This window comes from Streptomyces fildesensis (genome assembly GCF_016107395.1).
Lineage (GTDB): Bacteria > Actinomycetota > Actinomycetes > Streptomycetales > Streptomycetaceae > Actinacidiphila > Actinacidiphila fildesensis.
Genome location: NZ_JAAIKO010000027.1, coordinates 1 through 107,124, shown reverse-complemented (window position 1 = coordinate 107,124; position 107,124 = coordinate 1). Strand labels below are relative to the sequence as shown.

Sequence of the window (107,124 nt, the reverse complement as noted above, 5' to 3'; positions counted from 1 at the left end):
CGCGGTCCAGGCCGTTCTTCTCGCCGTCGATGATCCGCCGCTGCAGGCGCTCGTCCAGTGGCAGGGCGGCGAGCTCCTCGGCCCGGCCGGCCTTCACCGACTTCATGTCGACGCCCTCGAACGCCTCCAAGAAGGCCTGCAGCGGGTCGTAGCCCTCACGGCGCCGGTCATAGACCAGATCAAGGGCGATCTCCCGCTGCTCCTCGGGGATACGAGCGATCGGCACGATCTTCGCGGCGTGCACGATCGCGGAGTCCAGACCTGCCGCAACGCATTCGTTGAGGAACACGGAGTTCAGTACGACGCGGGCGGCCGGGTTGAGCCCGAAGGAGATGTTCGACAGGCCGAGGGTCGTCTGCACCAGGGGGTGGCGGCGCTTCAACTCCCTGATCGCCTCGATGGTGGCGATGCCGTCCTTGCGGGACTCCTCCTGGCCGGTGGCGATCGTGAAGGTCAGGCAGTCCACCAGGATGTCGGACTCATGGATGCCCCAGTTGGTGGTCAGATCCGTGATGAGGCGCTCAGCGATGGCGACCTTGTGCTCGGGGGTGCGGGCCTGGCCCTGCTCGTCGATCGTCAGCGCGATCAACGCGGCACCGTGCTCCGAGGCCAGTGCGGTGACTTGCGCGAAACGTGACTCAGGTCCGTCACCGTCCTCGTAGTTGACGGAGTTGATGACGGCGCGACCACCGAGCTTCTCCAACCCGGCCTTCAGTACAGGAACTTCGGTGGAGTCCAGCACGATGGGCAACGTCGACGCGGTCGCGAAACGGCCCGCGATCTCACTCATGTCGAGGGCGCCGTCGCGGCCGACGTAGTCCACGCACAGGTCCAGCAGGTGCGCGCCTTCGCGGATCTGGTCGCGGGCCATCTCGACGCAGTCGTCCCAACGGCCTTCGAGCATGGCCTCACGGAACTTCTTCGACCCGTTGGCGTTCGTCCGCTCACCGATCGCCAGATACGACGCGTCCTGCTTGAACGGCACCGTCTGGTAGAGCGACGCGGCACCTGGTTCGGGGCGCGGGTTGCGCGGCGACAGGTCCAGGCCCCGCACCCGCTCCACGACCCGCCGCAGGTGCTCGGGGGTGGTGCCGCAGCAGCCGCCGACCAACGACAGCCCGTACTCCCGCACGAAGGTCTCGTGCGCGTCAGCGAGCTCCTCCGGCGACAGCGGGTAGTGCGCGCCGTCCTTGCCCAGCACCGGCAGGCCGGCATTGGGCATGCACGAGACGGCGATACGGGCATGCTGCGACAGATAGCGCAGGTGCTCGCCCATCTCGGCCGGCCCGGTAGCGCAGTTCAGACCGATCATGTCGATACCGAGCGGTTCCAGCGCCGTCAGCGCCGCACCGATCTCGGAACCCAGCAGCATCGTGCCCGTCGTCTCGACGGTCACATGCGTGATGATGGGCAGGTTGATTCCGAGTTTCCGCAGAGCGCGATGCGCGCCGAGGATGGCGGCCTTGGTCTGCAGGAGGTCCTGAGTGGTCTCCACCAGGATCGCGTCCGCGCCGCCCTCGACGAGCCCGGCCACATTCGCCTCGTAGCCGTCCCGCAGCGCCACGTAGGGTGCGTGGCCGAGCGTGGGCAGCTTGGTGCCGGGGCCGACGGAGCCGAGCACCCAGCGCGGCCGGTCGGGCGTGGCGAAGCCGTCCGCCACCTCGCGGGCCAACCGGGCACCGGAGACCGAGAGTTCATGAATGCGGCCGGGGATGTCGTACTCCCCCAGTGCCGCCAGGTTCGCCCCGAAGGTGTTGGTCTCGACGCAGTCGACACCCGCCGCGAAGTACTCCTCGTGCACCGACCGCACGATGTCCGGCCGGGTGACGTTCAGAACCTCGTTGCACCCTTCCAGGTTCTCGAAGTCGTCCATCGAGGGGTCCTGGGCCTGCAGCATCGTGCCCATCGCGCCGTCGGCCACCACCACCCGGGTGGCGAATGCCCGACGCAGCGCGTCCGACCGGGCGGCCGCGCTCATGACACGCCCACCAGTTGGGGCTCGATCGCATCGGCCGCCTCGTCGCCGTGGGCGATCTGGATACGGGCGGTGAGCTCGGCAGGTGAGATCTCGTACTCCTGGGTCCCGATGGATTCCAGCACCACTGAGGCCAGCGCGCAGCCGAGCTGGGCGGAGCGGATGTCGGACCACTTCCAGGCGACGCCTGCCAGGAAGCCCGACCGGAAGGCGTCACCGACTCCCGTCGGATCCACCACCGTGGCGTCCGGCACCGCGGACACGGAGAGGGTCGGCTCGCCGGCCCGCGCGATGTCCACACCGTCGGCGCCGCGGGTGGTCACCCAGGTGCCGACCTGGTCGAGCAGCTGGGAGTGGGTCCATCCCGTGCGCTCCTGGAGCAGCGAGGCCTCGTAGTCGTTGGTGAACAGGTAGGTCGCACCGGTCACCAACTGCCGGGCCGATGGTCCGTCGAGACGCGCGAGCTGCTGCGAGGGATCGGCGGCGAACGAGATGCCCAACTCACGGCACTCCGCGGTGTGCCGGAGCATCGCGTCCGGGTCGTTGGGCGAGACCACGACCAGATCGAGACCACCGGCCCGCTCCACGACCGGGGCGAGGGCGATCTCCCGGGCCTCGGACATCGCACCCGCGTAGAAGGTCGCGATCTGGTTCTGGTCCGCGTCGGTGGTGCAGACGAAGCGCGCGGTGTGCCGGGTCTCGCTCACCCGTACCGAGGCGGTGTCGACGTCGTTGCCCTCGAGCCACTGCCTGTACTCCGCGAAGTCGACGCCCGCCGCCCCGACCAGCAGGGGCCGGATTCCCAGCCGTCCCAGGCCGATGGCGATATTGGCCGCCACCCCGCCCCGCCGGACCTCCAGGTCGTCGGCGAGGAAGGAAAGAGATACCTTGTCGAGCCGGTCGGCGAGCAACTGCTCGGTGAAGCGGCCGGGGTAGAACATCAGATGGTCGGTCGCAATGGATCCGGTGACGGCGATCTTCACAACTGTTTCTCTCCTTTGGCTGAGGTCAGCCCCGCACTGCGGCGACCAGCTTTTCGGTGCGGTCGGTCCGCTCCCAGGTGAAGTCGGGCAGCTCCCGGCCGAAGTGCCCGTAGGCGGCGGTCTGGGCGTAGATCGGCCGCAGCAGGTCGAGGTCCCGGATGATCGCGGCGGGACGCAGGTCGAAGACGCTTCCGACGGCCTCCTGGATCTGCTCGACCGGTACGGTCTCGGTTCCGAAGGTCTCCACGAACAGCCCGACCGGAGCGGCCTTGCCGATCGCGTAGGCGACCTGTACCTCGCAGCGGCGCGCCAGGCCGGCGGCGACGACGTTCTTGGCGACCCAGCGCATCGCGTAGGCGGCGGAACGGTCCACCTTGGACGGGTCCTTGCCGGAGAATGCGCCACCACCGTGCCGCGCCATACCCCCGTAGGTGTCGACGATGATCTTCCGGCCGGTCAGCCCCGCGTCACCCATCGGACCGCCGACCTCGAACCGGCCGGTCGGGTTGACCAGCAGCCGGTAGCCGTCGGTGTCCAGGCCGATGCCGGCCTCGGCAAGTGCCCTGAGCTCCGGCTCCACGACGTATTCGCGCACGTCGGGTGCGAGCAGACCGTCAAGGTCGATGTCGGAGGCGTGCTGGGAGGAGACCACCAGGGTGTCCAGCCGCGCCGCCTTGTCGCCGTCGTACTCGACGGTGACCTGGGTCTTGCCGTCGGGCCGGAGATAGGCGATGGTGCCGTCCTTGCGCACATCGGTGAGCCGTCGGGCCAGCCGGTGGGCGAGGGCGATCGGGAGCGGCATCAGTTCCGGGGTGTCGTCGCAGGCATAGCCGAACATCAGGCCCTGGTCGCCGGCGCCCTGGCGGTCGAGGTCGTCCTCGCCACCCTCGATGCGGGATTCGTAGGCGGTGTCAACGCCCTGGGCGATGTCCGGGGACTGCGCTCCGATGGAGACCGAGACACCGCACGAGGCGCCGTCGAAGCCCTTGGCGGACGAGTCGTAGCCGATGTCGAGCACGGCTTCCCGGACGAGGGTGGCGATGTCGGCGTAGGCGTTGGTCGTCACCTCTCCGGCGATGTGCACCTGCCCGGTGGTGATCAGGGTTTCCACGGCGACCCGGGATGTCGGGTCCTGCCGGAGCAGCGCGTCCAGGATGGTGTCGCTGATCCGGTCGGCGATCTTGTCGGGGTGACCTTCGGTCACGGACTCCGATGTGAACAGGCGGCGGGACACGGTTCCTCCAGATGGTCGGCAACCTCAGGCCATGTTGCGTGCAGTGCCTGCAAGGCCGCTCAAGACGGGGTTGACGCGGTTACGGCGTCGGGGGGCGGCTCTCAGGAGCCGAACGCGGACTGGTCACGCTTGGTGTGCTCGACGAGGACGGACGCGTCCTTGTCGCCGTCCCCGGCCTCGATGACCTCGGCGAACCGGGCGCGGACCATGTCGAGTACCGGCAGCGTGACACCTGCCTCCTGTGCGGCCTGGTTGGCCAGCCGGAGGTCCTTCTCCATCAACTCGGCGCGGAAGAAGGCTGGTTCGTAGGTTCCGTTGAGCATCAGATTCGCCCGGAAGCGCATCACGACCGAGCTGAACCCGCTGCCGACGATGGAGGAGATGAGCATGTCGCGGTCGAGTCCGGCGCTCACCCCGTAGGCGACGCTCTCGGCGAGTGCGGCTACCTGGGCGCCGAGCAGCAGGTTGAAGATGAGCTTGATGGTGGTGGCCATGCCGGGTGCCCCGGCCGGCACCACTTCGGAGCCGATGGTGTCGAGGATGTCCCGCACGTCGGCGATGTCATCGTCCCGGCCCGAGGCGAACACCCGAAGCTCACCCTTGCGGGCCTGGAAGGGATTGCCCACCACGCACGCCTCCACCCGGCGTACGCCCAGCTGCGCGAGGCGCTCCGCGGACTCCCTGGCGTAGCGGGGCGAGACGGTGGAGGTGTCGATCACCACGGTGCCGGGCTCCAGCACCGGCGCGAGCAGGCCGAACAGGATCTGCTCCACGGCGTGCTCGTCGCTCAGGCTGAGTATCACCACCCCATGGCCGGTCGCCGCCTCGACGGGGGTGGCGGCGGCCCGGGCTCCTGCGGCGACCAGCGGCTCGGCCTTGCTTGCCGTGCGGTTGTACACCGTGAGCGGGTAACCGGCGTCGAGCAGGGTGTGCGCCATTCCGCCACCCATGTTTCCCAGTCCGATGAAGGCGAGCTGCTTCGCGTCCATGTCACTCCTCGCTGAGGTCAGGCGGTCGCTGCGGCGGCGCCCAGACCGCCGAGGTCGTACACGATCTGGCTGAGGATCATCTGACCCCCGACCCGGAAGGGCTTCAGTCGGCGACGGTGCTCGACATGCGCCTCACTGCGCTCGAACGCCCGGAAGCTGGGTTCGTCGATCCAGTCGGTGAAGACGTAGTAGACGAACTCCTCCTCGGCGCTGCGCACCAGCACCTGGCCGAGGTTGGCGGGATCGAGGGCGATCACCCTTGCGACCTCCAGCCACGCGTGCTCGAAGTTGACCGCCGCCCCCGGGCGGATCTCCATCCGCAGAATCACCCGGAAGGGCGGGGCATCGGTGCCGCCACTGCTCGTTTTGCCGTTCACGTCTCACCGCCGGTCTCTTGGACGCCGCCGGAGCACCTCCGGTGGTCGGCGGAACGCTGGCAGGACCCGATCGAGACCGGCTCAAGGGGCACCCCTGTCGCGATGTGACGGCCGGCGGTCAGGACGCTGGACGGCCCTCGGGCACGCACCCCGCCGCGCGGAGGTGTGCATGCCCGAGGGCCGTTTCTGTGAAGTCAACTCCGCTCAGCTGTAATCCTCCTGATGGTCCTTCAGCCAGCTGTCGAAGGTGCGGGGAGGAAGACCGGTGACGGACTCCACGGTCGGCAGCGGGATACCACCGCGCGCCGGATCAGGATCGCTCTGCACGGCCAGCAGCCCTTCGGTGAACTCGGCGGACAGACCCGCGCCGACCATGGCCTGCTGGGCCTTCTCCACCGGCATCTCCACGTAGCTCAGAGGCCGCCCGAGCAGCTTGGCGATCCGCTGGACCGCGTCGTCGGTGGTGAGCGCCTCCGGGCCGGTGACCGTGTAGTTACGGCCCTCGTGGCCCGGGGTGACGAGGGCGGTGGCGGCCACCGCGGCGACGTCCGCCGGATGCACCAGGGCGCGGGCGATCGTCCCGTACACCCCGTAGACGGTGTCGTGGGACCTGATCGACGCCCGCCACTGCAGCGCGTTGGTCATGAAGGTCGCACCGCGCAGCATCGTGCACGCCGCGCCCGAGTCCTGGAACGCGCGGTCCGCCTCGGCGTGCGCGCGGCCGTACGAAGTCTCGACCGGCGGCAGCGCGGCCACCGAGGACATCCGCACCACCCGCGCCGTACCCGCGCGCCGCACCTCTTCGGCCACGGCGAGGTCGTAGGACAGGGCGTCGGGGCCCGCGGAGAGCATGAACACCGCGTCCACCCCCTCCAGCGCGGCCCGGATGCTCCGGCTGTCGTCGAGGTCTCCCGTGCGGACCTCCACCTCGCTGTCGAAGACGGCCCGGGACGGGTTCCGGGTGAAGGCCCGGACCTGCTTCCCGCGCTCGACCAGCCCGTTGACCACCTCTTTGCCGACATTGCCGGTGGCTCCGAAGACCAGGATCATCGTTCGTCCTCCTCAAGGACGCCGGGTGGAAACCGGCCCGGCAGGTTCCGGAACCGGGACCGGTTCCGGCAGCGCCGGGGGGTGCCAGTCGCCAACACCGGCCACCCCTTTCTGTCCGGCACGCGGTGGCGCGATTCTCAGCTTCACGTTGCGCACCAGTAGCTCCAGGCGCCGCTCGTTCAGCTTCAGCTCTCCCATCCGGCGGGAGGCCTCGACGATCGCCTGTGACCGGGGCCGCCGCAGTTCGTCGTAGCCGGCGAGCGCGCGGGGGATGTCGGCCTCGGCCGCCAGCACGGAGCAGAGCACGGCCGAGTCCTCCAGCGCCTGGCAGGCACCCTGTCCGAGGTCCGAGGTCATGGCGTGGGCGGCGTCGCCGAGCATCACCACACGGCCCGAGACATAGCTGGGCAGCGGCTGTGCCAGCTCGAAGACGTCGTGGCGCAGCACCCGGTCGGGCGGCGTGGCGGCGATCAGCGCGGGGATCGGGTCATGCCAGGAGCCGAACCGCTCTCGCACCTGCGCGTGTTCGTCGGGGTATCGGACACCTTCGGGAAGATTGGCCACGGCGAACCAGTAGACGCGGTCCGCGGCCAGTGGCATCCGCCCGAACTCCCGGCCCCGGCCCCAGGTGCTGCCGCCGGGCTCGGCGCTGCCGTCGCACCCCTCGGCGATACCCCGCCAGACGCTGTGGCCGCTGTAGACCGGCGGTGGCACCTGCGGCCAGCGGGCGCTCCTGATCCGGCTGAACGTGCCGTCCGCGGCGACCACCATGTCGCCGTGCACGGTCCGCTCGCCGCCCTCGGTCCGGTAGCTGACGCGGGCGCCGTCGGTCACGTCGGTGACCTCGGTGACGTCGGCGCCGGTGTGCAGCGATGCCTCCGGCAGGGCTGCGCGCAGCGTGCCGTGCAGGTCCGGCCGGGGCAGGACGATGATCGACAGTCCGCGCTCGCGCAGGAAGGCCGGATCGGCCGGCCGTTGCAGCCGCCGCCCGGACGCCGCCCGCAGGCCCTCGCCGCCGGGATCCATGGTCGCCGAGAGGGCGCGTACCGCATCGCCGACCCCGAGCCGGTCGAGCGCGCGCTGGGCGTTCGTCAGCAGCGAGATACCCGCCCCCGACTCACGCATCCGATCGGCGCGCTCCAGTACGGTGACGCGCCAGCCGAGCCGGTGCAGCCCGACAGCCGCGGACAGGCCGCCGATGCCGCCGCCCACCACCACGGCATGGCGGCCGGCACCGGCCGAACCGTTCCGATCAGACACTGGACACGCTCGAAGGTGTCTGTCCCCCGTCGACATCAATCTGGATGGACCACTTGGCGATCTTCAACGACATGTCGACGGCCTCGGTCGCGTACTTGACCATCTCCGTCTGGTACTCCGTCACGGCATCGGTCAGTGACTGCTCACCGCGGCTCACCCGGGTCAGTGCCCGGGTGAGTGCGGCCCCGTCGCGCAGCGCGGTGTTGGCACCGACCCCACCGGTGGGAGGCATGGTGTGCACCGCGTCCCCGAGCGGGACCACATTGCCGGGCTCCCAGGGCTCGACCGGCGACGTCGCCCGCAGCGCGACCGGGTGGGTCTCCTCGGGTTCCGCGTGGGCGAACACGGCCCGCAGGTCCGGGTGCCAGTTGGTGGTCCGTTCCAGCACCAGCTGCTTGAGCTCCTCGCCGCTCATCGCGAAGAACGTGTCGTCGGACAGCCCCAGGGAGTCCTGGTGCACGCTGAAGACCGACATGTAGTAGTCGTCGGTCTTCTCGAATTCCAGTCCTGGCCACAGCCGGGCCGAGGCGTCGTCCGGCTGCTCGCGGAAGACCATGGGCATCAGTCCGAGGTGGTATCCGTCCGAACCGATCACATAGACGAAGCGGTCCTTGAAGGCATCCGGCAACCCGGCAGCGACGGCCTGGGCCCTCGGGGTGCGCGACAGGACACCCCGCACGCCCAGGTCGAGCGCGCGGTCAGCCGGCCGCAACTGGGTGCGCACCGTGGAGTTCACCCCGTCGGCGGCGACCAGCACATCGCCCACGTCCGAGTCGCCGTCGTCGAAGTGCGCCACCACGCGGCCGCCCACCTGCTCGCAGTGGGTGAACCGCTTGCCGAAGCGCACTGTGTCGTCCAGGCCGGCGAGCAGGATCCGGCGCAGCGTCGCCCGGTCCACGGCGTCCACCTTGTCCGGTGAATCTCCGCGCGGATCGCTGAACGTGGGCGCCCACTTCGGTTCGAGGTGCTCGTCGTACGCCGCCAGGCCCTCCTCGCCGCGCTGGTTCGAGGTGGCGCTGAGGAGCTCCTGCAACCGGGGAGGCAGGACCTCTCGCAGCGCCTGCTCCCCGTCGGGGCTGATCCTCAGCCGGTACCCCTGCATCCGGCCCCGGGCGGACTGATCGCGTTCATAGACGGCGACGTCCTCAATACCGGCCTGCTTCAGCCCCTGGGCGAGGCACAGTCCGCCGATGCCACCACCGATGATGATGATCCGAAGCGGCCGGCCCGAATCGCGGGCAGTGTCCATCAACTACTCCTGTTACGAGGTCGGGGCCGGATGCGGGTGTGATGCGGAGGCGCTGGTTGTCAGCGCAGCACCACGTCGGCTATCCGGTCCAGGTGATCGGGATCGGCCGTGACCGACAGCAGCAGCAGCTCGTCACAGCCGTTCGCCGCGTAGGCGTCCACCACTTGGCGCAGCCGGTCTTCCTCAGTGATCGCGCCCGCCGCGAGGTGCTCCGCCACCTTGCCCATGTAGGCGTAGTAGCTGAGCATGTGCTCGGTGGCGAGTTCCTTGCCGCCGGGACCGAGCGACACATAGCAGTTGGCGGCCATTCTCGGCGTACCGGTGCGGCCCTCCTCGGCCCACAACTTCGCGAAGTTCGCGACCAGTTCGCCGAACTTGTGCGGCGGTCCACCGGGTGAGATCCAGCCGATGCCGTACTTCGCGGAACGGCGCAGGCCGCCCGGCGAGTGGCCGCCACCCCAGAACGGGATGTCACCGTTGGTGGGGCGGGGACCGACACCGGGAACCGGGCCCCTGCCCTGCCAGACTTCGCGCATCTCTTCGATCATGGCGTCCAGGCGGCGCCCGCGCGTCGCGTAGTCGGTTCCGGTCGCCACGTAGTCGTCCTCGCGCATCCCCGCGGAGAGCCCGAGTATGAGCCGCCCGTCGGAGAGCCGGTCCAGACTGGCGAGCTGCTTGGCCAGCTCCACCGGGCTGGGCCTGGTGGCGGCCAGCAGAATCGCTGTCACCAGGTTGATCCGCTCGGTGACCGCCGCTGCTGCGGCGAGCGTCACAATGCCCTCGTAGTTGTCGTAGACGACCCGGTCCGTCACCGTCAGGCTGTGAAATCCGAGACGGTCGGCGCGGCGCGCGAACTCGATCAACTGACTACTGTCGGCGCCGTGCACGGCGGTCGGCAGGCAGACCCCGATATCCATGGCGTTCCTCCTCGAGCTCGTGTCCCGTGATTGTGTGAGTGACGGCTGGGGAGCCGGTCGAGCCGCGGTTGACGGCCCTGCGCCGTGTCCTAGACGTGGACGCAGGGTGACTGGTGCGGCCCGATGTTCGGCGGCGCGTCGTGCGGCACCGGGAATCCCAGGAAGTCGTGTCCGGTGTCACCGGCGATGAGGACACCCGCACCGATGGCGGGCGATCCGCACTTCAGCAGGTACCCCAGGGGGCCGGCGCCGGGCCGGACGAACGCCGGGTCCGCGGCGACGGCGTGTGCGTCGACCGTCGGTGCGGAGGTGACGTTGAAGTACAGGTTGTGGTCGAAGGACGCCATCGGGTCGCCGATCGTCGAACCGCCCGGCTTTCCGGAGAAGATGTTGTTGCTGTACGCGACAGCCGTCTCCCCGAAGTTCCCGATCAGCCCACTCGCGTACTTGGTGTGGATCACATTGTTGTAGAAGCGGACATCCGGCTGCACGCTGCCGCAGCCATTGGTGACCAGCGGGAGTTCGGTGGTACCGAACAGTGCGCCCCGGTCGTTCTCGCTGACGTTGTAGCGGATGGTCGCCCCGGCACTCTTCTCGCCCGGATTCGTGCACAGCAGCATGAACCCGGCATTTTCGTGGCTGTAGTTGTACTGGTAGAGAACACCGGCAGCCGCGATGTCGACGTCGAAGGCGAAGGCAGGCGGAGAGGAGGAGCCGTGCGACACGTCGTTGTACTGCATCACCGGACGGTCGGAGTTCCACGACCAGATTCCGGCGTGGAAGGCCGTGGCGCGCTTCCCGAATCCGTCGATCACATTGCCTTCGACCAGCGGGTCGATGCCGTTCTGTACGACGATCCCGTCACCGCCGAGATCGGACAGCCGGTTTCCGGCGATCCGCACATGGGAGATCGGCACGAAGGTGTTCGTTCCGGAGGTGAGCAGCGGGCGGAGCGACCATTGGGACGATGTCGCTATTCCGTAGCCGTCGACGCCGGAGACGGTGTTTCCCGTGACCTGGATCCCGTCGAACCCGGTGGCCACGGTGGATCCGGTGGCCTTGAACAGGATGCCCGCACTGTCCTCGTTCGCCGGCCCCGTGGCGTCGATGCCCACCACGTGATGGACGTTCACGCCGTCGATCACGTAGTGATGGCCGGTGCCGTAATCCTCCAGCAGCACGTAGATCCCGGTGCGCGAGGTACCGTTGCCGGCTGCCCGGTCGGAGATGTCGAGGTTCCGGAGCTCCCAGTACTGCACGTTGTGCAGGAAGACCACCGCGCGGGCGCCGTCGGCGACGATGACCGGACGCGCTCCCGAACCGTAGGAACCGGCGACGATCGGCCGGTCCTCGGTACCGGAACCCTTTGGCGAAAAGGTGCCTTGGCAGGTGGTGCCGCTGCGTAGCAGAATGGAATCACCAGGGTGGAAGACCAGCGCGTTGACGTGGTCCAGAGTCCGCCATGCCGACCCCTGCGCCGTACCGGCCGCCGCGTCGTTCCCGGCCGCGCAGTCGAGGTAGTACCGCTGGCCGCCCTGTGAATCGGCGGCGGCCGAGGTGCCTGACACACCGAGGGTCATTCCGGCCATCAGGCCGAGAACGAGAGCGAGTACTCTCCGGGCCGGTCTTCTGTCCTGACCCCCGCGACGCGCTCTGTTCGAGCGCCAGGTGATAACCATGCCGTTGCTCCTCGCGGTAACTTTGGCCGAAAATCGTTGTCTCGGCGAGTCTGCGACGGCGTGGTCAACCCTTGCTCAAGAATTGCGTGAACCGGGCGGAAGGTCAGACGCTCCAGGCTTGCAGCCGGAAAGCAGAATCGGCGAAAGCCAGTTCATGCCGTGCGCCGAACAGGAAGTGTTCGGCCAGCGTGGCACGGTCGGTGGGCGAGCACTGCTCGCCGAATTCATCGATCATGCTCAGATAGGCTTCCACGTAGTCGTGGAAACCGCTTTCCGGGCAGTACTGATCGATCCACGCCTCGTACCGCGACCCGGGCACGCACCGTTCCCGCAGATCGCGCGAGACGGCCTGGTGGAACCAGGTCATGGGCAGCAGCCCGCCGAACGCGGCGCCGAACGAGACCGCCGGGGCCGCCAGCATGAAGCAGGTGTGTGCATGGGTCGCGGGACTCACCGCCACGGTCCGCACCGTCCTGCCGAGCTCCGCCGCCAGGGCGGCCAGTTCGCCGTCCATCCTGCCGACCGCGTCCAGGGTGACGCTCGCCGCTCCGCTCATCAGGGCGCTGTGCGCGTCCTGGTCGGCGATCGCGGCCGTGCGGGCCAGCGCCCGCGCATAGGCCGGCACGGCATAGCGCGCGTCCTGCTCCGCGAAGTACCACAGCGAGTCCGCAGGCAGCGTGCCCTTGCGCAGACCGTCCCAGAAGGGATGCTCCAACACTGCGGCCAGCACCGGTTTCGCGATCGCCGACAGCTCGTCCCGCAGCATCTCAGCGCCCGCCGGCGGGATGGATGACCTGCCCGTTGACATTGCCGTTCGCCTCGGACGACAGGAAGACGATGAGCCGGGCCACATCGTCCGCGGTGCTCAGACGGCCGCTGGGCGTCTCCCGTACGGCGACCTCCAGCAGCGCCGGGTCCACCGCCTCCAGGCTCTCGGTCAGGGTGCCGCCGGGCGCCACCACATTCGCCAGCACGCCGTCGCCGGTCCACATGAGTCCGCGGACAAATCCGTGCAGGGCCGCCTTGGCCGCGCTGTAGATCTCAGAACCGGGGTTTCCGTGGGTCGCGGTGACCGAGGACAGCAGGACGACCCGGCCCCAGCCGCGTTCCCGCATCCCGCCCAGGGCCTGACGCACCGTCCACAGATGGCCTTCGACGTTCTCCCGGTACTTGGACAGCCAGAAGTCCATCGGGAAGTCCTGGTACTGGGGCATCTCCTGGGGGTTGATCCACTCCCAGGTCTGGGCGTTGGCCACCACCACGTCGACGCCGCCCCACCGGTCCTCGATCGAGCGCACAGCCTGCTCGATCGACTCGGGTACCGCGAGGTCGTAGGGGACCGCGCAGGCCCGGTCCGCTCCGCCGAGTTCCTGGACGAGCTCCTTCGCCGCCACCTCGTTGCTGTGGTAGGTGACCGCGACCCGTGCGCCCTCCGCGGCGAACACCCGGGCAGCGGCCCGGCCGATGCCCCGCGTGGCGCCGGTGACCAGCACCCGCTTGTCCGTCAAACCCAGATCCATCTCGAACTCCTGAGGCCGTTACCACAACTCCGCCGTACGGTCCCGCCCGCCGCCCCTGCCGGTCCGGCGCCACGGGCTCCCCGTACTGGAGCCTGGCACGGATTCCCGGCGCGCGCTCCTAGACCGGCCGGTACTCCAGCAGGGCGATGTCACCCGGGACCGGCTCGTTGGCCGGCGCGAAACCGGCTGCGGCGGTGAGGTGGTTCCATTCCTCGCGACTGCGCTCACGGCCGCCCAGCACGGCGAGGGACTCGACGTCGATCAGCTTGCCGATGTCCCACTCGCCGGGACCGCGCAGCAGGTTCTCCACGATGAGCAGCCGCGCCTCGCCGTTGCCGCCGATGGCCTCCCTGATCCGGCGCAGGATCAGCTCGGCCTTGTCGTCGGCCCAGTTGTGCAGCGTGTGCTTGATGAAGTATGCGTCGCAGCCGGCGGGCACCTCGACGAAGAAGTCGGTCGGGACGATCTCGACCCGGTCCGCCAGCCCGTCGTCCGCGAAGGTCTCCTTGGCGTCGGCGACCGTGTGGGCCTGGTCGGCCAGTACGCCGGTGACTCCGGCGTGGCGGCGCAGCACCTCGGCCAGGAACTGGCCCCTGCCGCCGCCGACATCCGCGATCCGGGGAAAGCGCCCGAAGTCGAATTCGGCGAAGATCCGGTCGGTACCGGGATAGTGGTTCTGCTTCATCGCCCGGTCCAGCACCGCGCCGCTGGCCGGATTGGCCTTGGTGTACTCGTAGTACGACATCCCGAAGACGTTGTTGAAGGCCGCTTCGCCGGTGCGGACGCTGTGCGCCACATTCTCGTACGGCCGCCAGAGGGTGGGGTCGGAGGCGAACAGGAACATGTCCCGGATGCCGTCGGTGGCGTCCGAAACCAGACCCGCCGAGACGGGCGTCAGTACGAAGCTGCCGTCGGTCCGCTCCTCCAACACGCCGGCCGCGGCGACCGCACGCAGCACCCGGTAGAGGGCGTCGGCATCCGTGCCCGTCGTCTCGCTGATCTGCGCGACGGTCCGCGGTCCGTCGGCCAGCGCGTCGGGCACTTTCAGCTCCACCAGCGCCCGCAGCGCCCCGATGACCCACTTGGCGTAGAGGAATCCGAGCACCTGCTGCTGTGGGGGGAGGCTCGCGTCGAACCATCCGGCTGTGCCCTGGGCCCCGGAAGCGCTGTCCTGCGCGGTCATCGACGTCCACCTCTCGTCCGGATCAACGTCCGCACAGGTTCGGGGCACCGCCTCGAACCTCACTTGAACCACGGTGGAGGCCTGGTGGAACGGCGGGATCTAGCAGGCGTCAAGGTCCCTTCGAACCGGCACCCGCATGCTGCCGACGACTTTTGGAAGACAGACGGCTTTCAGAACACAACTGAGGGAGACACAGATGTGCGGCATCGCCGGCTGGGTGGACTTCGGGCAGGACCTGTCGCAGAAGCGGTCGGTGCTGCAAGCGATGACCGACGCGGTCGCCAAGCGAGGTGTGGACGACCAGGGGCTGTGGGTCAGCAGGCACGCCGCGCTCGGGCACACCCGTACCGCGATCATCGATCTGGCCGACGGCGTGCAGCCGCTCACGGTGGAGGAGGACGGGCGCCCCGTCGCCGTCATCGTCTACAACGGTGAGGTCTACAACTACAAGCAGCTGCGTACCGAGTTGCAGGGGCGCGGCCACCAGTTCCGCACCCGCAGCGACACCGAGGTGGTGCTCCGCTCCTACCTGGAGTGGGGCCCGGACTGCGCCAAGCGGCTGGAGGGGATCTTCGCCTTCGCCATCTGGGACCTGCGCCGCGAGGAACTGCTCCTGGTCCGCGACCGGTTCGGCGTCAAACCGCTCTTCTACCACCGGCTGCCCGAAGGCGTCCTGTTCGGCTCCGAGCCGAAATCCCTGCTGGCCAACCCGCTGATCCGCCCGGTCGTCGACGCCGACGGCCTGCGGGAGATGTTCGCCGTCGCCAAGAAGCCCGGGCAGGCGGTCTTCCGCGACATGCGCGAGCTGCTGCCCGGCCACACCCTGACCATCGGCAGCGCGGGCGTCGTCGACCGTACCTACTGGGAGCTCGAGGCCCGGCCGCACACCGACACCCTGCAGGAGACCATCACCAACGTCCGCTCGCTGCTGGAGGACATCGTGCTGCGCGAGCTGGTGGCCGACGTGCCGCTGTGCACCGCGCTCTCCGGCGGCCTGGACTCCAGCTCGCTCACCGCGATCGCCGCCCAGTGGCGCTGGAAGCTGGACGGCGCGCGGCTGCGCACCTTCGTGACCACATTCGACGACTACGCCGAGAAGTTCCAGGCGGACGACGTCCGCTTCTCGCCGGACGAGCCCTTCGCGATCGAGGTCGCGGAGCACCTCTCCTCCGACCACGTCAACATCCGGCTGAGCAGCCACGACCTGATGGACCCGAAGACCCGTCTGATGGCGCTGCTCGCGCAGGACGCGCCCTCGACGCTCGGCGACATGGACACCTCGAACTACCTCACTTCACGCGAGATCAGGACGCACTCCACGGTGGCGCTGGTCGGCGAGGTCGCGGACGAGATATTCGGCGGATACAACTGGATGTTCAATCCGGAGACCGTGGGCGCCGACGCCTTCCCCTGGGTGGCGCATGAGGCGCTGCAGCCGAGCTCCATGAAGGGACAGGGCCGGGGGCTCTTCGACGACGGGCTGCTGCAGAAGCTGGACATGCGCCGCTACTACACGGACTCCTTCCACGAGGCCGCCGCGGAGGCGCCGCACCAGGAGGGCGAGAGCCCCGAGGAGTACCGGATGCGGGAGATCGGCTATCTCACGCTCACCCGGTGGATGCCGATGCTGCTGGACCGCAGCGACCGGCTCTCCATGGCCCACGGCCTCGAACTGCGGGTGCCCTACTGCGACCACCGGCTCGTCGAGTACCTGTACAACACTCCGTGGAGCTTCAAGACCTTCGACGGCCGGGAGAAGTCCATCCTCCGGGCAGCCGTGCGCGATCTGCTGCCGGCGTCCGTGCTGGAGCGCAAGAAGAGCCCGTGGCCGGTCACCCAGGATCCCGCCTACACGGCGATGCTGCACGAGGAACTGACCGCGCTGATCAGCGATCCGAACTCACCGATCCTGCCGTACCTGGACAACAAGGCGGTGGAACACACGTTGCGCAACCCGGGCGCCGCCAATGACTGGCCGAGCCGGATGCACATCGAGACGGCGCTGCAGTTCAACTCCTGGCTGTCGCACTACAACGTGGAACTGGTGGTCTGACGGACAGCCGATCGCGTGTCGTGCCGCCGTGCCGCCGATCAAGTCCCGCTCCAGTGGCACTCCGGTGCCGTTTTACACCATGGGCCGGAGGCCATGCCCTCACACGGATGCGAAGCAAACGAGGTGAAATCTTGTGGCGCTGACGATTGAAGCTCGGGGACTGGTCAAGCGTTTCGGAAAGAAGACCGCCCTCAACGGACTCGACCTGGAGGTCGAGTCCGGGAGGGTGGTGGCGGTGCTGGGCCCCAACGGGGCCGGGAAGACGACCTTCGTGCGGGCGGTGGCGACCCTCCTCTACCCGGACGAGGGTGAGCTGCGCGTCGTCGGCCACGACACCCGGCGAGAGCCGGAAGCGGTCCGCCGGGCGATCGGCCTCGCCGGCCAGTTCGCCGCCGTGGACCAGGCCATGACCGGCCGGGAGAACCTGGAGTTGGTGGCCCGGCTGTTCGGCCAGCGGGCCAAGCAGGCCCGCGCCAATGCCACCGCCATCCTGGAGCTGTTCGACCTGACCGACGACGCCGACCGGCTGGTGCGCACCTACTCCGGCGGTATGCGGCGCAAACTGGACCTGGGCGCCAGCCTGGTGAGCGCCCCGCGCCTGCTGCTCTTGGACGAGCCGACGACCGGGCTGGACCCGCGCAGCCGGCTCGATCTGTGGGACGCGATCGACGCCCTCCTCGAACAGGGCACCGATGTCCTGCTGACCACGCAGTACCTGGACGAGGCCGATCGCCTTGCCAGCCACATCGTGATCATCGATGAGGGGCGCACGGTCGCCTCCGGGACCCCTGCCGAGCTCAAGAGCAGGATCGGTGGCAAGGTCTTCGAGGTCCATGTGCACGACCGCGCGGACCTGCCCAAGGTCGCCGCCGCGCTGGCCCGCGAGAACGGCGCCGAGCCGCAGGTGGACGAGGCGACGCGGTGCGTCAGCGTGGCCGCGGGACCCGGCAACGACGACACGGCCCAGTGGCTGATCGCGGGACTGCGGTCGATCGAGGGAACGGCCGTGGATCTCGCCGACATCAGCGTGCGCGAGCCCAGCCTCGACGAGGTGTTCCTCGCGCTGACCGATCAGCGGCCGGAGGAAGAGGTCGGAGCCAACAAGCAGCACGCCCTGTCCGCCGCCGAATCGGTGTGACCGGATCCGGAAGGATGGAATGCCCATGACGACCGCGGTCGCCACATCACAGAGCAGGGCCGGCCTGCTGACGAGTACGGGGCTCCTGGCGAAACGGACCACGCTGACGTTCTGGCGAAGGACCGAACTCATCGTGCTGAGCGTCCTGCAGATGACGTCGATCATGCTGACCTTCCGCTACATCTTCGGCGGCGCCATCGGCACGAGTCAGGGCCTGGACTACGTCGACTTCTCCGTCCCGGGCTTCATCACCGCCGGTGTGCTCTTCCAGACGCTGGGCACCGCCATCGGGATGGCCGAGGACGTCGAGGGCGGCTTCATCGACCGGCTGCGGTCGATGCCCTTTCCGTCCTCGGCCGTGCTGACCGGCCGGGTACTGGCGGACACCGGGATCCTGGCGTTCGTCCTGGCGATCACCACAGGGGTCGGTTTCGCCGTGGGCTTCCGGCTGCACGCATCCGTCCTGAGCGGGTTGGCGGCGTTCGCGCTGTGCCTGCTGTTCGGGGTCGCCTTCAGCTGGGTCTTCATCGCCGTCGGGCTGTTCACCGGCAACGTCAAGTCCGCACAGGGCGTGTCGATGGTCGTCTTCATCGTGACCTTCGCATCGAGCGCCTACGTGCCGGTCGGGACCATGCCGGGATGGCTCCAGGCATTCGCCGAGAACCAGCCGGTCACCGTGATGGCCGACGCGGTGCGGGCGCTCACCTTGGGCAGCCACGCCCATGCTCTGCTCGGTCATGACGCCGGGTACTTCGTCTCACGTTCGCTGATCTGGACCGCCGGGATCACGGTTGTCTTCGCTGCCCTGGGCAGCGCCCGTTTCCGGCGCCGCTGAGAACACTGGAGAGCCATATGACGAGCGACACTCCCGCCTCCGCTCCCGAGTCCGCGGAGCTGGACCCACGGATCGTTCATGCGCAACAGGTGTACAGCCGCAGCAGGCTGGGGATCTACGACAAATGGGTGCTGGGGGTGTTCTGCCGTGTGGTGTGGCGCTGCCCGGCCGGAGTCATGCGGCGGCTCTACAACTCCTCCGCCGGCAACCGTCACCTGGACATCGGCCCCGGCACCGGTTACTTCGTGGACAAGTGCCGGTTCCCGACCAAGACGCCGGAACTCACCCTGCTCGACCTCAACTCCGAATGCCTTGACATGTCCGCGGGCCGACTGGCCCGCTACCGGCCGGCGATCTGCCAGGCCAATCTGATGGAACCGCTGCCACTGCCGAGCCGGCACTTCGACTCGGCCGCCATGAACCTCGTGTTCCACACCATCCCCGGCGGCTGGGACACCAAGGGCATCATCCTCAAGCATGTCGCGGAGACCCTCCGGCCCGGTGGTGTGCTGTTCGGCACCACCGTGCTCGCCGAGGGCGTTCCGATGAACAGGCTGACCAGCAAAATGGTGCTGGAGCAGCACCGGCGCGGCAACTTCCAGAACCAGGGGGACGACCCGGCGGGCCTCGAACGGCAGCTGGCGAAGTACTTCCCCGAGTACCGTGTGACGATTCGCGGTGCGGTCGCCATCTTCACCGCGACCGCCGGCTGACGTAAACAACAAGGAGTCGGCCCCAGCCTGATGGCTGGGGCCGACTCCTTGTTGTTCCCGCTCGCGGGTGACCCGGTCAGCGCACGGCGGCCCGACTCATGCCGCCGTCGATGAAGTAGTCGGAGCCGGTGATGCTCGGCACCTTGCCGGAGGCCAGCAACAGCACCAGCGCCCCGATCTCATCGGGCTCGATCATCTTGCCGGTGGAGAGACCGGCCATCTTGGGGACGGTCTCCAGGAACTCCTCGGTCGTGATCCCGAGCCGGCGCGCGATCTCCGGATTGGTCCACAGCCGCGTCCGCACCGGTCCCGGGGAGATGGTGTTGACGGTGACGCCCTGCGAACTGAATTCCAGGGAGAGCGATTTGCTGATGTTGGCCAGTGCGGCCTTGGCAGCCGAATAGTGGCCGAGTGCCGGGTCCGCCATGCTCGCGTTCATCGAGCCGATATTGATGATCGCGCCCCTTCGCTCGACCAGACTGGGCAGCGCCGCTCTGGTCGTCCTGATCATGCTGAAGACATTCAGCTCGAAGGTGTGGCGCCAGGTCTCGTCCTCGATGTCGAGGAACCCGGTCGCCAGCTTCACCCCGCCACCGACGTTGTTGACGAGAATGTCGACGCCCCCGAATGTGCCGAGCGCGTGTTCCAGCAGCGCCGTCGGTCCCGCCTCGGTGAGCAGATCGACCTCGAACACGTGCGGCGTGGCGTCCAGCAGCTCCGGGCTGATGGTCCGGGAACCGCCGAGCACCTGGGCGCCCGCCGAGGCGAGTGCCTGGACGGACGCCAGCCCGATCCCGCTGCCGGCCCCGGTGACCACGGCCGTTTTGCCGGTCAAGTCGAATTGCATCGGATCTCCTGTTCCTGGGACGCCGCGGGCTCAGCCCGGTCCGCGTTTCTCGGTGAGGAAGTGCCCGGTCGGTCCGTCGTCCGGAAGGGTCGCCACATCGGCGATGAACCGGGCGGCAGCTTCAGGGAGTTGCTCCTGGGTCGGCATCATCCGGGTGCGCACCCGGCCCGGGTTCACGGCGTTCACCAGGACACCGGTCCCGGCGGTCTGGGCCGCCAGCATGGTCGTCAACCCGTTGAGCGCGCTCTTCGAAAGGGAGTAGCCGGGAGTACCGGCGAAGAGCCGGCCCCCGAAGTCGGCGGTGGTGCCGCTGGAGATGATCACCACCCGGCCCCATCCCCGCTGGACCATGGGCGGAACGAACTCCTGCAGAACGCGCCAGGTGCCGAGCAGGTTCACCCGCAAGGTCCGTTCGACGAGTTCCAACGGCACGGAGAGCGGATCGGTGCGGGCGTCCAGCAGTACGCCGGCGTTGCACACCAGCACATCGACGGGCCCGGCCTCCGATCCGGCCAGCTTCACGCTGTCCGGATCGGTGACATCCAGTACGCACGACCGCACTCCGGGACCGATCCCGGCAGCCGCGGCGCGGCCCTCGCCGGCCAGCCGCGCGGCCACCACCACCTGGAGCTCCCGGTGGTGGAGCTCGGCGGCGACCGCGCGGCCGATGCCGCGGTTGGCTCCGGTGATCAGGGCGGTACGCGGCGGGGTCGCCGCGTTCTCACTGGTCATTCGTCACATCCACCCGGGTCAGCGAAATCGCATGGGCAGGTACTTGATGCTGTTCATGAAGTTGGTCTCGGGGCGCACCGGCGTACCGGCGATCTCCAGCCGCGACAGCAGGTCGACGATGCCTTCGAGGAACTGGCGCAGCTCCATGGTGGCCAGCGCGTTGCCGATGCACACATGCGGACCGCCGCCGCCGAAGGCGAGGTGCGGGTTGGGAGTGCGGGCGATGTCGAACCGGTCCGGGTCCGTGAACACCTCTTCGTCCCGGTTGGCCGACGTGTACCACATCACCACCCGCTCGCCCGCGCCGATCGGCTGGCCGGCGATCTCGGTGTCGACGAGGGCCCTGCGGGCGAAGTGGGTCACCGGAGTTACCCAGCGCAGCACCTCGTTCGCGGCGCCGGGCATCAGGGTGCGGTCGCCCCGTAACGCGGTCAGCTGGTCGGGGTTCTCCATCAGGGCGAGGACGCCGCCCGTGACGGAGCAGTATGTGGTCTCGCTGCCGGCCGTGATCAGCGTGGAGGCGAACAGCCCGACCTCGTCCGGGGTGAGCCGGTCAGGGAGCCCCAGCCGCTCACCGTTGAAGCGGGCGGACAGCAGGACGGAGAAGCAGTCGTCGGTGAGGTTCTTGGCGCGGTAACGGGCGAAGTCCAGCAGGTACTCGTAGATCTTCTGGAAGGAGTCCAGGCCGCCCTCGGCGGCGGCCGCCTCGTACTCCGCGTCACCCAGGTTCACCGTCTGGCCGGCCCAGCCGAGCATCATGGCCCGGTCGCCGGCCGGGATGTCGAGCAGCTCGAGCAGGACCTCGAAGGGGAGACGCAGCGCGATGTCCTCCGCCAGGTCGAACTCGCCCTTCTCGGCCACCTCGGCGAGCAGCGAGTCGACGATGCGGCGGATCGGCCCCTCCAGAGCGGCGAGTCGTGCCGGGGCGAACGCCTTGAAGGTCAGTTTGCGCAGTCTGGTGTGCTCGGGGCTGTCCAGGAAGGTGATGATCGGCGGGCTGGGGTCCACCTTGCGGATGGAGGTCATGGTGGTCGGGCTGGACGAGAACCGCTTGGTGTCCCGGGAGACCTCGGACACGTCCCGATGGCGCGTCAGGTACCAGAACCGCTCGCCGTCGGTGTCCTTGCCCAGCGGCAGCCCTTCGGAATGGCGCAGTTGGCGGAAGTAGTCGTAGGGGATCCCGTTGTTGAACACCTTGGGATCCATCAGGTCGAGATCGTTGGTGGCCATTGCTCGCCTTTCTCGTCGGCCCACCGGTGCGGTGGCCGCTCGTCTCAGACCGGCCACGAGGGCTGTCCCGCGCAGCATTCGGCGAATGCCCACTCGTACCGGATGCTGAGGGAGAACTGGTCGATGATCACCCGGCGCTGGGCGGCCGAGGAGCTCTCGCCGACCCGGTCGGCCATGTCGCGGAAGGCCTGCACCGCGTACTGGTACGACTCACCGGGGTGGTAACTGCGAATCCAGGGCACGTAGCGCGTGCCGGGTACGGCGTTCCGCAGGAGGTTGTCGGACACCTCGGCGTTGAACCACACCATGGGCAGCAGCGCGCCGACGCCCGCATGGAAGGAAGAGGCGCTGGCAGCCGTGAAGAACGAGGTGTGCGCGTGGGTGGCCGCGTGGATCGCCGGCCGGGCGTCGAGTTCCGGCAGGCCGAGTTCGCCAGCCAGCGACAGGTACGACGAGCGCAACTCGTCCCTGGCGTCCAGCGTGCCGGTGACCGACTGCCCGAACAGAAAGGTGTCCGCCTCGTCGGGCGCGACGGCCGCGCAGCGGGCCAGCGCGCGGGCGTAGGCCGGCAGCAGGAATCCGGCGTCCTGCTCGACGAAGCGTGCCAGTGACCCGACCGGCAGCGAGCCGTCCCGCAGGCCGGCCCAGAAGGGATGGTCCAGCACTTTCCGCAGCACCGGGCCGCAGATCTCGGCGAGTTCCTCGTACAGCATCTGTTCCCTCCCGCGCGCCGTGTTCTCCCGATGAGGGACCGTATCGACCACTGCTCGAATGAGCCTGGTGGCGTCCTGGACGGTTGACCGGCCGAACCGTCCTAGTCCTCCCGGCCGTGCCCGCGGTAGGACCGGTCGGAGTCGGCCAGTCGGCGCTTGAGGGCAGGCAGGTGATTGACGACGCGCATCGTGGTACGCAGCGCGGCCAGCAGGATCCGGCCGACGAACGGCTGGTCGGGCCCGGTGCCGCCGCCCGATTTACGGGACTCCTTGACGGCGTCGAACCCGTACTCGATCATCTTCGTCTCGTAGTCGCGGATGGCCGCCAGCAGCGGTTCCCGCCCTTCGTGGGCGGCGACGAGCATCCGGCACAGCAGCCGGGCGTCGCGCAGTGCCGTGTTGGCGCCGACCCCCCGGCCGGGGGTCATGGTGTGGATCGCGTCGCCGATCAGCGTGACGTGGGTGGTCTCCCACTGCGGAATGGGGACCGCGGTACGGATCTTGATCGGGAAGCAGCTGTTGGGGTCGGCGAGCTCGAAGAGCTTGCGCAGGTCTGGGTGCCAGTCCGTGGTGCGCTCATTGACCAGCCGGTACAGGTCGGGGCCCTTCATCTTCAAGGTGTCGTCCGGCAGCCGCTTGGCACGGGTGACATAGCCCCAGTTGATGTAGTCACGGGTATTGTCGAAGGTCAGCCCGGGCCACTGCCCGAGGAGCTCGGCGTCGCTGGAACCGATGCCGTCCTTGGGGGCGCCATCGGCGTCCCAGGGGAACTCCATCGCGTGGTAGATGCAGAAGACGCCCTTGGGTGCGTAGATCATCGAGATGCCGCGCCGCATCTTCGGGGTGAGCAGCGCCACGGTCTCATCGGTGACCGGTACCTTGCCGGTGATGCCGATCGGCCCGCAGTCCTCCAGCCGGGCGTGCGGCAGGTACTGCCGCCGGACCCGCGAGTTGCTGCCGTCCGCCGCCACCAGCACGGTGCCGTCCACCGAGCTGCCGTCCTCGAAGAACGCCGTGACGGAACCGTCGTCATTGGTCCGGTAGCGCTTGAAGGTCTTCCCGAAGTGGACGATGTCCTGCAGGCCGGTCAGCAGTACCTGACGTAGCGTCATCCGGGACACGGACTTCTCGCTGTCGACCGCGTCGTCGGACTTGAAGCCGTCCAGCGACAGGACCTCCTTGCGCCCCTCGGTCAGGAAGTTCACGTACTCCGGCGGCCGCGCGCAGGTGGCCAGGAACGTGGCGTACAGATCGGGGGGCAGGCAGTCGCGCAGGGCGCGGGTGCCGTCCGGGTTGATCCCGACCCGGTATCCCTGCAGCCCGTCGGCCCGTGTGGCGTCCCTTTCGTAGACCGCGACACTGACTCCGGCGCGCTTGAGGCCGTGCGCCAGGCACAGCCCGCCCGTTCCCGCGCCGATGATGACGACATGCAGAGTGGAGGTGGGCGCCGACATGAGGAACTCCTCATCCAGGGGTGATCGACCGGACAGGGCCTGGGCCCTGGCCGGCCGGAAGTCCTGCGAGGCTCGCACCGGGGCACTGAGAGCCGGTCGAAGAATCCTGGACACGGAGTCGGGGGGCGGCCGGCCGCGACCGTCACGTCGCGGGTGCGCCCGCAGCGATGCTCTCCAGCTCTCCGACGACCTGCGCCGGTGCGGGCTGCCGGCGCATCTCCTCCTGCAGCCGTTGGGCGCTCTCCCGGTATCCGGGCCCGGCCAGCAACTCGGCGAGCCGCTCGCGGATCGGCTCCGGTCCGTCCACCGGCGCCGGGAGGACGACTCCGGCGCCCGCCTCGGCGAGCCGGCCCGAGTGCCGCACATGGTCGGGCAGCCGGGGAACGAGGAGTTGAGGCAGACCCTGGGACAGGGCGGTCAGCAGCGTCCCCGCGCCGCCGTGGGCGACCATCAGGTCGCACTGGGGCAGCAGCAGGTGCAATGGTGCGGACTCCACCACGTCGACGCCGTCCGGCAGCGTGCCGAGCAGCTCCCGCTGGCCGCGCGTGCTCGCGACCACCACATCCACGTCGAGGCCGTCGATCGCCCGGGCCACGTCGCCGGCGAGGAAGAGCCCGGGATCCAGCCGGCCCATGGTGGTACCCCAGCTGATGCAGACACGGGGCCGGCCCGACCGTTCGGGCAACCGAGGCGGCGCCAGCCCCGGGCCGTTGTACGGGATGTACCGCATCGGCAGGCGCCGCGAGGCGGTGGGGACCTGCAGTCCCCCGGGGCACGGGTCCACGGTCCCCACCCCGAACGGGTCCACGCCGTCCAGGCCGAGCTTCTCGCTCAGCGGACCGAGCGCACCGGTCACGAACCGCCCGACGACGCTCATCAGATCGGTGCCGTAGAGATGGCGCACGGCCGGGATGCCCAGCTTGGCGGCGGCCAGCGGCCCCGCGAAGGCCGTGGGATCGAAGACGACCAGGTCGGCGCGCCATTCCCTTCCGAGCTCGACGAGGTCGTCGACCATGGCCTGGGCCAGGTTGCTCAGCAGGTCGAGGACGCGCGGACCGCCGCCGGATCCCGGCTGCGCGGAAGGCGGCGTCAGCACGATGTTCCGGAAGACCGCCTCCGCGTCCACATTCTGCCCGACCGGTGCGGCGGGCAGGCCGGTACGCAGAACGGCGTATGTGAGGGCCGGCTGACTGGCCATCAGCACATCATGACCGGCGACCCGGCAGGCCCACGCGAGAGGCACCATCGCGTAGAGGTGTGACGGCCACGCCCAGGAAGTGAAGACGATACGCATACCGCCATGGCAGCACGCGGCGCTTGCCGCTGCCTCCATTGCCGCTTGAGGGCTCGCCGCACCCCGGCCCCGGGTACGGAGTGCGGCGGCCCGGCGGACACGGCCGGGCCCCGCCGCTCCCAGGAGGGGAACGGCGGGGCCCGGCCGGAACTCTGCCCGGTGCTCAACCGGTCGCGGCCTGCCCTGAACCGCTGTCGGCGCCGTCGGCGCCGGCGCCGACCGCCGGTTCCTCGATCCGGATCGACCGGGTCGGACAGCTCCGCTGGGCGTGCAGCAAATCCTCACGCAGCTCCTGCGGCGGCTCCGCGTTCACGACGAGTACCAGGCCGTCCTCGTCCTGGTCGAACACCTGGGGCACCCGGTAGACGCACAGGCTGCTCGTCACACACGTGTCCTGGTTGGCGGAGACTCTCAGGCTGCCCACCGCCGTCACCAGGTCACAGGGACGTTGGTGTACCCGGCGAGGAAGCCGCCCTCGGGACGCACCAACTCGTCACCCGGGATGGCCAGTTTCAGTCCGGGGAAGCGCTGCAGCAGGCCCTCGGTCGCCTCCTGCAGCTCCATGCGGGCCAGTGCCGCGCCGGCGCAGAAGTGGATGCCGGCACCGAAGGTCAGGTGGTGGTTGTCCTCGCGCCGGATGTCCAGCGTCAGCGGGTCCTCGAAGACCTCCTCGTCGTGGTTGGACTCCTGGGAGAGCAGGACCGAGGAGCCCTTCGGGACGACGGCGCCGTCGGACAGTTCGATGTCCTCGACCGCGTACCGCAGCGTGCCCAGCGAGGTGCCCATGATTTGGTAGCGCAGCAGCTCCTCCACCGCCGACGGCACCAGCGACAGGTCGGCCTTCAGATCGTCGGCGACCTCCGGGCGGTGCAACAGGACGGCCATGCTGGTACCGAGCTGCGAGGCCGTGGTCACATAGCCCGCGATCAGCAGGGTCTTGACCCAGTTCTGCAGCTGGTAGTCGGTCAGCTTGCCCGGGTCCTCCCGGCTGATCTCGATCAGCTCGCTGATCAGGTCGTCACCGGGCTGGGCCCGCTTGGAGTCGATCAGTTCGGTGAGGTAGTCCCAGTACTGCTTGCGGCACTCCTCGACCTCGTCCTCCGGCAGCCGGGTCACCGACAGATAGCCGTCGATCAGTCGGCGGAACTTCGTGCGGTCCTCCGCGGGCACTCCCAGCATCTGGCAGATCACCAGGATGGGGAGCGGATATGCGAACGCCTCCATCAGCTCGGCGGGCTGCGGTCCCGCCTCCATCTCGTCCAGCAGGTCGATGACGACCTTCTTGACGAACACGCGCAGCGCCTCGATGCGGCGGGCGCTGAACGCCCGCATCACCACGGAGCGCTCCTCCAGATAGCGCGGTGGATCGTTGTCGACATTCGGGTCGCCGAACAGGTCGTTGCTGGCGGACACCCTCGACGCCCGGCCGAACGTGTTGCGGCTCAGCCGCTCGTCTGCGAACAACCGCCGTACGTCCTTGTACCTGGTGACCAGCACGGCGGGTTCGCCGCTGGGCAGAGTGATCTCCACGAGCGACCGCTCGCGCAGTGCCTTCCACTCCTCAGGGATGTCCGGGGTCGGGGCCCAGGGGATGGGGTAGCCGACGGGGCACGACTCACTCATACGGGAACCGCCCTCTCAATACACTCACCGCTTGTATCGCGCACAGCTTGGGCGCTCGGTCTGGTGACCGGCTCGAAGCCCGGTCGATACCCGCCCCACCGCACCCGCCCGAGGCGGGGACCACCTCCCAGCGGTAGCTATGAGGTGCCCTTCATGTCCGCCCCATGTCCGGCCGGACAGGCCCTAGCGCCAGTCGAGCAATCCTCGGTCCGCCGCTGCGAGATTGCCGCCGGTGAAAGGAGAACCGCCCATGACATCGACCGGAGCGGACCCTGGGACCGCAGCGGGGATCATCCGGCTCGGCACCGCGTTCTGCGACGCCAAGGCCCTGCTCACCGCCGTCCGTCTGGATCTGTTCACGGTCCTCGCCCAGAACCCGGCGACCGCCGGTGAACTGCGCACGCTCCTACGCCTGCACGGCCGCGGGCTGCCGGAGTTCCTTGCCCTGCTGGCCGCCCGCGGCCTGCTGCGCCGGGACGTGGACGGCCGCTACCACAACGCCGAGGGCGCCGATCGCCATCTGGTCGCCGGCCGTCCGGGCGCCGTCACCGGCTTCCTGATCGGCGCGGACATCAATCTGTACGACGTCTACGGGCGGCTGGGAGAGGCACTGCGCACCGGCAAGCCGCAGGCCGACGGCGACTTCGCCGGAATGCTGCAGGACCCGGTGGCGGTCGACCGCTTCGCGCGGATGATGGACGGCCTCACCGAGGGGTTCGGCGCCAAGCTTCTGGACGCCCTGGACGGCACCACGTTCCGCACCGTCCTCGACGTCGGCGGCTGCCGGGGCCATCTGACCGGGCAGCTGCTCGCCGCCCGTGACGACCTGGTCGGGCATGTCTTCGACCTGCCCCAGATGGAGCCGGTCTTCGACGAGCACATGGCCGAACTCGGCCTCACGGAACGGGCGCACTTTCACGCGGGAGACTTCTTCAGAGATCCGCTGCCGCCGGCAGACGTGATCATCTTCGGCCACAACCTGAGTGACTGGGACCCGGACCAACGCCGGCTGCTGCTGACCAAGGCATACACGGCCCTGAGCCCCGGCGGCACAGTGCTGGTCTACGACCGGATGCTCGGCGAACGCCGGGACGACACCGAGAACCTGGTGGCCAGCCTGAACATGCTGCTGGTCACCGAAGGCGGCAGGGAGTACACCGTCGCCGAGCTGGGAGCACAGGCCCGAGCCACCGGCTTCAGCTCCATCACCCACCGGCCACTGGCCGACCACGACACGCTGGTGTCGTGCCGGAAGGACTGACCGCCGCCGCGCCGCGCGGCGGGCCGAACTAAGGAACCATGGGGAGTGCAATGAGCAGTCAGATCTCTGGACAGCCGGCGACCGCGGCGGAATACCTTCCGCTTTCCTTCGGCTTCGCCCTGCACCAGATAGGCGCCGCCGTGTCATCGCTCGGCGTCCTCGACGCCCTGGCCGACGGGCCGCGTACCGCCGCACAGTTGGTCGAGGTCACCGACGCACATGCCGGCAGCCTGCGTCGCCTGCTGTACGCCGCCACGAAGGCCAAGCTGCTCACCGTCGACAGCGAGGGCTACCACCTCGCTCCGCTGTCGGCCTTCTTCGGCCCGCTGTCCGACTACCACGCCGCGCCCGAGATCTGGGCGGCCTGGGGAGCTTTCGAGGAGTCGATCCGTACCGGTGTGGACGCGTTCCAGATCGCCAACGGCGCACCGCTGTTCGACTACATCAAGACCAATCCCAAGCTCGCGGCCACCTTCCACGCCGCGATGTCCGCAGGCAGCGACGCCCAGGTGCCGGCGATCGTCGAGCACTTCGACTTCAGCCGGTTCAAGACCATCGTGGACTGCGGTGGCGGCAAGGGCACCCACCTGACCGCCATTCTGGCCGCCAATCCACACCTTCAGGGCACCATCTTCGACACCGCCAACGGTGTGGTCGAGGCCGCTGCCGTGATCGAGGCCGCCGGGGTCGGTGACCGCTGCGAGGTCGTCGTGGGCTCGTTCTTCGACTCGGTTCCCGAGGGCGCCGACCTGTACGTGCTGAAGAACATCCTCCACGACTGGAACGACGAGGAGAGCGTCCAGATCCTCTCCAACATCCGCAAGGCGATGGCACCGGGCGGACGGGTGGTCGTGCTGTCCTCAGTGCTCTCCGAGGGCGAGGACGAGGACCCGGGCGACGCGCTGGGCGGTGCCATCTCCGACATCGAGATGCTGGTGATGACCACCGGTCTGGAGCGCAGCCAGAGCGAGTATGCCCAGCTGTTCACCGACGCGGGACTGAAGCTCTCGACCGCGACCGCGCTTCCCTGCCCCTGGCTCTACTACGCGCTGGAGGCCACCGCCTCCTGAATCCGCAGCAGGGCAGTCGGTCGGGCGGGCCCGGAGCAAGCAGCTCCGGGCCCGCTCGGCGCTGCCCTGGCGAAGCCGATGCGACGGAGCGGCCCAGTGGCGCAGCGAGAAACCGGCCCCGGCTTTCGACCGGGACCGGCTTCGTTTCGCGCTGTCACTTCCCGCGGTGGATCAAATGTCCCAGGTCACCGGGAGCGAGTGGACTCCGTAGAAGACCTTGTCCACACCGGTGGGCACTTCCTCGGCCGGCACCGCGAGCCGCAGCCCGGGCAGTCTGCGCAGCAGGGCCTCGAAGGCAATCTTCATCTCCACCCGCGCGAGATGGGCGCCGAGGCACTGGTGCACACCGAAGCCGAACGCCATGTGCGGCGCCCCCTGGCGGCTCACGTCCAGCTGGTCCGGATCGGGGTACACACCGGGGTCACGGTTGCCCGCGGCCAGTGAGGTGACGACGGTCTCGCCGGCCCTGATCAGCTGCCCGGCGATCTCGGTGTCCTCACGCGCCGTGCGGGTGAGGCCGAACTGCACGATGGTCAGGTATCGCAGCAGCTCCTCGACAGCCGTGTCGAGCAGATCCTCGTTGGCCCGCAGTTTCGCGGCCTGGTCAGGGTTCTGCAGCAGGGCGAACGTGCCGAGGCCGAGCATGTTGGCGGTGGTCTCCAGCCCGGCGATCAGCAGCAGCGCGCTGATGCCGACGACTTCGTCGTCGTTGAGCGGACTGGTGCCGTGGTGCAGCAGGTCGCTGACGATGTCGTCCCCGGGCGCCGTGCGCTTGGCACGGACGAGTTCGCCCAGGCTTCCGTAGAGGCCGTCGCTGGCCTCGCGCAGTTGGTCGGCGTCGGTCTTCAGGGAGAGCATCGCCAGGATCCAGCGCTGGTACTCGGCCCGGTCCGGCTCGGGGATGCCGAGCATCTCGGTGATGACGCGGGTCGGGATGGGCTGGGAGAACCAGCTGACCAGATCGACGGGCGGGCCGTGGTCGATCATGGCGGTCAGCTGGTCGTTGATGATCTGTGTGAGTCGGGGAGTGATCTCACGGGTGCGCTTGCGGGTGAAGTACCGGCTGACCTGCCGGCGGTACCGGCTCTGCTCGGGAGGGTCCATCGCGGAGAACACCCCGGGCGGTACCTGGAGCTCCTCCTCGGGCAGCGGCAGGTCCGTCGCGGGGGTCACCTGGATGAGGGGCGGGCTGAAGCGCTGGTCCGCCAGCGTCGCGCGCACGTCCTCGTAGCGGGTGACGAGCCAGCCGATCCGCCCGCCCGGAAGCCGCAGACGGCTCAGCGGCCGTTCGGCACGCAACTGCGCGTATTCTTCCGGCGGATCGAGCGGGCAGCGTCGCTCGGCCGGCAGGTTCATCGGGTCGGGCAGCGGGATGGGCATCCACACACCTTCTTGCTGTGTCGTCGGGTCCGTACCGGGGCCGGGTAGGGCCTGTCCAGCCGGACAGACCCTGGCACCGGTCGGTACTCCAGCAGGGCGATGTCGCCCGGGACCGGTTCGTCGGCCGGCTCGGGGCCGGCCATCGGCGGTGGGACGGTTCCATTCCTCCAGGCTTCCGCGCACAGGTTCCCGGCTCCCGCTCGAACTCCGATGGGGCTGCGGTCGACCGGTGCCGCCCGGGCGGGCGCGGCGGCCCCGTGGCGGCGGGTCCTGACTCGTCTGCCAGGCGTCCTTGAGGCAGGCCCGGTACTCATCGGAGGCATGTCAGTCAGGTGACGCGACATCCAGTGGTGTGGGAGCCCGGTACCGACCGACGGGCGGGGCCCCGACGGGTCCCGGTCACCCGCTCCCCGCGGGGCATGACATGACACTGTCCGCCACATACGAGGAGTAGACGCCATGACAGGAAGTCAGGCTGCCACACTGTTCTTGGGAATCGCCGTAATCCTGCTATTAGCCCGACTGTTGGGCGCCGGCGCGAAGGCCATCGGCCAACCTCCCGTGCTGGGTGAGATCCTGGGCGGGATACTGCTCGGCCCCACGCTCTTCAACGGCGCTGTCGCCCGGCACCTCTTCCCTGCCTCGGTCGGTCCGTTCCTCTCGGCACTGGCCAACCTCGGGCTGATCCTCTTCATGTTCGTCATCGGCTTCGAGCTCGAACACTCCCTGGTGCGCGGCCGCGGCCGGATCGCCGCCGCGGTGTCACTCAGCTCGATCCTGCTGCCGTTCGGCCTCGGGGTGGTACTGGCACTGCACCTGAGCCACCGTCACCCGGCCCACAGCACCGCCGGTTTCGTCCTCTTCTTCGGAGCGGCGATGTCGGTGACCGCCTTTCCGGTGCTCGCACGGATCCTGACGGACCGCGGAATGCAGCGCACACCCGTCGGCAGCCTGGCGCTGGCCTGCGCGGCCGTCGACGACCTGCTGGCCTGGTCGCTGCTGGCGGTGGTGACCACCATCGCCAGCGGTACCGGGCAGTGGCACACCCTGCTCGCACCGGTCTATCTGGCCCTGATGATCGGCGTGGTCCGACCACTGTTCCGGCGGCTGTTCGCCACGCACTCGACGTCCGGCCGGCTCTCGCCGCAGGTGCTGACCCCGGTGCTGATCGGGCTGATGCTGTCCTGCTGGGCCACCGAGTGGATGGGCGTGCACTTCATCTTCGGCGCCTTCCTCTTCGGACTCGTCATGCCGCGCGGCGGCCCGCAGGTCGTCCGCGAAGGACTGCTGAACAGCTTCGAGAACGTCGGCATGGTCTTCCTGCTCCCGGTCTTCTTCGTCACCGCCGGGCTGAAGGTCGACCTGTCGCACCTGAGCACGCGCGATCTGGGCGAGCTCGGACTGATCCTGCTGGTGGCCATCTCCGGCAAGTTCATCGGAGCCTTCACCGGGGCGAAGCTGCAGGGCGTCTCCACCCGGCACTCCGGCGTACTGGCCACCTTGATGAACACCCGCGGGCTGACGGAGCTGGTCATCCTCACCGTGGGCGTGCAGCTCGGCGTCCTCGACAAGGGGCTGTACTCGCTGATGGTCGTGATGGCCATGGTCACTACCTTCATGGCAGGACCGATCCTGCGGCTGATCTACCCGACCGAGCAGATCGAACGCGACACCCTGCCGGCATCACTGGTGGTGGTGGAACCGAACCTGGAATCCGAGCGGGAAGCCGAGCGCGTCGCGCACTCGGCCTAGAAGTCGGGCCACACGGCAGCGGGCGGAGGGGGAACTCCCCTTCCGCCCGCTGCCGTGCTGTGCCGTGCCGTGCCGTGCCGTGCTGCCGAGTGTGCACGGCGAACGGCTGTGGGCGGGAGCCTCGGCTCCCGCCCCCGGCCGCTGGGCCGTTCCCGGGTCCTTCACGGACAACCAGTGTCAGGACGCCGCCCACACCGCGCTCACTCGCCGGCCCGCCGCAGACCGAGCTTGGGGAAGAAGGAGAGATACAGCCCCCTCACTGCGCTCTCCTCGGTCATCGGCGCCGCCTTCTGCTCGTGCACCCGGTTGAGGTTGTTCAACGGGATGGGGTCGCCGCTCTCCGCGCCGGTGAGGTGCTGCTGCACCTTGGCGTAGACGTCCTGGGCGTCCTCAAGGTCGGCGATGCCGGTGATGATCCGGTCGAAGGCATCCTGGATGTTGAGCCCGTCGCGCTGCTGCTCGGTGAGCCGCTGCGCGTTGTAGAAGTGGTAGTCCTTGCCGCGGTAGCTCTCGTAGAAGACGGACACCAGGACCAGCAGTCGCTCGTAGGCGTGGCGGTAGACCGTCCCGTAGAACTCCCAGGCCTGCTCCTCCGTCACCTCTCCGCGCAGCACGCTGGAGATGGAGGCGGCGGCCAGCATGGCGCTGTAGGTGGCGAGGTGGACGCCGGTGGACAGCAGCGGGTCCAGGAAGCAGGCGGCGTCGCCGCTGAGCAGGAAGCCGGGGCCGCCGAAGGACTCCGCGGCGTAGGAGTAGTCCTGCTCGACCTTGAAGTCGGCGACCCGCTCCGCGCCGGCGATCAGCTCCTGAATGATGGCCGACTGCTCGACCGACTGGTCGTAGACGGCCTGGATGCTGCCCAGTTCGGCGCGCTGCGCGTTGAACCTGTCCCTGCCGGTGACCAGCCCGATGCTGGTGGTGCCGTCGTGCAGCGGGATCACCCAGAACCAGCCCTCGGCCGTCGAGGCCACCCCGATGGCGCCCGCGGGGCCCTTGGGCAGCGGCTTGGCGCCCTTCCAGTACGTCCAGGCCGCGACGTTGCGGAAGACCTCGTGGAGCTTGCGGTTCTTCAGGTGCTTGGTGGCGATGACACCGTTGCGGCCGGAGGCGTCGACGATGTAGTCGAAGGCGATGCGGCCCTTACTGGCGGCGTCCTTGGTCTCGGCCCACAGCGCGGCCACCGGACGGTCCCCGTCGAATTCCAGCTCCTTGACGGAGATGCCCTCGACGACCTCGACGCCCAGCTCGCGGGCATGGTCCAGGAGGATCTCGTCGAACTCGGACCTGACGACCTGCCAGGCACTGGGGTTGTCATCGCCCATGGCGCTGAAGCGGACCTCCCACTCCTCGTCCCCCCAGAAGAAGTAGGCGCCTCCCTTGGGCTGGAAGCCGTGGCGTTCCACCTTGTCCCATACGCCGAGCAGCTCCAGGATCGGCCGGCAGGACGGCAGGATCGACTCGCCGATGTGATAGCGCGGGAAGCGCTCCCGCTCCAGCAGCGTGACTTCGAATCCCTCCTTCGCCAACAGGCCGGCCGCGGTGGCTCCCGCGGGTCCGCCTCCCACTACGAGGATCTGGGTCGACTCACGCATGGACATCTCCATCCTCCGACGAATGCAACTTCAGGTAGTGAGGGCACGCGATCGGCACACCGTGTCCCCACCGGGTGGAGGTCCGCTGGACGGGTGCTCGAAAGGGCCGGTCACCGGCCGGGCCAGCGGGCGGGACTCCCCCGATACAGGCCCGCTTCAGGCCAACAGGGGCCGAAATTGTACGCGCCGGTCGCTCGACCTGCGCTCAAGCCCCGAGCGGGACCATGAGCACCCCCGCATCACGCGATGTGTCACCGAATGTACGGAGGAACCCCACCATGACCCCTAGGCGCACGGAGGCGTCAGGTCGCCGGCTGCGGTGGCTGGTGCCGCTGTTGCTCATCCTCGGATGGCTCCTGGTGAGCGGTGCGACCGGCTCGTTCAGTCAGAAACTGGGCGATGTGGCCACGAACGACGGCGCGGCGTACCTGCCCGCCAAGGCCGAGTCAGTACACGCCGACCAGTTGCAGTCCACGTTCTCCGACAACAAGACCTACCCCGCCGTAGTGGTCTACGAACGGGCGTCCGGTGTCACCTCCGCCGACCAGGCCGCCGTACGGTCCGACGCCGCCGCCGCGGGAAAGCTGGCCGGCCTGCGCGGCCCCGTGAGCCCGGTGAGCGTGTCGAAGGACGGCCGCGCCCTGCAGTTCACCGTTCCGCTCGTCAACCAGGCCAAGCCGGTCAGCGACGCGGTCAAGGTGCTGCGGGCGAACGCGTCGCAGCACCCGGGGCTGGCCGGGCATGTCACCGGACTCGGCGGGATGTTCGCCGACTTCGCCGGGGCGTTCAGCAATATCGACGGGCAGCTGCTGCTGGTCGCCGTCGGACTGGTGATCCTGGTCCTGCTGCTGGTCTACCGCAGTCCCACGCTGCCGTTCCTGGTCCTGCTCGGAGTCATGTGCGCCAGCGGCGTGGCCGGGGCCGTGGTCTACGGGCTCGCCAAGCACGGCTCGATCACCTTCACCGGCCAGAGCCAGGGCGTGCTGTCAGTGCTGGTGGTCGGCGCGACCACCGACTACTCGCTGCTGCTCATCGCCCGCTACCAGGAGGAACTGCGCCGCACCCAGAACAAGTACGAGGCCCTGGGCACCGCCTGGCGAGCGATCCTCAAGCCGGTGCTCGCCTCGGGCGGTACCGTCATCCTGGGCACCCTGTGCCTGCTCTTCAGCAACCTCAACAGCAACCGCAGCATGGGACCGGTCGCCGCGATCGGCGTCGCGGCCTCCATGCTGGCCGCACTGACCTTCATCCCCGCCGTCCTGGCCCTCGCCGGCCGTGGCGTCTTCTGGCCGTTCCGGCCCGCCTTCGGTACCGCCGAGCGCACCGGTAGTGGTCTGTGGGGCCGGGTCGCGGGCCTGGTCGGCCGCAAGCCCAGGAGGGTCTGGCTCACCGCGGGCGTCGTGCTGCTGCTCGCTGCCTGCTTCGTCCCGCAGTTCAAGGCGTCCGGGATCGCCATCACCGACAGCTTCACCAAGACGACCGACTCCTCGACCGGCCAGAAGATCCTCGGCGCCCACTTCGCGGGCGGCTCGGGCACGCCGGTGTCCATCATCACCAAGGCCGCCACGGCGGACCAGGTCGTCGCGGCCACGAGCAAGGTGAGCGGTGTCACCTCCGTCACCCGGCTGAACAAGGTGGTCAACGGGCTGGCCGAGGTCGACGCGGTGCTCGCCGCCACACCCGACGGACCGGCGGCCGTGGACACCGTCAAGCAGATCCGGGTCGCGGTGCACGCGGTTCCGGACGCGGATGCCAAGGTCGGCGGCTTCACCGCCATCTCCATCGACACCCGGGCCGGTGGAATCCGGGACCTCAAGGTCGTGGTTCCGCTGGTGCTGGTGGCGATTCTGATCGTGCTGGCGCTGCTACTGCGGGCGCTGGTGGCGCCGCTGCTGCTCATCGGCACCGTGGTGCTGTCGTACGCGGCCACCATGGGAATCTCCGCACTGGTGTTCAATCACGTCTTCCACTTCGCCAACGCCGACCCGTCGGTCCCGTTGATGGGCTTCGTGTTCCTGGTGGCATTCGGCGTGGACTACAACATCTTCCTCATGCACCGGGTGAGGGAGGAGTCGCTGGCGCACGGCACCAGGGCCGGCACGCTCACCGCGCTGCAGCGCACCGGCGGGGTCATCACCTCGGCCGGCGTGGTGCTGGCCGCGACCTTCGCGGCGCTGGCGGTCCTGCCGATGGTGTCGATGGCCGAGCAGGCGTTCATCGTCGCGTTCGGCGTGCTGCTCGACACCATCGTGGTCCGGTCCCTGCTGGTTCCGGCGCTCGCGCTGCAGCTGGACGACCGCACCTGGTGGCCGTCCCGCCGCGTGTTCGGCACGCAGATCCCGCGGTCCCGCGCCGGGGTCGCGGACAAGCAGCCGGAGCCCGAGCCGGCGAGCTGACACAGCCCCGTACACAGCACTCCGCCCCCGGTCCTCTTCCAGGACCGGGGGCGGAGTGCTGTGTACGGCAGTGGCGGTGCTCAGGCGGCCTTACGGGCGACAACGAGCGTGTCGTAGTCGCCGAGCAGCTTGACCTCGGTGCCGGCGAAGCCGGCGTGCTCCGCGTATCCGACGATCTCCGCGGCCGGGTATTCGGAACCGCCGTCGGTGACCAGCAGCATGTCGAGGCTGATCACCAGGTTCTCGGCGTGCTCCGGCTCGTCGTCGAGCATCCGGTCGTAGACGAGCAGCGTTCCACCGGGCAGTACAGCGTCGTACGCCTTGTGGATGAGGTAGCTGCGCTGGCTGGGGTCCCAGTCGTGCAGGACATGGCCCATGACCACGATCTCAGCCTGCGGCAGCGGGTCGCTGAAGAAGCTGCCGCCGTGGAACTCCACCTTGCCGGGGATGCCGAGTTCCTCCGCGAGTTCCTTCGCGAAGGGCGCCATCTCCGGAAGATCGAAGACATGCCCGGCCAGATGCGGCTGGGCCTTGACGATCTGGGAGCACAGATTGCCCCGGGCGCCACCGACGTCCAGTACGGACGTGAATCCGGACCAGTCGAACGCCTCGATCAGCTGGGCACCGAGAACGTTGGTGAAGGCATCCATGCTGCCGATGAACTGGCGCAGGATCGCGGGGTTCTGCGTGACTTCGTCGTAGTGGCTGCCCGACTGCTGCTTGCCGGTGCGCAGCGCCTCCTCCAGCCGACCCCAGGCCGGGTAGAGGTTGCGGCTGGACCGCAGCAGGAAGCCACCCACATAGGCGTCCCCGGTGCGGACCAGGTGCTTGGCCGTACCCGGCGCGTTGCGGTAGACGCCGTCGGTGCGCTGCAGCACCTTCAGGGCCACCAGCAGATCGAGAAAGTCGCTGAGGCCCCGGCCGTGCAGTGACAGCAGCCCCTTGATCTCCTCGGCGGTCGCCCCGCCGGACGGGGCCTCCTGCAGTTGCGTGAACAGATCGAGTTCCACGGCGGTCAGCAGGGCCTTGGCATCGCAGAACGCGTTGCCGAGCCGGAGGATCCCGGCGGCCGTACTGACGTCCGGGGGGATGGTCGTCATCGGGCGGACTCCTTCCTGGACGCCTGGCCACCAGGCGCCGGTGTCATCGTCGTGACGCTCGCAGCCGGCCGTGGAGCTGACCTCGAACACGCCTCGAACCGCAGGCGGGCCAACGGACCCGACCGGGAGGCCAGGCATCCTTGAGCACCGGTCAGTACCCCTTACCTGTGCCGCGGACAGTCCGCATGGCAGTGTTCCTGAGGGGATACGCATGTATGACGTGAACATCCCAGTACTGATCGTCGGTGCCGGACCGGTCGGGCTGTCCACCGCCCTGTTCAGCGGGCGCCACGGGATCAGTACTCTTCTGCTGGAAAAGCGCACGGCGACCTCCACGCTGCCGCGGGCCCCCGGCCTGCAGTCGCGCACCCTGGAGTTGTTCCGTGCCGCCGGAATCGGCAAGGACATCCGGGCCCTGGAGATGGGAGACTCGCACCCCTTCTTCGAGGGCGGGATCATCCAGGTCGACACCTTCGCCGACATCGACAACGCCGTCGTCCTCGAGTCGCCCTCACTGGACGGACCCACCGTCAGCCCCGAACGCGTGATGGGCTGCGGCCAGGACCGCTACGAGCGGGTCCTGGTCGACAAGGCCCGGGAGTTCGGTGCCGACATCAGGTTCGGAACCAAGCTGATCGAGTTCACCCAGGACGACGAGGGCGTGACGGCCGTCGCCGAGGAGCTGGAGACCGGTCGGCGCTACACCATCAGGGCCGGCTACCTGGTCGGCGCGGACGGCGCCAACAGCCATGTGCGGACCGAGCTGGGCGTGGAACGCAGCGGCCGCGGAACGGTGTTCGACGCTCTGAGCATCTACTTCAAGGCTCCGGAGCTGGAATCACTGATCAAGCACCGCCCGTTCATCCTGTGCTACGCCAATGTCAACGGGACTCTGATGGGCCTGTCCCGGCTGCACGGCTGCGACCCCTTCCTGGCCGCCCCGATCTACTTCCCGGACAAGGGCGAGAAGCCCGAGGACTTCACCGACGAGCGCTGCATCGACATCGTCAGGACCGGTTCCGGCCGTCCCGACATGGACGTGGAGATCGTCGCCAAGGTTCCCTGGCAGGGCGCCCAGCTGGTCGCCGAGCGGTTCAGGACCGGACGGATCTTCCTGGCCGGGGACGCCGCCCATCTGCACCCGCCTGCCGGCGGGTTCGGAGCCAACACCGGCATCCACGACGCGCACAACCTGTCGTGGAAACTGGCCGCCGTCATCAAGGGCTGGGCCGGGGACGTCCTGCTGGACAGCTACCACGAGGAGCGGCACGCGGTCGGCTCCGCCATGGCCGAGCAGGCCATGGTGCGCAACCGCATCCGGCACGGCTACGCCACCGACGAGGACCGGGCGACGATGGTGGACGACATCATCATCACCCTCGGGTACCGGTACAAGTCGGAGGCCATCACTCACGACCAGACCGGTCCGGTGCTCACTCCGCACCTGGAACTGAAGGGCGAGCCCGGCACCAGGGCGCCGCACCTATGGGTGGAGCGGAACGGTTCGAAGCTCTCCACCATCGACCTGTTCTGGGACTCCTACGTGCTCCTCACGGACGCCTCCGGCGCCGCGTGGGCCGAGTCCGCGGTGAAGGCCGCCGCAGAGCTCGGTGTGCCGCTCAGGGCCCACCTGGTGGGCCCTGGCGCCGAGCTGACACCGGGCGAGGAGCGCGACTGGGGTTCGGTGTACGGCGTGGGCCCGGGTGGCGCGGTACTGGTCCGCCCGGACGCGTTCGTCGCATGGCGCTCGCAGGGGCCGGTGGCGGACCCGCAGCAGGTGCTGACCGAGGTCCTCTCCCGGGCCGCCGGCCTCGGGTAACACAGCTCCGTCCCACAGCCGCCGGAGGCGCCCGTCACACCTGACGTGACGGGCGCCTCCGGCACTCCACCGCCCCGCGGCCCCACCCGCAGGCCAACACGCACACAAGATCCCGGCCCGGACTCATGGTACGAGTCCGGGCCGGAATCTTGTGTGCGAAGTCCCTGAAAAGGGGCTACAGGGCCGCCTTCGCGAGCAGACTCACCTGCTGGGAGTCCGCGGTGCACGGCAGCAGGATCAGCTCGTCACAACCGGCCTCCGCGTACGCCTGGGCCGCGTCACGGATCTGCGCCGCGTCCACGAGCACGCCGCTGGCGGCCCGTTCGGCCTTCACGCCGATGAACGAGTAGTAGTCGCGCAGATAGCGGCCCGCCGTCGATCCGGCGTCCGGGCCGAGGCACGCATACACCAGCGAGACCATCCTGGGCCGTTCGGTGCGCCCGGCCAGCGTCCATTCGTGCTGTGCCTGGCGGACCAGTTCCCCGTAGGCCGTGGCCGAGCTGCCGCCCGCGATCCAGCCGGTGCCGAATCTCGCCGAACGCCTCATCGCGGTCCGGGAATGGCCTCCGACCAGCAGCGGGATACCGCCCTGCCCGGCGGGGAGCGGACCGATGACGGGCCCCGGACCCTCCCCGCTCCAGATGTCGCGGAGTTCACCGAGGAGTTCGTCCAGCCGCGCCCCCCGACCGGCGTAGTCGGCGCCGGTGGCCTTGTAGTCGTCGTCACGGCCTCCGGCGGCGACACCGAGCGTGAACCGCCCCCCGGAGACCGCGTCGAGGGTCGCCGTCTGCTTGGCGAGCAGCGCCGCCCCACCGCGATAGCCGGCTATGAGAATGGTGCTGGCCAGCTTGATGCGGGTGGTGACCGCGGCCGCCACCGCCAGCGACATCAACGGTTCGAAGTTGTCATACACCAGCCGGTCCAGCACGCCCAGAGTGGTGAAACCTGAGTCCTCGGCCGCACGCGCCCAGGCGGCCAGTCCAGGCCCGGACTTGTCGGGAACGGTGGTGGGCAGCCCGAGTCCGATGTCCACGGTCAGACCCCGCCGTCGACATTGAGCGTGGCGCCCGAGATGTAGCGGGAGGTGTCGCCGGCCAGAAAGAGCACGGCGCCCGCCACGTCCTGCGGAGTGCAGATCCGGCCGAGCGCGGTCATCCCGACGATCCGCTCCACGGCCTCCGGCGGCAGACCGGCGCCCGGTTCGGTCTCGGTGAGACCCGGCGCGATGGTGTTCACGCGGATCGAACGAGGCCCGAGTTCCTTGCACAGCGCGCGGGTGAGCCCGATCAGCGCGGCTTTGGAGGCGGTGTAGTGCACTCCGCGGACCCGGCCGCGCAGCGCCACCGAGGATCCGATGTTCACCACCGAGGCACCGTCGACGAGCAGGTCGAGCGCGGCCTGGGTCATCAGGTAGGCCGAGGTGACGTTGTGGTCGAAAACCCGGTGCCATTCGGACTCGGGCAGCTCCGCGAACCAGACCTGGCCGTCCACTCCGACATTGTTCACGAGAACGTCGAGCCCCCCGACGGCCTCCCTCACCTGTGCGGCCACCGTACGGACGTCGGCGGCGTCGGTCACGTCCGCGCGCAGCAGCAGATGTCCGTCACCGGTCTCCTTCAACTCGCGGGCGAGTGACTCGCCGTCCTCCCCCGCGCTGCGCGACACCACCACGACGCGAGCGCCGGCGCGCGCGAAGGCCAGTGCCGCCGCCCTTCCGATGCCGCGCGTACCGCCGGTGATCAGTACGCGTTTGCCGGCCAGTCCCTGCTCCATCTGCTCCTCCTTCAGTACGCCGCGTCGACCCGGTAGATACCGAACGGAGCGGAGAGTCGTGTGTCGCGGTACGGCCGCAGCGGAGCGGTGTCCGCGCGGTGCCCGGCGCCCTCTTCCCATGACTGGAAGGCCGCGAGATCCGCCCACCGGCTCACCACGGTCAGGGCCGAGGGGTCGAGGGCGGACTGCAGCAACTCATTGGCGAGCATTCCCGGCACGTCGGCGAGCCGCCGGCTGACCACGTGGTACGCCTCGCGCACCGCGGCCAGCTCGGCCTCGTCCCGGGCCTGGTGATGGATCATCACCAGGACCTCGCCCGCCTCAGGCGGCATGGGCGGCTCCCTGGATGTGCTCGACCACCCGCATGGTGTCGAAGGTCGCCGAGGCGCGGTAGGCGTGCAGTCGCTCGCGATGGGCGACGTGCGCCTTGCCGTCCTCGAACGCCCGGAAGCCCGTCTCGTCGACCCAGTCGCTGACGATGTAGTAGGTGTCCTCGTCGGCGGTGCTGCGAGCCAGCCACTGGCCGATGTTCGCGGGGTGGCCGGTGACCGCGTCGGTACCACTGCGCCACTCCTGCTCGAACTCCGCCGACAGACCGGGCTTGATCGTCATTTCCAGCATCACCCGGAAGGCTCCGCCGGCCATCAGGAGATTCCCCCGTCGACCGAGATGGTGGCACCGGTGACGTAGCGGGACAGGTCACTGGCGAGCCACAGGATGGCGCCGGCGACCTCGTCGGTCCGGCCGAGCCGGCCGAGCGCGGTCTTGCTGCTGTAGCGCTGGACCATCAGGTCCTGCTGCTCCTGCGGCAGGTCGTAGAGCGCCTCGGTCTCGATGACGCCGAGGGCGACCACGTTGATCCGGATACCCTGGGAGCCCAGCTCCTTGGCGAGCGAGCGGGTGAGCCCGACCAGTGCCGACTTCGTCGCCGTGTAGTGCGCCCGCAGCGGGATCCCCGCCTCCGCGCCCTTGGATCCGATGCTCACGACGGAGGAGCCCTCGCCCAGTAGCGGCAGGGCGTTCTGCGTCACCAGGTGGGTGGCGGTGAGGTTGGTGGCGACGATGCGCTGCCATTCCTCGAACGGGAGCTTCGCGTAGGGGATGTGGCTGATGGTGCCCGCGTTGTTGACCACCAGGTCGAGGTGGCCGTACAGGCTGCCCGCCTGCTCCAGCAGGCTCGCGACCTGCGCGGGGTCACTCAGGTCGGCGCGCAGCACGTGGTGGTCGCCGCCGATCTCCTTGAGCTCGCGCTCCAGGGTGGCGACCCGCTCCCCTTCCTGTAGGTAGCAGGTGATGACATCGACGCCGGCGCGGGCCAGTGCGAGCACTATGCCGCGTCCGACACCACGGGTGCCGCCGGTGACCAGCGCCTTCTTTCCTTGCAGTTCGAGATCCATCTGTTCCTCCTCAAAGAAGCGTGGCCAGCGCCGCGCAGTTGGACAGCAGGGCGAGCATGGTGATCACGCTGCGCCGCTTGTTCCACAGGCCCCACTGGCTGCGGCGCTCCGTGGCGTCGAAGCCGGTAGGCAGGTTGTCCGGGTCCACGGTGCGGATCCACCGGTTGACGGGGACGTTCTTGGCGAAGGAGATGACCACGGTGCAGAGCGCGAGCAGTGCCGCGGCGGTGAAGCAGGCCCTGGCCCAGCCGTCACCCACACCGGCGGCGAGAACGCTGTCGCCCAGCAGGGTGCCCAGCGTGCAGATGGGCATGTACGGGTCGTAGCGGCCGGAGAAGAACGCGTGGGTCCGGACGTAGCCGTCGTCGGGCAGACCCGCGAGCAGTGGCCAGCCGCCGAGCAGCGTACCGAGCATGCATCCGGCCGCGAGCCCGTTCATCAGCAGCACGAGAGGGATGAGGAGAGCGGGCACCGGTGACCTCCGGGGGTACGTCCGCGGCTACTTCCGGAGGGAAGCGGCCTCGACCTTGTCCTTGATGAGCTTCATCTGGATGGCAGTGTTCCGATTCAGGTGTTCGGTCATGCCGGCATCGTCCGCGGGTGCCTGCGGCTTCATGTGGAAGTCCTGCACCCAGCGCATCCGCACGCCTTCGGGTGTCTCGGTGTACTCCCAGTAGATGTTCATGAACTCGAACGGCCCGGTCTCCACCCGGTGCGCGCGCACCGTGCGGGTCACCGGGTCGGGGGTGCGCTCCGACACCCAGCTCCACACCCGGCCTTCGTCGTCCGGGTGCATGGTCAGCCGGAACGTCACGGTCTGCCCGTCCTGTTCCAGGATCTCGGCCTTGGCGTACTCGCTGAACAGATCCGGCCAGTTGACCACGTCGTTGGTGGTCTCCCAGACCTCGTCGATCGGTGCGTTGATCACTATCTCGTTGTCGGTGTGCCCGGCCATCGCCACTCTCCCTTGTCTCTCGCCTTCGTCCCGCTCCGCTGTCAGGAAGCCGGACGTCCCAGTACCAAGGCCGCGTTGAAACCGCCGTGTCCCCGGGCCAGGACCAGTACGGTGCGCAGCGCGGCGGCCCGTGGTTCGCCGAGCACCAGATCCAGGCCGTACCCGGGAACCGGTGACTCGGGTCCGACGGTGTGCGGGATCACCTGGTCACGCAGGGCCAGCGCGGCGGTCGCCACGTCGAGGGCCGCACCACCGCCGTAGAGCCGTCCGGTCAGCGTCTTGGGAGCCGTGACCGGCACGCTGCCCGGCCCGAAAACGGCCCGGATCGCCGCGGCTTCCGCCGCGTCCTGTGCGGGAACACCCGACGCGTCCGCGAAGACCACGTCGACCCCGGCGGGTGTCACTCCGGCGTCCGCGAGGGCCGCCTCCAGAGTGCGGCGCAGCGCCGGCGGGCGCTCGGATCCGGGCGCCGGGTCGAACCCCGCCGCGTAACCGAGCACCCGGGCGTAGCCGCCGGCGCCGCGAGCCTCCGCGTCCGCGGCCCGTTCCAGGATCAGCATCGCGCCACCCTCACCGGGCACATAGCCGCTGGCCGCGGTGTCGAACGGCAGGTAGGCCCGTCCCGGGTCGCTGACGGTGGACAGGTTCCCGGTGCTCAACTGGGCGGTCAGACCGTACGGACACAGCGAGGCGTCCGTTCCGCCGGTCACGACCAGCCGGGAGCTGCCACGCAGCAGCCGACGGCTCTGCCCGATCGCGTCCAGCCCGCCGGCCTGCTCGCAGCAGAGCACACCGCAGGGTCCGCGCATGCCGTGCCGGATGGAGATCTGACCGGTGGACGCCGCGTAGAACCAGGCGATCGACTGGTAGGCACCGACCCAGGACGGGTCGTGCTGGTACAGGTTCTCCATCTCGTGCTGGCCGAACTCGGTGCCGCCGGAGGAAGCCGCGGTGACCACGGCCATCTCGAACTCGGGCAGTTCGGCCGGCACCACCTCGGCATCCTCCAGCGCCTCGGCGGCGGCGGACAGACCCAGGTGGGTCCAGCGGTCCGTCTGGTGGATCAGCCGGCTGGGCACCCTGGCCTTGGTGTCGAAGTCCGCTACCTCTCCGGCGAGTTGGACCGGATAGCTGGACGGGTCGAAACGGGTGATCCGGCCGATGGCCGGCTTCCCGGCCAGGACCGCCGCCCAGTGCTCGTCCGCCGTCAGACCCGTCGGCGCGGTGACTCCCAGACCGGTGATCACCGGGGCGGCCGACGATCCGTTCGTCGCGCTGCTCACCGTCAGCTCCTCTCATACGGGACAGCGCCGGGCCTGGCCAGCACCATCGCGCTCTGGAAGCCGCCGAATCCGCTGCCCACGCTGAGCACCACATCCATGGCGTGGTCCCGGGCGGTGACCGGCACGTAGTCCAGGTCGCACTCGGCGTCGGGGTTCTTCAGGTTGGCGGTGGGCGGGACCACCTGGCGGTCCAGGGCCAGCGCGCAGGCCGCGACCTCGATGGAACCGATCGCTCCCAGCGAGTGGCCGACCATGGACTTGATGGAGCTGACCGGCACGTGGTAGGCGTGGTCGCCCAGGCTCCGCTTGAACGCGGCGGTCTCGTGCCGGTCGTTCTGTTTGGTGCCCGAGCCGTGGGCGTTGATGTAGCCGACGGCGGTCGGGTCGAGTTTCGCCTGGTCGAGGGCGGCCCTGATGGCCTCCGCCATCTCCCGGCCCTCGGCCTTGAGACCGGTCATGTGGAAGGCGTTGCTGCGTCCGGCGAACCCGACGAACTCCCCGTAGATGCGGGCGCCGCGAGCTTCCGCGGCCGACTTCTCCTCCAGGATGAGGACCGCCGAGCCCTCGGCCAGGACGAAGCCGTCGCGGTCCCGGTCGAACGGCCGCGAGGCGTGTTCCGGGTCGGCGTTGTTCGGCGTGGTCGCCTTGATCGCGTCGAAGCAGGCGGCGGTGATCGGGGAGAGCGGGGCGTCGGTGGCGCCCGCCAGTACGATGTCGGCGGAACCCTCCTCGATCAGCTGCACTCCATGTCCGATGGAGTCCAGACCCGAGGTGCAGCCGGTGGAGACCAGGGACACGGGGCCCTCGGCTCCCACCGCGTGGGCGACCTCCACCGCCAGGGTGCTGGGCACCATGTAGCCGTAGAGGTGCGGTACCCCGTAACTGCTGTCGACGAGCCAGTTCTTGCCGCCGTCGCTGAGGGTGACGTACTCCTCCTCCAGGCCCATGGTGCAGCCGACCGCGCTGCCGATGGACACCGCGATCCGCTCCGGCGGGAGCGCGGCGAGTTCGGCTCCGCTGTCCGCGAGCGCCTCGCGTGCGCACACCACGGCGAACTGCGCGGCACGGTCCATCCGGCGGATCTGCTGGGGAGTCAGACCGGCGGCGGCCGGATCGAAGTCGACTTCCGCGGCCACCTGGGAGCGGAACGGCGCGGGATCGAAGAGGGTGATGCGCCGGGTGGCGGTGCGGCCGGCGGAGAGCTGATCCCAGAAGCCCTCTCGGCCCAGGCTTCCTGGTGCCAGGACACCGATCCCGGTGACCACCGCGCGACGGCTCACGGGGCCCCGCCCACGTTCGGGTTGGGCGCCTGGGGGTTGGTCGGCTTCTCGGTGTCCACATGGCCGAGGTCGGGCCGGGGTGCCAACGGGGAGAGGTGGAAGGCACAGTGCGCCTGGACCTCACCGATGTTGACCAGCCGGTGGCGTACACCGATCGGCACCAGCAGGGAGTCCCCCGGGCCGAGTTTGAGCGGTTCACCGTCGAGCGTCATCTCCAGTTCTCCGGCGATGACGTGGATGAACTCCTCGGAGTACGGGTGGTAGTGCTCGGTCACGAACTCCGACGGGTCCAGGTACATCACTCCGCCGAAGCCCGAGGTCGAGCCCGCAGTCACCGGACTGAGCGTTACCCGGATGTCGCCACCGCGCTTGCGGTTGGACGCGACCTCGTTCGCCGAGATGCGCACAGGCTGCTGCGTGGTCATTGGATCCTCCCCTGCTCCGGAGTCCACACGTAGAAGGGCACGGCCATGGCGTCCTTGGGCTCTTTCCAGTTCGGGTCGTACGGTGACACGCACTCCGCGAGCTTGCGGTTGATGTCGTCGTAGAGCGGGTGGCTGCGCGCCCGGTAGAGGCCGTCGGTGATGTCCTCGTCCGCCTCGACCAGGTGAAAGTACAGATCGTGGAAAGCGAAGAGGGTCCGTCGCGACACGCCGATCATGTGCGGCAGATCCGACGCATCCGACTCAGCGAAGATCTTCGCGATGTCGTCTGCCTTACCCGGCTGCATCTTCGCCACGATTAATGTCCGGTGCACCGTCGACCTCCTTCATACGAGTTCCTCGAACCATCAGCCGGAACCGTCACAGCTGGCTCTAAAGACCTGCTCGAATCGGACTGCATCGCGCATCGGAGCGCGTCGGAGCCGGTGGGCCGGGCGGCCGGCCGGGGACGCGCCGGAGCTCCGTGCGATCGGCCCGATCGCACGGAGCTCCGGGAGACGACCCCGTCAGGGTGCGGTCACGCCTTGGTCTCCAGCGTTTCCACGTCGAGTTGGAGGAGGCTGCGCATGGAGGCATTCCGGAAGTACTCGCCGAACGCCCGCGGGGACGATGTGTCCCGCTCCTCCTGCAGATAGGGAGCCAACCGGGCCTCGGCCGCATGCACGCCCGGTTGGGTGGCCATGTGCTTGCCCACGGCAGCCAGATCACCCTCGTAGTGGATGACCCGGACCATCACATCGTCCTTGATGAAGAGTCCGGTCCCGAGAATGCGACCGGTCTGCTGACCGTCGTCGGACCGCAGGTCCGCGGTGTCCACCCGGTTGAAATTCTCGAAGATCTTGGCGATCTCATCCTCGTGACCGGGCTTCACCCGGTACATGATCGCTCCGTACGGCATCCGATTCCTCCCACAGAATTCGATCTCGACAGCGACCGGTCGCCCGGCGGGACGGCCGTGCTGTGCTGGTCAGCTGGGTTGCGCCAGGCTGGTATTGATCATCTTCAGCAGGATGCGCGGTGTTTCCGCCTCGACCACGGCGTCGTCCGAAAGGTCGATCCTGCGCTCCCGCTTGATGACACCGGTCACCTGGAGCAGCGCGAGCGAGTCGTATCCGAGTTCCATGAAGGGGGTGTCCTGGACGTCTCCGTCGAGGTCGACACCGTCGGGCTCGCCCGCGCACTCGCGCAGCTTCGCGGTCAGCTCCTGCAGAGTGAAATCACTCATCCGGTTTCCTCTCCTCACTGTCGTGAGCCCGCTGAAGGACCCGGACGGCAGCGTGACCACCCTTCCTCCAGAAGGACTTGAGCCGGAGTGGGCCGGGGCGGTCGCGAGCGCTCCCCCGGCGCCGTGGTGCTGCGGAGCCCGGCCCGCGGCCGCGTCCCGGATTCGACCGGTCTTCCAGTACCCGCCGAGAGATCCCTGCGACGTTGCCGCGAACTGACCGTGGACCCACAGTCGAGAGAGGGATGAGCATGGTGTTGCTGCAAGTGCTGAGCGTCGCCGTGATCCTGGGCACCGGCATCGTCGCCGGAGTGCTGTTCGCCGTGGCGATCAGTGTCATGCCCGCGTTGATCGCGATGCCTGCGGACCGGTACATCACGACGCACAGGCTTCTCGGCCGCCGCTACGACCACATCATGCCGTACCTCGTCATGACCTCCGTGGTCGTCGACGTCTTCGCGGCCTTCCGGACCGAGTCCACCGCGAGCCGGCCGCTGTTCGCCGTGGCGGGCGCTTTCATGGTGGGTGTCGCCGTTGTCTCCCAGACCCGGAACGTGCCGATCAACAACCGGGTGAAGAGCCAGGACGAGAACAACCTCAGCCCCGACTGGCAGGACCCGCGCCAGCAGTGGCGCAACTGGCATGCGTTGCGTACCGCGTTCGCGATCGTGGCCCTGATCCTGACCGCCTCGGCCGTGGCAGTGCTCCGATGAGCCCCACCGCGCGGCCCCTGATCGAACTGGGACGGCCTGGCGACGAGGGCCTGCCTGACAACGCGGCCGTGATCGCCGCGCTGTCCGCGCCTGCTCCGGGACCCATGGCGCAGCGGTTGCTGCTGCTGCACTTCACCGGCCGGCGCACGGGGCGGGCGTTCACCATCCCGGTGGGCGCGCACACCCTCGACGAGGATCTGGTGCTGGCCACTTCGGGCAACTGGCGGCACAACTTCGCGGGGGGTGGGGATGCCGAGATCACCTGGCAGGGGGACCGCCGGCCCGCCCGCCTGGATCTGGTGACGGACCCGGTCCGGATCGCGAACGGCTATCTCCGGCTGATCCGCCTCTACGGTCCCGCCGCGCAGCGCCGGCTCGACCTCACGATCCACCCGGACCGCCCGCCGACCACCGCGGATCTGCGGGACGCGGTCGAACGGTACGGGCTCAGTCTCATCGACGTACGACTGTCCGCCCCCCGGCCTCCTGCCCCCTCGCATCCCGGGGCGCAGGACGCAGCCGGCACATAGCCACGATCACCCAAGTCGGCCCGGCCCTCGCGCGAACGTCTCGTGCGGGGGCCGAGCAGCGCTCCAGTGCCGCGAGAGCGCGAGGGTGACGATAGGTGCCGGGGCCGTTCCCGGCCCGCATCGGCGGGACCGAGCAGGTCCGCCGACCCCCTTGCCGCCTTCGGAGGCCGCCCATGCCGTTCGCCGCCATCACCTACGACATCAAGGCCGGTTATGAGAAGGAGATCGGGGAGATCTTCGGCGGATTCCGTCGGGTGGGCTCCCCCGTCGTCGAGGGCGCCGACGGCGCGGAGACGACCCGGATCCTCGCCACCGCTGTCTTCATCAGGGACGCCACGATGGTCCGGGTCATCGAGTACGAAGGCGACCTCCAGGACGTGGCCCGCTTCATGGCCTCCCAGCCCGGCGTCCAGGAGGTGGAGCGCAAGCTCGCCCCGTATCTCTCACGGCCCCGCGACACCGGTACGCCGGAGGGTTTCATCGCCACCTTCAACCGGAGCCTGCTCACCTGCCTGACCCAGATCTCGGCCCGCGAATCCTGATCCACGCGCCGGCCCGCCCGGCACAGTGACAGGGCGGCGGCCCCGGTTGAACCGGGGCCGCCGCCCTGTCACTGTGCCGGTCAGCCGGCGCGCACCACTCGCAGCGGTCCCCCGCCGGTCAGCGAACCGACCGGGTCGCATTCGAGTCCCGGGTCCGACGCGAGCATCGCCTGCTGCAGTTCCTGCAACGCCGCGGACGGGTCGAGTCCCAGCTCCCTGCCGAGCACCACGCGCATGCGGTGGTAGGCCTCAAGGGCGCCGCCCCGGCGGCCGGCCCGGTACAGGGCGAGCATCAGCTGGCCCTGCAACCTCTCGTGCGTGGGGTGCTGGGCAGCCAGCCCGGCCAGTTCGCCCAGAATCTCGTGGTGCCGGCCGAGCTGCAGATCGGCCTCGATGCGCTGGCTGAGGATGCTCATCCGCGATTCCTCCAGCCGAGTCACCTCCGCCTCCAGCAACGGGCCGACCTGCACGTCCACGAGCGCCGGGCCGCGCCACAGTGCGAGCGCCTGCTGGAACAGCAGCGCTGCCCCGGAGTGGTCGCCGGACTCCAGGGCCCGGTGGCCGGCACCCGCCAGCCGCTCGTACTCCACGGAGTCCACCACACCGCCCTGGGTGTCTAGCAGGTAGCCTCCCGCCTCGGTGACCAGGACGCTCTTGGCTCCCAGAGGCAGATCGCGCTGGTCCTCACCGGCCAGTGACCTGGTGATCAGGTTCCGGATCTGCAGGATGTACGTCTGCAGGGTGGTCTGCACGCTGCGCGGCGGATTGCCGCCCCACAACTCCTCGATCAGCGAACTCACCGAGACCACCCGGTCCGGCTGCAGGGCGAGCAGGGCGAGCACCTTGCGGGGCTTGATCGCAGTCGGGACGACTGATTGTCCCGCCTGCGTCACCCGGCAGGGGCCAAGCACACCAATGTCCATCTTCTCGGCTCCTCTCGAGGGTCAGATGGCCGGTTCCAGCGGACGCCGCTCTTCGAGCTCGGCGCGCAGCAGATCGGCCAGGTCGGCGTCCCTTACGAACAAGTGGTCCCCGGGCACCGAGCCCGTCCGGAAACCCTCGGGCGCGTAGCGGGACCAGGCATGTACCGCACCCGGCGGTACCAGCAGGTCGTCCTGGCCGGACACGGCCAGCACCGGGCACGGGAGCGGGTCTCCCGCCGCGGCCCGCAGGCCGGCGGCGAGCAGCAGATCGTCCCGCATGATCGCCATCGTGAGTTGCAGCCACTGCGGCCGGTCCAGCAGCTGGCTGGTGATGCCGCCGGACGCCCTCATCACCGAGAGCACCCGTTCGTCGGACCCTTCCGCACCCTCCAGGTCCGGCATCCCCAAGTGCGGTGCGGAGCAGGCTCCGACCGTCAGCACCTCGGGCGGACGTCCTCCCGACCTGTGGTGGTGGAGGGCGAAGGAGTAGGCGACCAGGGCGCCGAGACTGTGCCCGTAGAGGGCGTACGGTCGGTCGAGAAAGGGCCCCAGCTCGGCTTCCAGTTCGCGCGACAACTGTTCTCCATCGGTGACGCGCTCTTCACGCAATCGCGTCTCACGTCCGGGGAGCCGTACCGGGATAACGGAAATGTCAGAGCCGAAACGATTCTGCCATCGAGCGAACGACATTGCGCCGCCACCCGCGTGGTGAAAGCAGAAAAGCCGAAGCCTGGCGGCCATTTTTGGTCTCACCGCCAGATATCCACCCACAGCCGACCGCCTCCTGGACTTGTTCCGCCCGCATCCGGACGGATGCCGCGATCGTCCACAGGCCGCCTGGAAGGTCACTGGACGCAGGCTGGAGCAGCCGGCCGGGCCTCAGCCGATACTCGCCACTCCGACCACCGCGCCGGGGTGAACCCCGTCGAGTACCGGGTCCGCGGAGAGAATCGCCCGTTGCAGGCGCTGCACCCGGGCGGAAGGCTCGAGCCCCAGCTCGTCCACGAGACCGGACCGCAGCCGGCGAAATGCCTCGAGCGCCTGCGAAGGGCGGCCGCACCGGTAGAGCGCCAGCATGAATTGTGCGTGCAGGTTCTCGTGCAGCGGGAATTCCGCGGTCAGACCGGCCAGTTCGCCGAGCAACTCATGATGCCGGCGCATGGCCAGGTCGGCGTCGAGCCGGCGCTCCAGCGCCGCGAGGCGGCTTTCCCTCAGCCGCATGACCTCGACCTCGAGCAGCGTTCCGTGCTGCAGGTCGACCAGCGCCGGCCCCCGCCACAGGTTCAGCGCATCGCTCAGCCGGCGGGAGGCCCGGGCGACGTCCCCGGCCTCGTAGGCCGCGTATCCCGCCACCGTCAGCTGGTCGAACTGCCAGGCGTCGATGGCCGCGGAGTCCATGCTCAGCTGATAGCCGCTGTGCCGGGTGGCCAGCACGTCCTTCGCTCCGGTGACCGACCCCAGCGCCGCGCTCAGTTTCCGGCGGAGCTGCAGAATGTACGTCTGCAGCGTCGTCGGAGCACTGCGCGGCAGATCGGAACCCCACAGCTCCTCCATCAACCTGGCGACAGTCACGACATGGTTGGCGTTCAGAGCGAGAACGGCCAGGATCTGCCGCGGCTTGGCGGCGCTCGGCACAATCGAAGTGCCGGCTTCGCTCGCCGTCAATGGTCCCAAGACGTTGATCTCCATCGGTGCCGTCCTCTCCCCGTTCCACGCCGCCGTTGTGTCGTCTCGACCCGGCGATCGCTGCGCACATAGGAGCACGAGCAAAGGTTCCCATCGAGGGCATTGACCTGAACAGTGAGATCTTCACGGGTTTCAGGGGAGGGCGGGATTCCGAGATCATGAAATCTTCACATGAGTTCCATGACCGACCCACTGTTCGCTGCCCGATTTTCAGCCGCACACTCCTCGGTGTACCGCCAGGAACGCATCAACCGGCCATGAACAGGTCACAGAACTGGAGAACGAGAATGGACGCAATAGAGCAGGACTGGCGCTTCGCGGAGCTGGTGGCGCTCAGTTGGATCGAGCCGGCCTTAAGCCTCCGGTACGCACAGAACCCCTCCCAGGTACTCGCCGAGTTCGGCTTGCACGTCGCCGGCGACGTCAGCACCCCCGCCCTCCCGCCGGCACCGCAACTGGCGCTGGTGATCGAGGACTTCACGGGAGAGATGAAGGCACGCGGCTCCGTCAGTTGTTTCTGCGCCAAGGGATGATCCACTAAAACCGTGCCGGCACAGGGGGATGCTGCTATGACGGAGTTCAAGGCTCATCTGCGCGCTGAGGTAATACCGGGCGAGGGGACATATCTCTTCTCCGAGCGGGACGTGAAGATGATCGACTGTCCGCAGTTGGAGCTCATGGCTCCGCTCATGGACGGCCGCCGGGGAATCAACGAGATAATCCGGGACGCCGGACGGGAACTCGCCCCGGAGCAAATCGGATACGTACTGGCCCAACTCGCCAATGCCGCACTGGTCGACTTCCGGCGTACCGCACGCACGTTGGAGAACCCGGCCAGGACGGGGCTCGCGTTCTGGGAACTGGCCGGGCTCGACGGCGCGCAGACCGCGGCCCGGCTGGCGGACGGATCGGTTCGCATTCTCACGGTCGGCGCGGTCGACGGCAGCGCGGTAAGGGCCGCGCTGCAGGCCACCGGGGTGTCGGTCCACGCCACCTCCGCGGTGACGGGGTCCAGCTGCGGAATCCCGGGCGCCGACCTGTCCGTCGTGGTCTGCGACGACTACCTGGCCAGCGAACTGGCCGCGGTCGACGCATCGCATCGCGCGGCCGGACGGCCGTGGCTGCTGGCGAAGCCGCACGGGGCCGACATCTGGCTCGGCCCCGTGTTCCAGCCGGGTGAGGGCCCGTGCTGGAACTGCCTCGCCCACCGACTGCGCGGTCACCGGGAAGTGGAGAATCACGTCCAGCGCACGTTGGGGCGTTCCGGTCCACTGCTGATTCCGCAGGCCTCCATACCCCCGAGCCAGGGGGTGGGACTGCACATGGTGGCTCTCGAAGCGGCGAAATGGATGGCCGGGCACCGCTACCACGGGCAGCAGTCCGTACTGACCCTGGACAACTTCACGATGACGGCCCGTCATCACGCGGTACAGCGCCGCCCGCAGTGCGCCTTCTGCGGGGATCCCTCTCTCAGTACCGAACGGATCGGACGTCCGCTGCCGTTGCGTTCGCGTTCCAAGGCGTACGCGAACGGCAGCGGCGACCGGTCCGCCTCTCCCGAGAACGTCCTGGCCCGCTACCGGACGCAGGTCAGCCCGCTGACCGGGGTGGTGAGCCGGCTCGACCCCGACCCGGCCGCGCCACCCGGACTCCAGGTGTACCGGGCGGGCCACAACATGGCGCTGGGGACGCCGGGGCTGCGCTCCTTGCGGCACGGCTTCCGCGGTATGAGCGCCGGCAAAGGTGTGACCTCGGTGGAGGCCGAGGTCGGGGCGCTGTGCGAGGCGCTCGAGAGGTTCTCCGGTGTGTTCACCGGCGAGGAACTGCGCGTACGCGATTCGCTGCGGAACCTCGGCGAGCCGGCCATCCACCCGAACCGCTGCCAGCTCTTCGACGAGCGCCAGTACGCGGACCGGGACCGCTGGAACGCTGCGCACGGGGACTTCCAACAGGTGAACGAGGAGTTCGACGTCACCGCCGACGTGGACTGGACACCGGTCTGGTCGCTCACCGAGCAGCGGCAGCGGCTGCTGCCGACCAGCATGCTGTACTACAACACCCCCGAATCCTCCGGCGGCTTCTGCTCGGCCGACTCCAACGGGTGTGCGGCCGGAAGCAGCCTGGAGGACGCCATCGTGCAGGGCTTCCTCGAACTCGTGGAGCGCGATTCGACGGCCCTGTGGTGGTACAACCGCACCCGCCATCCGGGGCTCAGTCTCAGCGCGTTCGAGGAGCCCTGGATCGCCGAGCGGCGCTCCCTGTACGCGGGCCGGAACCGCGAGCTGTGGGCCCTGGACCTGACCGCCGACTTCGGCATCCCCGCGGTTGCGGCCCTGTCCCGGCGTACGGACAAGGAGGACGAGGACATCGTGATCGGGCTCGGCGCCCACTTCGACATGCGTGTCGCGCTGCGCCGGGCACTCACCGAGCTCGACCAGATGCTGCCCTTTGTCATGAACGCCCGACCGGACGGCGGGGGTTACGAGTGTTCGGGCAACGACATCCTGGATTGGTGCCGTACCGCCACCGTCGCCAACCAACCGTATCTGCTGCCTGATCCGCTGGCTCCGATGTCCACCCCGGACGACTACCCGTACACCGCCCATCCGGACCTGCTCGACGACGTCATGGGAATCCAGCGTCTGGTGGAGGCCAAGGGAATGGAACTGCTCGTCCTCGATCAGACGCGGCCCGACATCGGCCTGCCGGTCGTCAAGGTCATCGTGCCGGGGCTGCGCCACTTCTGGGCCCGCTTCGCACCGGGCCGCCTGTTCGACGTTCCGGTCCTGCTCGGCCGTCGCACGACGCCGCTGGGGTACGAGAACCTCAATCCGGTTCCTCTCTTCCTCTGACATCGCGTCCGCAACACCGCATCCGAAGGAGACCTCCTGTGCATTCAGAACCACGCCCGGACGTAGGCACCGACCTGCGCAGGGTCTCCTTGTGGTCGCTACGGGAGGACGTCCATCTGGAACGGGCATCCTCCGCCGGCGGGGCGGTGCTGCACAGCCGGTGGGGGGACGTGCTCCTGACCGGTCCCGATGAGCTGGTCTACGAATCGCTGCGCAGGATGAGCTTCGGGCCGGTGGACCTGGAGAACATCCTGCGCGCCACCCCCCGGCCGCACGGCGAGATCACCGCGAGCGACCGGGCCCGCCTGCTCACACTCCTCGACAGCGTCTCCTACCTCGTCGTCCGCTCGCTGGGCCTGGACGACACCGAACCGCAACTCCTGGACATGGTCCCGATCGCCCGCGGCGCCCGGCTGGACATCCGGGCGGTGCCGCCCGACCAGCCGATCAGACTCTCCCGGTTCGCCGTACTGCAGACCAAGGACGAGCTGCTGGTCCTGGACTCGGCGCTGTCCCTGCACCGGGCGCAGTTCCGCCGGCCCGAGGCGGCCTGGGTGATCGGGGTGCTCGGCAAGGCGACCACTCTGAAAGCGGCAACGGCCGCGCTGCCGGTGGCGGAGGGCGTGGTGGCGGACATCATCGCCTACCTCGCCGCCGCCGGCATGGTCACGCTCGGCGAACAGGACGGGAACGGGGTGGTGGTCTTCGCCGAGGACCACGATCCCTCGCTCATCACCTGGACCCCGAACGAACTGCTCTTCCACACCCGCACCCGGCTCGGCCGCCATGACGGCGACTTCGGGGCCACTTTCCCCTATCTCGGACAGCTGTCCCCGGAACCGGCGGTCAAGAGCGCGCCCGACGGCGTACGCATCCCGCTGTACCGGCCCGATCTCGACACGGTGCTGGCGGCGGACCCGCCGCTGACCGCGGTACTGGAGACCCGCCGGTCCACCCGCACCTATGCGGAGGAGCCGCTCAGTGATCGGCAACTGGGTGAGTTCCTCTACCGGATAGCGCGCATCCGTTCCCTCTACAGCAGCATCGGTCTGGAGCCCGCCTCCTATCCCGCCAGTAGCCGTCCTTATCCGAGTGGCGGATCGGCCTATGAGCTGGAGTGCTACATCACTCTCAGCCGCTGCGTGGGACTGGCGGCCGGCAATTACTACTACGACCCCTACGGCCACTGTCTGGTACGGCTGGACGACCCGTCGAACTCCGCTGCCGAACTGCTCGCACAGGCGAGCGCCGCCGCGGGTATGACCACGACGCCACAGGTCCTGATCACCATCACCGCCCGCTTCCGCAGGTTGTCATGGAAGTACAGCGGTATGTGGTACGCCCTCGCGCTCAAGCATGTGGGCGTGGTCCAGCAGACGATGTGCTTGGTCGCCACGGCGATGCGGCTCGCTCCCCTGCCGCTGGGCAGCGGAGACATCGAAACGTCGGCGCAGGCCTTCGGACTGGACTGGCGCGAGGAATCCAGTATCGGCGAGCTCCTTCTCGGCCCGCTGGCACCGGACGACACCTCCGCGGAGGCAGAAAGTGCCATGGGATACCCCGTCAATGACAGTGATTGGGGCGAACGATGCGCGGCAACAGCAGGTCATGTTCAGCCTGTAGCGAGTAGTCTTCCGGCACGGCCTGGTGCTCAGCACGATGACCGCTGATCCATTGCTGCAGGGGAGACAGGTAATGGTCGGTGTACGGGGGCAGGTAGAACACGATTTTCCAGGGGGCGACATTCCTGTGCCCCGGCTCGGCCGGGCGATCGTGGCCTTGACCATGCTGGGGTATCTGCTGCTGGGAATCGTCAGCATGCTGGCCCGCCAGGTGCCGACTTCGGAGATGGCATGGGGCGCCGGCATACTCGTTGCGCTATTCCTGCTGCAGAACCTCCATTCCCTCCCCAATCGGGGCGGTGACAGACCTCGTTACTGGATCTGGACGCTGTCGATGCAGGGGCTGCTCACCTATATCCCCTTCTTGATCCTGAAGGACAGCTGGGTGGGGATGCCGGGCTACTTCGCCGGATCACTCCTGTTGTTCCTTCGTGGCAAAGTCTCCTGGCTCAGCGCGTCGGCCGTGGCGATCAGCATGTTCTTCATCGAACAGCACCTCGGGTCCGACGGGTTCAGCGCCTTCTACTACGCGTGTGGTGTCGGCACCATCGGCCTCTCCGTCTTCGGCCTCACCCGGCTGGGAGACCTGCTGGTGGAGGTACAGGCCGCCCGCGCCGAACTCGCCCGGCTGGCGGTGGCCCGGGAGCGGGACCGGGTCGCCAGGGATCTGCACGATCTGCTCGGCTACAGCCTCTCCGCGATCACCCTCAAGGGGGAGCTCGTCTACCGGCTGGTCAACAGCCACCCGGAACGCGCCTGTGAGGAGATCTCGACGATGCTGGCCATCTCCCGCCAGGCACTGTCCGACGTCCGCATGGTGGCGAGCAGTTACCGCGACATGTCGCTGGCCGCCGAGATAGCCGCCACCCGGGCCGTGCTGGTCTCGGCCGACATAGCCACCGTCGTGACCGTCGACTGCGGCCCGCTCGAGGACCGGGTCAACACCGTGCTCTCCACCGTGCTGCGTGAGGGGGTGTCGAATCTGCTGCGGCACAGCAAGGCGCAGAACTGCGTCATAGAAGCGATCCTGGACAAGGGCGTGGTGCGCCTGCGGGTGGAGAACGACGGGCTCAACACCTCCCCGTCCGTCACCGCCCGGCGCGACGGCAGGGGCCTGGACAACCTCTGTACGAGACTCGGCGAGCTGGGCGGCACGCTCAACGCCGCGGCCGCCGAGGACGGCTGGTTCCGGCTGACCGCCCTGGTACCGCTGAGTGGCGCGGCGGCGTAGAGCTCACGCCGGGCCGTTACAGCCAACCGGCGTCGCGGGCGATCCTGATGGCGTCGACCTTGTTACGCGCGTTGAGCTTGGCGAGAATCGTCGTCAGATAGTTGCGGACCGTGCCGACCGACAGGAACAGCCGGGCGGCTATTTCCACCGCCTCCGCACCGTTGGCGGTGAGCCGGAGGACTTCGACCTCCCGCCGGGTGAGCGGGTTCTCGCCGGTGTCCCAGGCGGCCAGGGCCAGTTGGGAGTCGATCACCCGCTCTCCGGCGCGCACGCTGCGGATCGCCTGGGCCAGTTTGGCCGGCGGCGCGTCCTTGAGGATGAAACCGGAGACATGCGCGTCCAGGGCCCGGCGGAGGTTGCCGGGTCTGCCGAGGCTCGTGAGGATCAACGTCCGGCACGACGGCATCTGCTCATGCAGGTCCGCGGCGGCGGTCAGACCGTCGATGCCCGGCAGGTCGATGTCGATCACTGCCACATCGGGGCGTGTCCGAACGGAGGTGGGCACGATCTCGTCCCCGGACTCGACCTCCGCGATGACCTTGATGTCGACCTCGAGGTTCAGCAGGGCGACCAGCGCACCGCGGACCATGTGCATGTCCTCCGCGAGGAGAACGTGAATCATGCGTCGCGCCTCCCGGCTCCCAACTGCCAACTTCCGGGTCACAGGATCGCAGATTCAGCCACGTTAGGCATACGGATGAGCAGATTACGTGAACGGCCGATACCAATGGTCGCAGGAAACGACCTCCGGCCCGGTCCTGAGCCGGTCCTACCCGTGCCGCACCAGACGTTTGAGGTCCGGGTCGACGACCTCGTGCAGGGGGCGGAGCCGGTCGGTGAGGAACAGCTGGCGCATGGCGGCGCGTTGCAGCTTTCCGCTGGTGGTCCGGCGGACCGTCCCGGGCCGGACCAGCACCACGTTCCGCACCGGCATCGCGAACTCCCGCGACACGCTCTGCTGGACCGCCGACACCAGGCCGGGCAGATCCGCGTCGAAGGTGCGCCCTGACCTCACCTCCTGGACGACCACCACATGCTCGCGGTCGGAGTCGACGGCGAAGACCACCGTCGAGCTGAACAGGGCGCTCACCCGCTGCACGGTGCGCTCCACGTCCTGCGGGTACAGATTGCGCCCGGCGACGATCATGACGTCCTTCAGCCGGCCGGTGACGAACAGCTCGCCGTCCCGCACCACTCCGAGGTCTCCGGTGCGCAGGAAGCCGCTCTCACCGGTCGAGGTGACCGCCTGGAATGAGTACGCGGTCTCCGCCGGCCGGTTCCAGTACCCCTGGGCGACGCTGTCGCCACGGATCCAGATCTCGCCTATCGCCCCGGGCATCTTCACCCGGCCGCTCTCCGGGTCGACGATCCGCAGGTCGAAGTCCCGGACCAGACCGGAGCCGACGAGGGTGCGGACGGACCGGCCGGGCATGGGGTCCTCCAGCCGGTGCCGCTCCAGCGCGCCGGCGTCCACCGGCAGTTGGGGCGCCCGGCTGCCGGGGATGCCGCCGGACACCAGCAGCGTCGCCTCCGCCATGCCGTAGCAGGGGTAGAGCGCGGAAGGGTCGAGACCGGCGGGCTTGAACTTCTCGGCGAAGGCGCACAGCGTCTCCGCCCGCACCGGCTCGGCCCCGTTGACGGCGTTCTCCCAGCGGGAGAGGTCCAGTTCGGCGACCTGCTCGTCGGTGACGCGCTGTACGCACAGCTCATAGGCGAAGTTGGGGCCCCCGCCGGTGGTGATCCCGTACTCCGAGACCATCTGCAGCCAGCGCACCGGACGCCGTACGAAGCTCATCGCCGGCATGATCACGCCCTGCGCGCCCAGCCACAGCGGGTGCAGCAGATGGCCGACCAGGCCCATGTCGTGGTGGAAGGGCAGCCAGCCGCCGATCCTGGACCGGGCCCCGGTGCCCATCGCCCGCTGGATCGCCCGCTGGTTGGCGAGCAGATTGCGGTGCGAGATCATCACGCCCTTGGGCTCGCTGGTGGAGCCCGAGGTGTACTGCAGGAAGGCGAGGTCGTCCAGCGAGAGGTCCGGGCGCCGCCAGTCGTCCGGGTCGGCCGGCGCGATGGCGTCGGCGGGCAGCGCGTCGGTCGCCAGGCACACCACGTCGCCGTGGCCGGCCTCGGCCAGCAGCTGGGAGATGACCGGCGCGTGCCGGGAGTCGGTGAGGGCGAACGACGCGGCGGAGTCCTTCACGATGCCGGCCACGCGTTCGATGTGCCGGCGGGTGCCGCCGGGTGGCGGGGCGGGCACCGCGACCGCTCCGGCGTACAGACAGCCGAGGAAGCAGGCGATGAACAGCGGACCCTGGTCCTGGAGTATCAACACCCGCTTACCGGCCGCGTTGTGGTCCTGCAGCCAGGCGCCCAGCCGCCGGGCCTCCCGGTCGAGGCGGCCGTAGGTGATCCGGTCGACGGTCGCGGCCCCGTCGCGTCCCTCCCCGGTGAAGGCGAAGGCCTCTTGGCCGGTCCGCGCCTGCGCTTGCTGCCGCACTAATTCTGCGAAGTCCGCTTGTCCAGACAAGGCTGCTCCCCCGTTGGCGTCGCCGTACGGGGTCAGAATGAGCTCGTCGCCTCAAACCCGCCTTGAACCTGAGTGGTCAGGGGCGTTCGAACTCGTGGACAAGGCCCAGCTGGCGGGCGGCTTCCCGTTCGAAGGCACTCAGCGGGACGTCCGGACGGACCGTCTCCGGGTGCCCGTCGGCAGGGCCCGCGTAGCCGGCGATCGGGTCTGCGTAGTCGTGGCCCGGCTTACGCTGCTGCCGTCCCAGCCCCGCGGTCCGGCCCGACGGGTAGAGGTACGGGGTGATGGGCACGTAGAACGTCCCGTAGGTCACCAACGCCCGGTAGACCGGGCCCAGGAAGTAGGTGACAGACCACTTGGCGAGCTGGCTCATCTAAGGCCTCCGTGGGATTCCGCGCCTCCGTCCGGCGCTGCGTCCATGGTGTCCGCAGCCGCTCAAGGACGACTCCAGCACGAGTCATGGAAGTTCTGATCCGGTTCCACCGGATCTCCTTGACGGGACGTCGACCGGATCACGAGCCCGGCGGCGGACGCTCGGCCGGGGCGCGCTCCGGCGCTCCACCGCCCCCGAGGAGTGTCACTGTGACCACCTACCCGCCGCCCCGGCCGTCCGCGACGCAGGTGCCACCGGCCTACGAGGAACTCCGCGCGGGCTGCCCGGTCGCCCGGGTCACCCTGCCCAGTGGCGACCCGGGATATCTGGTGAGCCGCTACGAGGATGTCCGTGAAGTGCTCGGCGGCGCCGACTTCAGCCGAGCGGCCACCGTCCTCCCGGAGGCGCCGAAACTGACCGCGATGCCGTTCGACGCCGGCGGTCTGTTCACCCTGGACCCGCCCGAGCACACCCGTCTGCGGGCCCTGGTCACCGCCGAGTTCACCGCGGGCCGGGTGCGCGCGCTGCGGCCGCGGATCGAGCAGGCCGCCGAGCGGCTCGTCGACGAGATGATCACCGCGGGCGAGGGCGTCGACCTCATCGGCGCCTACGCGTTCCCGCTGCCCGCCTTCGTCATCTGCGAACTGCTGGGGGTGCCCTACGAGGACCGGGACCGCTTCCGCGGCTGGTCCGACGCGCTGCTGTCGCTCACCGCGCACTCCCCCGAGGTGATGCGGGCCAACCGCGACGAACTGGTGGGGTATCTCGCGGACCTGGTCGGCGCCAAGCGCCTCGAGCCCGGCGACGATCTGCTCAGCGCGCTGGTGCAGGCGCACGACGAGCACGGCAGCCTCAGTCATCTGGAACTCCTCACGATGGCGATGACGCTGCTGGTCGCGGGGCACGAGACGACCGCCGGAATGATCGGCACCTGCGCGTTCACCCTGCTGCGCGAGCCGGACGGCTTCGCGGCGCTGCTGCACCGGCCCGCCTCCGTGGTGGAGGAACTGCTCCGCTACAACCCGATGGGCGACGGCGGCCCGCTGCGCGTGACGCTGCGGGACACCGAGGTCGCGGGCGTGCCGATCCCCGCCAACAGCGCCGTCATCGCGTCGATCTGCTCCGCCAACCGCGACGAGCGGGTCTTCCCGGACGCGGACAGCCTCCACCCCGGCCGGCCCGGCCCGTCGCATCTGGCGTTCGGTCACGGTGTGCACCACTGCCTGGGCGCGCCGCTGGCCCGCGCCGAACTGGAGATCGCGCTGACGACGCTGGCCCGCGCGCTGCCGAAGCTGCGGCTGGCCGTTCCCGAGCAGGACATCACGATGCACACCGGACTGCTGGTGAACCGGCTGACGGCGCTGCCGGTCACCTGGTGACGTAGCCGGCCGCGTCCCGCGGTCCGTAACCGCAGGCGCGGTCCCAGCCGATGTGCCCGAGCCAGGCGAGGCCCGCGACGGCGAGGCGGCGGCGCCCGGTGAGCGCCGCCGCCGTCAGCAGGACGGCCGGGACCGCGGGCGAGTGCAGCACGTTGTACGGGCGCACCGCGTAGGACGGCATCCGGTGCCAGGTGGGCGCTCCGGCGATGCCGAGCAGCAGGGCGGTGTCCGGCGCCACCGCGCAGAACCACAGCACCTTGTCGTGTCTCCCGCCCAGCGCCACCGCGCCGCCCAGCGCGCCCAGGCCCACTGCCAGGCTCACCGCGCGCCCGACGGGGTGGCGGTGCGCCCAGGTGGCCGGAGCGCCGCTCCAGCGGGCCGTGGCGGGGGCCGACGGCGGGGCCGGGGGCCGGCCCCGCGAGGCGGTGTGCGTGACCGGCGGGGCGGTTGCGCCGCGGGGGTTCAGGGTCATCAGGCGGCTTCCGGTACCGCGCCGGGCGTCGCCGGCGCGGCGGCGGCGAGCGCGGCCCCCAGCAGCAGCCCGCGGGTGTGGTCGAGGTGGGCGGGCGCGCCGTGCACGTCGTCGAGGACCGTCACCTCGCCCGGGACGGCCGCTCTGCGGAGCACGGCGGCCTCGCCCAGCGGCACGATCTCGTCGCGCAGCGCGGCGATGTAGTGGACGGGGATCCGCAGCGCGCCGAGCTCCTCGTCGGTGAGGCCCCAGCCGCGGGTGTACCCGAAGACGAGGGACGGCGGGACGCCGGTGGTGTGGGCCAGCGCGGCGAGGGTGGTGCGGGGCACCTGGCGCTGCCAGGCCTCGTCCTCGAAGAAGAGCCGCAGCGGGGCGCCGACGGTGGCCACACAGGCCAGCCGGGAGTCCACCAGGGCGCAGCGCAGCGCGAGATGGCCGCCGAAGCTAAGGGCGATGGCGGCGGTGCGGCTGACATCGGCCCGGCCCGAGAGCGCGTCAAGGATCGCGGAGAGCATCCGGGGCGAACGCGGCCCGTACGGCACGGTGTTCTCGCCCACGCCGGGCAGTTCGGTGACGGCGAGCGCGACACCGAACGCCTCGGCGTGCACCAGCAGCGGCGCCCACTGCTCCTTGACGCTGACGATGCCACCCATGACGACGATCAGCGGTTTCGGGTCGGTGGCCGACAGCCCGGCGGTCCAGCAGACGGCGGTGCCGTCCTCCAGCGGGACCTCCAACCGCTCGATGCCCGCGCCCTGTTCCGCCCGCCAGGTGTCGAACGCGGCGACGCAGCGGCGCTGGGCTTCCTGGCGGGGCGCGTCCCCGGGGTACGGGAAGCGGGCCATGGCGTAGTGGCGGGAGGCCTCCAGGTGCAGTCCCTGGCCGGTGAGCCGGTCGCCCTCCGCGCTCCAGACGCGTCCCCAGGAGCGCGGACGGTCGCCCCACGGCTCGGTGATCCGGGCCAGCAGCTCCTGGGCGGCGCCGGGTTCGATGCCCTGGGCCTGTGCGTGCAGCAGGGACAGCCCGCGCAGTTCCTCCAGGCCGATGGCGTCGTCGGCACCGAGCCGTGTGGTCATGTCCGCGCCTCCTGCTCGTGCTCGTCGTGGTCCTCACGCCGTGCGCCGCGGGCCCGCTCGGCCCGCTGGTCGGCGAAGTACGCCGGCTCCAGCATCCGGGCACGCAGCCGGGCGGAGCGGTCGAGCGCCCGGTAGACGCCGCGGCGCACCGCCACGGCGGCCGGGGCCGACCAGGTGAAGATCCGCTCCTGGCGCAGTTGCAGCCGCCGGGAGCGGGCCACCTCGCGGGACCGCTGTCGCTGGAACTGTCCCGTGGCGCGGTCGAGTCCGGCTGGTTCCCCGCTGTGGAGCGCCGCGGCGGCGAGCGGCGCGAGGGCCGTCGCGTCGGCGAGGGCGTGGTTGACGCCCTGCCCGAGGACCGGCGACAGGGTGTGCGCGGCGTCTCCGATCAGCACGATGCCCGGCGCCGACCAATGCGGCACGGTGGTGCTGAAGATGTCCAGCAGCGCGGTGTCGGACCAGTCCCGCAGCGTCTGCCGGGCGGGCTCCGCCAGTTCGGGGGCCAGCTCGCCGAGCCGTTCGTGCAACGCGTCCAGCCCTGATCTGCGCAGTTCGCGCAGGCCGCCCTTGGGGATGTTGAGGCCCACCCGGACAGTGCCGCCGGAGTCGGGGAGCAGCAGGGCGTGCCGGTCGCCGCGGATCCGGATCCGGTAGGCCGCGTCCGTCCACTCGACGGGGCGCGGCAGCCGCATCCAGATCACGTCCCGGTCCAGCGGCCGTACCCGGGCATCGAGTTCGGCGAGTTTGCGGATCCTGCCGTAGCGGCCGTCCGCGCCGACGGTGAGCCGGGCGCGGATCTCGCACTCCACCCCGCCGGGCCCGGCGGCCCGCACGCCGGTGGTCCGGCCGTCCGCGGACAGCAGGCCCTTGGCGGTCCAGCCGCGCAGCATCCGGAAGCCGTCCTGGCACTGCGCCGCGGCTTCGATCTCCGCGAGCAGCAAGGACTGCGGGATCTCCAGCGGGAAACGGTACGGATAGGGGAAGGACTCGAAGCCGACGTCGAGTACGGTCGTGCCGCCGTCGGCGACCTCCAGCCGGCGCACCGGCAGGGCGATGGCGCGCAATTGTTCCAGGACGCCGCAGCGGTCCAGCAGCCGGACGCCGTCCGGGGACAGCGACTCGCCGCGGAAGTCGCGGCGGCCGCCGGCGGAGCGTTCCAGCACGGTCGTGCGCACCCCGAGCCGTACCAGTGCGAGGGCCAGCGCGAGTCCGGCCGGCCCGCCGCCGACCACGACCACGTCGGTCCCGGCGGGCGGCGGGGCGGCGGTCATGCCGCCACTCCGGCTCCGGTCAGCGGCACGTCGGTCGCGGCGGTGGCCTCGGCGGCCGGCTGCGGCGCCTCGGCCGGCTGGTGCAGCAGGGCGGTGACCAGGCCCTCGTCGAGCATGGTGCCGGCCCGGGTGTCGTCGGTGTCGCCGAAGCCCGCGTCGTACAGCGCCCAGCTGGCGGTGTAGCGGCCTTCGACGCGGCAGGTGCCGAACGCCCACTCCTCACCGGTGCCGGGCGAGCCGTCCGGTCTGAGCACTTGGACGGGATGCCCGCTGGGGCCGAAGCCGAACTCGTTGAACCGGAACCGCATGCCCTGGCCGATGGCCTTGCTGTACGCCTCCTTCAGCGTCCACAGCCGCACCATCTCCTGGTTGCGGTCGCTCTCCCTGACCTGGGACAGCATGGTGCGCTCGTACGGGGTGCACACCTGCCGTTCGATGCCGGAGACCAGCATGGAGCGGTCCTCCAGCTCGGCGTCCACGCCGATCCAGCCGCGCCGGGTGATGCCGACCAGCAGCAGTTCCTCGGTGTGGCTGAGGCTGATGTCGATCTGGTCGCAGCCGCGCAGGTACGGGCGGCCACCGGGCTTGTAGGCCAGCTCCACGGTGGCCGGCGGGGCCTGGATCGCCTGCGCCGCCACGTGTTTGAGCAGCAGCCGGGAGGCGGCGAAGCGCTCCCGCACATGGTGGTGGCGCATCGCCTGGTAGCGGTGCCAGTCCCGTCCGAGGACCGGGCGCAGCTCCGGGTCGTCGAGGTTCTCGGGCACCCAGTCCGACAGCAGGGCGTGGACCATGACGCTGCCACGCTCGTCCAGCGCCTCAACCACGCGGTGCCACGGGCCTTCCGGACTGGTCACCCTGATGGGCCGGCCGATCACCGGAACGGCGTTGGGGGGCGTCCCACCCCCCGGGAAGAGCGGCATCGCATGCCTCCAGGAGTAGTGCCAGGTCGTCCAGTACGTCGGCGGCCGCCGCGCCGTCGAGCACGCGGTGGTCGAAGGTCAGACCCAGGCGCAGCACCGGCGCCACGGCGACTCGCGTCGCACGGGCCACCGGAACCTCGGCGATCCGGCCCGCGGTCAGGGTGACCGCGGTACCACCGTAGGAGTGGAAGGTGTCCACCCTGCGGTGGCCGAGAGAGCTGACCGCCACGGTCCCGAGCAGTTCGGCCCGGCGGGCCCCGCTGCTCACGGCCGTCCGGAAGGCGAGGTGCCCGAGCGGCGGGGGCAGCCGGCCGAGCCGGCGCACCCCCTCCGCTCCCGGCAGGTCCTCGGCGGCTCCGTTCCGGTAGCGGTCGACGAGTTGCTGGATTCCGGCCAGGTCCAGCCGGTCCACGTCGGGCAGCACCGCCACGCGCACCGCGCGCCGGCCCTCGTCGGCGGTTCCGCTGTCGATGGCCAGCTTCGCGTGCACCCGTTCGTAGCGCAGGGTGCGCGGCACGATACCGCCGGCCGTCGTCGCGTTGGCCTCCGGGTGGTCGGCCAGTACCCGGCCGGCGGCGTACAGCAGATAGCTCACCACGGAGTACCTGCGGCCCTCGGCACGGGCCGCGGCCCGGTGTGCCTGGACGCCGGTCATGTCGATGTCGGCGCCCAGGTGCACGGGGGCCGCGGCACGGGCCCACCGCAGGAAGTACCGGGTGTGGCGGCGGGCCCGGTCGGACCGCGCGGTGTCCTGACGTGCCGTGGTCCGGCCTGTCCCGGCCTGACCCGACGCGGCCTGGGGCGTCACAGCCCCACCGCCAGCGCGTGGATCTCGGCGAGACTGCCGGCCGTGACGACCTCGGCCACCGGCAGCGGCCTTCCGGCCTCCTCCTCCAGCACCGCGACGAGCCGGAACAGCAGCAGCGAGTCCCAGCCGGGGAGCGCCTCCAGTGGCGCCCCGGCGTCCTCCGGGCGCAGGAACAGGCCCAGTTCCCGGTTGAGCAGGGTGATCATGTCCTCGACTCCTGTCACTGTGCCTCCTCCTTCATTCCGTTGTCCTGCACGATCCTCATGACGCCTCCAGGGCGAAACCGGCCGAGATCCACCGACTGGACTCGACGCAGGCGCACAGCGCCCGCGCTCCTGGGGTCAGCAGGGGCAGCAGCTGTTCCAGCTGGCTCAGCACGAGGGCGTTACCGGTGTTTCCGGTGTCGGCCACGCAGGAGATCTCGACCGCCTTCTCCACCCCGAGCCCGGCGCGCAGCGCGGCGGTGATGCGCCGGGTCATCAGACCGCCGAGCTGCGGTGGCAGCAGGTAGCCCAGGTCGGGCGCCGACCAGCCGAGGGTGTCCAGCAGGTCGGCGCAGACCTGTTGGGCCAGTTCCGGGACCAGGAACTCGACGGCCTTGTAGTCCTCGGAGACCGGCGGCAGCGCGCTGTCGCGGTCGGCGGCGCCGTACCACTCGACGTGCTGGCCCGGTGGCTGGCCCGGCAGGGCCAGCCGGTTCCCGAGCCCGTGGAAGGCGGCGCTGCCGGGGGCCGGGGCGGCGCTCACCACGGCGGCGCCCGCGCCGTCGCCGAAGATCACGTAGTTGACGAGCTGGGCGGGCGGCATCCGGCGGAAGTCCTGCTCCAGGTCCAGGTGTTTGGCGCAGACGTCCCCGCCGAGGACCAGTCCGTACGGCCCGCCGGGCCCGGCGGGCTGCTGGGCGAGCAGCGCCTCGGCGAGGGTGAACGCCTGGACGGCGCCGGAGCAGCCCGACTGCAGCTGGTAGGCCGGGATGCCGGCGGCGCCCAGCCGGTCGGCGACGACGGCGGCCGTGGTGGGCATCAGGGAGTCCGGGGTCGCCGTGGCCAGCACCACGAAGGAGAGGTCGCGCACGGTCAGCCCGGCCCGCTCCAGGCTGCGGACGGCGGCCTGTTCGCACAGGTCGGCCAGCAGGCAGCCGACGCCGCCCGCGAGGTCCACGGCGAAGTGCCGGGTCCGGGTGCCGATGAACATCTCCACCCACTCGGCGGAGAGCCCGAGCCGCCCGGCCAGCACCTCGTTGCCGATCGCCGGGCCGGGCAGCGCGGTGGCAGCCGCGAGCAGGTGCATGCCGGGCTCCGAGGGCGGGCGCCGGGTCATCAGGCGGGGACCCTGGCGAGCTGCTCACGCAGGTAGCCGATGAGGGTCGTCACCGAGACCAGGCTCGACATCATCTCCGGGATCGACAGCTCGCCCAGCGCCGGTACCGCCTCCTCCAGCCGGTACTTGAGCTCCATGAACATCACCGAGTCGAAGCCCAGGTCGTCGTAGAACCGGTCGTCGTCGCGCAGGGTGCCCTCCTCGGCGCCGGTGATCCCGGCGACCGTCTCGCGCACCGCCTCGGCGAGCCCGCCGCCGTCGTGCTCGGGTGCCCGCGGGCCGGAGTCCGCGCGCACCAGCGACAGGACCGGGCTCCCCGGTTCGCCGGCCGGCGCCGCCGCGGGTCGGGGTGGCTCGTACCAGAACCGGGCCGAGGTATCGAAGCTCTGCGGCGCCAGCTGGGCGTGCACCTTGTCCTCGGGGCGGTAGAGAAGCTCCCAGCGGATGTCGACCCCGGCCGTGTAGAGCGCGGCCGCCGCCTCGGCCGCGGTCAGCGCGCCGCTGTGGGCGTCACGGACGACCGAGATCCCGGGCAGCCCGCTGCCTCCGGGCAGCCGCCGGGCAAGGGGCAGCAGGACGGGTTTGGGGCCGAGTTCGACGAGATGCGTGACGTCGGAGCCGAGCAGCGCGGCGGCGGCGTCGGCGAACCGGACGCTGCCGGTGATGTGTTCGCACCAGTAGTCGGCGTCGAGCGGGCGTCCGGCGAGCAGGCCGCCGCGGACGGTGGAGAAGAACGGAATGCGCGGCTCGCCCGCGGTGATCCCATCAGCCGTCGTGCGGAAGCCGGGCAGCACCGGCTCCATCAGGACCGAGTGGAAGGCGTGCGAGACCTTGAGCGGGGTGCAGCCGACGCCGCGCGCGGCGAGCTGTTCGCGGATCCTGGCGAGGCCCGCCAGATCGCCGGACAGCACGGACGCGGCAGCGCCGTTGGCGGCGCCCAGACCCACCAGCGGTTCGCCCGCGAGGACTTCGCGCAGGTCGTCGGGGTGCGCCCGCACGGCGAGCATCCCGCCGCCCTCGGGCAGCGCCTCCATGGCGGTGCCGCGGGCCGCGACGAGCGCCGCGGCGTCCTCCAGACCGAGCGCGCCCGCGGTGACGGCCGCCGCGAACTCGCCGATGCTGTGCCCGAGTACGGCGCCGGGCCGCACGCCCAGCTCCTCCAGGTAGCCGGCCAGCGCGTACTGCACGGCGAAGACGGCGGGCTGGGTCCAGCCGGTGCGGTGCACCCGCTCGTCACGGCCGAGCAGCAGCTCGGTGATCGAACCGCCGAGGTGCGGTTCCAGGGCCCGGGACGCCTCGTCGAGGTAGTGCCGGTAGAGCGGCGACTCGCGGTACAGCCGGCTCGTCATCCCGGGGTACTGGGCGCCCTGGCCGGTGAAGAGGAACGCCACCACCGGGGGTTCCGGCGGCTCCGGCACGCCCTCGCCCGCCTCCGCGGCGGCGTCCAGGGCGGCGGCGAGCCCGGCGGTGTCCTCGGCGGGGATCGCGATCCGGTACGCCATGCCGGTGCGGGTCAGGTTGCTGGTCCAGCACAGCGGAGTGACCGGCTCCTGGGCGCGGGCCGCGAGCGAGCGGGCCTGGACGACGAGATTGCGGCGCAGCGCCTCGGCCGTGGGCGCGGTCAGCGTGAACACCCCCGGGCTCTCACCGCTCTCACCGTTGTTGGTCTGCGGGGCGGCGATGGGGGCGGTCTGCCGGGGCGCGGAGGAGAGCACCACATGGGCGTTGCTGCCGCCCATGCCGAAGCTGGAGACGGCGGCGAGCATCTCGCCCTCGGGCAGCGGCAGCGGTTCGGTCAGCAGCCGCAGGCCGTGCGCCGCCAGGTCGAGTCCCGGGTGCTCGCCGCCCACGGTCCTGACCGGCGGGACCAGCCGGTGCTCCAGCGCCAGCACGGCCTTGATCAGGCCCGCGATACCCGCCGCGCCCTCGGCGTGGCCGATGTTGCCCTTCACCGAGCTGATCGCGCACGGCTCCGGCCGCAGCCCGCCGTACACGTCGCCGAGCGCGCGGGCCTCGATGAGGTCGCCGACCGGGGTGCCGGTGCCGTGCGCCTCGACCCAGCCGATCCGCTGCGGCTCGACCCCGGCCCGCTTGCAGGCGGCCTGGATGACCTCGCGCTGGGCGCGCCGGGACGGGGCCATGATGCCGTTGCTGCGGCCGTCCTGGTTGACGGCGCTGCCCAGCAGCAGCGCGCGGACCGGACGGCCCTCGTCGCGGGCGCCCTCCAGTCGCTGCAGGACGACGGCGCCGACGCCCTCGGCCCGGCCGATGCCGTTGGCCTGCGCGCCGAAGGGTTTGCAGCGGCCGTCCGGGGCGGCGAGCCCGGACTGGCCGTAGATCTCGTCCAGGACGTCGGACATCACCAGGTTGACCCCGCAGGCCAGGGCGATGTCGCATTCGCCGGACAGCAGCGCGCCCATCGCGAGGTGCACGGCGATCAGCGCGGACGAGCAGGCGGAGTCGACGGTGAGGCTCGGACCGCGCAGATCCAGCTGGTACGAGAGCCGGTTGGCGAGGATCGCCCGGCCGGCGCCCGTGCCGGTGCGCGGGGTGATCGCCGCGTCGTCGGCCAGCCGCAGCCGGGACCAGTCGTCGGCCATGGCGCCCACGTAGATCCCGGTGCCGCTGCCGGCCAGGTCCCTGGGGTTGATGCCGGCGTCCTCCAGGGCGCGCCAGGCGGTCTGCAGCAGCAGTCGCTGCTGCGGGTCCATGGCGGCGGCCTCGGCGCGGCCGATGCCGAAGAAGGCGTGGTCGAACGCGTCGGCGTCGTCGATGAATCCGCCGTCGGGCCGGGCCGCGGGCACACTCGCCCGCCGGGTGTCCCCGACCCGGCGGGAGGCGGGTCTCGGCCCGACCCCGTCGGCTCCGGCGGCGAGCAGGTCCCAGTACGCCCCCGGGTCGGGGGCCCCTGGGAAGCGGCAGTCCAGGCCGAGAACGGCGATCGGGTTCACCGCGGTCCACCTCCCGGGGTGTTCCGCGTCCAGCCCGCCGTCCCGGGGGTGTCGCGGGGGTCGCTCGGGTCGCCGCCCGCCTGGTTCCCGCCGATCGGCTCGCCATAAGGGGCCTGCGTCAGCGGGCCGGTGGCGCTGCGGGCGGACTCGGAGGCCAGATAGCGGGCGAGGGACTGCACCGTGGGGTGGTCCCAGGCCACCGTCGGCTCCAGGTAGAGCCCGAATCCGTCCTCGATGTCACCGAAGATGCTCAGCGCGGCCACCGAGTCGATGCCGTACTCCGCGAAGGGCACGCTGATGTCGATGTCCGCCGGGGGGCGCCGCAGGTACTGGCCGAGCTTCTCCAGGAGCCACCCGCGAAACTCCCGCTCCTGGACAGCGCTGCCGGGAACCACCATGTCCGACTCCTCTTGTGTCTCGGTGCCGCTCAACCGGCCAGGGGGCTGTCGTAGAGGTCGTAGCTGCGTTCGCCGTGGTAGCGGTCGAGGACCTCGCCGAGCAGCCAGTCCACCTCGTCCCGGGTGCGTTCCGGGACGGGCAGCCCCAGCCGCCGGGCGATCCGGGCGAGCGCGGCCGTCGGCCAGGACGGGTCGGCCAGGAACGGCGAGCCGCCCCCCAGTTGTTCGCGCCATACGTTGAGGACGGCGGATCCCGCGAGCACCAGGGCGTACCGGTCGGCGAGCGCGTAGGCGTGCGGGCTGGCCAGTACGGTGCGGTCCTCGGGCGGCATCTCCGTGCACTCGCCCTGCAGTTCGCGCAGTTCCTCGACGAGCGAGCAGACGAGTTCGATCAGTGCGGCCGCGTCGGTCCCCCCGCTGCCGGTGGCCCGCAGCCAGTCGTACCCGGTCACCAGGGAGGCGGCGAGCGCGTCACCGTCCGCCGCGAGCGACAGCCGGCTCGTGTCGAGCGGCGGCAGACCCTCCCAGCTGCGGAAGAGCGAGGCGGGGGCGGGTTCGCCGGCGAACCACGACTTGCGGGCCAGCCGCGGCAGTTGGGGAATGATCGTGGCCTGGCAGGCGGCGGTCCCGGCGTGTCCGAGGCTGGTCATCGGCAGGTCGCGTACGTGCTTCTGGAAGATGCCGTACTCACCGTTGCGTACATAGAAGTTGGCGCCCAGCACGATCGAGAGGTCGTAGGTGGCGTCCTGCAGGAACTTGGGCACCAGGTACTTCACCACCGCCGCGTACACGCTGGTCTGGCCGGGCAGCAGATGGACCGCCCGGGTGGCGGCCAGCGCGAGGGAGTCGCAGATCAGCAGGTCGGTGAAGGCGCCCGCCACGGTGGACCGGGCGTGCGGGATCTCCAGTACCGAACGGCCGTACAGCTGCCGGTCGACGGCGAAGCCGACCACGGTGCGCAGCGCCGTGTCGGCGCCCGCCAGCACCATCGCGGGAATGGCGCTGCGGGTGATCTGGAAGGACCGCAGGGCGATCTCCACGCCTTCGCCGAGCCCGCCGACGAGCGCGTCGCCGGGCAGCGGGCAGTCACGGAAGTGGAAGCCGCCGATCTCGCAGCCCTTCACCCCGACCGTGCGGTAGCGCGGCAGATGCTCGAACCGGTCGGCGGGGAGCACGCTCTTGTCGACGAGCAGCACGGAGTGGCTGCGGGCGCCGGCCTCCTTCGCGGTGCGGCTGAACAGGACGAGGGCCTCGGCGCGCCCGGCGTTGTTGATCACTTCCTTGCGGCCGTCCAGCCGGAAGCCGGTGCCGTCGGGGAGCGCGGTGAACTCGTTGCGGACGAAGTCGTTGCCGTGTGCCAGCTCGTGGTAGGCGATGGCCAGCCGGCCGCCGCCCATCAGCAGGTCGGCGGTCCAGCGGCGCTGCTCGGGCGTACCGGCCGCCCACACCGCGACCGCGGCGAGGAAGGACGTCACTCCGTAGCCCAGCGCGAGTGAGGCGTCCCGGCGGAAGACCGGTCGCAGCACCCGGGCGAGGGTGTCCACCCGGGCGAGCCGCCCGCCGAGTTCCACCGGCACGAACTCGTGGTTGAGGCCGAAGCCGGTGAGCGCGTCCTCCGCGGAGGGGAGGAGTTCGCTGCGGTCGTCGGCGGCGAGCAACGCGTCGTGCCCGAAGGGGTTGTCCGGGTCGCGGGGGTCGCCGAGCAGTTGCTCCAGTTCGGCGACCCTGGCCTGGATGGCGACTTCCGCCGGGTCCACCGACCGGAGCCCGGCCGGCTGCGCCGGTCCGGCGTCCGGGACGGGGCCCGGCTGCGGGCGGGAGCTGTTGTCCTTCAGCATGATGGCGGTCCCTCGGCTATCGGGCAGGGCAGCAACGAGAAGAGACTGCCGTCCTGGTACTGCTGGGTCAGCTGTGTGTAGAGCCGCTCGAACAGCGGGTCCTCCGCGGCGCCCGCGGCCGGGCGCGCCTCCAGGCGGGCCAGCAGCCGGTTCAGTACGGCTTCGAGCCACAGACCGTCCTGCCAGAGCCCGCCGGTCCCGCCCGCCTCCGCCTCACGGTGGCTGTGCAGCCACAGTCCCAGGCAGGCGGCCCCGGCGAAGCAGAGCCCGTACTTGCGTGCGTCGGTGAAGCTCTCGGGTGACGCGGCCGCCACCGTTTCCATCCGGCGGGCGATCCTGCGGTGCAGCGCGTCGGCCGCCACCCGCAGTTCCGCGGCGCACCGGGCGGCGCCGCCGAGCGCGGGGTCGAGCAGCGCCGCGTCCGCCAGCCGGGTCACGGAGGCGGGCAGGGTGCCCAGGACGCTGCTGCCGTAGCGGGAGAGCAGGGTGAGCCGCTCGGGGTCGAACGGCGGCAGCGGCCGGCTCAGGTTGAACAGGGTGCCCAACCGCGGGCGGTGGTCCAGCGGCCCGAGGTAGTTGCGGGCCAGCGAACGGAACTGCGCCACCAACGAGTACTGGTTGACGAGGGTGTTGCCGTCGAAGATGCCGACGATGCGGTGGTCGCGGGCCACCTTCTGGAAGCTGCCGTGGGCGAACTCGCCCGACAGGAACGACCGTGCGCCCAGCAGGGATCCCAGCGAGGCGACCTGTCCGTCGATGATGGTCGGCACGAGGTACTTGGCGACGGCGGAGGTGACGCTCAGCTCGCTCGGCAGCGCGTGGATGCTGCGGGTCGCCACCGTGCTCAGCGCCTCGCAGACCAGCAGGTCGGCGTAAGCCTCGGCCAGGGTGCGCCGGGTGAGGGGGAGTTCGGTCAGCCGTCGGCCGTAGAGCACCCGCTCACTGGCGAACTCCATGGCCAGCCGCAGCGCGTGGTCGGCCGCGCCGAGCGACAGCGACGGGCAGAGCGTCCGGGTGAGCTGGAGCGACTTGAGGAGCAGCTCCGCACCGCCGCCGGCCCCGCCGACCACCGCCTCCGGGCCCACCACCGCGTCCTGGATGACGACGCCGCTGATGTCCGCCCCGCGGATGCCGTGGGTGGGCACCTTGGGCAGGCAGCGGTAGGTCTCCTCGGGCAGTTCCTCCTTGTCGAGGAGGAGCAGGGTGAAGCCGCGCGGGCCGCCGACGGGCGACGTTCGGGCGAGCAGGCTGAGCAGCCGGCCGCGGGTGGCGTTGTTGATCAGCCACTTCTCGCCGTTGACGCGGTAGCCGGGGCCGACCGGTTCCGCGGTGAGCTCGCCCGCCATGATGTCGCTGCCGTGGGTGCGCTCCGTCAGGCCGAGCGAGACGCGGGCACCCGCCTTGACCAGCGCACCGAGCCGGACCGCCGCCGCGTGGTCGCCTGAGACCCACACCGACACCGAGCCGAGGAAGGTCTTGCCGTGTCCGACGGCGACCGTCAGATCGCGCCGGGCCAGCATCCGGATGAGCTGCTGCAGGTCCTCGAAGCCGGTGAGCACCCCGCCGTAGTCGGCGGGCACGTAGTAGTCGGCGAGGCCCCAGGCGTCGAGGGCGGCGCACGCCTCGTCGGGGAACTCCTCGGCGTCGTCCAGCCGGACGGCTTCCTGGTAGGAGAAGACGGTGGCAGGGTCGCCCGGGTCCCCCAGCTCCCGGTCGAAGCGGGCCGCCAGCTCCCAGGACGAATGGCGCAGTTGCGGGACCGCCAGGGCGCCTTCCCCGGCACCGGCGCGCCGCAGGACCGTCACCATGGCCGCCGTCCCGGCTTGTGGAACGTCGCGCGTACGTTCACAGCAGGTTCCTTTCGGGTCACTCCGGGCGATGCGTCCGAGGATGTGTACCGGCCCTCGAATCCAGCTCAAGGGGGCGTCCACGCTGTGGGTTGATGAGAAGAATTCAGCCCGCCGTTACCGGCCGGTCCCCGGTGCCGCCGGGATTTCTGCGTCACGCTGGAGGGAAGGGAACCGCGCGGGACATCCACCGAGGATCCGCGGGCGGCCCGCGGCGGACAGCCGGCCGCGCCGACCGGGCGGATACGTGGACACGCTGAGGAGGCGTCGCCATGCCCATGCTCGTCATCGAGGGCACGTACCGGATCACCGGAGCCCGTCCCGACGGGGACTCCATCCGCTTCTACCCCACCGATCCGGCGCACTGGGACCTGGTGGAGGGCAAGCACCGGGTGCAGCGCAACGCGACGGGCGGCGCGCAGCTGCGGCTGGACGCGATCGACGCCCTGGAGACGCACTACATACCGGCGCACGGCCATGAACTGCACCAGCCGGCGCCGTACGCCGACCAGGCCGCCGGGGAGCTGCTGTCCTGGCTGGGCTTCACCGGGGTCACCCGCGACGGGCACGGCACCGTGAGCGCGGCGGAGCCGGCGCAGCTGCCCGGCTACCTCCTCAGCCGCGGCGCCGATCTGTACGGGCGGTGCGTGGCCCTGGTCGGCAAGGGCGCGGCGCCGGGCACCAGCGGGGAACGGATCCGGGTGGAGGCGGCGCTGCTGGAGGAGACGGCCAACTTCCACCAGCTCGCGGAGGGCCTGGCCTATCCGACGTACTACCGGAATCTGTACGTGGATCTGCGCCAGGCGCTGACCGCGGCGGTGGACGCGGCCCGGTCCAAGGGCGTCGGGCTGTGGTCGCTGGACGTCACCCAGTCAGGGGCGCGGATCGACGGCCTGGAGTCGATCACCTCGGAGGCCGTGATCATGCCGAAGCTGTTCCGTCGGCTGGCGGACTACCTGGCGCTGGGCGCGGGAGACCCGTCGCTGGCCGGGTTCGCCGCCTTCCTGGACCAGCGGGGCGACCGCGTGCTGATCGTGTCCCGCGGCCAGTACACCGGCTTCGAGACGGTGGTGGAGGTCTCGGGCCAGACGGTGCGGATGAACCGTCCGCCCGAGGACCTGGTCTTCGACGAGGGCTGAGGCGTCCCGGACCGCGGCAGGGCCGTTCGTGGCCGCTCTCCCGCCGTATCCCGACTGCGGCCGTCACATCCCGCTTCCGGTCGTCACACCCCCGTCAACCGCGGGATCCGTCCGACCAGCTCGGCCCACTCCGCGTCGATCTGCCCCGGTACCATCCGCCCGGCCGACCGCCACTGGTCGGCCAGGGCGGCGTACACCGGGACGTCCGAGCCGTGCGGAATCGTTCCACCCCGGGTGACGCGCCAGGCGGCTCCGTCGTTCGCACCGCCGCTGTCCCGGGCCCATTCCGTCGTTCCCATGACAGGACCAACGAGACCCACCCACTGATCGCCACTGCACCCGGTCACCCCATCACCCGGATGAGTGAAGTCGCCGGAATATCCGATCGGCACACCCCGTTATGCGCACCATGAGCACTGTCGAGCTGACCAAGGACAACTTCGACGAGGTCGTGACCAAGAACGATTTCGTCCTGATCGACTTCTGGGCCGCTTGGTGCGGCCCGTGCCGGATGTTCGCCCCGGTCTACGAGAAGGCCGCCGAGGCGAATCCGGACCTGGTCTTCGCGAAGGTGGACACCGAGGCGCAGCCGGAGCTGGCCGCCTCGTTCGACATCCAGTCGATCCCGACGCTGATGATCGTCCGCGACCGCGTCGCCGTCTTCGCCCAGCCCGGCGCGCTGCCGGCCGCGGCCCTGGACGATGTGATCGGCCAGGCGCGCGCGCTGGACATGGACGAGGTCCGCAAGTCCGTCGAGCAGGCTCAGCAGGGTTCCTGACGCAGCACCCCGACCGCTCGCACCGGCCCCCGCCGTCGATCGCCCCCTCCACATCTGACGACTAGTCAGTTATGGTGCCGCTTGCTGTCCAACGGACGGGAGGCGGCGATGGGGAGCACGCACACGGCGGGGGCCGCTCACACCCCGGACACCGGCTCCGCGGCCGGCACCACGGTCGCGGAGCTGGTGCGCGCGCGGTGGAAGGACCACCGGCCGGGCCTGAAGTACCGCGATCTGGTCCTCACCCACCACGAGACCGCCGCCGCGTCGGCGGCCCGCGCCGCGCTGCTGCGCGATCTGCTGCCGCCCGGAGCGCAGCCGCATGTCGGCGTCCTGCTGGACAACGTCCCCGAGTACCCCCTGTGGCTGGGCGCGGCCGCACTCGCCGGAGCCACCGTGGTCGGCGTCAACCCGACCCGGCGCGGCCCGGAACTGGCCCGCGACATCGCCCACACCGAATGCGCCCTGCTGGTCACCGAACGCGCCCACCTCCCGCTGCTCGACGGCCTCGACCTGGGACCGTCGCTCGCCCGCGACCGCGTCCTCGTCGTCGACGACCCCGCGTACGACGCGCTGCTCGCCCCGTACGCGGGCGCCGAGCCGGAACCCGCGCCGGAGGTCACGCCCGGGACCCGGATGCTGCTGTACTTCACCTCCGGCTCGACCGGCACCCCCAAAGCGGTGATCTGCTCCCAGGGCCGCCTCGCCCACGCCGGGCAGGCACTGGTCGACTTCCTGGGCGTGGTGCCCGAGGACGTCCACTACATCTGCATGCCGCTGTTCCACGGCAACGCCGTCATGGCCAACTGGGCCCCGGCACTGACCGGCGGGGCCGCAGTCGCCCTGACCCGGAAGTTCTCCGCCTCGGGGTTCCTGCCCGACATACGGGCCTACGGGGCCACGTACTTCACCTACGTCGGCCGCGCCGTGCAGTTCCTGCTCGCGACCCCCGAACGCCCCGACGACCGCGACCACCCACTGCGGCACGGCTTCGGCACCGAGGCCGGGGCCGTCGACGCCACCCGCTTCGCCGCCCGCTTCGGCGCCCCGCTCATCGAGGGGTACGGCTCCTCCGAGGGCGGCGCCGCCATCCAGCGCTCCCCCGGCACACCACCCGGCGCCATCGGCCGCGCCGCCCCGGGTGCGGATCTCGCCGTCGTGGACCCCGGCACCGGCCGGGAACGCCCGCCCGCGCGTTTCGACGCCGACGGCCGGCTGCTCAACGGCGACGAGGCGATCGGCGAGCTGGTCAACCGCGGCCGGAGCACGTTCGAGGGCTACTGGAAGAACGAGCAGGCCGTCGCCGACCGGCTGCGCGGCGACTGGTACTGGACCGGCGATCTGTTCTTCCGTGACGCCGAGGGCTTCTTCCACTTCGCCGGGCGCAGCGACGACCGGCTGCGCGTCGACAGCGAGAACCTGGCCGCCGCGGTCATCGAGAACATCCTGGCCCGCTTCCCGGACGCAGCCTCGGCCGCCGTCTACGCCGTCCCTGACCCGGTGGCGGGCGACCAGGTCATGGCGACCCTCGCCCTGCACGACGGCGCCGCCTTCGACCCGGCCGCGTTCGCCGCCTTCCTCGCCGCCCAGCCGGATCTGGGCACGAAGATGCCGCCGCGCTTCGTGCGCGTGACCGCGCGGATGCCGGTCACCGCCACCAACAAGGTCCACCGGGTCGGCCTGCGCCGCACCGGCTTCTCGTGCGCGGATCCGGTCTGGTGGTCCCCGCCGGACGCGGGCCCCTGCGGCGCGGCGTACCGGCCCTTCACCACGGCGGACCGGATGGCGCTGCTCGACGAGTACCGCGCCCAGCACCGCGACACGCTCCTGGACCGCTGACCGGCCGCCTTGCACACGGCCCGTTGTCAGTGCCCCGCTCTACGCTCGACCCGTGAGCACTCCTCTGCCCTCCGCGCCACGCGTCGCCGTCGCACCCGACCCCGTGGGGCACGGCGGGCGGCTGCTGGTGCTGGACGAGGAGGGCGTACCGACCGGGTCCGCCGAGCGGGTGGCCGATCTCGCCGCCGCCATCGCCGCCCGCGAGGCGTCCGGCGGGCCGCGCTGGGTGTGGGCGGCGACCGAGGACCTGTACCCCCGGCTGCTCGACCGGCTGCCGGTACGGCCGGCCCGCTGCCACGATCTGAAACTCGTCGAAACGCTGCTGCTCGGCCGGGACGGCCGGCACGGACAGCCGCGCTCGCTCGGCGCCGCGTGGGCGCGGCTGAAGGATCTGCCGGTCCCCGAGGACGCCCGGGAGGGCGCGGCCGACGACCAGCCGGTGCTCTTCGCGGCCGACCGGCACCACCTGCCGCAGGACGCCGATCCGCTGACGGCCGTCGTCGCCGTGCACGCCGAGCAGCAGCGCCGGCTCCAGGAGGGCGAGCACCCGGGCCGGATGCGGCTGCTGTGCGCCGCCGAGTCCGCCGGATCGCTGGCCGCCGCCGAGATGGGCCGCGGCGGACTGCCGTGGAGCGCCGCCGTGCACGACGAACTGCTGACCGGTCTGCTGGGCCCGCGCCCGTCGGGCGGCGCCCGCCCCAAGCTGCTGGGCGAACTCGCGACCCAGGTCCAGGAGGCGCTCGGCAGCCCGGTCAACCCGGACTCCCCCGCCCAGGTGCTGCCCGCCTTCGCCCGGGTCGGCGTCCAGCTGCCGTCGACCCGCTCGCATGTGCTGCGCGAGGTCGAGCACCCGGCGGCGGCGCTGCTGCTGCGCTACAAGGAACTGTCCAGGATCCACGCCGCCCACGGCTGGGCCTGGCGCGAGAGCTGGGTGCGCGGCGGCCGGTTCCGCGCCGAGTACGTCGTCGGCGGGGTGGTCTCCGGCCGCTGGGCGACCCGGGGCGGCGGCGCCCTGCAGATCCCCCGGCTGCTGCGGTCCGCCGTCGTCGCCGACCCCGGCCACCGGCTGGTCGTCGCCGACGCAGGCCAGCTGGAGCCCCGGGTGCTCGCGGCGATGTCGGCCGACACGGGCCTGGCCGCCGCGGCGGCGGAGGGCGATCTCTACGCGGGCATCGCGCGCACCGCGTTCGGCGGCGACCGCAGCCGCGCCAAGATCGGCCTGCTGGCCGCCATGTACGGGCAGACCAGCGGCGAGGCGGGTCAGCTGCTCGCGATTCTCCGCCGCCGCTTCCCCGACGCGATGGGCCTCGTCGAATCCGCCGCCCGCATCGGTGAAGGCGGCGGCGTGGTCCGCTCCCGGCTGGGCCGCACCTCCCCGACGCCGGCCTCCGGCTGGCTGGACACGGAGGACGCGGACCTGGGTTCCGGATCCGGTTCGGGATCGGGTTCCGACGACGGCTCCTCGCCCGACCGGCGGGCCGCCCGTTCCTGGGGGCGCTTCACCCGTAACTTCATCATCCAGGCCAGCGCCTCCGACTGGGCCCTGGCGATGCTCGCCGCCACCCGGCGCCGCCTCGCGGCGATCGGCCCCGAGCCGCAACTGGTCTTCTTCCAGCACGACGAGATCATCGTGCACACCCCGACCGGCCTCGCGGGCCCCGTCGAGGCCGCCGTCGCCGCGGCGGGCGAGGAGGCCCGCCGCCTGGTCTTCGGCGACACCCCGGTCCGCTTCCCGCTGGAGACGAACGTCGTGGAGTGCTACGCCGACGCCAAGTAGCTTCGCGGTCCGACGACCCGGCTCGTTCCGATCGGCTACCCGGCTACAGCGGCCGCACCGGCCGGGGCAGGCCGATCGGGTTCGGGAACGGCAGCACCTGGCCGGCCAGGACGCGGTCCACCACCGGGGCCAGGTCGCTGAACAGCGCCTGCGCGCGGTCGCCGGACAGCGGGCGCAGCAGACGGCCGGCCAGCCGGTCGGTGTCGTCCTCGATCGACCGGCGCTCGTCGCGTCCGCGTTCGGTGAGGGCACCGCCCGCCGCGAGCAGTCCGCGTTCGCGCAGCCGGGCACCGGCGCCCGCCCATTCCTCCGCCGTCCAGCCGCGGTCCTGCCGGATGGAGTCGGCGGGCACCCGGCCGTCGGCGGCCGCGAGGAGCAGTGCCTCGCAGCCGTCGAGGCCGCGGTCGGCGAGTACGGCCAGATGCGCGTCACCGCGGAACTCACGGAGTGAGGTGGTCAGTTGCCACACCTGCTCCACGGGGTCCGCCCGGTCGGGGAGGGCCCGGTTGGCGGCGAACACCGGCCGGGCGAGTGCGGGTGCGTCCGCCACCATCGCGCCCAGCGGACCGGTCAGCCGCTCCGCCCGGCGCTCCAGTTCCGGATCGAGCGCCCGCAGGGCGGCGGCCGAGCGTTCGACCCGCAGGTCGAGTGCCCGCTCGGGGGTGGTGATGTCCCAGGACGCGGGCAGCGCGCGGGCGACCGGTCCGGGGGCGAACACACCGAACGCGGCGGTCACCACCGACGGCTGTGCGCGGCCCAGTGGGGCGGACCGGGTGGCGAAGTACCCCATCCAGTAGCCCTTGAGACCCAGCGAGCGCCCCATCTCGCGGCACTGCGCGTCGAAGTAGACCACCGCGTGCAGTGGTTCCGTGCGCAGCCACAAAGTCCGTGCCATCGACTCCATGGCCGCACAGGTTACGTGAGCCGTCCGTCAGTTGTCGGACGCGGCGTCGGACGCGGCATCGGACTCCGCCGCGTTCGCCGCCGACTCCGCGTCGCCGACGACCTTGTCGAGGTGCGCGAGCTGCGAACCGGACGGCGTGGGAATGGTGGCGGACCCGTCGGCGCCACCGCCCTTGTCACCGCAGCCGGTGGCGAGCGCGGCGCAGAGCAGCACCGTCGCGGTGACCGCGGCCAGCCGTGATCCCGTGGTCACTTCGAGGTTCCGCTGTTGTTGGCCTGGCACCAGACGAGGACCGACTTGAGGTCCTTCTGGCGCTGCTGGAGCGTCGGCACGAGCGACTTGCGGAAGGTCAGCCGGTCGTTGAGATAGGTCTCGATCTCGCTGTGACCGGCCGACTTGGCGTTGGCGACGCGCTGGGTGAGCCGGGCGACGGATCCCTTCGTGGCGGCGTTCCCGTTGAGCCGGGCGAGCGCTTTGTCGATCCGCGCGTCGGCCTTGGGGGCGCGCTTGCAGACCGCCTTGGCGCCGTCCCCGGTCGGGGGCGCGGACGGCGCGGCGGCCGCGCTTCCCGCCGCGCCGAGCAGCGCGGCGACGGCCGCGCACGCGGCGATCGCCGTCCGGGTGGTGCGAGTGGTGCGCATGGTGTCCTCCTCGACGGACCGGGCACGGTGCCCGGCCGCGGAACGACGCTAGGAGCGGTCTTTGTGGAAACCTTGTGGGGCCTGACCGGGCGCCGTTCCCGTCACCGGTCCGTCACTGGTCCCGTCACTGGTCCCGTTCCCGTCGCCGTTTCCCCGCTCAACCAGTCCCTGCGCGATGGGAGTCCGGAGTCCGGCCGGCCGGTCACGGCCAGCGGGAGCCGTACCTCGAACCGGGCTCCCCGGGCGGCACGGCCCTCGCCGGCCGGCCGGTCCAGAATCCGGATCGTGCCCCGGTGCAGGGAGATCTGCTGCGCGACGAGCGTCAGACCGAGGCCGGAGCCGGAACTGTCGGAGCCGCGCCGGAACCGCTCGAAGACCCGCTGCCGGGACGCCGGCGGCACCCCGGGCCCGTCGTCGTCCACGGTGAGCACGACGAACGGACCGGCGACCTCACCCGGCCCGTGCCCGTCCTCCCCGGCGCTCAGCGTCACGTCGACCGCGCCGCCCCCGTGCGTCAGCGCGTTCACGATCAGGTTGTCGACGGCCGAGCGCAGCCCCGGTTCCCACCCGTGGACCAGGAGCCCGGGCCCGCTCCGCACGGTCAGTGCCGTGCCCGGCCGGCTGCCGCGCAGCGCGGCGGCGGCGGACTCCACGACCTCGGCGAGATCGACGGGCCCGAAGGCGTCGGCCTCCACGAGGTCGCCCTGCGCCAGCGCCCGCAGCATCACCAGCAGGCCGAGCAGCCGGGCGTGCTCCCGGCTCAGGTCCGCCACGATCTCGGCCCGTTCGGCGGGGTCAAGGCCGGGGTGGCCGCCCAGTACGTCCAGGTTGATCCGCATGCTCATCAGCGGGGTCCGCAGTTCGTGCGAGGCCGCGGCGGAGAAGGAGCGGGCCGTGGCGAGCGCCTCGGCGGTGCGCGCGGCCTGTTCGTCGTAGCGGGACAGCACCGTCCGCAGCGTCAGCGCCAGGTCGTCGACCTCCGCGATCCTGGACGGCTCGTGGTCGAGCCGGGCCGCGCTGGTGCCCGGGTCGAGGCCGGCGGCCCGCCGCTGGAGCCTGCGCAGCGGGCGTACGGCGGCGGTGGCGGCGAGCCAGGTGACGGCCGCGGCCAGCGGCGCGCCCAGCAGCGCCACCATCACCACCCGCCGCCGCACGAGCTGGATCTGCGACTGGCTCGCGGTGTCCGGCGAGAAGATCCACAGGGTGCCGGTCGCCGCCGGGCGCTTGGCGACCACCGGCACCGACAGCACCCGCCAGCTCCGCTGCCCGTCGCGGACGGTGACCGGCCGGCGGGCGTCGGCGGGCAGCGTGAAGGACGCGCCGGGCTGCGGCCCGCCGGTCACGGTGCCATCCGGGCCGATGAGCCGGATGCCGACGTCCAGCGCCGAGGTGAACAGCCGCTTCTCCTTGGCCTGCTCGGCGGCGGCCGACCGGTCCGCCGCGGTGACCCGCAGCAGGTTGCGGGCGTCCTGCGCCATCGCCGCCGCGCGTTCCCGCAGATGGGCGTCGGCCTGGGCGTGCAGATCGTTCGCGACCAGCCGCACCAGCAGCCAGCCCGACGCGAGCACGAGGAGGGGAACGAGCACGCCGACGGCGATCGCGATCCGCGTCGACAGCCGCATGGTCATCGCGCGCCCTCCGCCGGGCTGTCGCGCAGCACGAAGCCGACCCCGCGCACCGTGTGCACGATCCGCGACCGGCCACCGGCCTCCAGTTTGCGGCGCAGATAGCTCACGAAGGTGTCGACGGCATCGGTCCGCACGTCGAAGTCGTAGCCCCAGACCCGGTCGAGCAGCTGGTCGCGGGTGAGCACGATCCCCGCGTTGCGGGCCAGGGTCTCCAGCAGCTCGAACTCACGGCGGGTGAGGTGCAGCTCGGTGCCGTCGAGGTGTGCGGTGCGGGCCGCCGGGTCGAGCAGCAGGCCGCCGGCGCGCACGGTGTCCGTCCGCCGGGGCGGGCGGCGGCGCAGCAGCGCGTGCAGCCGCAGCACCAGCTCGTCGAGGGCGAACGGCTTGACGAGGTAGTCGTCGCCGCCCGCCTGCAGCCCGGCGACCCGGTCGGCGACCTCGTCCAGGGCCGACAGCATCAGCACCGGTATGTCGTTGCCGTCCTCGCGCAGCGTCCGGCACACCTCGATACCGCTGATGCCGGGCATGGAGATGTCCAGCACCACCACGTCCGGCGGGTCGTCGCGCAGCCCGGCGAGCGCCGCCCGCCCGCCGTCCGCCTCGGTGACGCGGAAGCCGTCCAGGCGCAGGCCGCGGCCCAGCGAGCGGCGGATCGCCGCGTCGTCGTCGACGACGAGGACCCGCCCCCGACCTGCCGGATCGACCCGTGGTTCCACCATGGGACCGCACCATACTCCCGGCCGCTGTGACCACCGGCCGCAGCTCGGGCCGGCGCGGAGCAGGCGCTCAGAGCACGCGGCGCCGCATCAGCGCGGCGAGCACCAGGACACCGGGGATCAGCGGCAGCCAGACCGTCACGAGCCGGTAGCCGAGGACGGCCGACGTGGCCACGACGGCCGAGGCGCCGGCGGTCACCAGGGTGAAGGCCAGGGCGGCGTCGAGCGAGCCGAGGCCGCCGGGGGCGGGCAGCCAGGCCGCGGCGGTGCTCGCGAAGAGGTACGCGAGGACGACTCCGCTGACCGGCACGGGAGCGTTCAGCGCCTGGATCACCGCCACCAGCACGGTCGCGTGCATCACCGGGAAGGCCAGCGATCCGCCCCACAGGGCCGCGACCCGTGCCGACTTGCAGTGCAGGGCCCGCACATCGACCACCATCGTGCCGAAGAAGGTGCGCACCCGGTCCCGGACCCGGCCGGCGAGGAGCAGCAGCAGCGCGCCGGCCACGGCGCAGCCCGCCACCACCGACACGATGACGACGGGGTGGGCGGGGCCGGCCGGGGTGACCCGGTCGACCTTGAGCGCGTGCGGGAAGACGGCGAGCAGTATCAGCAGCATGCCGACGCGTACCACCGCGGCGGCCACGGCACGTACCCCCAGGGCGGCGGCCGAGCGGCCCGGTGGCAGTCCGCGGCGCAGCAGGAACCGCAGGTTGACGGCGTTGCCGCCGACTCCGGCCGGCAGCAGGTGGTTGGCGGCGGACGCGGCGAACTGGGTGGCGAGCAGCCGTCCCGGCGGCAGCGACTCCACCACCGCGCCCTGCTGGGCGGTGGCCGAGCAGATCCAGGTCATGACGGCGGCGGCGGCCGCGACGGCCAGCCACTGGCGGTCGGCGGCGCCGAGCTGGTCGGCGCTGGAGTCGATCAGCGACCAACGGCGGCCCGCGAGCACCGCGAGGGCGAGTACGGGGATCAGGACGGCCATGGAGCGTACCGAGGTCCGCTGCCACCCGCCCTGCCACTTGACCCGTTCAGCCTGGGCAAGCGTCATGGCCCCTCCTCGGTACAGGTGGTCTCGATACAGCGACAATGCGGTTACGGCGATGCGGCGATCCGCCCAGCGTAAGCGTGTCCCGGCACCCGGACTCCCGCACGACCGGCTGCCGGGCGGGCTGTGCGCGTTCCCGCCACTGCGTCAATTCATGCCCCGCACACGGAAAGAGCGGGGGTCCGCGGGCCGAACACTCCGTGAAGGAGTACTCCCGCTCCCACCGCCAAAGGGGTGACGCACCTGCGGAAACGCACCCGCGGAAACGCAAAGCCGGGCGGGGCCCCCTGCTCCCCGCCCGGCGGTCTGCGACCGGTGGCCTCACGGCCCCGGTTCCGGTTCTGCTACTTCAGCTCGATCTGGAAGACCTTGTCCGCGCCGTCGGCGGCGTTGCCGTTGTTGTCGCAGTTGGTCGTGGAGAGCCACAGCGCGCTCTTGCCGGGGATCTTCTCGACGGTCCGCAGCCGGCCGTACTGGTTGACGTAGTACGCCGCCGGAGTGCCCGCGGTGGTCCCGCTGACCGGGATGCGCCACAGCCGCTGGCCCTTCAGCGCCGCCATGTAGATGGCGCCGTCGGAGTAGGCGATGTCACTGGGCGACGCCTGGGCGACCGCCCACTGCGCCTTCGGGTTGGTCATGCCGGAGGTGGAGCACTTGCCCTCACAGGTGGGCCAGCCGTAGTTGGCGCCCGGCGTGATCAGATTCAGTTCGTCGTACTTGGAGTTGCCGAACTCGGCCTCCCACAGCCGGCCCTGCGGGTCCCAGGTGATGCCCTGCGGGTTGCGGTGGCCGTAGGAGTAGATGAGCGTCCCGAACGGGTTGCCCGGGGCGGCCTTGCCCGCGGTGGTCATCCGCAGGATCTTGCCGTTGAGGGAGTTCTTGTCCTGCGCGAGGTCGGGGGTCTGGGCCTCGCCCGTGGTGGCGTAGAGGTAGCCGTCGGGGCCGAACTTGAGGCGCCCGCCGTTGTGGTACTTGCTCTTCTTGATGCCGCCGACGAGCTGGGTGTAGCCGCTCAGCGTCGAGCCGTCGTAGGTCATCCGGACGATCCGGTTGCCCTCCGAGGCGGTGTGCATGATGTAGACGTAGTGGTCGCTGCTCCAGTTGGGCGAGACCGCGATACCGAGGAGGCCGCCCTCACCGTCGGTGGTGACCGCGTTCGGTACGGTGCCGATCTGGGTCCGCGCACCGGCCTGGGTGAGCTTGAAGACCTTGAACGAGTCGCGCTCGGTGATGAGCGCGGAGCCGTCGGGCAGCCAGCTCATGCCCCAGGGGATCGTCCAGCCGGTGGAGACGGTCTTGATGCTGGAGGGGGTCTTGTCGCTGCCGCTGTCGGGCAGGGTCTTCGCCGTGACCTGGTTGCTGGCCGGCGAGACGTTGCCCGCCGCGTCCTTGGCCTTGACGGTGAAGGTGTACGAGGTGTCGGCGGCGAGTCCGGAGACGGTGGCCGTGGTGCCGGTGACGTCGGGGAGGATGACGTCCGTGCCGTTGTAGACGTCGTACCCGGTCACGCCCGTGTCGTCGGTCGCGGCCGTCCACTTGAGCGAGGCGCTGCCGGAGGTCGTCCCGGTGACGGCCAGCCCGCCGGGCGCGGTGGGCGGCCGGGTGTCAGAGCTGGGCGGAGTGGTGACGGTGGCCAGGTTGCTGGCCGGGGAGACGTTGCCCGCCGCGTCCCGTGCGAAGACGGTGAAGCGGTACGCGGTGTTGGGGGTCAGCCCGGTGACGTTCTTGGTGGTGGCGGTGCCGGCCGCCTCCGCGATCTTGTTGCCGTCGTTGTAGATGTCGTACGCGGCGACGCCCGTGTCGTCCGTCGAGGCGTTCCAGGCGAGCGCGGCACTGGTCGGCGTCGAGCTGGTGGAGTGCAGGTTGCCCGGGGTGGTGGGGGGCTGGGTGTCGGCGCTGCCGCCGCCGAAGACCTGGAACTCCTGCAGCGAGTAGCCCATGGTGGGCCGGCAGCGGGCGGTGCCGGTGGTGCGGACGTAGCGGGCGGTTCCACTGACCGCGAGGTCGTCGGTGCCGCCGTCGCCCGTGGTGGTGGAGTAGACGCTCTTCCAGGTGCTGCCGTCGGTCGAGAACTCGACCTTGTACGCCGTGGCGCAGGACAGGTCCCAGACCAGCTTGACCGAGCTGATGGTGGCCGCTGTGCCCAGATCGACCCTGATCCACTGGGGGTCGACGTTTCTGACGCTCGCCCAGCGGGTCGCGGTGTCGCCGTCGAACGCGAGCTTCGCGGCGTATCCGGTGCCGCCGTCGGACGACGAGGTGGCGGGCTTGCCCTGGCTGAGCAGCACGGGAGCGGCACTGCCTGTTCCGGCGACGGCCACGAGCAGTCCGGCGGCGGTGGCCGTGACCGCCCCGGTGGCGATCAGGGCTCTCGGGGTGAATCGGCGAGGGGTGGGGGGCCTCGGCATTGCGCGTCCTCCTACGGAATCCGTGCTCGGCCCAGTACTTGATCAAGGCATGACAAGTCACAGTCGAACTGCGGCGGATGGGCCGAACCTCTACCGCACAGGACGGTAAAGAAACCTTCCAATTGCGTCAATAGATCGGACCAGTTGAGCCCGATTGTTCGATGAACCGAGGGGAGTTCGTTACGCGCATCGACAGCCCTGATGACACATCGGACGTTCAGGGAGAGCGCTCCCCAGCCGGCCGGGAAGCCCGGCCGGCTGGACGAAGCGCCACGCGCTACGCGGGCCGCGGGAGTTCCGCCGCGAAGAGCTCCTGGACGCGGATCCAGGCGTCGTCCGCGGCCTCCTTGCGGTACGAGTCACGGACGTCGCAGAAGAACCCGTGCGGGATCCCGGGGTAGACGATGATCTCGTGCCGCACGCCGGCCTCCGCCAGCCGGGCGCCGATCGCGGCACGGTCCGCGGCGGGGACGGCGTGGTCCTCGTCACCGACGAAGAAGGCCAGCCGGCCGCCGTGCTCGGCGATGCCCTCGGTGAGCGTGAGGGTCGGCCCCGGGCGGCCGAGTCCGATGTCGGAGCTGGCGAGCCAGCCGGCGTAGAAGACCGCGGTCGCCGCGAGATCGAACTGAGTGGCGGCCAGATAGGCGAGATGGCCGCCGAAGCTGAAGCCGATCATCCCGACGGACGGGGCAGCGAGCTCCGCGCCCCGCAGATGGTCCACGGCCGCGCGGATGTCCTCGACGGCCCCCTCGCGGGTGAGCCCGCCGCTGAGTTCGAGTCCCTTGACGCGGCCGTCCGGGTCGTCGGTGAAGTCGATGCCCGTTCCGGCCCGGTGGTAGAAGTCGGGAACGATGACGGTGTAGCCGAGACGGGCGATCCGCTCCGCGACGTCACGGATGTGCGCGGTCAGCCCGAAGATCTCGAAGCCGACGACCACACCCGGGTAACGGCCGGGGGCCTGCGGCCGGACCAGGTGGGCGCCCATGGAGCCGTCGCCGGACGGAATGGTGATGCTTTCCCTGACGATCTCGAATTCCATGATCCAAGCCTAGAACAGGCACTCGGATCCCGACCAATAGCCGCAGTCGCAGCGGGACATCGGAGATCCGATCCCGGCGGGCCGGTGGCGATGGCCCGCCTGCTCGACGTGCCTCAGGACCGGGTCACCAGCCGGTGAACGCCTCGTAGGCCGGCCCCAGCACCTCGGTCAGACCGCGGCCGCGGACGGTGATCGCCGGCCGGCCGAGCAGCAACAGCGCCGAGTCCGCCGGCTCGCGCCGCGGCACGGCGGGCGGCAGCTCCTTCAGCAGCTCCTCGCGGGTGCGCCCGCGCCAGGTCAGGACGAGATACGGATCGGCGTCGAACGCGTCGGCCAGGCTCCGCAGCACCGCGCTGAGATGGGCGCAGGGCAGCGCCCAGTCGGGGCACGAGCACTCCATCGCGAGATCCGGGGTGCGCGCCGGGAAGAGCCGCAGGCCGGCCCTGGCGAACAGGTCCTCCGCGTCGGGAGCCAGTTCGTTGTCGAGCAGCCGCGCCCGGCAGTCGGGGTCGGCGCCGACGGCCCGTACGGCGCGGGTCCACTGCGTCGGGGTGAACTCCGCCAGCCCGATCCGCACGTCGTAGCGCGCCTGCCCCTCCCTGACCCGGGCCGTCACGGCGCCGGCCTCGACCTCCAGCCCGGTCACCCCGGCGGCGGGCGGGCCCGGCGGCACGGTCGCGCCGATGGCCTCCAGCCGGTCGGCGAACCGCTGGGACCAAGAGCGCGCCCTGCCGGGCAGCCCCGGCCGCCCCGTCATTCGCTCACCGCGTCGGCGCCGAGACCGACCAGGTCGTACAGCGCGTCGGTCGACAGCTCCGTCAGCCAGTTCTCGCCGGATCCGACGGCAGCCCTGGCCACGGTCCGCTTCGCCTCGATCATCGCGTCGATGCGTTCCTCCACGGTGCCCACGCACACGAACTTACGGACCTGGACGTCACGGCGCTGTCCGATCCGGAACGCCCGGTCGGTGGCCTGCTCCTCGACCGCCGGGTTCCACCACCGGTCGACATGGATGACCTGATTGGCGGCGGTCAGATTGAGGCCGGTGCCGCCGGCCTTGAGGGAGAGCAGGAACACCGAGGGGCCGTCCGGGTCCTGGAAGCGCTCGATCATCTCGTCGCGGGCCCGCTGGGGCACCCCGCCGTGCAGGAACAGGACGTCGGTGTCCAGCCGCTGGGCCAGGTGCCCCTGCAGCAGCGAACCGAACTCGGCGAACTGCGTGAAGCACAGCGTCTTGTCGCCCTCGGCGAGCGCCTCCTCCAGCGTCTCCTCCAGCCGGGCGACCTTCCCCGAGCGCCCCGCCAGCGGCGAGCCGTCGTGCGCGAACTGCGCGGGGTGGTTGCACACCTGCTTGAGCTTGCCGAGCGACGCCAGCACCAGACCCTTGCGCTCGATGCCGCGGCTCTCCTTGATCTGCTCCAGGAGGTCGGTGACGACCGCCTGGTACAGCGCCGCCTGTTCGGCTGTGAGATTGCACAGCACCGTCATCTCCTGCTTGGCGGGCAGGTCCCGCGAGATGGCCGGATCGCCCTTCAGCCGCCGCAGGACGAACGGCCGGGTGCGCTGTTGCAGCGCCTGCGCGGCGGCCTCGCTGCCGTCGCGCTCGATGGGAACGGCGTACCGCTCCTTGAAGCGGATCGCCGAACCGAACAGGCCGGGGTTGGCGAAGTCCAGGATGGCGTGCAGTTCGGCCAGCCGGTTCTCGACGGGAGTGCCGGTGAGTGCGATGCGGTGGTCGGCGGTCAGTTCGCGGACCGCCCGGTACTGGCGGGTGGCGGAGTTCTTGATGTGCTGCGCCTCATCGATGATGACGCGCCGCCAGACGGTCTGCGTGAGCGCCTCGGTGTCGCGCTGCACCAGCCCGTACGTGGTGATCACCAGATCGGCGCCGGCGACCGCTTCCCGCAACTCGGCGCCGGACAGCCGGCCGGCCCCGTGGTGGACGTAGACCCGCAGCATCGGGGCGAACCTGGCGGTCTCGCGCCGCCAGTTGCCGACCAGCGACATCGGGCAGACCAGCAGCGTCGGCCGGATCTCAGCCGTGTGATCCGGGTGATCCGCGCGATCGGCGTGCTCCGCGTGCTCCACCGCGAGCAGCGCCAGTGCCTGGGCGGTCTTGCCGAGCCCCATGTCGTCGGCGAGGACGGCACCGAGCCCGAGCTCCGACAGGAACTTGAGCCAGGCCAGCCCCCGTTCCTGGTACGGGCGCAGCGTCGCGCCGAATCCGGCGGGCACCGCGACCGGGCGCAGCCGCTGGTCGGCGCGGCCGGAGAGCAGTTCGCCGAGCCGGCCGTCGGCGCTGACGGACGCGACCGGCAGCCCGCCCGCCGTGGCGTCCGGGTCGAGCGCGATCCGCAGGATCCGCCCGGAGTCCGTGGCGCCGCTGCCGTCGCGTTCCAGGAAGGCGAGAGCGGCGGCGATGGTGTCCGGGTCGACCTCGGTCCACTGGCCCCGGATCCGGATCAGCGGCTGCTTGGCGGCCGCCAGCTCGGCGAGTTCCGCGGGGGTCAGCGGCTGGTCGCCGAGCGCGGCCTGCCAGCGGAACGCGACGATGGCGTCCTGGTCGGCCAGGCTGCCGATGTCCACGGCGCCGGGCTGCGGGGTGCGCACGGTCAGGGTCATGCCGAGTTTCTGGGGGCGCTGCCACCATGTGGGGAGCAGTACGCCGAAACCCGCGTCGGCCAGTGCGGGAGCGGCGTCCCGGAGGAAGCCGAGGGCGCCGGCCCGGTCCAGTGGCAGCCCGGCGGGCCGGTTGCCGCGCAGCGCGCGCCGCACCTCGGGGTAGGCGCGGCCGGCCCGGTCGAGACCGGACAGCAGCGCCTCCTGGGGGCGGGCGGTCTTGCGTTCCAGGGCGCTGAGCGCGGGGCCCTCGCTCCAGACGTCGTCGGCGTGGACCATGAGGGACGGCTCGTCGGACGCCTGGAGCAGGAAGTCCAGCCGCCAGTTGTCGTCGGAGGGGTGGCCGCGCGGGTCGGCGGGGTCCGGGCCCACCGGTTCCACCAGCCGGAAGCAGACGCGCAGCGGGCCGTGGACGGGCGGCTCGGAGCGGTGCCAGGCCGTGAGCCGCTCCTCCAGTTCGGCCAGTTCGTCGGGGTCGGCGCCCTCGACGCGGCCGGTGGGCGAGGTGAGGGCCCGCAGCCACAGCTCGGTGGCGGTCGTGGCGGGGCGCCGGCCGCGCGCGGTGCGCAGCAGCTCGGGTTCGTCGTCGAGGACCGCGCGGGCCTCACGGTCGGTGAGGACGTCGAGCAGGTCGGTGAGGATCGTGGCGGCGGCACGGCCGTCGGGCCGGCCGTCGTGGTGCTCGGCGCGGCACTCCTGCGGCGCGGCGGCGGCGAGCTCGCCGGCCTCCTGCCAGCCGGCGTCGTCGCGGACCGGGCGCCAGCGGGCGTACGGCGCTCCGGCCTCGCTGACCAGCACGGGCAGCAGCCTGCCCCGTCCGACCGTGCGCCAGGCCAGGTCGTGGGCGGCGATCAGCCAGCGCAGCGCGGCACCGTAGGGCGCCTCGGGCAGTCCCGCGGTCGACAGCTCGCCCAGCAGCAGTGCGGCCTCCGCGGGCTCGAAGAGCAGCGAGGGGACGGTCCACGGTGCGACGGGCACGCCCCTGGCGGCGGTGGGACCGCCGAGCTCCGGCGAGGCCAGCGGCGCGCCGTCGCGGGTGGGGAGCAGCAGACCGGTCGGGCCTGCGTGGGCCCGGCCGGCGAGCCAGCCGAGCGCGGATCCGCCGTCGCCGAGCAACTCGGCGACGGCGGATCCGGGAACGGCGTACGGGTGGCCCGGCGCGGGGACCGGCGGCTGCCGGGAGCCCTCGGCCCACAGGGCGAGCCGCTGATCCGCTCTCCACAGCGCGTGCAGAGCGAACACGGTGCGGCCTCTTCCTGCTGGGCGTGTGATGACACCCGGAAGCCTACGTGCAGGTCAGCCGGTGGGAACGGTCCACTGCTGGTTGGCGCCGCCGGCGCAGTCCCAGATCTGCAGCCGGGTCCCGTTCGCGGAGCTCATCCCGGTGGCGTCCAGGCATCGGCCGGACACCGGATTGACCAGTGTTCCGCCGCTGCCGGGCTGCCACTGCTGGGCGCCCGTTCCGTTGCAGTCGTACAGCTGGGCCTTGGTGCCGTTCGCGGTGCCCCCGGCGGCCAGGTCCAGGCACTTGCCGAGCGCCTTGTAGGTGCCGGCGGAGGCGGTCCACTGCTGGGCCGCGCTGCCGTTGCAGTCGTAGAGCTGGACGGCGGTGCCGTTGGCGCTGCTGCCCGCGGCCACGTCGGCGCACTTGCCGCCGAAGCCGGTGATCGCTCCGGTGGAACCGCCGCCGTTGCCGGGGGTCCCGGTCCAGGTGAAGGTCGCCGAGGCGCCGGCGGGCAGGGTGTACGCGAAGGACTGGTTGCCCCAGTTGACGCGTACGGGCTGGGCGCTGCCGGTGTCGTTGTACGCGATGAGCGCCTTCGAGCCGTCCGGGTTGCGCCAGGCGACGTTGGGCACCGAGGTGTTGGCGGTGGAGGCGATCCGGTAGGCGCCGGGCTTCACGAACTTGGTGAGGTGGCCCATCGTGTAGTACTCGACGGTGTAGTCGACCTGTCCGCTGCGGCTGTCGCCGTTGTGCACGGTGACCAGGCCGGTGCAGGTGCCGCAGCCGCCGTTGTGCGGTCCCATGTTCTGGTCGACGGCCAGGCTCCACTTGACCCAGCTCTGGCCCCAGTTGCGGGTGTAGTCGATCAGGTTGTGCATGTCCTCCTTCTGCTGGTTGGCGATCCAGGTGCCGCCGGAGTGTTCGGTGTCGAAGGCCTTCACGGTGGGGTACCTGTTGTGGACGGTGGTCTGCTGGGCGACGTCGCCGCCGTAGCCGTGCCAGGCCATGCCGCCGAAGTTCGGGTCGTTGCGGATCGCCGCGTCGTCGAGGGTCGGGGCGGCGAAGGCGTCGTACTGGTCCCAGTTCCAGTCCAGGGCCAGGACCTTGGTGGACAGCCCGGCGGTGTGCAGCGCGGGCAGCAGGTTGTTCTTGGTGAAGGACGCCAGACCGGAGCCGTTCCACTGCATGGACGGATAGCCCCCGCAGCAGGTGGGCTCGTTCTGCGCCGAGATGTAGTCGACCGGTACGCCGGCCGCCTGGTAGGCCTGCAGGTACTTCGCGAAGTACTGGGCGTAAGCGCCGTAGTACTGCGCCTGCAGCCAGCCCAGGCTCATGCTGCCGTTGTCCTTCATCCAGGCCGGCGCGCTCCAGGGCACGCCCATCACCTTGACGGCGGGGTTGAGCTGGCGGGCCTGCTTGGTCAGCGGCAGGACGTCGGCCAGGTCGTGGGCTATGGAGAAGTGCGCGAGGCCCGGGTCGGTCTGCCCGCTGGGCATGTCGTCGAAGGTGTAGTTGTCGCGCGCCAGGTCGGAGGCGCCCATGGGGTTGCGCAGGAAGTCGATGCCGATGCCGTTGACCGGGTCGAAGAGCTTCTTCATCACCGCGTCGCGGGTGGCGGCGCTGAGCGCTCCGCTGGAGTTCATCAGCCAGGCGGCGGTGTCGGTGAACGACGCGCCCGCGCCCTCGAACTGCTGGTAGCGGGTGTTCTCGTCGACGGTGACGGACTGGCCGGAACCGCTGCCCGCGGTGAAGGCGATCGGCGCCTGCTGTTCGAGCCCCTTGACGACGTTGCGGCCGCCCGAGTCAGACGTGGTGGTCAGCCACACCTGGACGCTCTCGCCCGCCGCGTGCGCGGTGAGCGGCGTGGCCAGCATCGGGGTGACGACGGCGACCGCCGCCGCCAGCAGCCCGGTGACGGCGCGGCGGAGGCCGGTGCGGTGAAGCCTGGTACTGCCCGTGTGGGGACGGGTGAGTGAGCGCATGGGTCCGGTTGCCTTTCTACGGCACTTGCCCTGGTGCGTGACTTAATTCAGACCTTGATTTACTGCTTAGTTCGAGGCGTGAGTTAACTCGTGCGCTTTGAGCGCGTCAAGACTTCGTGCAGGAACGGCCGCTTCCATGGCGCTTCCGTGGCGCGGTCGACGCGCTGACGCGACGGGGAGGCGACGAGGAGACGACGGTGACGCCTTTCGAACTGACGTACCATCATGAGACGGTGCCCCATGACCACACCGGCGACAACTCCCCCGCTGCACGGCAGGACCGCCCTCGTCACCGGCGCCTCCCGGGGCATCGGCCTCGCCGTCGCGCACGCCCTGGCCGGGGCGGGCGCCGCGGTCCTGCTGACCGCCCGCGACCCGGATGGACTGCGGGCCGCCGTCATGGAGGTACGCGCGCTCGGCGGCCGGGCCACCGGCCTGGCCGGATCGGTGGGCGACCCCGCGCATCCGGAGGCGTGTGTCGCGCTCGCGGTCGAGGAGCTCGGCGGGGTGGACATCCTGGTCAACAACGCCGGTACCAACGCCCCGTTCGGCCCGCTCGTCGACGTCGACCCGGACGCCTGGCGGGACGCCTTCACCGTCAACGTGGACGGACCCCTGCGGCTGGTCCAGTGCGCGTGGCGGGCCTGGATGCGCGAGCACGGCGGCACGGTGGTGAACATCTGCACCGAGGGCGCGCACGGCGTCGGCCCCAACATCGGCGCCTACGGCACCAGCAAGGCCGCCCTCCTCCACCTCACCCGCCAACTCGCCGGCGAACTCGCCCCGACCGTCCGGGTCAACGCGGTCTCCCCCGGCCTGGTCCGCACGGAGATGGCCCGTTTCGTGTGGGAGGGCGCCGAGCCGCAGATCGCCGCCGGGCTGCCCATGGGCCGGATCGGAGAGCCGGAGGACGTCGCGCGCGCCGTCCTGTGGCTGGTCTCCGACGACGCCGGCTGGATCACCGGGACGGATCTGGTGGTCGACGGCGGCACCCGGGTGCGCGGCGCGCGCACCGGGACCGGCGCCGCGTACACCGTCCACGAGCGGCTGCGCGCGCACGGCGGCTGATCGAGGAGGACCGGTGGAGGCCGGCCCCGGTTCGGACTAGGGCGTGTTGCGAAAGGAGCGCCGTTCGCCCGGAGGGCGTGGCCCACGGCGTCCGGTGCGTGCGCTCGCAAGGCGGAGGGTCGTCCTCGTACCGGACGTACGTGGACGAGCCCGACAACGCAGCGAGGACGCGTGCCAGACGCCGTGGGCCAGGCGGGACTTTCGCAACACGCCCTAGAAGACCGGCGGCACGACGCAGTCGATCAGATGTGGACCGGGCTCGGCCAGCGCCCGCTCGAACTGGGAGGTGAACTCCTCCGCGGTGGTGGCCCGGGTCGCCGGCACGCCCATTCCCGTGGCCAGGGCGACGAAGTCCAGGGCCGGCCCGGACAGGTCGAGCAGCCGCCGGGCGCGCTCACCCGCCGCGGCGGCACCCACCTGCTCGAGTTCCAGGTTGAGGATCGCGTAGGAGCCGTTGTTGAACACGACGGTGGTCACGTCGAGCTCTTCGCGCGCCTGCGTCCAGAGCGCCGAGAGGGTGTACATCGCGCTGCCGTCCGCCTCCAGGCACACCACGGGCCGGCCGGGGCAGGCCACCGCCGCGCCGGTCGCCAGCGGCAGGCCCTGGCCGATCGCGCCGCCGGTGAGGGTGAGCCAGTCGTGCCGGGGAGCGCCGGCCGTCGCGCCGGGCAGCCACAGCCCCGAGGTGTTCGCCTCGTCCACGACGACGGCGCCCGGCGGCAGCAGCGCCCCGATCGCCTGGGACGCGGACTCGGCGGTGAGCGGGCCGGTGGGACGCGCGGGCCGCGGACGGGCCGCCGGCGTCACGTCCGTCGCCTTCACATCCGCCGCCACCTCGTCGGCGAGCCGCTGGAGCGAGGCGGTGACGTCCTCGGCGGCGCCGGCCAGCTCCCGCGCCTCGCAGCCCTCCGGCACCAGGTCGCCCGGCTTGCCGGGATAGGCGAAGAACGAGACCGGCGAGCGGGCACCGGCCAGGATCAGATGCTTCACGCCCTCGAGCTGGGCGGTGGCGAAGTCCGCGAGGTAGGCAAGCCGTTCGACCTCCGGCAGCCCCGCACCGCGCTCCAGCCGCGCGGGGAAGGTCTCGCAGAGCAGCTTCGCTCCGGTGGCGGCCGCGATCCGGGCCGCGGCCAGCAGCCCGGCCTCACGCGTCGCGCCGCCGCCGAGCAGGATCGCCGCGGGCTCACCGGACCGCAGCGCCTTGGCGGCGGCCGTCACGGCCTGCTCGGACACCGGACCCGGCTCATCGCTGCGCAGCCACGCGATGGCCGTGTGGGACGGTCCCGGCTCCGACCAGGACACGTCGGCGGGCAGGATGAGCGTGGCGACGGCGCCGTCGGACCCGCTCGACGCGGCGATGATCGCCTGGGTCGCGTCCAGATGCAGATCGGCGCCGTCCGTCGTCCGGCGCACCCAGCCCGAGACCGTGCCAGCGAGCGCGTCGATGTCGGACTCCAGCGGGGCGTCCAACGGCTTGTGGGGCAGGGCGTGGTCGCCGACGATGTTGACGACCGGGCTGTGCGCCCGGCGCGCGTTGTGCAGGTTCGCCAGACCGTTCGCGAGCCCGGGGCCCAGATGCAGCAGGGTGCAGGCCGGCAGGCCGGTCATCCGGCCGTAGCCGTCGGCCGCACCGGTGGCGACCCCCTCGAACAGGCACAGCACGGCGCGCATCTCCGACACGTCGTCCAATGCGGCGACGAAGTGCATCTCGGACGTACCGGGGTTGGCGAAGCACACCTCGACCTCACCCTTGACGAGCGTACGGATCAGGGTCTGCGCGCCGTTCGGCATGGGTGTCCCACCTCTGCTCAGGGTCTCAGGGCCGCATCATCAGCACGCCCGGTTCCGTGCGTAATCCTCCCCCGCGCCAGGGCCTCGCGACAGACCGCCCATCGCACCGGAAGATGACGCGTAATTACCCCGCTTCTCCCGATCGTTGAATTTCCAGAGATTTCGTGATTACTTCGCAGGCCAGCGGAATTCCTATCGGCGCACCGCGCCCGCCACCAGCGGGCCTTCCGGCCGCCCGCGGGGTCGCCCGAATGTGGAATTACACATTCCTGGGCCAGCATGATCCATTCCGGTGCGGGCGCATGCCGGCGGGCTTATTCCTGGAAGGCGTTGCGGCGATAGCCGACACCTGTCAGATTCCTTGGCAGGTTTCCACCAGGAGAGACGGGAAGACAGTATGCGCAGACATATCCGCTCGTCGATCATCGCCGGTCTTGGCATCGTCGTACTCGCCGTGGTCGTCCCCGGTGGCGTCGCCAGCGGCGCCATGGCCGATACAGAGGGCGCCGGGCATGGCCACGGCTCGTGCTACGCGGAAAAGGCCGCCCTCGCGGACGTACCGCAGCGAGTCAGCCGGGCGTGGGTCGCCCATGATTTAACAGCGTTCGGTGATGTGTTCACCGAGGACGCGAGCTTCATCGTGCCGGGTGAGGACACTTACCTGAAGAGCCGTGACGAGATCCGGGCGTACATGTCGGCCATCTTCACGGGCCCCTACAAGGACGTCCTTCCGGTCGCGAATGTCCTCAATGTCAAGTGCATCAGCAAGGATGTCGGAATCGTGGTCACCCAGGGCGGCCTGAAGCTTCCTGGCGAGATCGATGTCCCACCGGAGCGGGTCGGCCGTCAGACATGGACGATCGTGAAGCAGGGCCACGAGTGGCGGGACAGCGCCTACCAGAACAGCCGCATCATGCACTGACATACCGACGAAAGGCCGCGGCCCGCTCCCGCGTTCGGAGCGGGCAACCGGCCGTGCGGCAGAGCGTCGTGACATGGATTCGGTCATCCGCCCGCGATTTACAGGCGATGGCCGAATCCCGTTTGCGAGGTGCGGCCAGTGGGTGAGCGGACACACGTGGTCGCACGTGGGTCGCACGCGATCACCGCAGGACGCAGTCGCCGCACAGGCCGCCGCCCGGGACCCGGTAGTACAGACAGCAACTGCGCCGCACGAAGCTGACATCCCCTGCGTCCAGAGTCCCGGTGCCGCTCAGCAGCGGCTCCTGGAAGAGCCGCGCGGTGAGGTCCAGGGCGCTGCGCGCCTCCGCCGTCCGGCCCCGTGCGACGCACCAGGTGTGGAGCACCCGCAGGGAACCGGCCAGCGCGGAGCCGGCGTTCCCCCACAGCAGCCCGCCGGAGACCGGGCAGGCTTCGCGGGTCGCGCGGTGCAGCGGGACCAGATGCCCGGCCAGCACCGTCCCGGCCAGTTGGCCGGCGAGGTCGTCGGAGTCGGGAAGGGCCGACGGGTGCGGCAGCCAGAGGTCGTTCGGGGCACTGAGAGCCGGGTTCCACCACACCCGGTCGGCGGCCATGTCGGGGACCCGGCCCGCCAGGACGGCAGCGCCCAGGGCCACCGACCACAGCCGGGCGGCCAGCCCCTGAAAGGCGAGGGAGGCGCCCACCCGGAGCTCCGGAGTGCCCAGCCGCCCGGCGACGTCGGCGGCCCGCTCGCGGACGGGGTGCACCGCGCGCCTCGGGTCCGTGGCGTAGAGCTCGGCGAGCGGCCGGTAGCCGTGCGCGCGGGGGCCGTCGTCCGCGCTGCCCCCGCCGTCCGCACCGGTCTCGCCGGGCCCGGTCCTGACGGCGAAGAACGGCCCCACTTCCGCGACATCCCGCAGCGTCCTGTCCATGAACCGATCATGACGTACCGGCCGAGCCGCGAACGGACCGGACATGAGGCCCTATTGCCGGGGCACCAGCCAATCCCGACAATGCTCATGACAATGCCGAAAGAACTTCGGTCTGGAGAGGACCCCCCACATGAAAAGACCTCTCGTCGGTGTCCTGGCTGCCCTGCTGCTCGGCGGCGCGGCTCTCACAGGCACCGGTGCGGCGTCCGCATCGGCCACAAGCCGGGATGCGGCGCCCGCACACACCGCGAAGGCGGCCGTCACGGTCAACTTCGCGGGCACCGTGGCGCTCAGCAACTGTTCGGGTTCCGTCGTGAAGATGCCGACCTCGGTGCCGACCGACCCCGCGATCGTCATGTCGAACGGGCACTGCCTGTCGGGCGGCTTCCTGGACCCGGGCGAGTCCATCGTCAACGTGGCGTCCAGCCGTACGTTCAGCCTGCTCAACTCGGCCGGGACCAAGGTCGCCACACTGCGGGCCACCAAGGTCGCCTACGCGACCATGACCGACACCGACATCTCGCTCTACCAGCTGAACACCACGTACGCGCAGATCCAGTCGAGCTACGGCATCGCGGCGCTCGAGCTCTCCGCGACCCACCCCGTCGCCGGGACCGCCATCAAGGTGGTGTCCGGCTACTGGAAGCGGATCTACAGCTGCAACATCGACGCCTTCGTCTACCGGCTGCACGAGGACAGCTGGATCTGGAAGGACTCGGTCCGCTACACCTCGTCGTGCAACACCATCGGTGGCACCTCGGGCTCCCCGGTGGTCGACGCCGCGACGGGCAAGGTCGTCGCCATCAACAACACGGGCAACGAGGACGGCGGACGCTGCACCCTCGACAACCCGTGCGAGGTCGACCAGAACGGCAACATCACCGTGCACCAGGGCATCAACTACGCCGAGGAGACGTATCTGATCACCCAGTGCGTCGGCGCGGGCAACAAGATCAACCTCAGTCTGCCGGGATGCACCCTGCCCAAGCCGTGAGCTGAGGCAGCCCCGGAAAAGAACGCCGCTCCCCGGACCTGGGATCCGGGGAGCGGCCGCCGGCCGCTCGTGACCGGCGGCCCGACGCTCGTGACCGGCCGCTCGTGGCCGGACGGCCGGGCCCTACGCGTCGAACCAGCTCAGCAGTTCGGCCCGGTCCGCGTCCGTGAGCGGGTCGGGCGACCAGCGCGGGTTCCGGTCCTTGTCGACCAGCGCGGCCCGCACGCCCTCGATGAAGTCATGGGCGCGGGCGGTACGGCAGGCCAGCAGCAGCTCCCGGTCCAGACAGGCGCCGAGGTCGGAACCGGCGCCGCGCCGCAGCAGCTCGAAGGTGACGAACAGACTCGTCGGCGACATGCGCCGCAGTCCGGCCAGCGTGTCGGCCGCCCAGTCGCCGTCCTCCGCCGCCAGCCGTTCGAGGACCTCCGGCAGCTCGGGTGCGGAGAAGCAACGGTCGATGGCGTCGAGGTGCGCACCGATTTCGGAGGCCGGTGCCGCCACCGCGAAGCGGTCCAGTACCGCGGCCGGCTCACCGCCGCCGGTCAGCGCCTCCTCCAGCGCGGGCAGTTCACTGGAATGCACATAGTGCGTGGCGAGCGAGCAGCCGACCGCCGCCGCGCCCGCGATCCGGGCGCCCGTCAACCCCAGATACCGGCCGGCGGAGCCGGGCAGCCGGGGCAGGAAGTGGCTCGCCCCGATGTCGGGGAAGAAGCCGATCGCGGTCTCGGGCATCGCCAGCGCCGCCCGCTCCGTCACCACCCGCGCCGTGCCGTGCACGGAGATCCCGAGGCCGCCGCCGAGCGCGAAACCGTCGATGAGCGCGGTGTACGGCTTGGGAAAGGCCGCGATCAGCGCGTTGAGCCCGTACTCCGCGGCGAAGTACTCCCGTACCGCCGCATGGTCACCGCGCAGGCTCGCCGCCCGGATCGTGCGGATGTCGCCGCCCGCGCAGAACGCCTTCGGCGAGGTGCTGCGGACGACGACCGACCGGACGCCGTCGTCCTCCCGCCAGGCCTCGAGGGCCTCGGTCATCGCCCGGACCATGGTCAGATCGAGCGCGTTGAGCGCCTCGGGCCGGTCCAGGGCGATGACGCCGGTGCCGTGGGCGACGTGCGTCTGCACGGGGAGGTACATGGTGCCGGTGCTCCGTGGGTTCTCCGCGGCCGCGTCGCCGCGCCCGCTTCTGGCATTCGTCGGTGATCCTCAGTCCACCCCGACAATACGCAGCACCAGCGCACCGCCGAGCAGGGTCACCAGGGCGGTGGCGACGTACAGGCCCGGATAGCCGCCGAGGTGGGCGACGATCGGCGCGGCCACGGCGGGGGCCAGCACCTGCGGTCCGGAATTGGCGATGTTGATGACGCCGAGGTCCTTCGCCCGGTCGGCGGCGGACGGCAGCACCTGGGTGATCAGCGCCTGGTCGACGGCGAGGTAGATGCCGAACCCTGCGCCCAGGACCGCGGCGGCGATCATCACCGCCGTCCAGGTGTGGGCGACCGCCAACAGCAGCGCGGCCACCGCCATGATCACGCTGCACACGACCACGAACACCTTGCGTCTGCCGATGCGGTCCGACGCGATGCCCGCGGGGATCGCGGTGAGGGTCGCGGAGACGGTGTAGATGACGGTCAGCACCAGCACTCCGGTGTCCGGGTCCGGGTGGTGCACCTCGTCGGTGAGGTAGAAGAGCAGATAGAGCGTGCCCAGCGCGTTGCCGAGGTTGATCAGGAACCGGGTGAGCCAGGCCCAGCCGAAGTCCGGGTGGGCGCGCGGATCGACCCACAGGCCGCTCAGCAGCGCCCGCGGACGGAAGGCGGGGCGCAATGCGCGCGGCAGGACGGGGTCCCGGAAGCAGAGCACGTACGGCAGGGCCAGGGCGACGGCCAGCAGTGCCGTGAGCAGATAGCCGGGCCCGACGCCGGAGACGGCCGTGGTCACCAGCAGCGCGCCCAGCACCAGGCCGAGTGACTGCATGATCCCCGTCCAGCCGGAGACCGCGGCGCGCTGCCCGACCGGCACCTGGTCGGCCACCGGCGCCGTGACCCCGGCGAGCATCGCGTTCAGACCGCTCTGCGCCAGGCACCAGCCGGCGACGATGCCGGGCAGGGTGTGCTGCGCCGAGGTGATCAGCAGCCCGGCGGCGCCCGCGAGGGCGCCGCCCACGATCCATGGCCGGCGGCGGCCCCAGCGCCCGGTCGTACGGTCCGACAGCGCGCCGGCCAGCGGATTGACGACGACGGCGACCAGCGCGCCGGCGCCGGTCACCCACGCGAGGTTCGCCGCCTTGTGCGCCTCGTCGAGATGCTCCAGCTGCAGGGGCAGCAGGATCTGGATCGGGGTGAAGAACGCCATGAACACCGCGAGGCTGGCCAGGCTCAGCGCGGCGGTCCAGCCGGGCCGCACCCGGACGGTGGGTTCGTCGAGCGCGGCCGGCGGACGTGCGGTCACGGCGCGCATGAGCTCTCCTCAGTTCAGCAGAACATGAGTACTGCTCATGTTGGCGCGAGTGTAGCCACCCCACCCCGCGCCGCCAAGACTTCTCACCCGGCGCTGGATCCGGATCCGCTTCCAACGGCGGGTCCGGCGTCCCGGTGAGCCGCGATCAGGGAGCGGTACCAGGCGTAGGAGTCCTTGGGAGTGCGGACCTGGGTCTCGAAGTCGACGTGGACCAGCCCGAATCGTTGATGGAACCCTTCCGCCCATTCGAAGTTGTCGAGCAGGGACCAGGTGAAGTACCCGCGTACGTCCACCCCGAGGGCCACCGCGTCGGCCACCGCCCTGATGTGGCCGTCCAGATAGCCGATCCGCGCGGTGTCCGTGATCCGGCCGTCCACGAGTTCGTCGGTCTGGGAGCAGCCGTTCTCGGTGATGTACACCGGTGGCAGGGCGGCTCCGTAGCGCTCCTTCAGTCCGGTGAGGAGCTCGGTGAGGCCGTCGGGTACGACCGGCCAGTCGAAGGCGGTCCGCTCGTAGCCCTCGACCCGGGCCTCGGCGAAGGGCAGGGCGGGGTCGTCGGCCGGGGCCTGGATCCAGGTGGGGTTGTAGTAGTTGACGCCGAGGCCGTCGAGCGGTGCGGCGATGATCTCCAGGTCGCCGTCCAGGACCGCGCCCCCGAGGTCGGGGCCGACGCCGTAGGCCGACAGGTCGGGGTAGCGGCCCAGGAACAGCGGGTCGTTGAAGAGGCCGTTGTGCAGCGCGTCGTACGCGGCGGCCGCGGCCCGGTCGGCGGCGGAGTCCCCCACTACGCGCACCGGCGTGCAGTTGTTGGCGATGAGGACCTCGGCGGCGCCGCGCTCGCGCAGCGCCGCGACCGCCAGCCCGTGGCCGAGCAGCTGGTGGTGGGCGGCCGGCAGGGCGTCCAGCATCAGGGCGCGGCCGGGCGCGTGGACGCCCAAGGCGTAGCCGAACACCATGTGCACAAAGGGTTCGTTGAGGGTGATCCAGCGCCGGACGCGGTCACTGAGTCGGTCGGCCACCACTCCCGCATACTCGGCGAACCGTTCGGCGGTGGCGCGCTCGAGCCAGCCGCCCTCGTCCTCCAGGGCCTGCGGCAGGTCCCAGTGGAAGAGGGTGGGGGTGGGCGCGATGCCGGCGGCGAGCAGTTCGTCGACGAGCCGGTCGTAGAAGTCCAGCCCCGCCGCGCTCGCCGGACCCTTGCCCGACGGCTGGACGCGCGGCCAGGCGACGGAGAAGCGGTACGCGTCCAGCCCGAGGTCCTTCATCAGGGCAACGTCCTGCGGATAGCGGTGGTAGTGGTCGCAGGCCACCGCTCCGGTGTGGCCGTCGCGGACCGTGCCGGGGCGCGCGGTGAACGTGTCCCAGACGGACGGCCCCCTGCCGCCCTCGGCGACGGCCCCCTCGACCTGGTAGGAGGCGGTGGAGACGCCCCAGACGAACGATTCGGGAAGCTGCGGGCGCTGCGGTGTCGACGGGTCCGGCACTGGCTCACTCCTTGACGGGACGGGAACGGGCACGAGATGGCAGATGGCATGACCTGGCGCATGGCGCATGGCGCATGGCGCATGGCGCATGGCGCATGGCGCAGGACGAACGCAGAACATGAGCAATGCTCACGATAGCGGGTCGCCGATCGCGGACGGGATCCGGCAGAGTGGCCCCATGCAGGAACAGACACAGAACGCCGCCCCCGTCGCCGAACCGGCCGCCGGACCGGCCGCGGGCTCCACCACCGGACCCGCCTCCGCCGCCGTCCGCCGCAGTCCGGTGCAGCGGCGCAGCGCCGAGCGCGTCGAGCGCATCCTCAGCGCGTGCGCCGTCCTGCTGGACGAGGTCGGCTACACCGCGCTGACCACCAAGGAGGTGGCCCGCCGGGCGGAGGTGCCGATCGGCACCCTCTACCAGTTCTTCCCCGGCAAGGACGGGCTGCTCGGCGCGCTCGCCACTCGCAATCTGGAGCGCTACACCGACCGCCTGTCCCGGCGGATCGCGGCCGAGTCCCCCCACGACATCGCCACCCTGGTGGATCTCGCCGTCGAGGAGTTCGTCGCGATGCGGCGCGCGGTGCCGGGATTCGGGGTCGTCGACTTCGGCGCCGTGGGCCGCGAGGAACCCACCGCCCGGCATCTGCTCGACACCGAGATCGACAACAACACCGCGGTCGCCGACCGGCTGTGGGCCCTCACCGGCGGGCTGCTGGACCCCGCCGCCTCGCGGCTGGCCGGCCGCGTCGCCCTGGAGTGCGCCGACGCCGTCCTGCGGCTGGCCTTCCGTACCGACCCGGACGGCGACCCGGCGCTGATCGCCGAGTGCAAGCGGGTGCTGCGCCGCTATCTCGGCAGTCGGACGGATTGAGTCCGCACCGGGCACGTCGCAGGCCGCGCTGCTAGGGTCGGCGTGAGCCGTGACTGGCGCTTGGATGGGACCGACCATCGGGGAGCGGCTCCGTCTCCTGACGATGTGCTGCCGCGCGCCTGGGCCCTTCCCTTCTCGTTCCGGAGGCCCCGCATGGCCGCAGAACCGTCGTCCTTCAGCATCAAGCCCGGCGAATCGACCGAATCCACCGCCTTCCGCAGCGCGCTGGATGTCATCCGGGCCGTCGAGCCGCGCGTCGCGGACGCCATCGGCGCCGAGATCGAGGACCAGCGCGCCCAGCTCAAGCTCATCGCCAGCGAGAACTACGCCTCCCCGGCAGTCCTGCTGACCATGGGCAACTGGTTCAGCGACAAGTACGCCGAGGGCACGGTCGGCCGCCGCTTCTACGCCGGCTGCCGCAATGTCGACACCGTCGAGGCGCTCGCCGCCGAACACGCCCGCGAGTTGTTCGGCGCGACGCACGCCTACGTGCAGCCGCATTCCGGCATCGACGCCAACCTGGTCGCCTTCTGGTCCGTGCTCGCCCAGCGGGTGGAGAGCCCGGCACTGGAGCGGGCCCAGGTCAAGCACGTCAACGACCTGAGTGAGCAGGACTGGGCGGCGCTGCGCCGCGAGCTCGGGGACCAGCGGATGCTCGGCATGGCACTCGACGCGGGCGGCCACCTCACCCACGGCTTCCGCCCCAACATCTCGGGCAAGATGTTCGACCAGCGCAGCTACGGCACCGATCCGAAGACCGGCCTGCTGGACTACACCGCGCTGCGCGAGACCGCGCGCGAGTTCCGCCCGCTCATCCTGGTCGCCGGCTACTCCGCCTATCCGCGGCTGGTCAACTTCCGCATCATGCGGGAGATCGCCGAGGAGGTCGGCGCGACGCTGATGGTCGACATGGCGCACTTCGCCGGCCTGGTCGCGGGCAAGGTGCTCACCGGCGACTTCGACCCGGTGCCGCACGCCAACATCGTCACGACCACCACCCACAAGTCGCTGCGCGGGCCGCGCGGCGGCATGGTCCTGTGCGACGCCGAACTGGCCGAGCACGTCGACCGCGGCTGCCCCATGGTGCTCGGCGGTCCGCTGCCGCACGTGATGGCCGCCAAGGCGGTGGCGCTGGCCGAGGCGCGCCGGCCCGACTTCCGCGACTACGCCCGGCGCATCGTCGACAACGCGTCCGCGCTGGCCGAGGGGCTGCTGCGGCGCGGAGCCTCCCTCGTCACCGGCGGCACCGACAACCACCTGGTGCTCGCCGACGTCTCCGGCTACGGACTCACCGGCCGCCAGGCCGAGGCCGCGCTGCTGGACGCCGGCATCGTCACCAACCGCAACTCGGTCCCGCAGGACCGGAACGGCGCCTGGTACACGTCCGGGGTCCGCATCGGCACCCCGGCGCTCACCACCCGCGGGCTCGGTGTGCAGGAGATGGACGAGATCGCGGGCCTGATCGACACGGTGCTGGCCAACACCCGCCCCGGCACCACCGCGAGCGGCGCTCCGTCGAAGGCGAGTCATGTGCTCGACCCCTCCGTGGCGGACCAGGTCGCGGGGCGCTCCGCCGACCTGCTGGCCGGGTTCCCGCTCTACCCGGGCGTCGACCTGAGTCAGAGCTGAGTCAGAGCTGAACCCAGACCTGACGCACGGAGGCCCGCCCCCTGGAATCCGGGGGGCGGGCCTCCTCTTCAGCTCATTCACTTCACCGCGTTGCCGCCGTGATCACCGGAGCCGTCCCACCTGCCGTCGGGCTAGTGTCCTGCGCCGGAGATCCGTCGGCAGAAGCGTGCGAGGGAGTCGAGGA

97 protein-coding genes and 1 riboswitch are annotated in these 107,124 nt (G+C 70.7%); of the genes, 26 read left to right on the top strand and 71 right to left on the bottom strand.

Features of this window, described 5'->3' with window-relative positions; genetic code table 11:
* The 13 genes from C6N31_RS28340 to C6N31_RS28280 form a co-directional block, all read right to left on the bottom strand.
* A partial coding sequence (locus tag C6N31_RS28340) for a homocysteine S-methyltransferase family protein (protein ID WP_198358531.1) occupies positions 1-1,978 on the bottom strand: 1,978 nt, incomplete at its 3' end.
* On the bottom strand, positions 1,975-2,958 hold the full coding sequence (locus C6N31_RS28335; protein ID WP_138356803.1) for a carbohydrate kinase family protein: 984 nt from the start codon (positions 2,956-2,958) through the stop codon (positions 1,975-1,977). The genes C6N31_RS28335 and C6N31_RS28340, both read right to left, overlap by 4 nt.
* A 25-nt stretch (positions 2,959-2,983) precedes the next feature.
* Positions 2,984-4,192: a methionine adenosyltransferase gene (gene metK / locus C6N31_RS28330; RefSeq protein WP_138356804.1), complete on the bottom strand. Its 1,209-nt coding sequence runs from the start codon at positions 4,190-4,192 to the stop codon at positions 2,984-2,986.
* A gap of 101 nt (positions 4,193-4,293) precedes the next feature.
* A complete protein-coding gene (locus C6N31_RS28325; RefSeq protein ID WP_138356805.1) occupies positions 4,294-5,181 on the bottom strand; it encodes an NAD(P)-dependent oxidoreductase in 888 nt (295 codons plus the stop codon).
* Positions 5,182-5,198: 17 nt separating this feature from the next.
* Entirely contained in the window at positions 5,199-5,558 is a 360-nt protein-coding gene (locus tag C6N31_RS28320; RefSeq protein WP_244809613.1) for an antibiotic biosynthesis monooxygenase family protein, read from the bottom strand.
* A 204-nt stretch (positions 5,559-5,762) separates the two neighbouring features.
* Positions 5,763-6,608, bottom strand: a complete 846-nt coding sequence (locus C6N31_RS28315; protein ID WP_138356806.1) for an NAD(P)H-binding protein — start codon at positions 6,606-6,608, stop codon at positions 5,763-5,765.
* Positions 6,609-6,620: 12 nt separating this feature from the next.
* Positions 6,621-7,868, bottom strand: coding sequence for an FAD-dependent monooxygenase (locus C6N31_RS28310; protein ID WP_244809611.1), 1,248 nt, complete (start codon positions 7,866-7,868; stop codon positions 6,621-6,623).
* A complete protein-coding gene (locus C6N31_RS28305; protein WP_138356808.1) occupies positions 7,861-9,117 on the bottom strand; it encodes an FAD-dependent oxidoreductase in 1,257 nt (418 codons plus the stop codon). Before C6N31_RS28305 ends, C6N31_RS28310 begins: the two co-directional genes overlap by 8 nt.
* A 59-nt stretch (positions 9,118-9,176) precedes the next feature.
* Entirely contained in the window at positions 9,177-10,034 is an 858-nt protein-coding gene (locus tag C6N31_RS28300) for an LLM class flavin-dependent oxidoreductase (protein WP_138356809.1), read from the bottom strand.
* A gap of 89 nt (positions 10,035-10,123) precedes the next feature.
* The gene (locus C6N31_RS28295; protein WP_187145138.1) at positions 10,124-11,623 is read right to left on the bottom strand and encodes a right-handed parallel beta-helix repeat-containing protein; all 1,500 of its coding nucleotides are present in this window, start codon (positions 11,621-11,623) and stop codon (positions 10,124-10,126) included.
* Between the two features lie 193 nt (positions 11,624-11,816).
* Positions 11,817-12,479: a TenA family protein gene (locus tag C6N31_RS28290; protein WP_138356811.1), complete on the bottom strand. Its 663-nt coding sequence runs from the start codon at positions 12,477-12,479 to the stop codon at positions 11,817-11,819.
* 1 nt (position 12,480) lies between these two features.
* Positions 12,481-13,233 (bottom strand): SDR family NAD(P)-dependent oxidoreductase, encoded by a 753-nt coding sequence (locus tag C6N31_RS28285; RefSeq protein ID WP_198358530.1) that lies wholly within the window; start codon positions 13,231-13,233, stop codon positions 12,481-12,483.
* A gap of 118 nt (positions 13,234-13,351) precedes the next feature.
* Entirely contained in the window at positions 13,352-14,416 is a 1,065-nt protein-coding gene (locus C6N31_RS28280; protein ID WP_138356813.1) for a methyltransferase, read from the bottom strand.
* Between the two features lie 196 nt (positions 14,417-14,612).
* Here C6N31_RS28280 and asnB point away from each other — a divergent pair, with 196 nt between their 5' ends.
* The 4 genes from asnB to C6N31_RS28260 all read left to right on the top strand — a co-directional run bounded on the left by asnB (position 14,613) and on the right by C6N31_RS28260 (position 19,155).
* Complete coding sequence (gene asnB, locus C6N31_RS28275; protein WP_138356814.1) at positions 14,613-16,469, top strand: asparagine synthase (glutamine-hydrolyzing); 1,857 nt, start codon at positions 14,613-14,615, stop codon at positions 16,467-16,469.
* 133 nt (positions 16,470-16,602) lie between these two features.
* Positions 16,603-17,607 carry an ATP-binding cassette domain-containing protein gene (locus C6N31_RS28270; protein ID WP_138356815.1) on the top strand — a complete coding sequence of 335 codons (1,005 nt, stop codon included), beginning with the start codon at positions 16,603-16,605 and terminating at the stop codon, positions 17,605-17,607.
* A gap of 25 nt (positions 17,608-17,632) precedes the next feature.
* Entirely contained in the window at positions 17,633-18,442 is an 810-nt protein-coding gene (locus tag C6N31_RS28265; RefSeq protein ID WP_138356816.1) for an ABC transporter permease, read from the top strand.
* A gap of 17 nt (positions 18,443-18,459) precedes the next feature.
* Positions 18,460-19,155, top strand: a complete 696-nt coding sequence (locus tag C6N31_RS28260) for a class I SAM-dependent methyltransferase (protein ID WP_138356817.1) — start codon at positions 18,460-18,462, stop codon at positions 19,153-19,155.
* A 76-nt stretch (positions 19,156-19,231) separates the two neighbouring features.
* Here the strand turns inward: C6N31_RS28260 and C6N31_RS28255 are convergent, their stop codons facing one another.
* The 8 genes from C6N31_RS28255 to C6N31_RS28220 form a co-directional block, all read right to left on the bottom strand.
* Complete coding sequence (locus C6N31_RS28255) at positions 19,232-20,002, bottom strand: SDR family NAD(P)-dependent oxidoreductase (protein ID WP_138356818.1); 771 nt, start codon at positions 20,000-20,002, stop codon at positions 19,232-19,234.
* Between the two features lie 30 nt (positions 20,003-20,032).
* Positions 20,033-20,734 (bottom strand): SDR family NAD(P)-dependent oxidoreductase, encoded by a 702-nt coding sequence (locus C6N31_RS28250; RefSeq protein WP_198358529.1) that lies wholly within the window; start codon positions 20,732-20,734, stop codon positions 20,033-20,035.
* Between the two features lie 18 nt (positions 20,735-20,752).
* On the bottom strand, positions 20,753-21,964 hold the full coding sequence (locus C6N31_RS28245) for a cytochrome P450 (protein WP_198358528.1): 1,212 nt from the start codon (positions 21,962-21,964) through the stop codon (positions 20,753-20,755).
* A 44-nt stretch (positions 21,965-22,008) separates the two neighbouring features.
* Entirely contained in the window at positions 22,009-22,677 is a 669-nt protein-coding gene (locus C6N31_RS28240) for a TenA family protein (protein ID WP_138356821.1), read from the bottom strand.
* A gap of 101 nt (positions 22,678-22,778) precedes the next feature.
* Positions 22,779-24,131: an FAD-dependent oxidoreductase gene (locus C6N31_RS28235; RefSeq protein ID WP_138356822.1), complete on the bottom strand. Its 1,353-nt coding sequence runs from the start codon at positions 24,129-24,131 to the stop codon at positions 22,779-22,781.
* Positions 24,132-24,273: 142 nt separating this feature from the next.
* The gene (locus C6N31_RS28230; protein WP_343240943.1) at positions 24,274-25,377 is read right to left on the bottom strand and encodes a nucleotide disphospho-sugar-binding domain-containing protein; all 1,104 of its coding nucleotides are present in this window, start codon (positions 25,375-25,377) and stop codon (positions 24,274-24,276) included.
* Positions 25,378-25,588: 211 nt separating this feature from the next.
* Complete coding sequence (locus C6N31_RS28225; RefSeq protein WP_244809609.1) at positions 25,589-25,849, bottom strand: ferredoxin; 261 nt, start codon at positions 25,847-25,849, stop codon at positions 25,589-25,591.
* Between the two features lie 5 nt (positions 25,850-25,854).
* Positions 25,855-27,048: a cytochrome P450 gene (locus tag C6N31_RS28220; RefSeq protein WP_138356824.1), complete on the bottom strand. Its 1,194-nt coding sequence runs from the start codon at positions 27,046-27,048 to the stop codon at positions 25,855-25,857.
* 250 nt (positions 27,049-27,298) lie between these two features.
* On the opposite strand from C6N31_RS28220, the gene C6N31_RS28215 reads away from it, so the two are divergent.
* Entirely contained in the window at positions 27,299-28,309 is a 1,011-nt protein-coding gene (locus C6N31_RS28215) for a methyltransferase (protein WP_198358527.1), read from the top strand.
* Between the two features lie 50 nt (positions 28,310-28,359).
* Positions 28,360-29,379 carry a methyltransferase gene (locus tag C6N31_RS28210; protein ID WP_198358526.1) on the top strand — a complete coding sequence of 340 codons (1,020 nt, stop codon included), beginning with the start codon at positions 28,360-28,362 and terminating at the stop codon, positions 29,377-29,379.
* Positions 29,380-29,550: 171 nt separating this feature from the next.
* Here the strand turns inward: C6N31_RS28210 and C6N31_RS28205 are convergent, their stop codons facing one another.
* Complete coding sequence (locus C6N31_RS28205) at positions 29,551-30,759, bottom strand: cytochrome P450 (RefSeq protein ID WP_198358525.1); 1,209 nt, start codon at positions 30,757-30,759, stop codon at positions 29,551-29,553.
* 459 nt (positions 30,760-31,218) lie between these two features.
* On the opposite strand from C6N31_RS28205, the gene C6N31_RS28200 reads away from it, so the two are divergent.
* On the top strand, positions 31,219-32,511 hold the full coding sequence (locus C6N31_RS28200) for a cation:proton antiporter (protein WP_138356828.1): 1,293 nt from the start codon (positions 31,219-31,221) through the stop codon (positions 32,509-32,511).
* Positions 32,512-32,711: 200 nt separating this feature from the next.
* On the opposite strand, the gene C6N31_RS28195 is transcribed toward C6N31_RS28200, so the two are convergent.
* Complete coding sequence (locus tag C6N31_RS28195) at positions 32,712-34,103, bottom strand: NAD(P)/FAD-dependent oxidoreductase (protein ID WP_138356829.1); 1,392 nt, start codon at positions 34,101-34,103, stop codon at positions 32,712-32,714.
* Between the two features lie 278 nt (positions 34,104-34,381).
* On the opposite strand from C6N31_RS28195, the gene C6N31_RS28190 reads away from it, so the two are divergent.
* Complete coding sequence (locus C6N31_RS28190; protein ID WP_138356830.1) at positions 34,382-36,499, top strand: MMPL family transporter; 2,118 nt, start codon at positions 34,382-34,384, stop codon at positions 36,497-36,499.
* Positions 36,500-36,579: 80 nt separating this feature from the next.
* On the opposite strand, the gene C6N31_RS28185 is transcribed toward C6N31_RS28190, so the two are convergent.
* A complete protein-coding gene (locus C6N31_RS28185; RefSeq protein WP_198358524.1) occupies positions 36,580-37,599 on the bottom strand; it encodes a methyltransferase in 1,020 nt (339 codons plus the stop codon).
* A gap of 211 nt (positions 37,600-37,810) precedes the next feature.
* On the opposite strand from C6N31_RS28185, the gene C6N31_RS28180 reads away from it, so the two are divergent.
* Complete coding sequence (locus C6N31_RS28180) at positions 37,811-39,418, top strand: FAD-dependent monooxygenase (protein WP_138356832.1); 1,608 nt, start codon at positions 37,811-37,813, stop codon at positions 39,416-39,418.
* Positions 39,419-39,593: 175 nt separating this feature from the next.
* Here the strand turns inward: C6N31_RS28180 and C6N31_RS28175 are convergent, their stop codons facing one another.
* From C6N31_RS28175 to C6N31_RS28115, 13 genes are all read right to left on the bottom strand, one after another.
* A complete protein-coding gene (locus C6N31_RS28175; protein WP_138356833.1) occupies positions 39,594-40,451 on the bottom strand; it encodes an LLM class flavin-dependent oxidoreductase in 858 nt (285 codons plus the stop codon).
* Between the two features lie 2 nt (positions 40,452-40,453).
* Positions 40,454-41,191, bottom strand: coding sequence for an SDR family NAD(P)-dependent oxidoreductase (locus tag C6N31_RS28170; protein WP_138356834.1), 738 nt, complete (start codon positions 41,189-41,191; stop codon positions 40,454-40,456).
* An 11-nt stretch (positions 41,192-41,202) separates the two neighbouring features.
* The gene (locus tag C6N31_RS28165; RefSeq protein ID WP_138356835.1) at positions 41,203-41,523 is read right to left on the bottom strand and encodes an antibiotic biosynthesis monooxygenase family protein; all 321 of its coding nucleotides are present in this window, start codon (positions 41,521-41,523) and stop codon (positions 41,203-41,205) included.
* Positions 41,513-41,836, bottom strand: coding sequence for an antibiotic biosynthesis monooxygenase family protein (locus C6N31_RS28160; protein WP_138356836.1), 324 nt, complete (start codon positions 41,834-41,836; stop codon positions 41,513-41,515). The genes C6N31_RS28165 and C6N31_RS28160 overlap by 11 nt, the downstream gene beginning before the upstream one ends.
* The gene (locus tag C6N31_RS28155; RefSeq protein ID WP_138356837.1) at positions 41,836-42,588 is read right to left on the bottom strand and encodes an SDR family NAD(P)-dependent oxidoreductase; all 753 of its coding nucleotides are present in this window, start codon (positions 42,586-42,588) and stop codon (positions 41,836-41,838) included. Before C6N31_RS28155 ends, C6N31_RS28160 begins: the two co-directional genes overlap by 1 nt.
* Positions 42,589-42,598: 10 nt before the next feature.
* Positions 42,599-43,060 (bottom strand): anthrone oxygenase family protein, encoded by a 462-nt coding sequence (locus C6N31_RS28150; protein WP_138356838.1) that lies wholly within the window; start codon positions 43,058-43,060, stop codon positions 42,599-42,601.
* A 27-nt stretch (positions 43,061-43,087) separates the two neighbouring features.
* Positions 43,088-43,543: an SRPBCC family protein gene (locus C6N31_RS28145; protein WP_138356839.1), complete on the bottom strand. Its 456-nt coding sequence runs from the start codon at positions 43,541-43,543 to the stop codon at positions 43,088-43,090.
* 41 nt (positions 43,544-43,584) lie between these two features.
* Positions 43,585-44,826, bottom strand: a complete 1,242-nt coding sequence (locus C6N31_RS28140; RefSeq protein ID WP_138356840.1) for a ketosynthase chain-length factor — start codon at positions 44,824-44,826, stop codon at positions 43,585-43,587.
* Between the two features lie 2 nt (positions 44,827-44,828).
* Complete coding sequence (locus tag C6N31_RS28135; RefSeq protein WP_138356841.1) at positions 44,829-46,106, bottom strand: beta-ketoacyl-[acyl-carrier-protein] synthase family protein; 1,278 nt, start codon at positions 46,104-46,106, stop codon at positions 44,829-44,831.
* Entirely contained in the window at positions 46,103-46,531 is a 429-nt protein-coding gene (locus C6N31_RS28130) for a cupin domain-containing protein (RefSeq protein WP_138356842.1), read from the bottom strand. Before C6N31_RS28130 ends, C6N31_RS28135 begins: the two co-directional genes overlap by 4 nt.
* On the bottom strand, positions 46,528-46,863 hold the full coding sequence (locus C6N31_RS28125; RefSeq protein ID WP_138356843.1) for a TcmI family type II polyketide cyclase: 336 nt from the start codon (positions 46,861-46,863) through the stop codon (positions 46,528-46,530). Before C6N31_RS28125 ends, C6N31_RS28130 begins: the two co-directional genes overlap by 4 nt.
* 203 nt (positions 46,864-47,066) lie before the next feature.
* Complete coding sequence (locus C6N31_RS28120) at positions 47,067-47,447, bottom strand: SchA/CurD-like domain-containing protein (protein ID WP_138356844.1); 381 nt, start codon at positions 47,445-47,447, stop codon at positions 47,067-47,069.
* A 69-nt stretch (positions 47,448-47,516) separates the two neighbouring features.
* Positions 47,517-47,774, bottom strand: a complete 258-nt coding sequence (locus tag C6N31_RS28115) for an acyl carrier protein (protein ID WP_138356845.1) — start codon at positions 47,772-47,774, stop codon at positions 47,517-47,519.
* A 248-nt stretch (positions 47,775-48,022) separates the two neighbouring features.
* On the opposite strand from C6N31_RS28115, the gene C6N31_RS28110 reads away from it, so the two are divergent.
* From C6N31_RS28110 to C6N31_RS28100, 3 genes are all read left to right on the top strand, one after another.
* Positions 48,023-48,484: an anthrone oxygenase family protein gene (locus C6N31_RS28110; RefSeq protein ID WP_187145135.1), complete on the top strand. Its 462-nt coding sequence runs from the start codon at positions 48,023-48,025 to the stop codon at positions 48,482-48,484.
* Complete coding sequence (locus C6N31_RS28105; protein WP_138356846.1) at positions 48,481-49,014, top strand: hypothetical protein; 534 nt, start codon at positions 48,481-48,483, stop codon at positions 49,012-49,014. Before C6N31_RS28110 ends, C6N31_RS28105 begins: the two co-directional genes overlap by 4 nt.
* Before the next feature lie 173 nt (positions 49,015-49,187).
* Entirely contained in the window at positions 49,188-49,556 is a 369-nt protein-coding gene (locus tag C6N31_RS28100; RefSeq protein ID WP_138356847.1) for a SchA/CurD-like domain-containing protein, read from the top strand.
* 80 nt (positions 49,557-49,636) lie between these two features.
* Here the strand turns inward: C6N31_RS28100 and C6N31_RS28095 are convergent, their stop codons facing one another.
* The 3 genes from C6N31_RS28095 to C6N31_RS28085 form a co-directional block, all read right to left on the bottom strand.
* Positions 49,637-50,479, bottom strand: a complete 843-nt coding sequence (locus tag C6N31_RS28095) for an AfsR/SARP family transcriptional regulator (RefSeq protein ID WP_138356848.1) — start codon at positions 50,477-50,479, stop codon at positions 49,637-49,639.
* 21 nt (positions 50,480-50,500) lie between these two features.
* Entirely contained in the window at positions 50,501-51,220 is a 720-nt protein-coding gene (locus C6N31_RS28090) for a thioesterase II family protein (RefSeq protein ID WP_138356849.1), read from the bottom strand.
* Between the two features lie 138 nt (positions 51,221-51,358).
* Entirely contained in the window at positions 51,359-52,168 is an 810-nt protein-coding gene (locus C6N31_RS28085) for an AfsR/SARP family transcriptional regulator (RefSeq protein ID WP_138356850.1), read from the bottom strand.
* 284 nt (positions 52,169-52,452) lie between these two features.
* Here C6N31_RS28085 and C6N31_RS28080 point away from each other — a divergent pair, with 284 nt between their 5' ends.
* The 4 genes from C6N31_RS28080 (at position 52,453) to C6N31_RS28065 (ending at position 57,870) form a co-directional block, all read left to right on the top strand.
* Complete coding sequence (locus tag C6N31_RS28080; protein WP_138356851.1) at positions 52,453-52,698, top strand: hypothetical protein; 246 nt, start codon at positions 52,453-52,455, stop codon at positions 52,696-52,698.
* Between the two features lie 36 nt (positions 52,699-52,734).
* Positions 52,735-55,017 carry a TOMM precursor leader peptide-binding protein gene (locus tag C6N31_RS28075; protein ID WP_138356852.1) on the top strand — a complete coding sequence of 761 codons (2,283 nt, stop codon included), beginning with the start codon at positions 52,735-52,737 and terminating at the stop codon, positions 55,015-55,017.
* A gap of 38 nt (positions 55,018-55,055) precedes the next feature.
* A complete protein-coding gene (locus tag C6N31_RS44265; RefSeq protein WP_138356853.1) occupies positions 55,056-56,687 on the top strand; it encodes a SagB family peptide dehydrogenase in 1,632 nt (543 codons plus the stop codon).
* A 115-nt stretch (positions 56,688-56,802) separates the two neighbouring features.
* Positions 56,803-57,870 carry a sensor histidine kinase gene (locus tag C6N31_RS28065; protein ID WP_232485772.1) on the top strand — a complete coding sequence of 356 codons (1,068 nt, stop codon included), beginning with the start codon at positions 56,803-56,805 and terminating at the stop codon, positions 57,868-57,870.
* A 16-nt stretch (positions 57,871-57,886) separates the two neighbouring features.
* Here C6N31_RS28065 and C6N31_RS28060 read toward each other — a convergent pair whose 3' ends face one another.
* The 3 genes from C6N31_RS28060 to C6N31_RS28050 form a co-directional block, all read right to left on the bottom strand.
* A complete protein-coding gene (locus C6N31_RS28060; RefSeq protein WP_138356855.1) occupies positions 57,887-58,492 on the bottom strand; it encodes a response regulator transcription factor in 606 nt (201 codons plus the stop codon).
* A 147-nt stretch (positions 58,493-58,639) separates the two neighbouring features.
* Entirely contained in the window at positions 58,640-60,397 is a 1,758-nt protein-coding gene (locus C6N31_RS28055) for a fatty acyl-AMP ligase (RefSeq protein ID WP_232485765.1), read from the bottom strand.
* 76 nt (positions 60,398-60,473) lie between these two features.
* Complete coding sequence (locus C6N31_RS28050; RefSeq protein WP_138356856.1) at positions 60,474-60,770, bottom strand: DUF6059 family protein; 297 nt, start codon at positions 60,768-60,770, stop codon at positions 60,474-60,476.
* A 209-nt stretch (positions 60,771-60,979) separates the two neighbouring features.
* On the opposite strand from C6N31_RS28050, the gene C6N31_RS45680 reads away from it, so the two are divergent.
* Positions 60,980-62,149 (top strand): cytochrome P450, encoded by a 1,170-nt coding sequence (locus tag C6N31_RS45680; protein WP_269286398.1) that lies wholly within the window; start codon positions 60,980-60,982, stop codon positions 62,147-62,149.
* On the opposite strand, the gene C6N31_RS28040 is transcribed toward C6N31_RS45680, so the two are convergent.
* From C6N31_RS28040 to C6N31_RS27990, 11 genes are read right to left on the bottom strand one after another with little or no spacing between them, the layout of a single operon-like run.
* The gene (locus C6N31_RS28040) at positions 62,139-62,621 is read right to left on the bottom strand and encodes a DUF4260 family protein (protein WP_198358522.1); all 483 of its coding nucleotides are present in this window, start codon (positions 62,619-62,621) and stop codon (positions 62,139-62,141) included. The two genes, C6N31_RS45680 and C6N31_RS28040, sit on opposite strands and share 11 nt — an antisense overlap.
* Positions 62,621-63,697, bottom strand: coding sequence for an alpha/beta hydrolase (locus tag C6N31_RS28035; protein WP_138354158.1), 1,077 nt, complete (start codon positions 63,695-63,697; stop codon positions 62,621-62,623). Before C6N31_RS28035 ends, C6N31_RS28040 begins: the two co-directional genes overlap by 1 nt.
* Positions 63,694-64,968 (bottom strand): FAD-dependent monooxygenase, encoded by a 1,275-nt coding sequence (locus tag C6N31_RS28030; RefSeq protein WP_198358521.1) that lies wholly within the window; start codon positions 64,966-64,968, stop codon positions 63,694-63,696. The genes C6N31_RS28035 and C6N31_RS28030 overlap by 4 nt, the downstream gene beginning before the upstream one ends.
* Positions 64,965-65,792, bottom strand: a complete 828-nt coding sequence (locus tag C6N31_RS28025) for a 4'-phosphopantetheinyl transferase family protein (protein ID WP_244809605.1) — start codon at positions 65,790-65,792, stop codon at positions 64,965-64,967. Before C6N31_RS28025 ends, C6N31_RS28030 begins: the two co-directional genes overlap by 4 nt.
* A complete protein-coding gene (locus C6N31_RS28020; protein WP_203673877.1) occupies positions 65,785-66,696 on the bottom strand; it encodes a 2-oxo acid dehydrogenase subunit E2 in 912 nt (303 codons plus the stop codon). Before C6N31_RS28020 ends, C6N31_RS28025 begins: the two co-directional genes overlap by 8 nt.
* Positions 66,693-66,920, bottom strand: coding sequence for an acyl carrier protein (locus C6N31_RS28015; protein ID WP_198358520.1), 228 nt, complete (start codon positions 66,918-66,920; stop codon positions 66,693-66,695). Before C6N31_RS28015 ends, C6N31_RS28020 begins: the two co-directional genes overlap by 4 nt.
* A 37-nt stretch (positions 66,921-66,957) precedes the next feature.
* Complete coding sequence (locus tag C6N31_RS28010) at positions 66,958-67,986, bottom strand: 3-oxoacyl-ACP synthase III family protein (RefSeq protein ID WP_138354162.1); 1,029 nt, start codon at positions 67,984-67,986, stop codon at positions 66,958-66,960.
* A gap of 29 nt (positions 67,987-68,015) precedes the next feature.
* Positions 68,016-70,967, bottom strand: a complete 2,952-nt coding sequence (locus C6N31_RS28005; RefSeq protein ID WP_138354163.1) for a type I polyketide synthase — start codon at positions 70,965-70,967, stop codon at positions 68,016-68,018.
* The gene (locus tag C6N31_RS45675; RefSeq protein ID WP_138354164.1) at positions 70,964-71,365 is read right to left on the bottom strand and encodes an acyl carrier protein; all 402 of its coding nucleotides are present in this window, start codon (positions 71,363-71,365) and stop codon (positions 70,964-70,966) included. Before C6N31_RS45675 ends, C6N31_RS28005 begins: the two co-directional genes overlap by 4 nt.
* Before the next feature lie 29 nt (positions 71,366-71,394).
* Positions 71,395-73,203: an acyl-CoA dehydrogenase family protein gene (locus tag C6N31_RS27995; RefSeq protein WP_198358519.1), complete on the bottom strand. Its 1,809-nt coding sequence runs from the start codon at positions 73,201-73,203 to the stop codon at positions 71,395-71,397.
* Complete coding sequence (locus C6N31_RS27990) at positions 73,197-75,011, bottom strand: acyl-CoA dehydrogenase family protein (RefSeq protein WP_138354166.1); 1,815 nt, start codon at positions 75,009-75,011, stop codon at positions 73,197-73,199. The genes C6N31_RS27995 and C6N31_RS27990 overlap by 7 nt, the downstream gene beginning before the upstream one ends.
* Positions 75,012-75,322: 311 nt before the next feature.
* Between C6N31_RS27990 and C6N31_RS27985 the strand changes: the two genes are divergently transcribed.
* Positions 75,323-76,189 (top strand): thermonuclease family protein, encoded by an 867-nt coding sequence (locus C6N31_RS27985; protein ID WP_138354167.1) that lies wholly within the window; start codon positions 75,323-75,325, stop codon positions 76,187-76,189.
* An 83-nt stretch (positions 76,190-76,272) separates the two neighbouring features.
* On the opposite strand, the gene C6N31_RS27980 is transcribed toward C6N31_RS27985, so the two are convergent.
* On the bottom strand, positions 76,273-76,488 hold the full coding sequence (locus tag C6N31_RS27980) for a hypothetical protein (RefSeq protein WP_138354168.1): 216 nt from the start codon (positions 76,486-76,488) through the stop codon (positions 76,273-76,275).
* A 110-nt stretch (positions 76,489-76,598) separates the two neighbouring features.
* Here C6N31_RS27980 and trxA point away from each other — a divergent pair, with 110 nt between their 5' ends.
* From trxA to C6N31_RS27965, 3 genes are all read left to right on the top strand, one after another.
* Positions 76,599-76,967, top strand: coding sequence for a thioredoxin (trxA, locus tag C6N31_RS27975; RefSeq protein ID WP_138354169.1), 369 nt, complete (start codon positions 76,599-76,601; stop codon positions 76,965-76,967).
* 108 nt (positions 76,968-77,075) lie between these two features.
* The gene (locus tag C6N31_RS27970; protein WP_138354170.1) at positions 77,076-78,806 is read left to right on the top strand and encodes an AMP-binding protein; all 1,731 of its coding nucleotides are present in this window, start codon (positions 77,076-77,078) and stop codon (positions 78,804-78,806) included.
* Positions 78,807-78,858: 52 nt separating this feature from the next.
* Positions 78,859-80,583 (top strand): bifunctional 3'-5' exonuclease/DNA polymerase, encoded by a 1,725-nt coding sequence (locus tag C6N31_RS27965; RefSeq protein WP_138354171.1) that lies wholly within the window; start codon positions 78,859-78,861, stop codon positions 80,581-80,583.
* Between the two features lie 43 nt (positions 80,584-80,626).
* Here the strand turns inward: C6N31_RS27965 and C6N31_RS27960 are convergent, their stop codons facing one another.
* From C6N31_RS27960 to C6N31_RS27910, 11 genes are all read right to left on the bottom strand, one after another.
* The gene (locus C6N31_RS27960) at positions 80,627-81,478 is read right to left on the bottom strand and encodes an SCO6745 family protein (protein ID WP_232485764.1); all 852 of its coding nucleotides are present in this window, start codon (positions 81,476-81,478) and stop codon (positions 80,627-80,629) included.
* A 36-nt stretch (positions 81,479-81,514) separates the two neighbouring features.
* Positions 81,515-81,739: a hypothetical protein gene (locus C6N31_RS27955; RefSeq protein ID WP_138354173.1), complete on the bottom strand. Its 225-nt coding sequence runs from the start codon at positions 81,737-81,739 to the stop codon at positions 81,515-81,517.
* Positions 81,736-82,128, bottom strand: coding sequence for a hypothetical protein (locus C6N31_RS27950; RefSeq protein ID WP_138354174.1), 393 nt, complete (start codon positions 82,126-82,128; stop codon positions 81,736-81,738). The genes C6N31_RS27955 and C6N31_RS27950 overlap by 4 nt, the downstream gene beginning before the upstream one ends.
* Positions 82,129-82,229: 101 nt before the next feature.
* Positions 82,230-83,756 (bottom strand): sensor histidine kinase, encoded by a 1,527-nt coding sequence (locus C6N31_RS27945; protein WP_306665030.1) that lies wholly within the window; start codon positions 83,754-83,756, stop codon positions 82,230-82,232.
* Entirely contained in the window at positions 83,753-84,475 is a 723-nt protein-coding gene (locus C6N31_RS27940; protein ID WP_138354175.1) for a response regulator transcription factor, read from the bottom strand. The genes C6N31_RS27945 and C6N31_RS27940 overlap by 4 nt, the downstream gene beginning before the upstream one ends.
* A 67-nt stretch (positions 84,476-84,542) precedes the next feature.
* Positions 84,543-85,523 carry a lysylphosphatidylglycerol synthase transmembrane domain-containing protein gene (locus C6N31_RS27935; protein ID WP_138354176.1) on the bottom strand — a complete coding sequence of 327 codons (981 nt, stop codon included), beginning with the start codon at positions 85,521-85,523 and terminating at the stop codon, positions 84,543-84,545.
* A 341-nt stretch (positions 85,524-85,864) separates the two neighbouring features.
* Positions 85,865-87,928, bottom strand: a complete 2,064-nt coding sequence (locus C6N31_RS27930; RefSeq protein ID WP_198358518.1) for a PQQ-dependent sugar dehydrogenase — start codon at positions 87,926-87,928, stop codon at positions 85,865-85,867.
* 277 nt (positions 87,929-88,205) lie between these two features.
* Positions 88,206-88,967, bottom strand: a complete 762-nt coding sequence (locus tag C6N31_RS27925; RefSeq protein ID WP_138354178.1) for a dienelactone hydrolase family protein — start codon at positions 88,965-88,967, stop codon at positions 88,206-88,208.
* A gap of 124 nt (positions 88,968-89,091) precedes the next feature.
* The gene (locus tag C6N31_RS27920; protein WP_198358517.1) at positions 89,092-89,724 is read right to left on the bottom strand and encodes an SWIM zinc finger family protein; all 633 of its coding nucleotides are present in this window, start codon (positions 89,722-89,724) and stop codon (positions 89,092-89,094) included.
* Complete coding sequence (locus C6N31_RS27915) at positions 89,721-92,828, bottom strand: DEAD/DEAH box helicase (RefSeq protein ID WP_138354180.1); 3,108 nt, start codon at positions 92,826-92,828, stop codon at positions 89,721-89,723. The genes C6N31_RS27920 and C6N31_RS27915 overlap by 4 nt, the downstream gene beginning before the upstream one ends.
* Before the next feature lie 54 nt (positions 92,829-92,882).
* The gene (locus tag C6N31_RS27910; RefSeq protein WP_438817433.1) at positions 92,883-94,793 is read right to left on the bottom strand and encodes an RICIN domain-containing protein; all 1,911 of its coding nucleotides are present in this window, start codon (positions 94,791-94,793) and stop codon (positions 92,883-92,885) included.
* A gap of 240 nt (positions 94,794-95,033) precedes the next feature.
* Here C6N31_RS27910 and C6N31_RS27905 point away from each other — a divergent pair, with 240 nt between their 5' ends.
* The gene (locus tag C6N31_RS27905) at positions 95,034-95,861 is read left to right on the top strand and encodes an SDR family oxidoreductase (RefSeq protein WP_198358516.1); all 828 of its coding nucleotides are present in this window, start codon (positions 95,034-95,036) and stop codon (positions 95,859-95,861) included.
* A gap of 213 nt (positions 95,862-96,074) precedes the next feature.
* Here C6N31_RS27905 and C6N31_RS27900 read toward each other — a convergent pair whose 3' ends face one another.
* Positions 96,075-97,652, bottom strand: a complete 1,578-nt coding sequence (locus tag C6N31_RS27900; protein ID WP_198358515.1) for an acetolactate synthase large subunit — start codon at positions 97,650-97,652, stop codon at positions 96,075-96,077.
* Positions 97,653-98,049: 397 nt separating this feature from the next.
* On the opposite strand from C6N31_RS27900, the gene C6N31_RS27895 reads away from it, so the two are divergent.
* The gene (locus C6N31_RS27895) at positions 98,050-98,574 is read left to right on the top strand and encodes an SgcJ/EcaC family oxidoreductase (protein ID WP_164293500.1); all 525 of its coding nucleotides are present in this window, start codon (positions 98,050-98,052) and stop codon (positions 98,572-98,574) included.
* A gap of 181 nt (positions 98,575-98,755) precedes the next feature.
* Here C6N31_RS27895 and C6N31_RS27890 read toward each other — a convergent pair whose 3' ends face one another.
* Positions 98,756-99,505 (bottom strand): (2Fe-2S)-binding protein, encoded by a 750-nt coding sequence (locus tag C6N31_RS27890; RefSeq protein WP_198358514.1) that lies wholly within the window; start codon positions 99,503-99,505, stop codon positions 98,756-98,758.
* A gap of 130 nt (positions 99,506-99,635) precedes the next feature.
* Here C6N31_RS27890 and C6N31_RS27885 point away from each other — a divergent pair, with 130 nt between their 5' ends.
* Positions 99,636-100,499, top strand: coding sequence for a S1 family peptidase (locus C6N31_RS27885; protein ID WP_138354185.1), 864 nt, complete (start codon positions 99,636-99,638; stop codon positions 100,497-100,499).
* Positions 100,500-100,622: 123 nt separating this feature from the next.
* Here C6N31_RS27885 and C6N31_RS27880 read toward each other — a convergent pair whose 3' ends face one another.
* The 3 genes from C6N31_RS27880 to C6N31_RS27870 form a co-directional block, all read right to left on the bottom strand.
* Complete coding sequence (locus C6N31_RS27880) at positions 100,623-101,633, bottom strand: enoyl-CoA hydratase/isomerase family protein (protein WP_198358513.1); 1,011 nt, start codon at positions 101,631-101,633, stop codon at positions 100,623-100,625.
* 69 nt (positions 101,634-101,702) lie between these two features.
* Positions 101,703-102,956, bottom strand: coding sequence for an MFS transporter (locus C6N31_RS27875; RefSeq protein ID WP_198358512.1), 1,254 nt, complete (start codon positions 102,954-102,956; stop codon positions 101,703-101,705).
* Between the two features lie 83 nt (positions 102,957-103,039).
* On the bottom strand, positions 103,040-104,440 hold the full coding sequence (locus C6N31_RS27870; RefSeq protein ID WP_244809603.1) for a GH1 family beta-glucosidase: 1,401 nt from the start codon (positions 104,438-104,440) through the stop codon (positions 103,040-103,042).
* Between the two features lie 178 nt (positions 104,441-104,618).
* Between C6N31_RS27870 and C6N31_RS27865 the strand changes: the two genes are divergently transcribed.
* Positions 104,619-105,311 (top strand): TetR/AcrR family transcriptional regulator, encoded by a 693-nt coding sequence (locus C6N31_RS27865; RefSeq protein WP_138354189.1) that lies wholly within the window; start codon positions 104,619-104,621, stop codon positions 105,309-105,311.
* A gap of 39 nt (positions 105,312-105,350) precedes the next feature.
* Positions 105,351-105,443, top strand: a riboswitch (ZMP/ZTP riboswitch).
* A 21-nt stretch (positions 105,444-105,464) separates the two neighbouring features.
* Positions 105,465-106,940, top strand: coding sequence for a glycine hydroxymethyltransferase (locus C6N31_RS27860; protein WP_138354190.1), 1,476 nt, complete (start codon positions 105,465-105,467; stop codon positions 106,938-106,940).
* The last annotated feature ends 184 nt before the right edge of the window (positions 106,941-107,124 follow it).

Coding starts and splice junctions, on each gene's coding strand:
- C6N31_RS28325 (WP_138356805.1), bottom strand. CDS start 5,181: ATGGACGCGAAGCAGCTCGCCTTCATCGGACTGGGAAACATGGGTGGC.
- C6N31_RS28315 (WP_138356806.1), bottom strand. CDS start 6,608: ATGATCCTGGTCTTCGGAGCCACCGGCAATGTCGGCAAAGAGGTGGTC.
- C6N31_RS28305 (WP_138356808.1), bottom strand. CDS start 9,117: ATGGACACTGCCCGCGATTCGGGCCGGCCGCTTCGGATCATCATCATC.
- C6N31_RS28300 (WP_138356809.1), bottom strand. CDS start 10,034: ATGGATATCGGGGTCTGCCTGCCGACCGCCGTGCACGGCGCCGACAGT.
- C6N31_RS28295 (WP_187145138.1), bottom strand. CDS start 11,623: ATGGCCGGAATGACCCTCGGTGTGTCAGGCACCTCGGCCGCCGCCGAT.
- C6N31_RS28290 (WP_138356811.1), bottom strand. CDS start 12,479: ATGCTGCGGGACGAGCTGTCGGCGATCGCGAAACCGGTGCTGGCCGCA.
- C6N31_RS28285 (WP_198358530.1), bottom strand. CDS start 13,233: ATGGATCTGGGTTTGACGGACAAGCGGGTGCTGGTCACCGGCGCCACG.
- C6N31_RS28280 (WP_138356813.1), bottom strand. CDS start 14,416: ATGACCGCGCAGGACAGCGCTTCCGGGGCCCAGGGCACAGCCGGATGG.
- asnB (WP_138356814.1), top strand. CDS start 14,613: ATGTGCGGCATCGCCGGCTGGGTGGACTTCGGGCAGGACCTGTCGCAG.
- C6N31_RS28265 (WP_138356816.1), top strand. CDS start 17,633: ATGACGACCGCGGTCGCCACATCACAGAGCAGGGCCGGCCTGCTGACG.
- C6N31_RS28260 (WP_138356817.1), top strand. CDS start 18,460: ATGACGAGCGACACTCCCGCCTCCGCTCCCGAGTCCGCGGAGCTGGAC.
- C6N31_RS28255 (WP_138356818.1), bottom strand. CDS start 20,002: ATGCAATTCGACTTGACCGGCAAAACGGCCGTGGTCACCGGGGCCGGC.
- C6N31_RS28250 (WP_198358529.1), bottom strand. CDS start 20,734: ATGACCAGTGAGAACGCGGCGACCCCGCCGCGTACCGCCCTGATCACC.
- C6N31_RS28245 (WP_198358528.1), bottom strand. CDS start 21,964: ATGGCCACCAACGATCTCGACCTGATGGATCCCAAGGTGTTCAACAAC.
- C6N31_RS28240 (WP_138356821.1), bottom strand. CDS start 22,677: ATGCTGTACGAGGAACTCGCCGAGATCTGCGGCCCGGTGCTGCGGAAA.
- C6N31_RS28235 (WP_138356822.1), bottom strand. CDS start 24,131: ATGTCGGCGCCCACCTCCACTCTGCATGTCGTCATCATCGGCGCGGGA.
- C6N31_RS28230 (WP_343240943.1), bottom strand. CDS start 25,377: ATGGTGCCTCTCGCGTGGGCCTGCCGGGTCGCCGGTCATGATGTGCTG.
- C6N31_RS28220 (WP_138356824.1), bottom strand. CDS start 27,048: ATGAGTGAGTCGTGCCCCGTCGGCTACCCCATCCCCTGGGCCCCGACC.
- C6N31_RS28215 (WP_198358527.1), top strand. CDS start 27,299: ATGACATCGACCGGAGCGGACCCTGGGACCGCAGCGGGGATCATCCGG.
- C6N31_RS28210 (WP_198358526.1), top strand. CDS start 28,360: ATGAGCAGTCAGATCTCTGGACAGCCGGCGACCGCGGCGGAATACCTT.
- C6N31_RS28205 (WP_198358525.1), bottom strand. CDS start 30,759: ATGCCCATCCCGCTGCCCGACCCGATGAACCTGCCGGCCGAGCGACGC.
- C6N31_RS28200 (WP_138356828.1), top strand. CDS start 31,219: ATGACAGGAAGTCAGGCTGCCACACTGTTCTTGGGAATCGCCGTAATC.
- C6N31_RS28195 (WP_138356829.1), bottom strand. CDS start 34,103: ATGCGTGAGTCGACCCAGATCCTCGTAGTGGGAGGCGGACCCGCGGGA.
- C6N31_RS28190 (WP_138356830.1), top strand. CDS start 34,382: ATGACCCCTAGGCGCACGGAGGCGTCAGGTCGCCGGCTGCGGTGGCTG.
- C6N31_RS28185 (WP_198358524.1), bottom strand. CDS start 37,599: ATGACGACCATCCCCCCGGACGTCAGTACGGCCGCCGGGATCCTCCGG.
- C6N31_RS28180 (WP_138356832.1), top strand. CDS start 37,811: ATGTATGACGTGAACATCCCAGTACTGATCGTCGGTGCCGGACCGGTC.
- C6N31_RS28170 (WP_138356834.1), bottom strand. CDS start 41,191: ATGGAGCAGGGACTGGCCGGCAAACGCGTACTGATCACCGGCGGTACG.
- C6N31_RS28165 (WP_138356835.1), bottom strand. CDS start 41,523: ATGCCGCCTGAGGCGGGCGAGGTCCTGGTGATGATCCATCACCAGGCC.
- C6N31_RS28160 (WP_138356836.1), bottom strand. CDS start 41,836: ATGGCCGGCGGAGCCTTCCGGGTGATGCTGGAAATGACGATCAAGCCC.
- C6N31_RS28155 (WP_138356837.1), bottom strand. CDS start 42,588: ATGGATCTCGAACTGCAAGGAAAGAAGGCGCTGGTCACCGGCGGCACC.
- C6N31_RS28145 (WP_138356839.1), bottom strand. CDS start 43,543: ATGGCCGGGCACACCGACAACGAGATAGTGATCAACGCACCGATCGAC.
- C6N31_RS28130 (WP_138356842.1), bottom strand. CDS start 46,531: ATGACCACGCAGCAGCCTGTGCGCATCTCGGCGAACGAGGTCGCGTCC.
- C6N31_RS28120 (WP_138356844.1), bottom strand. CDS start 47,447: ATGCCGTACGGAGCGATCATGTACCGGGTGAAGCCCGGTCACGAGGAT.
- C6N31_RS28115 (WP_138356845.1), bottom strand. CDS start 47,774: ATGAGTGATTTCACTCTGCAGGAGCTGACCGCGAAGCTGCGCGAGTGC.
- C6N31_RS28110 (WP_187145135.1), top strand. CDS start 48,023: ATGGTGTTGCTGCAAGTGCTGAGCGTCGCCGTGATCCTGGGCACCGGC.
- C6N31_RS28105 (WP_138356846.1), top strand. CDS start 48,481: ATGAGCCCCACCGCGCGGCCCCTGATCGAACTGGGACGGCCTGGCGAC.
- C6N31_RS28100 (WP_138356847.1), top strand. CDS start 49,188: ATGCCGTTCGCCGCCATCACCTACGACATCAAGGCCGGTTATGAGAAG.
- C6N31_RS28095 (WP_138356848.1), bottom strand. CDS start 50,479: ATGGACATTGGTGTGCTTGGCCCCTGCCGGGTGACGCAGGCGGGACAA.
- C6N31_RS28090 (WP_138356849.1), bottom strand. CDS start 51,220: ATGGCCGCCAGGCTTCGGCTTTTCTGCTTTCACCACGCGGGTGGCGGC.
- C6N31_RS28085 (WP_138356850.1), bottom strand. CDS start 52,168: ATGGAGATCAACGTCTTGGGACCATTGACGGCGAGCGAAGCCGGCACT.
- C6N31_RS28080 (WP_138356851.1), top strand. CDS start 52,453: ATGGACGCAATAGAGCAGGACTGGCGCTTCGCGGAGCTGGTGGCGCTC.
- C6N31_RS28075 (WP_138356852.1), top strand. CDS start 52,735: ATGACGGAGTTCAAGGCTCATCTGCGCGCTGAGGTAATACCGGGCGAG.
- C6N31_RS28065 (WP_232485772.1), top strand. CDS start 56,803: ATGCTGGGGTATCTGCTGCTGGGAATCGTCAGCATGCTGGCCCGCCAG.
- C6N31_RS28060 (WP_138356855.1), bottom strand. CDS start 58,492: ATGATTCACGTTCTCCTCGCGGAGGACATGCACATGGTCCGCGGTGCG.
- C6N31_RS28050 (WP_138356856.1), bottom strand. CDS start 60,770: ATGAGCCAGCTCGCCAAGTGGTCTGTCACCTACTTCCTGGGCCCGGTC.
- C6N31_RS28040 (WP_198358522.1), bottom strand. CDS start 62,621: ATGACCCTGAACCCCCGCGGCGCAACCGCCCCGCCGGTCACGCACACC.
- C6N31_RS28035 (WP_138354158.1), bottom strand. CDS start 63,697: ATGACCACACGGCTCGGTGCCGACGACGCCATCGGCCTGGAGGAACTG.
- C6N31_RS28030 (WP_198358521.1), bottom strand. CDS start 64,968: ATGACCGCCGCCCCGCCGCCCGCCGGGACCGACGTGGTCGTGGTCGGC.
- C6N31_RS28010 (WP_138354162.1), bottom strand. CDS start 67,986: ATGCACCTGCTCGCGGCTGCCACCGCGCTGCCCGGCCCGGCGATCGGC.
- C6N31_RS45675 (WP_138354164.1), bottom strand. CDS start 71,365: ATGGTGGTTCCCGGCAGCGCTGTCCAGGAGCGGGAGTTTCGCGGGTGG.
- C6N31_RS27995 (WP_198358519.1), bottom strand. CDS start 73,203: ATGCTGAAGGACAACAGCTCCCGCCCGCAGCCGGGCCCCGTCCCGGAC.
- C6N31_RS27990 (WP_138354166.1), bottom strand. CDS start 75,011: ATGGTGACGGTCCTGCGGCGCGCCGGTGCCGGGGAAGGCGCCCTGGCG.
- C6N31_RS27985 (WP_138354167.1), top strand. CDS start 75,323: ATGCCCATGCTCGTCATCGAGGGCACGTACCGGATCACCGGAGCCCGT.
- C6N31_RS27980 (WP_138354168.1), bottom strand. CDS start 76,488: ATGGGAACGACGGAATGGGCCCGGGACAGCGGCGGTGCGAACGACGGA.
- trxA (WP_138354169.1), top strand. CDS start 76,599: ATGAGCACTGTCGAGCTGACCAAGGACAACTTCGACGAGGTCGTGACC.
- C6N31_RS27970 (WP_138354170.1), top strand. CDS start 77,076: ATGGGGAGCACGCACACGGCGGGGGCCGCTCACACCCCGGACACCGGC.
- C6N31_RS27960 (WP_232485764.1), bottom strand. CDS start 81,478: ATGGCACGGACTTTGTGGCTGCGCACGGAACCACTGCACGCGGTGGTC.
- C6N31_RS27950 (WP_138354174.1), bottom strand. CDS start 82,128: ATGCGCACCACTCGCACCACCCGGACGGCGATCGCCGCGTGCGCGGCC.
- C6N31_RS27945 (WP_306665030.1), bottom strand. CDS start 83,756: ATGACCATGCGGCTGTCGACGCGGATCGCGATCGCCGTCGGCGTGCTC.
- C6N31_RS27940 (WP_138354175.1), bottom strand. CDS start 84,475: ATGGTGGAACCACGGGTCGATCCGGCAGGTCGGGGGCGGGTCCTCGTC.
- C6N31_RS27935 (WP_138354176.1), bottom strand. CDS start 85,523: ATGACGCTTGCCCAGGCTGAACGGGTCAAGTGGCAGGGCGGGTGGCAG.
- C6N31_RS27930 (WP_198358518.1), bottom strand. CDS start 87,928: ATGCCGAGGCCCCCCACCCCTCGCCGATTCACCCCGAGAGCCCTGATC.
- C6N31_RS27925 (WP_138354178.1), bottom strand. CDS start 88,967: ATGGAATTCGAGATCGTCAGGGAAAGCATCACCATTCCGTCCGGCGAC.
- C6N31_RS27920 (WP_198358517.1), bottom strand. CDS start 89,724: ATGACGGGGCGGCCGGGGCTGCCCGGCAGGGCGCGCTCTTGGTCCCAG.
- C6N31_RS27910 (WP_438817433.1), bottom strand. CDS start 94,793: ATGCGCTCACTCACCCGTCCCCACACGGGCAGTACCAGGCTTCACCGC.
- C6N31_RS27905 (WP_198358516.1), top strand. CDS start 95,034: ATGACCACACCGGCGACAACTCCCCCGCTGCACGGCAGGACCGCCCTC.
- C6N31_RS27900 (WP_198358515.1), bottom strand. CDS start 97,652: ATGCCGAACGGCGCGCAGACCCTGATCCGTACGCTCGTCAAGGGTGAG.
- C6N31_RS27895 (WP_164293500.1), top strand. CDS start 98,050: ATGCGCAGACATATCCGCTCGTCGATCATCGCCGGTCTTGGCATCGTC.
- C6N31_RS27890 (WP_198358514.1), bottom strand. CDS start 99,505: ATGGACAGGACGCTGCGGGATGTCGCGGAAGTGGGGCCGTTCTTCGCC.
- C6N31_RS27885 (WP_138354185.1), top strand. CDS start 99,636: ATGAAAAGACCTCTCGTCGGTGTCCTGGCTGCCCTGCTGCTCGGCGGC.
- C6N31_RS27880 (WP_198358513.1), bottom strand. CDS start 101,633: ATGTACCTCCCCGTGCAGACGCACGTCGCCCACGGCACCGGCGTCATC.
- C6N31_RS27875 (WP_198358512.1), bottom strand. CDS start 102,956: ATGCGCGCCGTGACCGCACGTCCGCCGGCCGCGCTCGACGAACCCACC.
- C6N31_RS27865 (WP_138354189.1), top strand. CDS start 104,619: ATGCAGGAACAGACACAGAACGCCGCCCCCGTCGCCGAACCGGCCGCC.
- C6N31_RS27860 (WP_138354190.1), top strand. CDS start 105,465: ATGGCCGCAGAACCGTCGTCCTTCAGCATCAAGCCCGGCGAATCGACC.